The following is a 113,577-nucleotide window of genomic DNA, read 5'->3' on the forward strand; positions in this document are numbered from 1 at the left end:
GATGCCCCGGCCCACGACGGTGACCTGCGCGCCCTTGATCGGCACCTCGTAACGGCGGAGCAGCTCGACGATGCCCAGCGGCGTGCACGGCAACGCTCCCGGCCGGCCCAGGACGAGCCTGCCGAGGCTGACCGGAGCGAGGCCGTCGGCGTCCTTGTCGGGATCGATGCGCTCGAGGATGGCGTTGGAGTCGATGTGCGACGGCAACGGAAGCTGGACGATGTAGCCCGTGCAGGCAGGGTCGGCGTTGAGCTCGTCGACCACCGCCTCGAGCTTGCCCTGCGACACGTCTGCGGGCAGCTCTCGCCGGATGGAGGTGATCCCGACCTTCGCACTGTCGGCATGCTTCATCCGGACGTAGGAATGCGAGCCGGGATCGTCGCCGACCAGCACCGTCGCCAGTCCCGGAGTGATGCCCCGCTCCGCGAGTGCGCTCACCCTCGGGGCGAGCTCCGCGAAGATGGCGTCCTTGGTGGCCCTGCCGTCGAGAATCGTCGCCGTCACGACCTCGATTGTTCCAAAGCCGCCCTGCGGGCCGCCCTGCCGCCCAGGGAGGCGACGCCGATCGCCAGGAGCGCCACCGCACAGCCCACCACCGTGGGCACGGTCAGCCGGCCTTCGACCGCGGGCAGGAGGAGATCGAGCAACACCGATCCGATGAGCTGACCGGCCACCGTGCTCAGCCCCAGCAGCAGCACGCCGATCCACGAAACCACGAACGACGCGGTGGCGATGAACACGATTCCGACGAGCCCGCCGAGGTAGAGCACCGGATTGCCGGGGAGACCAGCGGGCAGGCCGTTGAGCAGCAGCGACACCAGCCACGCCAGCAGCAGCACCGTGGTCCCGGCCGTGAAGTTGACCAGCGCTGCGGTGAGCGAGCTGCCCGACACGACGTTGACGTGGCCGTTCACCGCCTGTTGCACGGCCATGCCCGCGCCCGCGATGCACGGCAGGATCAGCAGCCAGATCCGCGCGAGGTCCGACTGGCCGGCGAGGTCGCCCGCCAGCGCACCGGCCACCGCGAGCACCGTGAGCACCGCGCCGGTGACCCGCGGCCACGTCGGCGGCTCCTTGCCGGCCGGGCCGAGACCGAAGCGGTCGACGAACAACCCGCTCACCGTCTGACCGGCCACGACGCCCACGGTGAACAACGCGACACCGATCAGGGACACGGTGAGCGACTGGGCGAGGACGTAGGTCGCTCCGGCGACACCGCCGAGGTAGTGCCACGGCCGCAGCCTGCCCGTCCGCAGTGCGTCGACGGCCTTGCGCGTGCCCTGCCGCATCGACCGCGACACCGCGAGCCAGCAGCACAACAGGAGGAGCCCTCCGCCGAAGGAGATGACGGCTGCCAGCGCGGAATCGTCCAGCTCCTTGCCGAGCTGGCCGTTGATCCGCGCTTGCACGGACATCCCCAGACCGGCGAGGAGGGCGATCACGATGCCCCACAGCCGTTTCGTCCGGGGCGGCGCCGGAGCGAGCGAGGTGCGGTCCTGCGTGGGATCTGTACTGGCGGTGGCCATCGTCCGCCATTGTGCTCGCCCGGGCGCGGACAAGCTCGCGGGCGGGTGCCGACGCCCCGACCCACGTCACACGGCCGTGTGAGCCTGCCACATCGTGACCAGGGAGACGGATGTACCCGGGTGCCGTGCAATCGCGAATCGAATTAGTCAAGATGTGGGCGTGGCACATCCGACCCAGCTGAACGCAACCGAGCAGGACACCCTGGTCAAGCAGATCGGCCTCTCCCTGCTGCGGGCGGCCCCGCGCGACTGGCGCAGGGTGATCGCCGAGTACCGCGCTGTGGGGAGGTACCACGAGCTGACCGGCGAAGTCGTCACGGCCGACGGATCGACCCAGGAGTGGGTCGCGACCCACGACATCGCGACGCTGTTCGGCAGGCTGCGCGCTGGGATGTACCGCGAGGGCCGCGGCACGTGGTTCAACGCGCGGTACCAACTCGACCACCCGTCCAGCTACAACCTCGAGTACGACCGCGAGGAACCGAAGTGGGACCTCGCGCCACCGCCCCAGGCGTACGCCGACGAGCTGCGGATGTTCCCGCGCTCGGAGGAGAACGTGCCCGACTGGCTGATGCGGCGCATGGCCGGGCTCGGCCCGGAGCGGCCCGGGCCCCGGTTCCGCATGGCGCGGATCTTCGACGGTGCCGGACCGACCGGTCCGGTCATCAACCGGCCGGAGCTGGACGTCGAGGAGCAGGACCGGCTGCTCGACTATCTCGACGGCGCCCCGGTGGTGGTACCCGGGCGGGGCTACGACATCGACCGGCTCGCCAGCACGCCGGAGAGCACCGTGCCGATCGCCTTCCACAGCGACGGCACCTGGATCTGGCCCGCGGCAGTGAACTACTACCTGCGGGAGTACGGGGTGGCACCCGAGCCCGACCTCGTGCAGCACATCCGGGCGAACGGGTTCAGCATTCCGGACGTTCCGGACCCGGTGCGGCAGGCCGCCGCCGCGCACATCAACCGCGGACAGACCCCGCCGCAGCCACGGACCGCTCCGCCGCCTCCGCCTGCGCCCGAGCAGCCGCCGTCCGAGTCTGCGGCCGGTCCGGGGGCAGGCCTGGGTGCCGTGGGTGCCGCGGGTGCCGGGGGCGTCACCGCCGCGGGCGCGGCTGCGGCGGCAGGCGATCAACCGGAGCCGGCCGCGCGGCAGGCCGAGCCACCGTTCGAGGAGCAGTTCGTCAACGGCGCCGAGCAGACGCAGCTGACCGACCCGGACGGCTTCGACCATGCCGACCAGGCGGAGGAGCAGCCGGAGCGCGACGCGTTCGAGCACCGGGAGTACGCCGACGACGAGGCGGACACCACCGAGTACACCCGGGACGAGTACGAGGAGCACGAGGCCGCCCAGGAGCAGACCACGCTCGCGGCTCCGGTGCCCGACCTCGACTCCGGGCCCCCGACCACGATCACGTCTCCCGCGCCGCCCACGGTCACCCACCACCGGGTGCAGGAACCGTCCGCGGGCGACCAGGACCTCGCCGAGCCGCTGCCGGCGCGGCAGCACGCGGAGTCGTGGCAGCCGGCCGAGTCGCAGCAGCCGGAGGAAGACCACGAGGCTCCGGCACCGGCCGGCTTCGACGAGGACGACGCGGGTCCGCCGACGCAGATCTCGGCGGCTCCGCCCGTGGACCCGGCGCTCGACGACCTGCAGGACAAGCTCGACGAGCTGGGCGTGCCCGAATCGGCGTACCGGCTCGGCGAACCCGCCGAGCGTGGCTGGAGCATCGAACGCGTGGCCGAGGGCTGGCGGGTCGGCTGGTACGACGCCGGGCTGAAGAGCCCCGCGGTGTTCGGCGACGTCGCCGACGCCAAGGCGTTCATGCTGGGCAAGGTGCTGCTCGCCCCGAACGGTGTGGGTGAGGTGCCGCCCGGCGCCGAGGACCGGGACCGGCCGCACGAGCCGGCGCAGCCACCCTCGGCTCCCGCGCCGCCGTCCCGGCCGTTGACGGCGACGCTGTCGCCTGAGGTCGCCACCGGCGTCAGGCAGCCACGCGAGGGAGCGCACGCGGAAGGCGGCCCGCGGGACGCCGGGCGGGAAACCGCCGGCCGGGAGGCCGGGCCGCGCGAGGCTCCGCCGTGGGACACAAGCCGTGAGGGCGCACCGCGCCCACCGGCCGGACCGCCCCGAGAGGAGCCGGGCGCGGGCAGGCATGTCCTGGGCGGCGCCGCACTGGGTGCGGCTGGGGCCTCCGCCGCGGGCGCGGTACCGCCACGGGAAACGCCGCCGGGTGCGCCGGCGGGGCTGCCGTCGCGGCGCGACTCGCGGGCTGCCGAGGAACCCCGGGAGGCACGGCAGGCCGCTCCGGGGCAACAGCAGCAGTGGCCGATCCAGCCGTTGCCGGGCGAGCCGCCGCTGACGTTGTTCCGCGGCAAGGAGATGCGCACTCTCCCGGCCGGCAGCGAACTGGACCGGTTCGGCGGCCCGAACGGAAACCTCACCTACGCGGCGGGCACCCCGTTCGAGGAACGCTCGCTCGTCCCGGAGTGGGTGAACCGCCCGTACCACCTGTACCGGGTGCAGCGCCCGCTCGAGGTGCTGGCGGGTGTGGCCATCCCATGGTTCAACCAGCCCGGCGGCGGGGCCGCCTACCTGCTGCCCGCGTCCATCGAGGAACTGGTGGCCGAGGGCGACCTCATCGAACTGGAGCCCGGGGAGCCCCCGGTCGACTGACGACTCGGCCGCGGTGGGCAACCCCTCCGGAAGCCGGCAGCCGGGACGGGTCCACCTCGCCGCGCTCAGTGCACCACGAGACCATGCGCGGCGGCGTAGGCCAGCGCGGTGTCCAGATCGACGTGGGCACCCGTGAGGTCGGCGTGGCGAAGCCCGTTCGCGTCCAACTTCGCTCCGCGCAGGTCGGCGTCGGCCAGTCGCGCGCCCGTCAGCCTGACGCCGGTCAGATCGGTGCCGCTCAGATTCGCCGAACGCAGATCCGAGTCGGTGAGGTCGGCCTCGCGCAGCCGCAACCCGGACAGGTCCCGGCCGCGCAGTTCGGCCCGGCCAAGCGAGACCAGTGACAGGTCGCAGTCGCGCAGCGTCACTGTCCGAAAGCCACAGTCGGTGAAGGGCGAACCGAGCAGCGAGCAACCGGTCCACGACGCCCTGGCCAGTGTGGTGTGGTGGAACTCGCACGACCGGAACGCCGACGACCGATGGGCCGAGTCGCCCAGGTCCGCTCTGGTGAAGTCGCAGTCGTCGAACACGCAGCCCGACGTGACGAGCCCACGCAGGTCCGCATCGCTGAAGTCGCAGCGCACGAACGCGCGCCCACGCCACCGCGCGCCCGACAACACCGCGTCGCGGTAATCCTCGCCGATCTCGGGGTCCGGGCCGGGTTCGGTCACGCCGCCAGCATGGCACACGCCGCCGAGGACGACCGGAAAGCAGCGGGGTCATCGGAAATCCCTCGACTTCGACGTGATCCGCATCGGCAGGTGCTGGAGGCGGTCGGCGAGCAGGCTCACCACCCCGTCGGCACGTTCCACGACACCGCGAACCAGCATCGCCGAGCTCGACCGGGCGACGCGGTGGTAGCGCTGCCACAGTCCCGCGGTGCAGATGACGTTGACCATGCCGGTCTCGTCCTCGATGTTGAGGAACGTGATCCCGCCCGCGGTGGCCGGACGCTGGCGATGGGTGACCGCGCCACCGATGAGAACCCGTTTGCCGTTCTCGACGTGCTGCAGCTGCTCCGCGGTGACCACTCCGAGAGCGTCGAGCCGGTCGCGGATGAACTGGGTGGGAAAGCTGTCCGGGGACAGTCCGGTCGCCCACACGTCGGCGGCAGCATGCTCCAGATCGTCCATACCGGGCAAGGTCGGTGCCGTTGCCCCGGGCATGCGGGTGGGCAGCTTCTCGGGCCGTTCCTCCGCCACGGCTCCCGCCGCCCAGAGCGCCTTGCGCCGGTCGTCCTCGAAGCAGCCAAAGGCGCCCGCGGTCGCCAGGGCTTCCATCTGCGGAGTGGTGAGCCGCACGCGCCTCGCGACATCGACCATGTCGCGATAGGGACCACCCGCGCGCCGTTCCTCCACCAGCTTCTCCGCCAGTGGCTTGCCGATCAAACGGACCGCACCGAGGCCGAGCCGCACGGCGTGACCGGAACTGCCCTCCCCCAACGGTTCTAGGGTCGCCTCGGCAAGGCTGGCGTTGACGTCGGGACCACGCACCTCGACACCGTGCCGCCGCGCATCGGCCACCAGCGACTGTGGCGAGTAGAAGCCCATGGGCTGAGCCCGCAGCAACCCCGCGCAGAAGGCATCCGGGTAGTAGAACTTGAAGAACGCGCTGGCGAACACGAGATACGCGAAGCTCAGCGCATGGCTCTCCGGGAAACCGAAGTGGGAGAACGCCCGCATCTTCTGGAAGATGTGCTCGGCCATCTGCTCGTCGACGCCGTTGCGGGCGGCACCCTCGTAGAACCGCTGCCGCAGCCGTTCCATCTTCCGCCCCGACCGCTTGGCTCCCATGGCATGCCGGAGCTCGTCGGCCTCGGCGGCGGTGAAACCGGCGACGTCGAGCGCGATCTGCATCATCTGTTCCTGGAACAGCGGCACACCCAGCGTCTTGTCGAGCGCGTTCGCCAGCAACGGGTGATCGTGGTCCCACTTCTCCTTCTTGGTGTAGCGGCGGATGTAGGGATGCACCGAGCCGCCCTGGATGGGGCCGGGGCGGATCAGGGCGACCTCGATCGCCAGGTCGTAGAAGGTCTTCGGGGCGAGCCGGGGCAGGGTGGCCAGCTGAGCGCGACTTTCCACCTGGAACACGCCGATCGCGTCGGCGCGACTGAGCATGCGGTAGATGTTCTCGTCCTCGAGGTCCAGCTTGCTGAGGTCGATCTCCACGCCCTTGTGCTCGCGCACCAGGTCGAGCATGTAGTGCAGGGCGGAAAGCATGCCGAGACCGAGCAGGTCGAACTTGACGAGCCCGACGGAGGCACAGTCGTCTTTCTCCCACTGCAGCACGCTGCGATTCTCCATGCGTGCCCACTCGATGGGGCACACTTCGCTCACCGGCCGGTTGCAGATGACCATGCCGCCCGAGTGGATGCCGAGATGCCGGGGGAAGTCCTCCAGCGCGGCGGCGAGGGCGAGCACCGGCTCCGGGATGTCGTGGTCGGTCTCGCCGCGGGTGTGCCGCAATGGCCCCCAGCGGTCGATCTGTTTGCTCCAGGCGTCCTGTTGTCCCGGCGAGTGGCCGAGCGCCCTGGCCGCGTCCCGCACCGCCGAGCGGGCTCGGTAGGTGATCACGTTGGCGACCTGCGCGGTGCGCAGCCTGCCGTGCTTGCGGTAGACGTACTGGATGGCCTCCTCTCGCCGGTCGGACTCGATGTCCAGGTCGATGTCCGGATAGCCGTCCCGATCGGGTGCGAGGAACCGCTCGAACAGCAACCTCCACTTCACCGGGTCGACCTTCGTGATCCCGAGCGCGTAACAGACCGCGGAGTTCGCCGCCGATCCCCGGCCCTGGCACAGGATGTCGTTGCGCCGGCAGAACTCCACGATGTCCCACACGATCAGGAAGTAGCCGGGGAAGCCGAGCTGCTCGATGATCCGCAGTTCGTGGTCGAGTTGCCGGTAGGCCTCCGGGTTCTCCTGTCGCGTGCCGTACTGCTTCAGTGCGCCGGCGTAGGTCAGGTCGCGGAGGAAGCTCGCCTCGTCGTGGCCTTCCGGCACCTCGAACGGCGGCAACTCCGGCGCCACCAGGTGTAGCGGGAAGGCGAACTGCTCGCCGAGCAGCGCTGCCCGCTGCACCGCACCGGGGTAGCGAGCGAACCTGGCCTGCATCTCCGCCCCGGACCGCAGGTGTGCCGTGCCGGAGGCGGCGAGCCAGCCCTCCATCTCGTCCAGGCCGCGCCGGGCCCTGATCGCCGCGACCGCCTGCGCCAGATACGCCCGTTGCGGTGTCGCGTAGTGCACCGCGTTGGTGGCCACCGTCGGCAGTCCCAGATCGGCGGCGATCCCGGCGAGGAGGTCGTTGTGCGTGCTGTCGAGCGGCCTGCCGTGGTCGACGAGCTCGACGTACACGTCGTCGCGGCCGAACCGGTCGACGAGTTCCCGCAACTGCGCGGCCGCGGCCTCGGGGCCGCGTTCCACAAGCGCCCGCCGGACGGCGCCCTTGCGGCATCCCGTGAGGACCGCACAGTGACCGGCCACCTCGGCGGCGATCTCGTCGAGGTCGTACACCGGCCGCCCCTTCTCGGCCCGCTGCGCCGGCGGGAGGTCGCCATCGTGCCCTTTCAACTGCCCTGCCGTGATGGCGCGGCAAAGACTCGCGTACCCGTCCTGCCCCTTGGCCAGCAGCAGCAGGTGTTCACCCTCCGGGTCGGCGACTCCGTTCTGCGGTCCGGAAAGCCCGAGGCTCAGCTCAGTGCCGAACACGGTGCGCATCCCGACTTCCCGGGCGGCCTCGGCGAACCGGGCCACGCCGTACATGCCGTCGTGATCGGTGATCGCGATGGCGTCGAGCTCCAGCCGCGCCGCTTCCTCGACCAGTTCCTCCGGATGGCTCGCGCCGTCGAGGAAGCTGAAGTTCGAATGGCAGTGCAGCTCCGCGTAGGGGATCCGAGCAGCGGCACCCGTGTCGTCGGTGCGGCGAGAGCTCAGATCGGCAGGCTTCAGATACCGTTCCCGCCGCCGTCCCCAGGCGGGACTGTCGTTGCCGTCGCCCGCCTTGTCGAACGGCTCGACCCGCCCCGACAGCGTGCGTTCGAGGTCTCGCCACGGAACCGGTGGATTGTTCCAACCCATGGCGTCACTCGTTCTCCGGTGACGGCCGTGGCAGCGGGACCACAGGACACACCTGCGCCATCAGTTCCGCCCGATCGTCGTCCAGAACCCACTCGGTGTGGCCCCGGAACGGTTCGTCGTTCACTAGTCGTACACCCCCTCCACTGTCCACACGGGATTGCATCGGCGCTGCCACCGCAAAAGCACGGCGAGATCGGGTTGCTGTGGGCACGCACCTTCAAGCACCGCCTGCACCCGAACACAGGTGTCCGGGCCGTCCGGCGCCCACCAGCGCGCCGTGACCGGCCACGGGCCCGCCCAGTCCCGCACCCGTCGGGCCTCACCGTCCACTGTCACCTCATACGGCCTCGCCGTGAGGCGGTACCGGTCGGTGACTCCGACCTCCGCCCCATCCGCGTCGACGACGGTGGCGGGTACCGGTTCCTCGAACACCGTGGCCAGGGACGGTCCGGGAAGCCGCTCCGGCCACGCGGCATCGTGCCCCTCGGCCAGGGTGCGCTGGTCTCCCCACGGCACCAGGCGCACGCGTTCTCCCGGCCCGCGGCCACCCTCGAGAACGGCGGTGAAGACACTGTCCGCACCAAGCAGCCCCTGAACGTGCACCAGCGCCCTGGCTGCCCGGTCGGCTTCGGGCGTGTGTTCGGTGCCGGCTCCGCCCGCCCACAGACCGAGCTGCAGGGAACGGCCCTCGACCGTCTCCTCCGGCTCCAACCGGAGTTCGGACACCCCGGCGGTCGGCCGCCGACCGTCTCCGGTCTTCAGCCAGCCCTCGAACTGCCACCGAACCCGGTCGGCGATGGCTTCCGGGGTGAGCGGCTCCGCGCACCGCCAGATCCTGCTCAGCTCCTCGCCCCGCTCAGTGGTGGCGTAGATGCCCAGCCGGGTACAGGCGAGTCCGCGGGAGGCCAGTCCGGAGTGGAACCGCCCGGCCAGCGTCTTCGCCATGAACGCCGCCACGTCGATCCGGTCGAGTGGCGGGTCGAACGTCTTCGTGACGGACAGTTCCGGTGCCGGGTGACGCCGATGCGGTGGCCGCTCGTCCTTCCCGTTCGCGAGCCGGTGTGCGAGCAGGCCGGTGTTGCCGAAGCGGGCGACCACATCCCGTTCCGGCAACGCCGCGAACGCCCCGAGCGTTCGCAACCCCAAGCGGCGCAACAGATCCACGAGATCCGACCGGTCGCAGTCCGGCTGGTCGAGCTCCGCGATACTCAACGGCTCCAGGAACTCCGCGCCTGTTCCCGGCTCGACCAGCACGGATCGATGGGCGGCGAGTGTCGCGGCGAACAACCCGTCGGCCACGCCGATCTGGCATTCCACGCCCACCTCTCCGGACACGTGGTCGACGAGTAGTTCCACGAGCCGGGTCTCTCCGCCGAAGTACCCCGACGCACCCTCGATGGGCACGGCCACCACGCCCGGACGCACCACCTCGACACCGACGATCAGCTCCTCCACCGCCGCCGCGACGGGTTCGAAAAGCCGGGCGTCCCGATCCGGGTCCTCGCCGAACACCACGATCTCGGGACACCGCGCCTGTGCCTCCCGGCGCCGCATGCCGCGCCGGACACCTGCTGCCCTCGCCACCGCCGAACACGCCACGACCCGGTTGGCGGAGAACACGGCGGCGGGCAGGTGCGAAGGCACTCCCGCCGACGCGGCGGCGGCGACCACGGGCCAGTCCGGGCACCACAACACCAGCATCCGAGGCGGTGGAATCGCAGCCGCGGTCATCCGGCCTTCACCTCCTCTTCGGACGATTCGGCGCCGGGACCGCTCGCCGGATGCGCCCCGCCCGGCCCCGGAAGGAGCAGCGAGGTCCGAAAGGGACGGGAGGCACCCCTTCGCCCGGACACGTCCACGACGACCGTTCGCTCCCGCAGGTAGCCGTGGCCTTCCTCGGCGCCGGACCAGCTCACGGTGGTGCAGCGCAGCTCCACCTCGGCACCCGGCCACGGCCCGAGGGACAACAGCACCCCTCCGCGATGCCGGGCACGTGCCGAGAGCCGGCGCGCGGTCTGGGTACCGCCGAACCGCTGCGGCGGAGCGGTGGCCACCAGGTCCACGCCGTCGAGCAGAGCCGCCGTCACCGAGGCGAAGTCCGCACCGGGACGGGGTACCAGGGCGAGCCTGTTCACCGCGACCCCGAGCTCGTGTGCCGCGACGAGGCCGAGCCGGGGAAGCCCGACCGCCGCGGCCCACGAGCCCCGGGCCGTCGCCTCCGCCAGCAACGCGAGAAGCAGCGAGGTCGAGCCGGTGACCGCGACCGTGCTGCCCCGGCGCAGGCCGCCCCACGGCAGCAGCTCCGCCAGCGAGGGCGACACCGGAAGCACCTGGCCTGTGACGTGGGCGTGTTCGGCTGTGGCGGCAACACCGCTGGCCGTGTCGACCCCGGGCAGGGACGCCAGCCGCGCCACCGTCTCCAGGGCAGGCCTCGCCGGAGGACTCCCTGGCTCCCCCGGACGCGCGGGAGCCGTGGAGAGCTCGGTCACCACTCCACCCGGCATCGGACACCTCCTCCCCTCTGCACAGCACGGACCGCCACGTGCACCACCAGGGACACACCCAGGCAGCCACGAACCGATGTGTTTCTCTGTCGCCGCGGGGAAGACGGCATTCAGACGTCCGGAGACATCCACTCGAACACATGTTCGATACCTTCATCGAACACCGTCCCGGCAGCGGTGTCAAGTCCGGAAGTGGCCGAAACGCGCGATGCAGTGCCACAGGCCCGTACACCCATCCACAGCCCGTGCTCACCGGACCGCGCCCTGCTCATGCAGGGCAGGCCGGCCCGCTGTCCCGGTGATCCACACCTGTGACAGTTGGGAAGCCGACGCCTGGATGCGCCGCTCGGCGCGGTTGATGCGCCAGCCCATGTGGACTCCGGCCGCACCCGACCGGGACGAGCGGCCACGAGCCGCCCTGCGTGCGCTACCTCGTCCTCACCGAGGCCACACAGCGTCGACCAGCGCGTCGCCGGGTACCACCGGCTGTCGGCCGTGCGGGCACACCCACTCGAGCTGGCCTGCTGCAGGCGGCACGGAGCGCCACCAACGACGCCGACCACAGCACCTCGAGGCGGCCGGGGTTCAGTGAGCGAAGTGCCGGGTCCCCGTGAGGTAGAGGGTCACGCCGACGGCCTCGGCCGCGGCGATGACCTCGGCGTCCCGCACCGACCCGCCCGGCTGGACCACGGCCCGCACGCCCGCGTCGAGCAGCACCTGCAGGCCGTCGGGGAACGGGAAAAAGGCGTCCGAGGCGGCCACCGAGCCCTTCGCCCGGTCACCCGCGCGCTGCACGGCCAGGCGCGACGAGTCGACCCGGTTGACCTGCCCCATGCCGACGCCGACCGTGGCGCGGTCGTTCGCGAGCAGGATCGCGTTCGACTTCACCGCCCGGATCGCGCGCCACGCGAACGCCAGGTCGGCCAGCGTGTCCTCGTCCGCGGCCTTGCCCGTCGCGAGCGTCCAGTTCGCCGGGTCGTCGCCGGGGGCGTCGATCCGGTCGGCCGTCTGCAGCAGCATGCCGCCGGAGATGAGGCGGAACTCCAGCGAGCTCTCGGCGGCGACGGGCAGCCGCAGCAGGCGCACGTTCTTCTTGCGGGTGAGCACGTCGAGGGCGTCGGGGTCGAAGTCCGGTGCGAGCACGACCTCGGTGAAGACGTCGGCGATCTGCTCCGCCGCCTCCAGCGTCACCGCGCGGTTGCACGCGATCACGCCACCGTAGGCCGACACCGGGTCGCACGCGTGGGCCTTGCGGTGCGCCTCGGCGATGTCCGCGCCGACCGCGATGCCACACGGATTGGCGTGCTTGATGATCGCCACCGCGGGCTCGTCGAAGTCGAACGCCGCTCGCCGGGCCGCGTCGGTGTCGACGTAGTTGTTGTAGGACATCGCCTTGCCGTGCAACTGCTCGGCGTGGGCGAGACCGCCCTCACCGCGCCGGTAGACAGCCGCCTTCTGGTGCGGATTCTCGCCGTACCGCAGGACCTCGCCGCGCTCCCACGTGGCACCCGCGAAATCGGGGAAGCCGGAGTCGTCCACGGGCGCGTACTCGCTCGCGAACCACGACGCCACGGCCGTGTCGTAGGCCGCCGTGTGCGCGAACGCGCGCGCCGCCAGCCGCTTGCGGTCGGCGAGGTCGAAGCCGCCCGCCCGCACGCGCTCGAGCACCCAGTCGTAGCTCGCCGGGTCGACGACCACCGCCACCGAACCGTGGTTCTTCGCCGCGGCACGCACCATCGCGGGCCCGCCGATGTCGATGTTCTCGACGCAGTCCTCGGGGCTCGCCCCGGACGCCACCGTCTGCGTGAACGGGTACAGGTTCACCACGAGCAGATCGAACGGCGCGATGTCCAGCGACTTGAGCTGCTCGACGTGGTCCTCGCGCGACCGGTCGGCGAGCAACCCGGCGTGCACGCGCGGGTGCAGCGTCTTCACGCGGCCGTCCAGCGACTCGGGGAAGCCGGTGAGCTCCTCCACCTTGGTCACGGGGACCCCGGCATCGGCGAGCACCTTGGCGGTGCCGCCGGTCGACACGATCTCCACGCCCGCGGCGTGCAGGCCGGTCGCGAGCTCGAGCAGGCCCGCCTTGTCCGACACCCCGATCAATGCGCGCCGAACGGGGCGCTGTCCTGCCCCAGCGGTCTGCTCGCTCACGAGAACCTCACTTTCCGTCCGTCCACCGTGCATCCGGCACGGCACACCTGCGCGATCACGTCCACGAGCAGCCGGCGTTCCACCACCTTGATCCGCTCGTGCAGGCTCGCCTCGTCGTCGTCGGGCTCCACGGCCACCGCCTCCTGCGCGATGATCGGCCCGGTGTCCACGCCCGCGTCCACGAAGTGCACCGTCGAGCCGGTGACCTTCACGCCGAGCTCCAGCGCATCGGCGACCGCGTGCATGCCGGGGAACGCGGGCAGCAGCGCGGGGTGCGTGTTGATGACGCGGTTCGGAAAATGCCCCAGGAACTGGGGGCCCAGAAGCTTCATGAACCCGGCCGACACGACGAGGTCCGGCTCGTACGCGGCGACGGCATCGGTGAGCGCCTTGTCCCACGCGGCGCGATCCGGGTGGTCGCTCATCTTCACCGAGAAGTGCGGGATGCCGGCTCGCTCGGCCCTGGCGATCGCCTCGATGCCGTCGCGGTCCGAGCCCGCGGCCACCACCGTGGCGGGGTAGAACGGCTGCTCGACCGCGTCGAGAACGGCCTGCAGCAAGGTTCCGGATCCCGACGCGAGTACGACCAACTTCGCCGGTGTGGGCAGCTCCAACCTGCTAGCCAGAACGGTCTCCTTGCCGGGCAGTGCGCGGGGCACACGTCGCGTGACCTGGTGACTCCACCCTAGACGGCGGGAAAACGATCACCGCGACGAGGTGTCAGGCCTGCTTGCCGCTGTCGGTGTCACCAGCGGCGCGGTCCGGTTCGGCGGCCTCGGCGTCGGACTGCGCGGTGCCGGTGGGCTGCGCGGACCCGCCGGGCCGCGCGGTGTCGTCCGGGGCGGCGGTGGGGGCCGGCGACCCGGCGACGTCCGGCTTTGCGGCGGCCTCCGGCTCCGGGCTGTCCTCGGGCTGTTCGGTGTCTTCGGTGTCTTCGGTGTCTTCCGGTTCGGCCGGTTCGGCCGGCTCGTGAGTCTCCGGCTGGTCCGCGACCTCCTCGGCCTCCGGTTCGCTGACGTCTTCCATGCCCTCGTCCGGCTCTGTGCCCTCCTCCGGCTCCGGATCGACGTCCTCCGCGGGCACCGGTCGCACGCGCTGGCGCGGGCCCGCGAACCACGCTACGAGGCCGCCCGGCAACGCGATCCACACGAACGCGGCGATGGAGACGATGCCGAGCGGAATGGCGACCGGATCGAACGGCCCCGACGCCAGCCGCCCGCCCGCGAGGAATCCGGCCACGACCGTCCCGAAGCCGACCAGCGCACCGGCGACCCCGACCGTGCGCAGCCGCGCGACGGGGTCCTCGTGGCATCGCCGCAGCGACCAGCCGACAAGCGCACCGGCCGCCGCCGGGAGGAGCAGGAACACCGGCCACCATGCCGCCTGCTGCTCGGGCAGCGCGGCAAGCAGAGGGAACGCGGGAACGGGGCCGCCCGTGTAGGAGAAGGGCCCGACCGTCACCTCGCCCAGCGAGAGACCCGGGCCGGTCACGAAACCCAGCGCCATGACCACCGCGTTCGGCACGTACCCGGCCGAGAGCAGCCACAGCCCGATCGCGCTGCCCGCGCCCGGTGCCAGGTCGGCGACGATCTGCCCGGTCGTGGACGTCGCCATCGCCGTCGCCACGAACAAGGTGAACCCACTCGCCGTGACCAGTGCCGCGAACCCGAGCGCACCGGCGCGCAGCCCGTGCAGCGCGAGCGGGTCGAGGTACCGACGCACGAGGTCGGCGAGCCCGCACCGCCCCGCGACCCCCGCGGCCGCGGACAGTCCGGCGAGCAGCGCCGGCACGACGAGCGCGGTGAGCAGGTCGGCCGACGACGAGGAACCGGCCGACAGCACGCAGATGACGCCTCCGGCCAATGCGTGCGCGCCCGCTATGACGCCGATCAGAATCGGGGCCTGCGCCGCTGCGGTGTACCCGAGCCGCTGCGCCGCTCCAGCCGCCGTCCGCGCGACCAGCACGCACACACCGATCGTCGGCAGCAACGGGAGTACGCCGAGAGGTTCGCCGCCGATCTCCAGCGGCACCTGGTAGGCCGCCAGCCAGCCCGGTCCGGCGGCGAGGAACACGCCGGACGGGGAGAACTCGGACCGCGTCGCGATCGACATGACCAGCGCGAGCACCGCGGCCACGGCGAGATAGCCGGTGACGAGCGGGCCCAGCGCCACGGCCATCAGCGCACGAGCCCGGCTTCCCGGCGATGTCGCCCCGCCGTCCGCGGGTGCGGAACGTGAGTCGGGGGCGAGCAGGTCCATGCCCCGACCATCGCAAACGCGGCGCGCCGGTCCGATGAGCCACGCCGGGGTAGGACCGTGACCAGCCGCGAACCATCCCCCGCGCGGGTCAGTCCGGACACGAAACGGCGCCTGCGGCCAAGCCACAGGCGCCGTTTCGGAAAGCGGGATCAGGAGTTCGGCTGGCCGCCCTGCTGCGGCGACTGGCCACCCTCCGGCGACTGCTGCTGGAAGAACTGGCCGTGCTGCGAGGCGTAGGTGGTCGGCTGCTGCTGCGGGTTCACCGGCTGCGCGAACTTGGTCGGCTGCGGGATGCCGCCGGACTGGTCGGGCGCAGGCGGACCGTACGGCTGCTGGGGCTGCTGGCCGAACCCGCCGGGCTGCTGGCCGTACGGCCCGGGCTGGCCGAACGACTGCTGCGGGCGCGGAGCTGCCGGCGGCTTGATGAGGTTGGCGTCGAACAGGTAAGCCGCGATGGCCGCGAGCATCTGCAGGATGCCGAAGATCAGTACCATGATGCCGCCTGCGTCGTAGTCACCATCGATGCTGAAGGTGACGAACAGGTACGGCAGCACGACGCCGACCGCGAGGAGCGCGGGCCACACGCCGGGCTTGCCGGCGTTCGGCAACACCACCTGCGCGGCAGCCAGGCCGCTGAGGAACAGCAGTGCGGGAATCCACGCGAAAGAGGCCTGCTCGTAGAAGCTGGCGCCACCGCCGACGTTGGCGAACCCGAGGAACAGGTTGAGCACACCGAGGCCGGCGGTCGCCAGGAAGAGAATCTGGGGCAGGCCGAGCTTCGGGCCGCCCGCGGACGGGCCCGCCCCCGGGAAGTGCTGATGCGGCTGTTGCGGGCCTTGCCCCGGGAATCCACCCGGTGCGCCGCTCGGGAAGGTCATCCGTGTTCTCCTGTCGTTCTCTGCTCACACTGCATGGCGGGTCCTGGCGACCTGCCGTGCACACCGGGCGCAAGACCGTCCCCCGTACGGGCTACGGCACGGAACGTTAGCGCACGGCCAGGGATCGTCTGCCGTTGGACGCCGGTTTCGCATGACAGGTTTCCCTGTCGCCGGACCTTTTATCCGAAAGAACGAGGGCCGGGCACCGTGCGGTGCCCGGCCCCTGTGCCTGGTGTGCTCTCGCCTTACCGAGCCTTGTACAGCTCCCGGGCGAGTGCGGCGGTTTCGGAGGGGGTCTTGCCGACCTTGACGCCGGCGGCCTCGAGGGCTTCCTTCTTGGCCTGGGCGGTGCCAGCGGAGCCGGAGACGATGGCGCCGGCGTGGCCCATGGTCTTGCCCTCGGGGGCGGTGAAGCCGGCGACGTAGCCGACGACCGGCTTGGTCACGTTCTGCTTGATGTAGTCGGCGGCGCGTTCCTCGGCGTCGCCGCCGATCTCGCCGATCATCACGATGACCTCGGTGTCGGGGTCGTTCTGGAAGGCCTCGAGCGCGTCGATGTGGGTGGTGCCGATCACCGGGTCGCCGCCGATGCCGACGCAGGTGGAGAAGCCGATGTCGCGCAGCTCGTACATCATCTGGTAGGTCAGGGTGCCCGACTTGGACACCAGCCCGATCTTGCCCGGGCCGGTGATGTCGGCCGGGATGATGCCGGCGTTGGACTGGCCCGGCGAGATGACACCCGGGCAGTTCGGGCCGATGATGCGGGTCTTGTTGCCCTTGGCGCAGGCGTGTGCCCAGAAGTAGGCCGAGTCGTGCACCGGGATGCCCTCGGTGATCACCACGGCGAGCTCGATCTCGGCGTCGATGGCCTCGATCACGGCGTCCTTGGCGAACTTGGGCGGCACGAAGATGACGCTGACGTTGGCGCCGGTTTCCTTGATGGCCTCCTCGACCGTGCCGAACACGGTGAGCTCCACGGTGTCCTGCGGGACACCCGCACCCGAGGACCTGATGGTGACGGTCTGGCCGGCCTTGCGGGCGTTGACGCCGCCCACGATGTTCGAGCCGGCCTGCAGCATCTTGGTCGCGTGCTTGGTGCCCTCGGACCCGGTGATGCCCTGCACGATGATCTTGCTGCTGGAATCGAGGAAGATCGACATGATTTCTTACGCTCCTGCCGCCAGCTCGGCGGCCTTGTCCGCCGCGTTGTCCATGGTGTCCACCTGCGTGACCAGCGGGTGGTTGGCCTCGTTGAGGATGCGGCGGCCTTCCTCGACGTTGTTGCCGTCCAGCCGCACCACCAGCGGCTTGGTCGCCTCCTCACCCAGGATCTTCAACGCCTCCACGATCCCGGTCGCGACCGCGTCGCAGGCGGTGATGCCGCCGAAGACGTTGACGAACACGCTCTTGACCGCCGGATCGCCCAGGATGACATCCAGCCCGGCGGCCATCACCTCCGCCGAGGCGCCCCCACCGATGTCGAGGAAGTTCGCCGGCTTGACCCCGCCGTGCTTCTCCCCGGCGTAGGCCACCACGTCCAGGGTGGACATCACCAGGCCCGCGCCGTTACCGATGATGCCGACCTCACCGTCGAGCTTGACGTAGTTGAGGTCCTTGGCCTTGGCCTTGGCCTCCAGCGGATCCTCGGCCTGCTTGTCGACCAGCTCGGCCTGCTTGGGCTGCCGGAAGGCCGCGTTCTCGTCCAGGGTGACCTTGCCGTCCAGCGCGACGATCTTGTCCTGCGGGTCCCGCACCAGCGGGTTGACCTCGACCAGCGTGGCGTCCTCGGCCACGAAGGTCTCCCACAGCTTCACCAGCACCTCGGCGGCCTCGTCCTTGATCGCCTCAGGGAACTTCCCGGCGGTAAGGATGTCCAGCGCCGTGGCCCTGTCCACCCCGGCGAGCGGGTCGACCGGCACCTTCGCCAGCGCCTCCGGCCGCTCCACCGCCAGCTGCTCGATCTCCATGCCGCCCTCGGCCGAGGCCATCGCCAGGAAGGTGCGGTTGGCCCGATCCAGCAGGAAAGAGACGTAGTACTCCTCGGCGATGTCCGAGGCCTCGGTCACCAACACCCGACGCGTGATGTGACCCTTGATGTCCAGGCCCAGGATCGCCTCGGCCTTCTCCTTCGCCTCCGCCGGGCTCCCGGCCAGCTTCACACCACCGGCCTTACCCCGGCCACCGGTCTTCACCTGCGCCTTCACCACAACCTGCCCGCCGATCCTCTCAGCGGCCGCCTGCGCTTCTTCGGGGGTACTCGCCACGGCACCGGGCAACACCGGAACACCATGGGCGGCGAACAAATCCTTCGCCTGATACTCGTAGAGGTCCACTACCTAGTCTCCTGACGACACACGCCACTGTGGTTCTTGCAAACCGTGCTGCCGGACGCTGACGACCCTATCTACCTGCCGACCGCGAGCAGCGCCCGCACCCGGTGAACTCGGTCACCGAACGGCCTCTGAGCTGGCGTATGTGGCGCAGATCGCGCTCCTCGTCACCCATTCGGCCACCGTCCAGGCCCCGCCGTCGACACCGCCGCCGGAGAAGGGCAGCACATGCAGACCAGGATGCACAGCGCCGATCCCGTCGACGAAAGCCCGGTGCCCGCCGGACGCCCCAGCGAGGACGAGCACGTCGGCATCCTCCTCATCGACGGTGGTCATGACCTCGGCCCGCGTATGGAGTACCCCGGCGTACACGACCTCGGCACCCTCGTCCGGCAACCGACGAGCAAGCGCGACAGCCGCCGGCCACGCGGTCTCCACCTCGACCAGCATCCACCCGAGGCACCGCGCACCGACCGGTCATGCCCGGCGCCGTCCGGCCAGGGTCATGGCCGCGGTGACCAGTACGGCGACGATGGCGGCGAGCGCCAGCCAGAAGCCGATTCCCGCACTCGCGCCGTCGATGTCCCCAGCCGTCAGTGGCAGGGCCGCGGCGTGCAGTCCGAGCAGGCACACGACGCCGGCCAGCAGGCCGGCGGCCGCGCCGGGCCGGCTGCGGGGCACGAGCGTCAGGGCTCCGAGCACCGTGAGCAGTCCGGCGAGCAACCCCCACGAGGGCGTGCCGAACTCCGTCCACAGGCCTGCGGCGACGTAGTCCGGCGCGACGACGACCGGCATCCCGAAGGCCGCCACGGCGAGCACCCCGGCCGCGACGAGCGGTGTCAGCAGGTTGAGCGCGGGCGCCGTGCCATGACCGTCCTCGTCGGTGCCCAGCCCCTCGTCGGCGTCCTCCCGCTCGACGATGCCCGCGACGACCGCGCAGCACGCCGTCACCACGGCGGCGATCATCGCCAGCCACGTCCACACCACACCCGGGCCCGCGGAGACAATGCCCCCGGCGACGCTCGTGGCCGTGATGGCGGTGTCGAGGACCGCGGTGCCCGCCATCAGGACGCCCGCCCAGGCGACGGACAGCACCGGCCGTGCGCGCAGCGCCAGGGCCGGGACGAACATCGCGATGCCGAGAACACCGACCAGCAACCCCGCCGCCAGCAGCAGCCAGCGTGCCGGACTGTCCGGCGGTGGCACCGGGCCGGCGGTGCTGAGCTGGTCGGTGACAGCACCGAGCAGAGCGAGGAAGGCCGTGACCAGCGCGGCCCCGCCTGTCCCGGCCAGCAGCCGGGTGCGCCCGGGCAGGTTCGCCTCGCCCGCCTCGTCGGTCCCGGCGGCGGGCGACGGGTCTGCGGGCCGGGTAGCCGCCACGGCCACCAGCCCGGCGATCCCTGCCAGAGCCACCACGGGACCGGCACCGAGGGTCGCCGAGTCGAGGCTCACGCCCGCCAACAAGGCAGGTACCGCCACCGTCGCCGCGGCCACCGCCAACCCGACAAGACACCCCCGGGCCAGGTCCCGGCTGCCGGCCGACACCGCGAGCGCGGCACCGAGCGGCAGCGCGGCCGCCAGCAGCAGGTAGCCGGTGAGCGCGACCGCCGGTCCTTCGAAGGCGTTGCGCACCAGCAGGTAGACGTCGTCCGAGCCGAACGGCGCCATCACCAGTCCGACCGCCGTCACGACGGCGGCGACCACCACGACGAGCAGCCAACGCTGCCGCCACCGGGTGGCTCCCTCCTGCTCGGTGGCGTCCTGCTCGCTGACCTCCCCGTGGGCGCTCAGCGCAAGCACGCCGGCGATCGCCGTGGCGACATGCCCGGCGACCAGAAACCACAGGCCCGCGGCTGCGGAGTGCTCCAGCAGGTCGGACGGCAGGTACAGCTCCGGCCGCACGGTCAGCGACGGGTCGACGGCGAACTGGAGGTCGAGCACTGCCCGCCCCGGCGCGAGCGCGGCGACACCGACCAGCACTCCGCTCGCGAGCCCGGTACTCCCGCGCAGCGCGAACGCTGCGGCCACGACGAGCGGCAGTACCGCGAGGACCACGAGCACCGGCTGGGCGGCGTACCCACGTGCGGCGCCGTCGACCACGGGCACGAGCGAGCCCGCCACCAACAGGAGCGCCGCGAGTCCCGACATCGCCAGCGCCGCCACGAGGACGACGGGCCGCCGTTCGGCCAGGCGCAGCTCATCCAACGCGCGTGAACTCACCGGCACCGCCCCACAGGGAAGGACAACGGGCGGGCGGGACAGCTCATCAGCTCACCTCGGGTTCATACGGCTCGAGCGCGGGTCGCCCTCGGATCGGCGGCTCTGTCCATGCCGACGCTAGCAATGGCGAGCACCCCGAAAAACAGCGTGAGTCTGTTTCCCAATTCGCCGGTTTTCAGTCGCCCGGTTGCGCATCTGTAATGCAACTCACACTGTTGGAGCAACACCCCCTCTACCTTGCGTCATTGCGCGCACGGACCCCGCGCCGGCCGTCCCCATATGGCCGACACAAGCGTCCGTCCTTGATCCCCGCCGCGCCCCTTCGTTACTGTCCCGCAGTCCCCATTACGGTCAGATCACGAACGGACATGGCGGGCAGGCCTCCTCGGAGGCAGGCGTGCCACCGAGCGGTTCCCCCGAAGCCGCTCGCCGGGATCCCCCGCCCGGTGTCTGCGATCTGACTCCCCGAGTAACGGAAGGCCCTGTCTTGGCTCGACACCGCTCCCCCGGCGGCCAAGCTCCTTCCCCGGCGCTCGAAGACGCACTGGACGGTGCAGTTGTTCGCGTCCGGGGATCCCATCGGCTTCCCGCGCCGTCGTCCGCCCTGCGCGGCCGCGTCGTCGTCGCGGCCGTCGCCGCCGGCGCGTTCGCCGCTGCCGCCGCTGGTCAGACCCTGCAAGCCGCTTCCTCCCCTTCCGAGTCGTCGGACACGAGCACCGATGTGACGCCGTTGGCGAACGCTCGTGACGCGAGCGCGTCGTTTGCAATGGGCGGTTCCGCTCCGGCGGGTGCTCCGCAGCTCCTCCAGGTGACGCGGGCGACCGACCCGTCGGCCGAGGTCCAGAAGCTCACCGAGAGCGCCGAGGTCACCAACGCGCGCCTCGCGGCCGAGGCCGAGGCCGCCCGCCGCGCTGCCGAGGAAGCCGCGCGGCCGAAGTTCGTGCTTCCCGCGGAGGGCACCTACACCTCGGGCTTCGGTGCCCGGTGGGGCACGACCCACTACGGCATCGACATCGCGAACAGCATCGGCACGCCGATCGTCTCCGCCGCCGACGGCACGGTGATCGAAGCCGGCCCCGCGAGCGGCTTCGGCCTGTGGGTCCGGGTGCAGCTGGACGACGGCACGATCCACGTGTACGGCCACGTCAACAGCTACTCGGTGAGCGTCGGGCAGGAAGTCAAAGCCGGCGAGCAGATCGCCGAGATGGGCAACCGCGGTCAGTCCACCGGCCCGCACCTGCACTTCGAGGTCTGGACCGCCGACGGCCAGAAGATCGACCCGCGCAGCTGGCTCGCCGAGCGCGGCGTCGAGATCTGAGCCACACCCGAACACGTCGCGGCCACGCCCCCGGTGTGGCCGCTCACCACGGTCGGCGCTGAACGCCCGGCTCCCGGTCGATCGGCAGCCGGCGCAGGAAATACCCGACGGCCACCTGCCAGACCGTGCACAGCCGCCCTCCGGACTGTTTTCCACAGCACCCGCAGCCGTGGCTGCCGGCACGCTCGTGGAGGTGGAGCAGGAGCCGCCACGCCGCGACGAGCCTGCTGACATCCGACGCCACCGGCCCGCCCTGTGCGGCCGCCCGCGCGACCAGCTCGTCCAGCGCCTCGGCAACACCCGCACTGACCGCCAGAAACCACCGCTCCGGGAACCCCCGCTCCACACCGGCTACCCCCATTCCGAGGCGGCGACGCACCGCGTACTCGAACATGTGTTCGAACACCAGACTAGCGGGAGGGACCGACGATCGCCGCCGCCGGCGAGGGAATCGCCCGAACGGACGAGCGGACGGGCCCAGCGGGCGACGACGGCTACAGCTTCACCATCGGCACGCTGCCGATCAGCATGAGCCGCACGGTGCCCGCCGCACCGAAGTCGATGGTCGCGGTGGCCCGCGGTCCGCTGCCGTCGGTGGAGACGACGGTGCCGAGGCCGTACTTGTCGTGGCTCACGCGGTCGCCGACGTCGAGCTTGAGCGCGACCGTGTCCTTCCAGTCGTTCTTCCAGCCCTTGAACCCGGTGGTCCGCATGCCGCCCGCCGCGATGCCGGCCTGCGCGGAGTCGGCGCCGAAGCCACTCCGCCTGCCCCACGTCGTGGCCGCGCGCGGCGAACCTCCCGAGGAGCCGTTCGACGGTGCCTCCCGCCGCCAGTCGATGAGCTCGGCCGGGATCTCGTCGAGGAACCGCGACGCCGGGTTGGCCATCGGCTGCCCCCAAGCCGTGCGGACCAGCGCGCGCGAGATGTACAGCCGCTCCCGCGCTCGCGTGATGGCGACGTAGGCGAGCCTGCGTTCCTCGGCCAGCTCCGCGGGTTCGCCGAGGGCTCTCAGGTGCGGGAAGACGCCGTCCTCCCAGCCCGTGCAGAACACCACCGGGTACTCCAGACCCTTGGCGGTGTGCACGGTCATCAGCGTGACGACTCCGGAGTCCTCCGCGTCGTCCTCGCCGTCGGGCGACGGGATGGAGTCGGCGTCGGCCACCAGTGAGACTCGCTCCAGGAACGCGGGCAGGGAACCCGGCTCCGGCACGCCCGCGACGTCGTCGGGTTCCTCGGGAACCGGGACCGTCTCGGCGAACTCGGTGAACTCCCGCGCGACCGTCACCAGCTCGTCGAGGTTCTCCAGCCGGGACGCGTCCTGCGGGTCGTCCGACTCCTCCAGTTCGGCGCGGTAGCCCGTGCGCTCGAGGATCGCCTCCAGCACGTCGGCCACCTCGGCGCCGGACTCGACCAGCTCGTAGAGGCCGTCCAGCAGCTCGACGAAGCCCGTGATGGCCTTGCGTGAGCGCGGGTTGAGCATCGGCACTTTGTCGGCGACGGCGTCCCGCAGCGCCGCCGCGAACGAGATCCGCTCGCGCTCGGCATGGGTGGCCACGCACGCCTCTGCCCGGTCGCCGATGCCGCGTTTCGGCACGTTGAGGATGCGCCGCAGGCTGACGGTGTCCTCGGGGTTCGCCAGCACGCGCAGGTACGCCAGCGCGTCGCGGACCTCCCGCCGCTCGTAGAACCGGACGCCGCCGACCACGCGGTACGGCAGGCCGAGGCGAATGAAGATCTCCTCGAACACGCGCGACTGGTTGTTGGTGCGGTAGAACACCGCGACGTCGGAGTACTTCGCCTTGCCCTCGTCGGCGAGCTTGTCGATCTCGCCAGCCACGAACGCGGCCTCGTCGTGTTCGTTGTCGGCGACGTAGCCGACAATCCGCTCGCCGTCTCCCGACGACGTCCACAGCCGCTTGTCCCGCCGGTTCGGGTTCCGGGCGATCACCGCGTTGGCGGCCGAGAGGATCGTCTGCGTCGACCGGTAGTTCTGCTCCAGCAGGATGGTGCGCGCGTTCGGGAAGTCCCGCTCGAACTCCTCGATGTTGCGGATCGTCGCGCCCCGGAAGGCGTAGATCGACTGGTCGGCGTCCCCGACCACGCACAGCTCGGACGGCTCCAGGCCCGACTCCGTGGTCTCGGTACCGACGAGCTCACGCACCAGTGTGTACTGCGCGTGGTTGGTGTCCTGGTACTCGTCGACGAGCACGTGCCGGAACCGCCGACGGTAGTGCTCGGCGACCTCCGGGAACGCCTGGAGCAGCTCGACGGTGCGCATGATCAAATCGTCGAAGTCCATAGCGTTGGCCAGCGCCAGGCGCCGCTGGTACTCGCCGTAGGCCTCGGCCGCCCTGCGTTCGAAGTCGTTGGCCGCGCGCTGGGCGGCGACCTCGGGGTCGACCAGCTCGTTCTTCAGGTTCGAGATATGCGAGGCCAGCGCCCGCGCCGGGTACCGCTTGGTGTCGAGGTCCAGGTCCCGAGCCACGAGGGTGAGCAGTCGCCGGGAGTCGTCGGCGTCGTAGATCGAGAAGTTCGACGACATCTCGAGCGTCTTGGCCTCGCGCCGCAGCACCCGCACGCACATCGAGTGGAACGTCGAGACCCACATGGCGCCCGCGCGCCTGCCCACCAGCTCCGCGACCCGCTCCCGCATCTCCGCGGCGGCCTTGTTGGTGAACGTGATCGCCATGACCTGGCCCGGCTGCACGTGCCGTTCGGCGAGGAGGTAGGCGATCCGCCGCGTGAGCACCCGCGTCTTGCCCGAGCCCGCACCCGCGACCACCAGCAACGGCGGCCCGCTGTGTTCCACCGCCGCTCGCTGAGCCGGGTTGAGGTCGTCGAGCAGGTCCGCGTGCCTGCTCGGTTCCGGGGGGAGATCGAAGAGGGTGCTCATCGTGACTTCACGCTACCTGGGGCCCCCGACGAAGCCGCCATGTGCCATACTCGCCTCGTGCACTACGACGCTTTTCGATTTTTCTACGGGAACCGGACTCCGGCTCCCGTGATCTCGTAGTGCCAGCCGAGCAATCACACCAAGCCCCGGAGTCCACGGACCCGGGGCTTTCGTCGGCTTCGGGGCCGGACACGGATCCGACACGAGCGGAGGGTCAGATGAACGCCCAGACTCACGACGCCGACGAGACCACGGCCACCGACATCGACGCGCTGCGCAAGGAGATCGACTGGCTCGACGCCGAGATCCTGCGCCTGGTGAAGCGTCGGGCCGAGGTTTCGAAGGCCATCGGTGCGGCCCGGATGGCCGCGGGTGGACCGCGGATCGTCTACAACCGCGAGATGGACGTGCTCGCCCGCTACCGCGAACTCGGCCCGGACGGCCGCCAGCTCGCGATGGCACTGCTGAACCTGGGCCGCGGCAGGCTCGGGCGCTGAGCTTTCAGGGTCTTCCCCGAGCCGGAACGACGCCGCGTTCGGGCACACTGGAGACATGGACACGATCGTTCACCTGATCGCCTTCGTGATCGCGCTCGGCAGTGTGCTCGCGGCACTCGGTCATGCGGGTTACCTGGCCATGCTCGGCAGCGCGGCCAACAAGCGGGCCGGTGGCGCGCCCATCGCGCAGTACGTGCGGTCGAGGTGGGGGATCGCCGCGGGCACGACCGGCGTCTCGCTGCTCGCGTTGCTGCTCACCACAGGCGGTACCGCGCTCGACATCGTCGCGGCGCTGCTGGCGGTGGGCAGTGGTGCCGCCGCGACCAGGGCGCTGCAGTCCACGCAGGCGAAGTACCGCAGCGGCGGCTGAATACCACACGCCCGGATCGCCGACCGGGTGCGCCCAGTGGGGTGATATCCGGGCGCCGACGCCGCTCGCGCGCGCCGAGTCGGGCGAAAGGCTCCTACCCTGGTGCGGGTGAGCATTCCGACGACCGATGCATGCGCCGCGTACCGCGACGCACGTGCAGAAGGCCGTGCAGATGCTCGTGCTCACCGTGGTTCTCGTTCTCCATTCGAGCGGAATGGCGGCGCAACGCCGTCAGCCGGCGCGTGGGGAGGCGTCCGCAAGGCATGACCGGCACGGCGGATCCGTTCGACTTCTTCAGCGCTGCGCACACCCCGCGTCAGGGCAGGCACCGTCACGCCCGGGACGCGGACAGCCGGACGCCGTCCGCTCTCCCGGCCCGGCGCGGCCCGCGGGACGCGGCCGTCGAGGGCTCGCTCACCGGTTCCCTCCCACTGCCGGCTCCGGAGCCACCCGCCCCGGCCGAGGTCACGGCGCCGATCACGCCGGTGATCTCGTCGGTCCTGACGCCGGAGGACGAACAGTCCCGGCCGCAGGCCGCGCCCGCGGGCGAGGACTCCGAGGAACCGACGCTGCGCAGGCACCGGATCACGCTCACCTCCGATCCGGAACCGGTCCGCGAGGAACGCGACGAGGCGCGCGTCTACGTGGCGCCTCCGCCGGACGGGCTCGGCAAGTTCGACCTGGGTTCGGTGCCCGCGTCGGTCACCCCGCCGTCCACGTGGCGCAAGGCGGCCTGGTTCGCGAGCCTGTCGTCCGGCGGCGTCGTGGTGGCGTTGCTGGTGGCGGGCACGGCGCTGGTCACGCCCGACGACGACCGGCGCGCCATCGAGGGCTGGCCCGACCGCAACGGTGCCGTCGCCCCGCTGCTGCCCGACGAGCAGTACGACGACGGCAACCAGGAGGACCTTCCCGGATCGGCGAGCACCTCGACTCCGGACGACGCGCCGTCCTCCGAGTCGCCCTCGCCCGACGACACCGGCGAGCCCGCGAGTTTCCGCTCCCCCGGCTCGCCCGAGCGGGGCAGTTCGAGCAGCGACGCCCCGTCCGGCACGACCGGACCGTCCACGACGGTTCCCACCACCACCACGCCGACACTGACCAAGCCGCCGTCCACCCCCGCGCCGACGTCGACGGCTCGCCAGAAGTACTTCACCGTCCCCTACGACGCCGAGGAGATGGCCAAGCAGTCGCAGGCGTTCCTCGACACGGTCACCGAGGATCCCCAGGCCGCGCACGAACTCACCACCGGCGAGCTCGCCGCCCAGGGCCCGAAGGGGCTCGAGCAGAAGTACGCGGATATCGCCTACTTCGAGGTGAAGCACATTTACGTCGACCAAAACGAGGGATACACCGTCAACACCGTCGAGGTGACCTACACCGACGGTTCCACGACCGAGGAAACTCGGCGGCTCACGTTCGAGTCCGACGAGAAGATCTCCTCAGACGGGCAGTAGCGCAGGCCTTTCACCTGCGAATGCACGGCTTCTCCGCACATTCTGTTGCACGTGCACTGCGCCAAGCGGTCAAAAATTGCTCCACCCAGGTGACAGGGCATGCCGCTCGTCGTGCGCGCGCGACCCTCCACCGACAGGCCCTGGAGATCGGGATCCGCAGCGGGTTACCTGTTCGGCAGGGGTCCGACCACCAAGTCCACGAGACGGAGCAGACAAGGGCCAGCAGTGCACGACCGCCGCCACTCCAGCGACCGGAACGTCGCGGTCGAGGACGTCTTCGACGACGACCTCCTGACCGACGACCTGGTCGACGACGAGTACCTGCGTGAAATGTTCGAGGAGCCACGCCGGTACCTCCCGCCGCCGGGCGCGCGCACCCGACGCCGCGAGGACGAGCCACCGCCCGAGCCCGAGAACCCGCTCGTCCGCCGCGCGAAACTCGCCGCCCTGGTCCTCGCCTCGGCGCTGCTGCTGGCCTCCATCATCGTGGCGGCCACCGTCGCTGACGACAACGAGCAGCCGGAGAGCCCGGGTGTGCCCGCCGTGTCGATCGGCGACACAACCGATCCGTTGACCAGCAAAGTGGACCCGCTCCCGGCACAACCTTTGTGACCTCGCCCGCGTCTATCACGTGAGAGCGAAGCACCGTCCCCGAGAGTGCCGCCTGTGTGTGCACAGAGTGAGCGCCCTAACCTTGTGACGAGTCGGTCTCGGTAACCGATATGTAGCTCGTCGGATTGGTGCCTACGCTCCACCCCCACACAGACGGAGCCCGAAGGAGGTCGCGTTGAGCGACGAGGGTCGCCTGGTCGCCGGCCGCTACCGCGTCATCAGGCGGATCGGCACCGGCGCCATGGGCGCCGTGTGGCAGGCACAGGACGAGGTGCTGCACCGCACGGTCGCGATCAAACAACTCCTCCTCCAACCGGGTCTCGAGCACCACGAGGCCGAGGACGCGCGCGCCCGGACCATGCGCGAGGGCCGGATCGCCGCCCGCCTCCACCATCCGAACGCCATCAGCGTTTTCGACGTCGTCACCGACGACAACGGCCAGCCCTGCCTGGTCATGGAGTACCTGGAGTCCCGCAGCCTGGCGCAGGAGCTGCAGCGGCACCGCACCCTGCCCCCGCTCGAGGTCGCCAACATCGGCGCGCAGGTGGCCTCCGCGCTGAAGCAGGCCCACGCGGTCGGCATCGTCCACCGCGACATCAAGCCCGGCAACATCCTGCTCGCGGGCAACGGCGTCGTGAAGATCACCGACTTCGGCATCTCGCGGGCGAAGGACGACGTCACGGTCACCAAGACCGGCATGATCGCCGGCACCCCGGCCTACCTCGCACCCGAGGTGGCGATCGGCGGTGAACCGGGCCCCGAGTCCGACGTCTTCTCGCTCGGCTCCACGCTGTACGCCGCGACCGAGGGGCAGCCGCCCTTCGGCCTGAGTGAGAACACGCTGAGCCTGCTGCACGCCGTCGCGGCCGGGCAGATCAACCCACCACGGCAGTCCGGGCCGCTGACCAGCGTGCTCGCCGTGATGCTGCATCCCGACACGCGCCACCGACCGACGGCCGAGGAGTGCGAGGAGCTGCTCGCCGCCGTGGCACGGGGCGAGACCCCGCTCGGCGGCCCGTCGGACGCCCCGACGACGGCGCATCCGACGACCGGGACCGGCACCGCCGTGCTGGGTGCGGCCGGCGCCGCGGGTGCCGGCGCGGCGCTGGGTGCCGCTGCCGCCGACGACGACGTTCCGGCAGGCCACTCGGGCAGCCTGGGCCAGGACGCGGGCGGCTACTACGACGACCGCGACGACGCCTACGCCCCCACGGCCGCCTATCCCGACCGGGACTACGACGACTACGGACAGCCGGACCGCGGACCGGAGGCCACCCGCGCCGCCGGCGACCTCGACGCGACCCGCGCCGTGCCCGCCGGGGCCTACGACGACGCCGGCTACGGCGACACGCCCCCGCCCGGAGAGGAGCCCGCGAACAAGGCGAAGTGGAAGGTGCCCGCCGTGGTGGGCAGCATCGTGGTGCTGGGCCTGGCCGCGTTCGCGTTCTGGGTCTTCGGCGGCACGACGGGCGGCGACGCCGAACCGCAGGACCGGCAGCAGCGTCCGGTGGCCACGACCTCGCGGGTTCCGACCACGACCACCACCACGTCGGAGGTCGTCACCGAGGAGCCGGAGTACACCGAGGAGACCGAGACCTACTCCGAGGAACCGGAATACGTGCCGCCGACGGAGGAGGAAGAGGACACCTACTCGCCGTCGCCGACGCAGACGTACGAACCGCCGGAGCCGACTCAGGAGCCGGAGGAACCGGAGCCGTCGTCGGACACCGCTGAGCCGACCGAGGAGCCGGAGCCGTCCGTGAGTCCTGATCTCCCGACGTCGAACTAGAAGCACGCCGGCACGAGGGGCTGTGTGAAGTACGCAGAAGGTGCGCTTGTCGCCGGGCGGTACCGGCTCGACCAGCCGATCGGCCGCGGGCGGGCGGGCATCGTGTGGCTCGCGTTCGACACGATGCTGCATCGGACCGTCGCGGCCAAGCGCCTGTACATCGATCCGGAGCTGACCGGGGACGCAGCCGAGCAGGCCAGGGAAACCGCCCTGAACCAGGGCAGGCAGGCGATGCGGGTGCAGCACGCCAACGCCATCACCGTCTACGACGTCTTCCGCGAGGGTGCCGACGTATGGCTGGTGATGGAGTACGTGCCGTCCCGCAACATGGCCGACTTCCTCGCCGAGTACGGGCAGCTGACCCCGCAGCAAGCCGCCTACCTGGGCGTTCAGCTCGGGTCCGCGCTCGCCGCCGCGCACGCGATCGGGGTGGCGCACCGTGTGGTGGAACCCGGCAACGTCCTGCTCGCCGACGACGGCGGCGTCAAGCTCACCGACATCGGCATCGCGGGCCCGGCGGATCCGGCCTACCAGGCTCCCGAGGTGGCCAAGGGCGAACCGGCCATGCCCTCCGCCGACGCGTTCTCGCTCGGCGCGACGCTCTTCACCGCCGTGGAAGGCGTGCCGCCGTTCGGCGAGGACGGCACCGCCGCTCCGGTCGTGCCACAGCACACCGGCACCCTCACGGGCGCGCTGCTGAAGATGCTGCGCGACGATCCGGACCTGCGTCCCACGATGGAGGACACGGTCCGGGCGCTCAAGGCGATCACCAAGAACCAGCAGGGCGGCTTCATCCCGCCGACCGCACCGGCCATGCCGACCGTGCCGGTCCTGCCGAGGCCACCCCGGGTCCAGCCACCGCCCGCACCCGCTCCGTCGGCGCTGAGCACGTCGCCCTGGCGGTGGGTGCTGATCGGCCTCGGCCTGCTGGTGGCACTGGTCGTGCTGTTCCTGCTGGTGAGCTAGGCGCAACGGTGTCTCGATCGTGCTGTCGGTGCTCGTGTTCGGTGTGCTCACCCGTAAGCCGGCCACCGAGAGCGAGCCGGCGCGTGTGACTCAGACGAGGCGGCGGTCGGAGGCCCAGCGGGAGAGCTCGTAGCGGTTCGACAGCTGGGTCTTGCGCAGAACGCTCGACACGTGCGTCTCCACCGTCTTCACCGAGATGAACAGCTCGGAGGCGATCTCCTTGTACGCGTAGCCCCGCGCGAGCAGGCGCAGGACGTCTCGCTCGCGCGGGGTGAGCAGGTCGAGATCGGGGTCGCTGATCGGTTCGGAGCCGGGACGATCGGCGAAGGCGTCGAGCACGAAGCCCGCCAGCCGCGGCGAGAACACGGCGTCGCCGTCGGCGACCCGGGCGATCGCCCGCACGAGCTCCTTCGACGAAATGGTCTTGGTGACGTAGCCGCGCGCACCCGCGCGGATCACGGCGATGACGTCCTCGGCGGCGTCGGACACCGACAGCGCGAGGAACACGACGTCGGGCAGCTCGGGCCGGACCCGCCGCAGCACCTCGGCGCCGCCACCGTCGGGCATGTGCACGTCCAGCAGCACCACCTGCGGGCGGGTGCGGGCGATCCCGGCGACCGCCTCGGCGACCGAGCCGGCCTCGCCGACCACGCGCACCTCCGCGGTGATCGACTCGAGTTCGGTGCGCACGCCCGCGCGGAACAGCGCGTGGTCGTCGACGAGGAAGACGGTCACCGGCTGCCGCGTCTGCTGCTCCTCCGTGCTCACGGTGTTCACCCTGCCCCCTGGGAAGTCTTGGCACTGACCCTGCGCGGCATCTCCAGCTGCACCTCGGTGCCCTCACCGGGTGCCGTGCGCAACCGGCACGTACCGCCGTTGCGCTCCATCCTGCCCCGGATGGAGTCGGCCAGGCCATGCCGGTCGCCGGGAACGCTGTCGGGATCGAACCCCTTGCCCCGGTCACGGACGAACACCGTCACCGACGCCGGCTCCACCTCGGCGTAGACGCTGACCTCGTCGACGCCGGCGTGCTTGGCGGCGTTGACGATCGACTCGCGGGCGGCCTGGACGAGCGCCGTGAGCTGCTCGTCGAGCTCGAAATCGCCGACCACCACCTGCTGCACGGAGATGGCGAAGGCGTCCTCCACCTCGCCGCACGTGGCCGCGATGGCCTGCGAGAGGGTGCCGTGCTGCTCGGTCTCGGACTGCCGCTTCGGGGTTCCGTAACCGCTGGGGCCGTAGAGCCAGGCGCGCAGCTCCCGTTCCTGCCCGCGGGCCAGGCGGGCCACCTCGCGCGGCGATTCGGCCTGCTTCTGGATGAGCGCGAGGGTCTGCAGCACGGAGTCGTGCAGATGCGCGGCGATCTCGGCGCGCTCCTCGGTGCGGATGCGGGCGCGCCGCTCCTCGCCGAGGTCGCGCACCAGGCGCAGCCAGAACGGCACGGTCAGCACCGCGACGCCGACCAGCGTGGCCAGCACGGCGATGAGCGCGAACTGAATCTGGTCGAGGCTGCTGCCCCGCAGCACGATCACGCCGATGCCGGTCATCACCAGCGCCACCCCGGCGAACACCCGGATGGCCGCCGACCAGCCTCCGCCGCCGAGCACCGCCCCGGCGACACCCGTGCGGGCGCCGACACGCCAGCGCCTGCGCTGCGACTCGTCGGCCTCCCGCCACACCACGGCGGCACCGACGAGCGCCACCGCGACCGGCAGCCCAACCCAGCCGCTGAACAAGCCGGTGATGGCGCCGCCCGCGACGGTCAGCCCGATGCCGAGCGCGATCAGCCCGTATGCCTGCTGGCGTTCCTTCGTCGACTCCTCGTACTGCGCGTCCTCGCGCGACTGCTGGGGTACGAACACCCACAGCAGGCCGTACGCGACCAGCCCGAGGCCACCGAACGCGGCCAGCACCGCGAACGTCGCCCGCACCCAGAGCACCTTGACCTCGAGGTGATCGGCCAGGCCTCCGGCGACCCCGGCCAGCGCACGTCCGGTGCGCCGCCGGTGCATCTTCGGCGGCGCCTCGCTCTCCGCGACGGCCCGGGACGGCGACACCGCGGGCGCGGCGGCAGCACGGTCCGGGACGGGTCTCGCGGTGGGTGCCGCGCGCTCGTCGGTGGGCTGTGCTCTCGGTTCCTGCACGTCACCCATGTTCACAGAGACCGGCGATGGAATCATCAGGGAAACCCCTGAGCCGATCCCCCACCGTGGGCGCGTCCCGGAGGAAGTTCAGGGGTCTTCCCCGATGTGGGAGGCCGTGTGGGTCGCGCATGCTCGATCCCATGACTGGGACGACGGACGCGTCGAGGCATCTCGACGGCTTCGAGGAGACGGTCCGGGACTTCTGGGCGAGCAGGCCCCGGAGGTCCGAGGAGGGCCGCAAGGTGGCGGGGGTCGCCGCCGGGATCGGCAGGCGGTACGGCATCGACCCCGTGGTGATCCGCGTGGCCCTGGTCGCCGTCACGATCTTCGGCGGGGTCGGGATCGCGGTGTACCTGCTGGCGTGGCTGTTCATGCCCGCCCAGTCCGACGAGGTGTCGCCGTTCGAAGCGCTGATCGGCAAGGGCCGCAGCTCGATGTCGAAGGGCGGCACCGTGGTGCTGCTGGCCGCGCTCGTGCCGGCCTTCGGGTGGACGTTCGGCGGGGCGTGGTTCGACGGTGGCGGCTTCCTGGGGCTGGCGCTGATCGTTACGGCGCTCTATCTCATGCACCGCAGCCGTGGGCATCTCAACCGGCCTGCCCCGATCGGCAGGCCCGCCGCCGTCACGTCGGCCCCGATCGACCTGCAGAACCCGGCGAGCACGTCGGCGACCTGGGACGCCCTGGGCGCCGCGCCGCTCGGCTGGGACCTGCCCGGCGCCGCGCCCGCGCCGGAACCCTCGGAGCCGGGGCCGCCGCGGCGGAAGTCGAAGATCGGCATCGCGACGCTCGGGGTGGCGCTCGCGGTAGCCGGTGTCGGTGCGGCGGTGGCGTCGTCGAGTGCCGACCCGTGGTGGAGCCCGGCGCACGTCATCGGGCTGGTGCTCGCCGTGCTCGGGATGGGCATGGTGGCGGGGGCGTTCCTCGGCGGCGGTCGTGGCCTGGTCTGGCTGGCAGTGCCGCTGTCGGTGGCCGGGATCGCGCTGACCTCGGTGCCGTTCGACCAGTACGGCGGCGGGTTCGGGCAGATCACCAGCACGCCGTACTCGGCCGCCGAGGTGCAGCCGCTGTACGAGCGCACGGCCGGCGAGATCGACCTCGACCTGCGGCACCTGGGCGGGCCCGCCGAGCCGGTGCGATCGACGTTGCGCGTGGGCGCGGGCAACATCGCCGTGCACGTGCCCACCACCGCCGACGTGACCTTCGACTGCAGCGTCGGCACCGGGAACGTGGAATGCTTCGACCGCCAGCAGTCCGGGGCGGGAACCGCGGCCGTCCGGGGCGTGGACCTCGGCGAGGACGGGCCCGGCGGCGACCGGATCATCCTGAACATCGAGGCCGGACTCGGCAACGTGGAGGTGCATCGTGGTGGCTGAGCAGGACGAGCAGCAGGTGACGCGCCGCAGGCCGCGAGTGGACGCCTTCCCGCTGCTGGCAGGCCTGGCGACGTTGTTCGTGTCGGTCTACGTGCTCTCGGACGGGCCGGACTGGCTCGGCTCGTTCGACCTGCGCTGGGTGCTGGCCGGGGCCGCCGTGCTCGCCGGAACGCTGATGCTCATCGCCTCGATGCGAGGCGACCGCAACCGCGACTGAGCCGCGCGGCCGACGCCGGTCCCCCAGGGAGCCGGCGTCGGCCCGCGTTCGGCTACGCGACGATGTCGGCCACCACCAGGCCGAGACCGAGGACCGTGCCGGCCACGACGCCGACGGCGAGCATCTTGTGCCGCCTGGTGCGGTCCTCGCGCAGTTCCTGCTCTGTCCGCGTCGAGATGAGGAAGTGCCCGTCCCCCTCGGGCTTGCCGATCACCAGCGGACCGATCTTGTCGTGGACCTCGCCGAGGATGTAGAGCCTGCGGCCGGGCCGGATGACCCATTCCTTGTAGGTGTAGCCGATGGTCCGGCTCCCACCGCCGGAGAAGATCTGCGGGAGTGTGATCCCGAACAGCTCCACGCCGCCGTCACCGTGGTGCGGCTCGAACCGGTTCACCGTCTGCTCCGGCTTGTCGGGGCTGGTGCCGTTCGGGTCGACGCCGATGGTGCGGCCCTGCTCGTCGACGAGCGCGTAGCCCTCCCACGACGTGTGCTCGGCGACCCGCTCGGTCCGCTTCGTGCGGTGGCGCTTGCCGTCCCGGTACTCGTCGGTCTCGTACTGCCGCTCGACGAGGTAGCGGTACCAGACGCACTCGGTCTTGGACAGCTCCGCCTTCAGCGGGCCCTCCGGCCGGGGGTGCGCGGCGCCGACGACCTCGGCCGTCTTGCGGAACGAGCCCTGGGCGCCCAGCTCGTCGGACACCTTCCGGAGCTGTTCCAGCTCGGGAATCGACAGCGTCTCCGTGCCGATCATGGCGTGCAGCTCACTCTTGGTGTGCCGCATGTAGAAGAACCCGGCCACGGCCACCGCGACGAGCAGCACACCCGCGATCCACATTGCCCTACCCCCAGTGCGTTCGGGAGGTCACTCCCACTCGATCGTGCCCGGCGGCTTGCTCGTGACGTCGAGCACGACCCGGTTCACGTCGGCGACCTCGTTGGTGATGCGCGTCGAGATCCGTTCGAGCACGTCGTAGGGCAGCCGCGTCCAGTCGGCGGTCATGGCGTCTTCGCTGGACACGGGCCGCAGCACCACCGGATGGCCGTAGGTCCGTCCGTCTCCCTGGACGCCGACGCTGCGGACATCGGCGAGCAGCACCACCGGGCACTGCCAGATGTCGCGGTCGAGGCCGGCCGCGGTGAGCTCCTCGCGCGCGATCGAGTCGGCGGCCCGCAACGTCTCGAGCCGCTCGGCGGTGACCTCGCCGATGATGCGGATGCCCAGGCCCGGACCGGGGAACGGCTGGCGGTGCACGATCGTCTCCGGCAGGCCGAGTTCCAGGCCGACGCGGCGCACCTCGTCCTTGAACAGCAGGCGCAGCGGCTCGACAAGCGTGAACTGCAGGTCCTCGGGCAGGCCGCCCACGTTGTGGTGGCTCTTGATGTTGGACGTCCCCGTGCCGCCACCGGACTCGACGACGTCCGGGTACAGCGTGCCCTGGACGAGGAACTCCGCCTCCCCCTTGGCCTTGAGGTCACGCGCGGCCTGTTCGAAGACCCGGATGAACTCGCGGCCGATGATCTTGCGCTTCTCCTCGGGGTCGGTGACCCCGGCGAGTGCGTCGAGGAAGCGGTCGCGGGCGTCGACCGTAACCAGGTTCACGCCGGTGGCCGCGACGAAATCCCGTTCCACCTGGGCCCGCTCTCCCGCCCGCAACAGGCCGTGGTCGACGAACACGCACGTGAGCCGGTCGCCGATCGCGTGCTGCACCAGTGCCGCGGCGACCGCGGAGTCCACGCCGCCGGACAGCCCGCAGATGGCGTGCCCGTCGCCGATCTGGGTGCGAATGCGGGCCACCTGGTCGTCCACGATGGACGCCGTGGTCCACTGCGGACGGATGCCGGCGATCTCGTGCAGGAACCGCCGCAGCACCTCCTGGCCATGCGGCGAGTGCGCGACCTCCGGGTGGTACTGCACGCCCGCGAGCTTGCGATCGACGTCCTCGAACCCGGCCACCGGCGCGCCCTCGCTGGTGGCCGTGACGGCGAAGCCCTCCGGGGCCTTGGTGACGCAGTCGCCGTGGCTCATCCACACCGGATGCCGGGCGGGCAGGTCCTCGTGCAGAGCGCCGCCCGAGACCCCCAGCTCGGTGCGGCCGAACTCGCGGGTGCCGGTGTGCTCGACGCCACCGCCGAGCGCCTGCGCCATCGCCTGGAAGCCGTAGCAGATGCCGAACACCGGCACGCCCGACTGGAACAGCGCGGGGTCCACGCGGGGCGCGTCCTCGGCGTAGACGCTGGCCGGTCCGCCGGACAGGATGATCGCGGAGGGCTTGCGTTCGAGCAGCTCCTCCACCGACGCGGTGTGCGGCACGACCTCCGAGTACACCTGCGCCTCGCGGACCCGCCGGGCGATGAGCTGCGCGTACTGGGCGCCGTAGTCCACGACGAGAACGGGACCTTCTGCCACTGCCGGACCTCCTGGCATCAACGAACTGCCCCCTCATCGTCGCAGGTGAACTGCCCGGCGCTGAGCGCAGGTGGCCGTTACGGTGCAGCACTATGGACGCCATCACGCCACGGCCTCACGACTGCTGGGTCGCGGGCCGCGCCGAGCCGGGCGAGCACACCGTCGCCGTGACCCATCCCGCCGACGGCACCGAGGTCGCCACCGTCGCCGTGGCCTCCTCCGACCAGGTGGAACGGGCCGCCGATGCCGCTTCGGCAGCGGCGGGCGAGCTGCGCCGGCTACCCGGTGCCGTGCGGTCCGCCGTGCTGCGGGCCGTGGCGGACACGCTCCAGGCTCAGGCCGAGGAACTCGCCGAGCTCGTCACCGCCGAAGCCGGCACGCCGCTGCGCTGGGCTGAGCGGGAGGTGGCCGACGCCGTGGCCGTCCTGCGTGCTGCGGCAGGCCACACCACCCCGCCGTCCGGCGAGCTGCGCGACGGTGGAGAACGGACGGTGCTGGTGCGGCAGGTCGCGCGCGGGCCGGTGCTCGGTGTCGTCGGGACGCACTCGCCGCTGCGGTCGGCGGCACACTCGGTCGCCGCCGCGCTGGCCGTCGGGTCACCCGTGGTGCTGGCACCCGCCCTGGACACGCCGCTGTCCGCGCTCGCCGTCGGCGAGGCGCTGGCCGGCACGGACCTGCCGGCGGGCGCGTTCTCGGTGCTGCCGCTCGGCGCCGCCCCGGTCGGCGACCCGCGCCTGCCCGTCGTGGCCGGCGACACCGACCCGGCACCGGGCGCGACCGCGGTGGTGCTCGACTGGCCGGACCTGGCCGACGCGGCCCTCCGCATCGCCGTCTCGGCCACCCGCGAAGCCGGACGGCGGCCCGACGCGGTACACCGGGTCGTGGTCGACGAGTCGGTCGCGGAGGAGTTCGTGCCGGCCCTGGCCGACGCGGTCCGCGCCCAGCCCACCGGCGACCCGTACGACCTCGCCGTGTCGGTCGGCCCGCTGCCCGACGAGGCAGCCGCGCAGCGCGCCGTTCGGCTGCTCGACGACGCCGTGGCCGCGGGGGCGAAGCTGCTGACCGGCGGCGGGCGGCGGGGCGCGACCGTGGAGCCCGCCCTCGTCACCGGCACCGACCCCACCGCCCCGGTGACCGGACCCGCGCTGGCCGTGGTCGTCACCGGCTCCGCCGACGAGGCCTTCGCCGCCGTCGGCGGTGCCCAGGCCGGCCTGTTCACCCGCGAGGTCCGGCTCGCGATGCGAGCCTCGGAGGAACTGCCCGTGGAGCAGCTCGTCGTGGGCGACGTTCCGGACTACGACCCGGCGTCGGTGCGCGCGAGCATGCGCGCGTTCACCTGCGAGCGGGTCACGGTGCTGGCGTGAGCGGCAGCCGCAGCGCGCCAGGCGCGCCCGCGGGCACCACGGGGTTCTTCGGCGCGATCGGGTCGAGCCGCACATAGCCCTCGGACTGGGCGGGCCTCGGGTCGGCCTCGCCCTTGTTCGGCCAGAACGAGAACGCCCGTTCCGCCTGCGCCGTGATCGTCAGCGACGGGTTCACGCCGAGGTTGGCCGTGATCGCCGAGCCGTCCACCACGTGCAGGTTCGGGTAGTTGTAGACGCGGTGGTAGGGGTCGATGACCCCCTTGTCGGGGCTCGTGCCGATCGGTGCGCCACCGATGAAGTGCGCCGTCAGCGGGATGTTGAAGATCTCCCCCCAGGTGCCGCCCGCCATACCGCCGATGTGCTCGGCGGTACGCAGGTTCGCTTCGTGGCCGGCCTTGATGAACGTCGGGTTCGGCTCGCCGTGGCCCTGCTTGGACGTGTACCGCCTGCGGCCGAACAGCCCGCGCTTGGTGTAGGTGGTGATGGAGTTGTCGAGGCTCTGCATCACCAGCAGGATCACGGTCCGTTCGCTCCACCGGTACGCGTTGAGCAGCTTGGCCGTCTTGACCGGGTGCTTGAGCACGAACCTGACCGCCTGCAGCCAGCGCGGCACGTCGAGGCTGCCGTCGGTGGCGACGGTCTGCAGCAGGCTCATCGCGTTGCTGCCCTTGCCGTAGCGCACCGGCTCGATGTGGGTGTTCTCGTCGGGGTGGATGGAGGACGTGATGGCCACGCCGCGGCTGTAGTCGTTCTCGGGATCCACCGACGTGCGGGCCGCGCCGATGATCGCCTCGGAGTTGGTGCGGGTGAGCTCGCCCAGACGCGGCGAGAGCCGCGGCAGCGCGCCGGTGTCCCGCATCGTGTGCAGCAGCCGTTGCGTACCCCAGGTGCCCGCGGCGAATACCACGTGGGTGGCCGTGAGCGTGTGCGTGAACCGGCGGGAGGTGGTGCCGGTCTTGCGGATGTCGACCTCGAACGTGGAGTCGCCGCGCGGGCGCACGGCCGTGACGGTGGTGAGCGGAATGACCTTCGCTCCGCTCCGCTCGGCGAGATAGAGGTAGTTCTTGACGAGCGTGTTCTTCGCGCCGACGCGGCAACCGGTCATGCAGGAGCCGCATTCGGTGCATCCCGTGCGCGCGGGCCCCACCCCGCCGAAGAAGGGATCGGGCACCTCGTCGCCGGGCTTGCCGAAGTACACACCGACCGGCGTCGGGTGGTAGGAGTCGGGCACACCCAGGTCGGCGGCGACCTTGCGCATGACCTCGTCGGACGGCGTCACCGTCGGGTTGGTCACCACCCCGAGCATGCGGCTCGCCTGGTCGTAGTGCGGGGCGAGTTCGGCTTCCCAGTCGGTGATGTGCGCCCACTGACGGTCGCGGTAGAACGGTTTGAGCGGGCGGTACAGCGTGTTCGCGTAGACGAGCGACCCGCCGCCGACGCCCGATCCGGCGAGGATCATGACGTCCTTGAGCAGGTGGATGCGCTGGATGCCGAAGCAGCCGAGCCGCGGCGCCCACAGATACCGGCGCAGGTCCCAGGACGTCTCGGCGAACTCGTCGTCGGCGAAGCGGCGGCCCGCCTCGATCACGGCGACGCGGTAGCCCTTCTCCGTGAGCCGCAGGGCGGCGACGCTGCCCCCGAATCCGGATCCGACGACGATGACGTCGTAGTCGGGCGAGCCATCGGCGGTGATGGTGTTACGCGAAGTCACAGAAAAACTGTAACCACGCCGACGGCTTCTGACCAGAGGTAAGTTACTGGCGCGTCAATTACGCACGGTGAGACCGACGCGCTGGAACTCCTTCAGGTCGGAGTAGCCGGTCTTGGCCAGTGCCCGGCGGAGGGCGCCGAACAGGTTCACCACACCCTGCGGGTCCTGCGCGGGGCCGTGCAGCAGCGTCTTGAGGTCCACCTCGGCGCTCGGCACGGGCGCCACACGCGAGCGCGGAAGCGACGGGTGCGCGCCGGCGGCCGTCCAGTACAGCCCCTTGCCCGGCGCCTCGGCGGCCCCGGCGAGCGGCGCGCCCAGCATCACCGCGTCGGCACCGCACGCAATGGCCTTGGCGATGTCGCCGCTGTAGCTGATGCCGCCATCGGCGAGCACGTGGACGTAGCGGCCACCCGTCTCGTCGAGGTAGTCGCGCCGCGCGGCGGCGGCGTCGATGATGGCCGTCGCCATCGGCACGCCGATGCCGAGCACGCGATCGGTGCTGGTGACGCCCGGCGTGTAGCCGTGGCCGACGATCACGCCCGCCGCGCCGGTGCGCATGAGGTGCATGGCCGTGCGGTAGTCGCTCACGCCGCCCGCGATCACCGGCACGTCGAGGTTGGCGATGAACTCCTTGAGGTTCAGCGGGTCGGGCGCGTCACCGTCGTCCTGGCCCACGTGCTCGGCGGAGACGATGGTGCCCTGGACGATGAGGATCTCCACGCCCGCCGACAGCAGGTGCGGCGTGAGCTCGGCGGCGTGCTGCGGGCTGACCCGCGCGGCCACGGTGACCCCGGAGTCCCGCACCGCACGGACGGCCTCGGTCAGCAGGTCGGGCCGGATGGGCGCCGAGTGCAGCTCCTGCAGCAGCGACACGACCTCGGAGAGCGCGGCGCCGTCCTTGGCGGCCTCCGCGACCCGGGCGAGCGCGGCCTCCGCATCGGGGTGCCGGGCCCACACGCCCTCGGCGTTGAGCACGCCGAGCCCGCCGAGCCTGCCGATGTGGACAGCGGTGTCCGGCGAGACGATCGCGTCCGTCGGGTGCGTCACGAAGGGCAGGTCGAACCGGTAGGCGTCGATCTGCCAGCTGGTGGACACGACCTTCGACGACCGCGTGCGCCGCGACGGCACGATGTCGATGTCATCGAGGTCATACGACCGCCGCGCGGTGCGGCCCATGCCGATCTCGACCAGATCCCGCACGTCACGTCCCTTCTCCCCGCGAAACACTGCGGGCTCATTGTGGCTCCCGTGCCCGCACCGGCGGTCACGGGTGGCCCAGGCGGCGTTCTACCGCGTGGTGTAGTTCGGCGACTCGACCGTCATGGTCACGTCGTGCGGGTGGCTCTCCTTGAGCCCGGCCGCGGTGATGCGCACCAGCTGGGCCCGCTGCAGTTCGGGAATCGTCCGCGCCCCGGCGTAGCCCATGCCCGACCGCAGGCCGCCGACGAGCTGGTGCACGACGTTCGCCAGCGGGCCACGGAACGGGATGCGCCCCTCGATGCCCTCGGGCACCAGCTTGTCCTCGGAGAGCACGTCGTCCTGCGCGTAGCGGTCCTTGGAGTACGAGCGCTGCTCGCCACGCGAACGCATGGCGCCGAGCGAGCCCATGCCGCGGTAGGTCTTGTACTGCTTGCCGTTGACGAGAATCACCTCGCCGGGCGCCTCGGCGGTGCCCGCGAGCAGGCTGCCGAGCATCGCCGCGGACGCGCCCGCGGCGATGGCCTTGGCGATGTCCCCCGAGTACTGGATGCCGCCGTCACCGATCACCGGCACACCCGCGGGCCGGCACGCCTTGTCGGCCTCGTAGATCGCCGAGATCTGCGGCACGCCGACACCGGCGACCACCCGGGTGGTGCAGATCGAGCCCGGCCCGACACCGACCTTGACGCCGTCGGCCCCGGCCTCCACGAGCGCCTGCGCGCCCGCGCGCGTCGCAACGTTGCCGCCCACGACGTCGACCGTGTCCCCGAGCTCCTTCTTCAGCAGCGACACGGTCTCCAGCACCGCGCGGGAGTGGCCGTGCGCGGTGTCGACCATGAGCACGTCCACCCCGGCGTCGGCGAGGGCCATCGCGCGCTGGTGACCGTCGGCGCCCACCCCGACGGCGGCGCCGACCAGCAGTCTGCCGTCGTGGTCCTTGGTGGCGTCGGGGTACTGCTCGGTCTTGACGAAGTCCTTGACGGTGATGAGCCCGCGCAGCTTGCCCGCACCGTCGACGATCGGCAGCTTCTCGATCTTGTGCTTGCGCAGCAGCCCGAGCGCCGCCTCGGCGGTGACCCCGACCTGCGCGGTCACCAGCGGGGCCTTGGTCATCACCTCGCGCACCGGCCTGCTGTGGTCGACCTCGAACCGCATGTCGCGGTTGGTGATGATGCCCACCAGCTGGCCCGATGCGTCGGTCACCGGCACGCCGGAGATCCGGAACCGGGCGCACAGCGCGTCGACCTCGGCGAGGGTGTCGTCCGGCGAGCACGTCACCGGATCGGTGACCATGCCCGCCTCGCTGCGCTTGACCACCTCGACGGCCTGCGCCTGCTCGTCGATCGGCAGGTTGCGCTGCAGCACGCCCATGCCGCCCTGGCGCGCCATCGCGATGGCCATGCGCGCCTCGGTGACGGTGTCCATGGCCGCGGACAGCAGCGGGATCCGCAGCGTGACGTTGCGGGTCAGCCGGGTGCTCGTGTCGACGGCGCTGGGGACGACGTCCGACTCGGCGGGCAACAGCAGCACGTCGTCGAAGGTCAGCCCGACCATCGCGAACTTCTCCGGGATGGCGGCACTCCCGTCCTCCGCGGGGGCAAGGACGTCTGCGGAGGTGAACTCGCTCGTCATACTGCCGGGTAACCTTCCTCGCGGGTGAAGCCAACAGGGGTTTTCGGCCCTGTTAACGATGGTATCTGGACGCGCCCCGGTACCTTCCCGGTACCGTGCAGGCCGTGCCGCACGATGTGTTGCCCCCAGACCCGTTCGCCGACGACCCGAACGACCCCGCCAGGGAGATCGCCGCCCTCGACGAACCGGTGGCGGAGCCGATCACTCCCGAGGAGCGCTCCGAGCTCCTCGCGGACCTGTCGGATCTCGCCGTCTACCAGGCACTTCTCCAGCCGCGTGGCATTCGCGGGATCGTGGTGGACTGCGGCGAATGCGACCAACCGCACTACCACGACTGGCACCTGCTCAGGGCGAGCCTGGAGCAACTGCTCAACGACGGCAGGATGCGTCCCCACGAGCCCGCCTACGACCCGAATCCGGCGGATTATGTGACGTGGGACTACTGCCGCGGCTTCGCCGACGGCATCACGACCACCGAGAACGCCTACTAGCAGGGCCGACGACGGCAAAGGCGCTCCGTCCCGGGTGGGCGGAGCGCCTTTGCCGTGTCGAACGTCTCGTTCCCGGTCCACGGCATGACGCGGACATCGGGCCGCCCGCCCCGACCGGACGTCGTGGCGAGCGTCTCGTCAGTTGGTGGTGGATCCGGTGCCCGACGTGCCGGAGACGTCGCCGCTCGACGGGTCGCCGATGATGGCGGGCGACTTGCCACCGGAGCCCGACGAGGTGCCCGAGTCGCCCGTGTTGCCGGTGGTGTCGTCGCTCGGGCTGCTCGGCGTCGGCTCGGTGGTGGTCGGCGGCGTGGTCGGGTCGGACGACGTGTCGTCCGGTGTGCCGCTCGGCGGCGGGTCCGTCGGTTCGGGCCCCGGCCCCGGTCCCGGCGCCGGCTGCGGGTCGCTGGGCGAGGTGTCGAGCGGCGAGGTGGTGCTGGAGTCCGGCGTCGTGGTGGTTGCCGAGGACGACGACTGGGCCGGCGGCGTCGTGGGCCTGTTCAGCTCGGCCATCAGCTGCAGGTGCCGGGCCTTGAGCCGGGCGGCCTCCTCGGTCGCCGTAACCTGCCGCAGCGCCTCTTCCGCCTGCGCGAGCGCGCGGCGGGCGTCGTCGTAGCGCTGCTGGGCGAGTGCGAGCTGGGCCTCCTGCATGGCCGTCCGCACCGACGCGGCCGCCTCGATGGAGCGCGCGTGGTCGGCGTAGAGCACCTTGCTCAGGCCCCACAGGGTGTCGCCGGGCTGGGCGTCGCGCGCGGCGAGGGCGGTGCCGGTGAAGCCGATCGCGAGCACCGCCGCCGCGGCGGCGACCGGCACCAGGAAGCGGCGACGGCGGCCCTGGCCCGCGTGCCGGTGGGCGAGGGCGGCGGTCCTGATCTCGGTGACGGCCGTCGGCGTGTCGACGAGGTCGGGCATCGGCTCGCTGTCGATGTCCCGGCGCCACGCGAGCAGTAGGGCGTTCAGCTCCTGGTCACCGAGGCTGTCGGCAACGCGAGGGTCCGGTCCGCCGAGCGCGTCGAGCAGGGCATCGTCCGCCTGTACCACGGAGAGGTCGACCGTGGCCGAGGACTCGGCGTCGGCCTCCCCGTACTGGTGGGAGGAGCCTGCGGACCCGCCCTTCCCGTGCTCGTGCTCGTCGCTACCGCCTCTTCGTTCCGTCACTCAGACCACCTCCTCAGCGGCCAGCACCTTGCGCAGCCGCGCGAGGGCGCGATGCTGGGCGACCCTGACCGCGCCGGGGGTCGAGCCCACGGCCTCGGCGGTCTCCTCGGCGGAGAGGCCCACAACCACCCGCAACACCACGATCTCGCGTTGTTTCTCCGGCAAGACCTGCAACAGCTTGGTCATCCGTGCGTTCAACTCGCCCTGGATGGCGAACTGCTCCGGACCGACGTCCCGTTCCATCTCGTCGGGTACTTCGGCGACGGGCTCAGCGCGGTTACGGGCAGCCGCGCGGTGCGCGTCGGCCACCTTGTGCTGAGCGATCCCGTAGACGAAAGCCAGGAACGGGCGGCCCTGGTCACGGTACGAAGGCAATGCCGTGAGCACCGCGAGACACACCTCCTGGGCCACATCGTCTGCCGAAGCGTACGAACGCTCTTGCCTGCCAACTCGGGCGCGGCAGTACCGCACCACAAGGGGACGGATTGCGGCGAGCAGCCGCTCCACCGCCTGTTGGTCTCCCTCGACAGCGGCGGCGACCGACTCGTCCAGTCCATCCCCCACAGTGGCCATCGCAGACAACGATCCTGGTGTTACGTGTAGGCGTGCAAGAAGAACGGCGTGTGGCCTACTTGTCCCTCACGCCGGTGATATGCCCACCGTACCTTCCGGCATCCCCCGTTTCCCGAACGGTAGCCGGACGCACACTCCGTGCGGCTCAACGTGCGGAAATGCGAGTCTAGCCAACGATCAAACGTTCAACAAGCCTCACCAGGCGATACGGCGTCCCACACGTTACAGCGGGGCGCGGTGAACCGGTACGGCACCGATTCACCGCGCCCCGTCGAGGCCGGCCTGCAGGTTCGTCAGGAGACGAGACCGCGGCGGAAGCCGTGCGCGACGGCCTGCGCGCGGTCGCGCACGCCGAGCTTGCGGAACAGCCGGCGCGCGTGGGTCTTGACGGTGTCCTCGGAGAGGTACAGCTCGCGGCCGATCTGACCGTTGCTCTTGCCCTGGCTCATCCCGCGCAGCACCTGCAGCTCGCGCTCGGTGAGCTGGACGCCCGGGTCGGAGGGCTGGCGAGGAGCGGGGACGGACGTGCTGGCGAGGGTGTGCGCGAGCGCGGCGACGAGCTCGGGGCGCGACGCGTCCCAGCGCAGGTAGCCACGCGCGCCGCCGGCGATCGCGGCGGCGATGCTGCCCGCGTCGTCGGGCGCGCCGAACACGATCACGTTGGCCTGCGGGTTCGCGGACACCAGCCTGCGCGTCGCCTCGACTCCGGTGGGCACGGCGCGCTGGGTGCCGACCAGCACGACGTCGACCGGCTGCCGGGAGTAGCGGGCGAGCAACTCGTCACCGTGCGCTACACAGTCGATGCGACTGACGCCGGGGACGGCAGACATCACGCGAGTGAGACCTTCGCGGACACTGCGTCGGTCGTCGCAGATCAAGACCGTTGTCACGGGGGTTCCTTCCTGCAGCCGGGTGACGTTCCACTTCCCCTATCGGACGCTGGGGGCCGCACCTTGACACGATCCGGTGGCTTTTTTTGAAACTTCTCTGCCCCGGATGTCGGTACCGGGCGGGTGGTGCCGGACGGCACGTCAGATCGGCACCCACGGCGACGCGCGGGCGAGCCGCCGTCCTTCGGGGTCGGTGGCCGGTAACAGTGCGTGCAACTCGCGAGTGACCCAGGCTCGGTGCTGGTCGGCTCGGCGGGGTTCCAGATCGGCGGCCAGGAGCCCCGCAGGCCACCCCAGCGAGCCGAGCCGGTAGCTCCGGGCGGCCTCCAGCGCCGCCGTCACGAGGGCCGCGGCCCGCTCCCGTGCCACGGGCTCACCGGTGGCGGCGAGTGCGGCAGCGAGCACGAGGTCCGACTTGACGGTGTGCCGCACGGCGCCGCGCTGCCTGGCGCATGCGGCGGCCTGCTCGGCGTGCGGCACGGCGGCCGCGGCGCCCCCTCCCGCGAGGGCCACCTCGGCGCTGACCCAGCCTGCCCGCACACGGGTGCGCCAGCTTGTGACGTGCTCGGCGGCCGCCGCGATCAGCCGGCGGGACGCGGTGAGCCTGCCGAGGGCGAGATTGTCGGCGGCGAGCCCGAGCAGCGCGTCGGCACGGGCACCGGCCGGGTCGAGGCCGTCGTCGTCCGGGGTGCCGGTCGCGCCGAGCGCGCGGGCGAGCGCGGCACCGTCGAGCGGCTGTGCGGCCGCGTGCCCGCCGAGCTGCCGCCGGTGCGAGGCGAGCGTGGATCCGGCGAGTGCGGCAGCGACATCGTCGGTGCCGCGGGCGAGCGGCTGCAGGATGGACGCCGCGGCGGCGTAGCGGCCGCGGGCACCCAGCACCACGGCGGCGAGCCACCGTTCCCGCGGACCGTCGGCGGCGGCGAGGACGCGGTCGCCGAGGCCGGGATCGTCGCCGAAGGCCGCGCGCCGCAGGTCGCTCTCCCGGGTCTGCACGTCCTCATTCTCGTCCCGGGCCGCCGAGCAGGACGTACTCGACCCGGTGGACGGCGCCGCGCACGTCGGGCAGCGGCTCGACCTTCGCGGGCAGCGCGATATCGCACCAGCCCGGGCCCGCCGCGAACAACCGGCCACGCTGCCGGGTCCGCGCGAGCCGGGTCAGCAGCACCGGGTCGGCGACCGACGCGCGTTCGGCCCACAGCACCACGGCCGACGGCGCGCTGCGGCGCACCGCGGCGACGAGCACCTCACCAGAAAGCCTGGCTCCGAGCGGCTGGCCCGCGACCTCCCGTTCGGCGAGCGCGGCGGCCAGCACGTACACCGGCAGCGACGCGCGTTCGTGCGGAGCACAGCCGACGAGCACGGGGCGGGCGTTGCGCGGGCGGCCGACCAGCGGCGGCGCCCGGACCACGGCCGTGTAGGCACATTCCTCGACCAGGTGACCCGCCTCGGCACCGTCCGAGGTATCGGCCCGGAGCGCGTCGAGCACGGGCCGGATCACGCCGTCCCAGGCGTCCAGGACGCCGCAGGTGGTGAGCGACTCGGCCAGGACCTGCTGCACCAGCGGCACGTCCATCGCGAGCGCGGCGTTGCTGAGCCGCCGCGCGAACCGGGCGAGCCCGGCGCCGTGCGCGCCGGCCGCATCCTCCTCGGCCGGAAGGGTGTCCGGTTCCGGAAGGGGTGTGACCGGCGGGGGCGCCGCGTGCTTGGGCATCCGGTCGAGCGCGAAGCGCGCGGCTTCGGCGGTCGATGCGCCCCGCAGCAGGGCACGCTGCATCAACTCGAGCCGGACCACGTCGGAGGTGCCGTATCGCCGGTGCCTGCCCCCCGTGTGCCTGCTGGGCCCGACGCCGTAGCGGCGATCCCAGGTGCGCAGCGTGGACGGCGCCACGCCCAGCCGGCGTGCCACCGCGGCGACGGGCAGCGTGGGTTCCGCGGCGGAGGGTGTCTCGCCCGGCGGAGACCCGGCCGGTGTCGCTGCGCCTGCACACGCGGAGTCGGGCTCTGACGGCATCGGGTCAATATCGCGTGACCCCGGAAACGCGGCAACCGGAGAGACTCCCACCCCTGTGGTACGCCTCACACACGCGGGGGATGCCTAACGGCTGAATCGGCGCGAATTCCTTGAACAACTATTGGCGCGCTTCTAACGTTACCGCCCGTTGCACCGAATGGAGTAGTCGCCGATGATCCGGCCGCGTGGGCCGGAAGAGCGAGGGGGCACGATGGCCGACATTCGCCGACTCCCCGGACCGAACGCCGACGTCTGGGACTGGCAGCTGGAGGGGGCTTGCCGGGGGATGGACAGCGGTTCCTTCTTCCATCCCGACGGGGAACGCGGTCCGGCACGGGCTCGCAGGGAAGCGCAGGCCAAAGCCATTTGTCAGGCGTGCCCGGTACTGCGGTTGTGCCGGGAACACGCACTGGCCGTCCACGAGCCGTACGGCATCTGGGGCGGGCTTTCCGAGGCCGAGCGCGAGCACATCATCAAGAGCCGGCAACGGTCACTCAGCCTCACCGGATAGCCAACCGAAATGAGGGGGAAGGAGGAGAGGGGCGTCCGCGAGGGCGCCCCTCTCTCCGTATCGGCTCCCGGACGCGACACGGGGCGGCACCCTGTGCGGGTACCGCCCCGTTCGTGCGATCAGCCGTGCCGGTCAGTGCGCGTGGCCGTGACCGTGGCCCGCCTCGCCGTCCGACTCCTCGGGCTTGTCCACCACGGAGCCCTCCGTGGTGAGCACGAGCCGGGCGATCGACGCGGCGTTGGCCACTGCCGAGCGCGTGACCTTCACCGGGTCCACGACACCGGCCGCGAGCAGGTCGGTGATCTCACCGGTCGCGGCGTTGAGGCCGTGGCCCCACTTCTGCTCCTGCACCTTGGACACCATGACCGCGCCCTCGTGGCCGGCGTTGGTGGCGATCCAGTACAGCGGAGCGGTGAGCGCCTCGCGGACGATCTTGACGCCGGTGGCCTCGTCACCGGAGAGGCCGAGGTTGCCCTCGAGCTCCTTGGCGACGTGGGCCAGCGCCGAGCCGCCGCCGGGGACGATGCCCTCCTCGACGGCCGCCTTGGTGGAGGCGACGGCGTCCTCGATGCGGTGCTTGCGCTCGTTGAGCTCGGTCTCGGTGGCAGCACCGACCTTGATGACAGCGACGCCACCGCCGAGCTTGGCGAGCCGTTCCTGCAGCTTCTCGCGGTCCCAGTCGGAGTCGGTGGTCTCGATCTCCTTGCGGATCTGGGCGATGCGAGCCTCGAGGTCGTCCTTGGTGCCCGCACCGTCGACGATCGTGGTGACGTCCTTGGTGACCTCGATGCGGCGGGCCTTGCCCAGCACCTCGAGCCCGACCTCGGACAGCTTCAGGCCGACCTCGCTGGAGACGACCGTGCCGCCGGTGACGACGGCCAGGTCGTCCAGGAACGCCTTGCGCCGGTCACCGAAGAACGGCGCCTTGACGGCCACCGCGGTGATCGTCTTGCGCAGCGAGTTCACCACGAGGGTCGACAGCGCCTCGCCCTCGACGTCCTCGGCGATGACGAGCAGCGGCTTCTTCGCCTCGGCGACCTTCTCCAGCACCGGAAGCAGGTCGGCGATGGAGGAGATCTTCTCGCGGTGCAGCAGCACGTAGGCGTCCTCGAGGATCGCCCGCTGCTCCTCCGGGTTGGTCGCGAAGTGCGCCGAGAGGAAGCCCTTGTCGAACTGGACACCCTCGGTGATCTGCAGCTCGGTGGCGAGGGTGGAGGACTCCTCCACGGTGATGACGCCGTCCTCGCCGATCTTCTCCACGGCCTCGCCGAGCAGCGCACCGATGGTGGCGTCGCGCGAGGTCACGGTGCCGACCTGGGCGATGTTGTCCCGCCCCTTGACCGGCGTCGCCTTGTCCTTGAGGACCTCGACGACCTTCTCGGCGGCCGCCTCGATGCCGCGGCCGAGCGCGGTGGGATTGGCACCGGCGGCCACGTTGCGGAGGCCGACCTTCACCAGCGCCTGCGCCAGCACGGTGGCCGTGGTGGTGCCGTCACCGGCGACGTCGTTGGTCTTGGTGGCGACGTTCTTGGCCAGCTGCGCGCCGAGGTTCTCGAACGGCTCGTCGAGCTCGATCTCGCGCGCGACGGTCACGCCGTCCAGCGTGATCGTGGGGCCGCCGAACTTCTTGTCGAGCACGACGTGGCGGCCGCGGGGGCCGAGCGTCACCTTCACGGCGTTGGCGAGCTTGTCCACCCCACGCTCGAGGGCCCGACGGGCGTCCTCGTTGAAGTTGATCTGCTTAGGCATTGAGGAACCTCTCTCCATGCACGCGAAACGCCCCGACCCCCGGCTTCATGCGGGGCCCGGGGCGTCAACGCATACGCGGGTCGTCAGTTGATGACGGCCAGCACATCGCGGGCGGACAGGATCAGGTACTCCTCGCCGTTGTACGTGACCTCGGTGCCGCCGTACTTGGAGTAGATGACGACGTCGCCTTCCTTGACATCCACGGGGATGCGGTTGCCCTTGTCGTCGATGCGGCCCGGGCCGACGGCCAGGACCTTGCCCTCCTGGGGCTTTTCCTTCGCAGTGTCGGGGATGACGAGACCGGAGGCCGTCGTCTCCTCGGCCTCGCTCCTCTGGACAACGATCTTGTCCTCGAGCGGTTTGATGTTCACGCTCACCGGGTTGACCTCCACGGGTCGTCGAAAGCGTTGGCAGGTACCTAGTTGGGTACGGCGCCTACCACCCCGCCGTCGCGGGTGCCGGGGCGTGTGCGGTGCCGTGCAATTAGCACTCTAGCCACGGGAGTGCTAGCCGCGCAACCAGGGTCGCACGCGCTCCCGTGCCTGGTCAGAGCACCGGCCCCTCGTGGCCCGGCGAAGAGGTCCAGTCCGGTGTCTCAGCACGCCCGGTAGCCAAACGTTCACCGGCTCATCACCCACACGGGAAGAAGTGGCCACTCGCGCCTCCCACGCTGGGTGAGTTCTGACTGTCCGACACCACGTTGGGAGTACGCGTGTCCCTATCCGGTGAGAACCGCTCCTTCACGACGTCCCGCCGGGGCGTGCTGGTCGGTGGTGCCGCGCTCGGCGCGGCCGCCGTCGCGACCGGCCTGCCGCTCGCCGCCACGGCTCAGGGCGCGGGCAGGCGGCGCTCCGGCGACCCGTTCACGCTCGGCGTCGCGTCCGGCGAGCCCGACCAGAACAGCGTCGTGCTGTGGACCCGCCTGGCCACCGACCCGCTCGCCGAGGACGGCCTCGGCGGCATGAGCGGCACCGTCGAGGTGGAGTGGGAGATCGCGCTCGACGAACGGTTCACGAGGATCGTGCGCCGCGGCACCGAACGGACCGGCGCCGACGCGGGCTACGCCGTGCACGCCGAGGTGGCCGGCCTGAAGCCGGGCTGGGAGTACTTCTACCGGTTCCGCACCGGCACCCACGTCTCCCCCGCGGGCCGCACCCGCACCGCACCACCTCCCGGGGTGCTCGGCTCGGGACTCGCGATGAGCTTCGCGTCGTGCTCGCAGTACGAACACGGCTACTTCACCGCCTACCGCCACCTCGCCGCCGACGAGCCGGACCTCGTGCTGCATCTGGGCGACTACATCTACGAGTACAAGGCCGACAGCTACGTCTCCCCCGACGGCAACGTCCGCGACCACCGCGGCCCGGAGACCGAGACGCTCGCCAACTACCGGCAGCGGCACGCGCAGTACCGCACCGACCCCGACCTGCAGGCCGCGCACGCCGTGGCGCCGTGGCTCGTCGTGCCCGACGACCACGAGGTGGACAACAACTGGGCCGGCGACGTGTACGAGAAGCCGGAGATCCCGCAGCCGAACTTCATCGAGCGCCGCGCCAACGCCTTCCGCGCCTACTACGAGAACATGCCGCTGCGCCGATCCCAGCTGCCGCAGGGCTCGCACATCCGCCTCTACCGCACGGTGAGGTGGGGTTCGCTGGCGAACTTCCACATGCTCGACACCCGCCAGTACCGCGACGACCAGGCGTGTGGCGACGGCTGGAAGGTGTGCGAGGACGCGGAGAACCCGGCGCGCACGCTTACCGGCCCCGAACAGGAGGCGTGGCTCGCCGAGCAGTTCCGCCGTTCCCGCGCCCGCTGGGACGTGCTGGGCCAGCAGGTGTTCTTCGCCCGCCGCGTCAACGGCTCGGGCGCGGTGAGCATGGATTCCTGGGACGGCTACCAGGGCTCGCAGGAACGGGTGACGCGGAGTTGGCTGGACGCTGGTGTGCGCAACCCGGTGGTGCTCACCGGTGACGTGCACACGCACTGGGCCAACGAGCTCAAGGCCGACTACGCCGACCCGGACAGCCCGGTGGTCGGCACGGAGCTGGTGACCACGTCGATCACGTCCGGTGGCAACGGTGCGGACTCCGACCCCGCCGACGACCCCAACCTGGCGCTCAACCCGCACATCAAGTTCCGCAACAACCAGCGCGGCTACGTCCGCACGCGGATCACGCGCGACGAGCTGCGCGCCGACTTCCGGGTGCTGGACCGGGTGACCGAGCCCGGCAGCCCGGTGCGGACGCGGGCGTCGTTCGTGGTCGCCGACCGGCGCCCGGGGCTCACCGAGGTGACGCCCCGCTGACGCCCGGGGCAAACGCCGTCCCGGCACCCCCCATCGAGGGGGTACGAACACCCGACGCCTCCGGCCGCCGGCCGAGCACGAGCTCGAGCCGCCGGCCGGGGGCGTCGTCTCCCGCGACGCCCGGTGATCGATCGACGCCGGCGTCGAAACACTCGGACGGGCGACGAAAGAACGTACCGACAAGATCAGCTACTGGGTAAGTTCCTCGCCACCCGCCTGCGAGGAGATCCATGGACGCCCTCACCCGTCGTACCGCCCTGCGCGCCGCCGCCGGAACAGCCGGCCTGGCCATGGCCGCACCCGGAGTCGCGACAGCCGCACCCGGCAACGCCCGGCAGCGCGCGTTCGCCGCGGCCGCCGAGGAATTCGGCGTGCCCGAACCGGTGCTGCTCGCTGTGTCCTACCTCACGTCCCGGTGGGACGCCCACGGCGGGAGGCCGAGCACCGGCGCGGGGTACGGCCCGATGCACCTGACCGACCTGCGCACGGCCGCGGCGGGCGGGAGCCACCACGACCAGGGCACCGAGGATCCGCGCGGCGACACGGCCCGCCCCGCATTGCGCCCGGCGACGCCGCCGCACACCGAGTCCGTGCCCGAGCTGCAGACCGTCGACCTCGCCTCGCGGCTCACGGGCGTGTCCCCGGCAACGCTGCGCACGGATCCGGCGCAGAACATCCGCGGCGGCGCCGCTGTCCTGGCCGCCTACCACCGGGAGCTGGGCGTCGGCGGGAGCCGGCCCGACGACTTCTACGGGGCCGTCGCCCGCTACAGCGGAGCGTCGACGGAGCCGGCCGCGGCGTTCTTCGCCGACGAGGTGTTCGCGGCGATCGCCTCTGGCTTGCAGCGCGTGACCGACGACGGCGAGCGGGTCCGCCTCGACGCCACCGAGGTCCGGCCCGACCGCTCCCAGCTGCGCTCACTCGGCCTGCGCATCGCACCCGCCACGTACCCGGAGGGCCCGGCCGGCCTGCCGGTCGAGTGGATTCCCGCGCCGTACCAAAAGCTTTCCGACGATCCGTCCCACTACGGCAACCACGACAAGGCGAACCGACCCGAGAGCCAGCGGATCAGGCACATCGTCATCCACGACACCGAGTGCTCCTACGACGCGGCGATCGGCCTCGTCCAGGACCCGGCCTACCTGGCCTGGCACTACACCGTCCGGTCCGCCGACGGCCACATCGCCCAGCACATCGAGACCAAGGACGTCGGCTGGCACGCGGGCAACTGGTACGTCAACGCGACGTCCATCGGCGTCGAGCACGAGGGCTACGCCGCGCAAGGGACCTGGTACACCGAGGCGATGTACCGGGCGTCGGCACGGATCGTGCGGTATCTGGCCGACACCTACGACATCCCGCTGGACCGGCACCACATCGTCGGCCACGACAACGTTCCGGCCGCGACGCCGGACCGGGTCGCCGCCATGCACTGGGATCCGGGCCCGTACTGGGACTGGGCGCACTACTTCGAGCTGCTCGGCGCTCCGCTGCGCCCGTGGCCGGGCTGGCACACGGGGCTGGTCATGATCACGCCCGACTTCGCGACCAACCGGCCCGCCTTCACCGGCTGTGATACCGAGAATCCGGCCGCGGCGTGCCCGGCCGCCGGCTCGTCGGCGATCGTGCTGCGCACCGAGCCACGCGAGGACGCGCCGCTGCTGTCCGACATCGGCCTGCACCCGGACGGCTCGCCCTCGACGATGGATGTGTCCGATGTGGGCAGCCGCGTCTCGACGGGTCAGGTGTACGCGGTCGCCGAGGTCCAGGGCGACTGGACCGCGATCTGGTACCTGGGGCAGAAGGGCTGGTTCCACAACCCGGCATCGGCGCCCACCGCGCGACCCACGCTGGGCGCCGTCGTGACCGCGAAATCCGACGGGATCGGTGTCTACGGTCGCGCCTACCCCGAGCCCGAGGCCTACCCGCCGGGCATCACCCCGCAGGAGCTGACGCCCCTGCAGTACACGATGCCCGCCGGTCAGCGCTATGCCGCGGGCCCGGTGGTGCCGTCGGAGTACTACGCGGCGACGACGTTCGACGCCGAGGAGCACGTCGTGGTGCGCGGCCGGACCAAGTACGTGCAGATCCAGTTCGGGCACCGGCTCGCGTACGTCAAGCTCGACGACGTGAGGCTGTCCCGGGTCTGACGGTCACAGGCAGACCGTGCTGACGGGCAGTGCCGGGTTCGCGGAGATGGTCAGCGGGCTCGGCGCGCACCCGGCGGCGACGACGTGCGCGCCGAGCGCGGCGATCATCGCGCCGTTGTCCGTGCACAGACGGGGCCGCGGCACGCGCAGCTCGATGCCCGCCTCCTCGCAGCGCTCCTTCGCCAGCGCCGACAGCCGCGAGTTGGCGGCCACCCCGCCGGAGATGACGAGCGTGCCGATGCCGGACTCGGTGGCCGCGCGGATCGCCTTGGCGGTGAGCACGTCGGCCACGGCCTCCTGGAACGACGCGGCGACGTCGGCGACCGGGATCTCCTCGCCGCGCGCCTCGGCGCCCTCGACCCAGCGGGCCACGGCGGTCTTGAGGCCGGAGAAGGAGAAGTCGAACTTGGGGTCGCGCGGCCCGGTCATGCCGCGCGGGAACGCGATGGCGCCCGGGTCGCCCTCCTTGGCGGCCTTGTCGATGGGCGGGCCGCCGGGATACGGCAGGTCGAGCACGCGGGCGACCTTGTCGTAGGCCTCCCCTGCCGCGTCGTCCACCGTGGAGCCGATCTCGGTGATCTTGCCCGCGATGTCCTCGACCCGCAGCAGCTGGGTGTGGCCGCCCGAGACGAGCAGCGCGAGACACGGCGTGGGCAGGGGGCCGTGCTGCAGCGTGTCGACGGCGATGTGGCCCGCGAGGTGGTTGACGCCGTAGAGCGGCACGTCGAGCGCGGCCGCGTAGGCCTTGGCCGCGGACACGCCCACCAGCAGCGCGCCGGCCAGCCCGGGCCCGGCGGTGACGGCGATGGCGTCCACATCGGACATCTCCAGCCCGGCGGAGGCGAACGCACGCCGGGTGGTGGGCACCATGGCCTCGAGATGGGCGCGGCTGGCGACCTCGGGCACGACGCCGCCGTAACGCGCGTGCAGCTCGACGCTGGAGGCGACCTCGTCGGCGAGCAGCTCCACGGTGCCGTCGTCGTGCAGCCGGACCAGCCCGACGCCGGTCTCGTCGCATGAGCTCTCGATGCCCATGATGATCTTCGGCATCAGCGGGCGACCTCCTGTGTCTGCCTGGCCGGGCGCATCATCGTGTAGGCGTCCGCGCCGGATGGCTGGTAGTAGCGCTTGCGCAGCCCGATCCGCTCGAAGCCGTGCTTCTCGTAGAGGCGGATCGCGCTGTCGTTGTCGGTGCGCACCTCGAGGAACACGGGCGCGGCGAGCTCGTCGGCACGCTCCAGCAGGGCGCGCAGCAGCTCCGTCCCCACGCCCTGGCCCTGGTATTCGGGCAGGACGCCGATCGTGTGCACGCTGGTCTCCCAATCGCCGGGCCTGCCCGCTCTGGCCAGCCCCGCGTAGCCGACGACCTCGCCGGTGTCGCTCAGGGCGACGAGGTAGTAGCCGCCCGCGTCGAGCTCGGAGTGGAACGCGGCGGCAGGCCACGGGCTGTCCCCGGCGAAGAGCACCTTCTCGATCTCGGCGCACCGGCGGACGTGCCGCCTGCGCAGCGGTTCCAGTCTCACGGGGTGGTCACCCGCTTCCGGGCACCGGGCTCGGCGGCGTCGGGCCTGCGCAGGTACAGCGGCGTGAGCGGGGCGGGCTGGTCACCGGCGAGGATGGCCGCACGGGCGGCGCCGACGATGCCGAGCGGCGTGGGCTGCTCGTGGTCGAGCACGCGCGGCGCGGGATCGGTGTGCAGCTCGGTGATGTCGTCACGACGGCCGACGTGCGGGCCGCCGGTGCGGGTGCCCTCGGCGTCGTAGGTGGCCCAGTAGACCTCGCGGCGGCGGGCGTCGGTGAGGACGAGGAACGGCTCCCCCTCCTCGGCGCCCGCGGCGATGGCGTCGAGGGTGCACACGGGGTAGGCGGGGATGCCGAGGCTGTGGGAGAGCGCGGCGGCGCTGACCATGCCCGCGCGCAGGCCGGTGTAGGGCCCGGGGCCCACGCCGCAGGCGATGGCGCCGAGGTCGCGCAGTCCTATGCCGGCGTCGCGGGCGGCGTCGAGCACGTGCGGGGTGAGCAGCTCGCCGTGCGCGCGGGCGTCGAGCGTCACGCGCTCGGCGAGAACCGTGGCGCGCTCGGCGTCCACGGCGACGACCCCGGCGGTGACCGCGGGCGTGGCGGTGTCGATGGCGAGAACTAGCACTCTCCGAGCGTACGACCAGCCGCTCGGGTTTCGCGCGCAGCCTGGTCGGCGGGGCCGGGGCGCCATGTCGACATCTCGCCGGGGGATGTGCGCTGATCGGCGTCTGGGCGGCGGGGCGCCCGGAAGGCATCATGGTCGCGGTGGCCTCGTCGACCAAAGGAGATCGGTGACTGTGCTCTTCCCCGCGCTCATGAAGCGATCGGACACGATGGCGCTGCGCTTCGGCGAGCGGGACCTCACCTACCGCGAGCTGGCGGACGCGGCGGGTGCGCTCGCGCGCCGGCTCGACGGCCTGAACCGCGTCGCGGTGTGGGCGACCCCCAGTCTCGAGACGAGTGTCGCCGTGGTCGCCGCGCTGCTGGCGGGCGTGCCCGCGGTGCCGCTGAACCCGAAGATCGGCGAGCGCGAGCTGGCCCACATCGTGTCCGACAGCCGGCCGGAGCTGGTGCTGGCGGAGCCCGGCGCGCAGCTGCCGGCAGGGTTGCGAGGTGTGCGCGCGGAGGAGGTGGGCCTCGGCGGTTCGGCCGGGGAGCTGCCGCCGGAACCGGATGGCGAGGCACCCGCGCTGATCGTCTACACGTCCGGCACGACCGGAGCACCCAAGGGCGTGGTGCTGCCGCGCCGGGCGATCGCGTCGACCCTGGACGCGCTGGAGGACGCCTGGCAGTGGACCGAGCAGGACGTGGTGGTGCACGGGCTGCCGCTGTTCCACGTGCACGGGCTGATCCTGGGTGTACTCGGCCCGCTGCGCCGGGGCGGGGCGGTGCGGCACCTCGGAAAGTTCTCCACGGACGCGCTCGCGAAGGCGCTGTCGGAGGACGGCACGATGATGTTCGGCGTCCCGACCATGTACCACCGCATCGCCGAGGAGGTCGGCGACGATCCCGCGCTCGCCGACGCGCTGCGCGGCGCGCGACTGCTCGTGTCGGGCTCGGCGGCCCTGCCGGTGCACGACCACCAGCGCATCGCGGCCGCGACCGGGCAGCAGGTCGTCGAGCGCTACGGGATGTCGGAGACGCTCATGAACACCAGCGTGCGTGCCGACGGCGAGCGCAAACCGGGCACGGTGGGCGTGCCGCTGCGGGGCGTCGAGCTGCGGCTGGTCGACGAGGCGGGCACGCCGATCGAGACCAGCGACGGCGAGACCGTGGGCGAGATCCAGGTGCGCGGGCCGAACCTGTTCAGCGAGTACCTCAACCGCCCGGACGCGACGGCCGAGGCGTTCGACGACGGCTGGTTCCGCACCGGCGACATGGCGACCCGCGACGCCGACGGCTACCTCAAGATCGTCGGGCGCAAGAGCACCGACATCATCAAGAGCGGCGGCTACAAGATCGGCGCGGGCGAGATCGAGAACGCGCTCCTGGAGCACCCGGGGGTCGCGGAGGCCGCCGTCACCGGCGAGTCCGACGACGACCTGGGTGAGCGGATCGTGGCGTGGGTGGTGCCTGCCGGCGACCCGCCCGCGGAACAGGACCTCGTGGATCACGTGGCGCGGCTGCTGACCCCGCACAAGCGACCGCGGGTGGTGCGGTACCTGGATGCCTTGCCGCGCAACGACATGGGCAAGGTGATGAAGCGGGCACTCGGTGGCTGAGTCCGCTCGCGCCGTGATCGAGGACGTCACGTCGGCGTTCACCGAGCTCCCCGCGGTGGACAGTTCGTCCGGTGTGGACGGTCCGATCGGCTGGCCCGGCTACGACGACGCCCGCGCCCGTGCGGCCGAGCGCACGGGTGAGCGCGAGTCGGTGGTGTGCGGGGTCGGCAAGGTCGGCGGCACCGAGGCCGTGTTGATCGCGTTCGAGTTCGGTTTCCTGGGCGGGTCGCTGGGCGAGCGCACCGGGGCGCGGATCGAGGGCGCGTTCACTCGGGCCCGGGAGCTGGGGGTGCCGGTGGTGTCGCTGATCGCGACCGGCGGCAGCCGCATGCAGGAGGGCATGCGGGCGCTGACGCAGTTGCAGCGCATCGCTCGGCAGGCCGCGTCGGCCCGGGCAGCGGGTCTGCCGCAGATCGCGGTGCTGTGTGACCCGACGACGGGCGGCGGCTGGGCCACGCTCGGCGGCGGCGCGGATGTGACGCTCGCGCTGCGCGGCGCGCAGGTCGGGTTCGCCGGGTCGCGGGTGCGCCCGCCCGGCGATCCGGTGGCGTACACGGCGGAAGGGCAGCTCGCGGCGGGGCAGCTCGACGCGCTGGTCGAGCCAGCCGACCTGCGGATTCGGCTGGAGCGCTGGCTGGCCTTGTTGACGAACCCGGCGCCGGGTGAGCCGCCACCGCCCGCGGCGCTCGGAACGGCGGAGTTGCCGGACACGGGCTGGGCCGCCGTCCGGCGGGCCCGGGCAGCCGAACGCCCGCGCGCGGAGTCCTATCTGGACATCTACTTCGAGTGGCGGGAGGAGCTCAGCGGCGACCGGTGTGGTGGCGTCGACGCGGGGGTCCGGTGCGGCTTCGGCCACCGGGACGGCGTGAGCATCGCGTACGCGGCGCAGTGCGGCACGCCGACGCGACCGGCGGGGTTCCGCACCGCGGCACGGTTGGTGCGGCTGGCCGACCGGCTCGGCATCCCCGTGCTGACGCTGGTGGACACGCCGGGCGCGGCCAACGACGCGGCGGCCGAACGCGCGGGCGCGGGTCCGGCGATCGCCGAGCTGTTCGGGGCCGTGGCGGCGGCGCGGGTGCCGGTGACGACGCTGGTGATCGGCGAGGGCGGCTCCGGCGGCGCGCTCGCGTTCGCCGCACCGGGACGCACGTGGGTCACGCCGGACGCCTACTTCTCCGTGACGTCACCGGAAGCGGCGGCCTCGATCCTCAAACGCCCCGACGAGGACGTCCCCGCCGTGGCGAACCAGCTCCGCCTACGGCCACAGGACCTCGTCGACCTCGGCATCGCCCGCGGAATCGTCACACCCGCCCGGTAACGTGAAATCAGGGGCGCCCCTGTGTGGTGTGAACGGACCGTTCACGCCGCCATCCCACGGACGGGCCACGCAGGCGGAGCGGACTCGGCCCGCAGGCGGAGCAGAGCCGGGCCACGCAGGCGGAGCAGAGCCGGGCCGTGCCGCCTCCCGCGACCACCCGCGCAGCCACAGCAGAACCGCCCGGCTAACGCCGCGAGCCGACCGGCCGAACCCGCCCCGCTACCGTCCAGCCCTCCGCCCAGGCCACCCACCGGACGAGGTCACGCCGCGAAGCTCAGCTCACCGACCCGCGAGGTCCAGGTGCCGCGCGGCTCCAGATCCACGGTCCGCACGTCGTCGGGCTTGCGGTCGATGCGCACGACGAGGTGGTCCTCCGACAGCCGCTCGGCCAGCCCCTCGCCCCACTCGACCACCAGCGCAGCCTGTTCCAGGTCCGTGTCGAGATCCAGATCGTCCAGTTCGGACAGATCGCCGCCGAGCCGGTAGGCGTCCACATGCACCAGTGGAACGCCTCGCGCGCCGGCGGGATGCACCCGCGCGAGCACGAACGTCGGCGAGCTCACCCGGCCGGACACTCCCATGCCGTCGGCGATCCCGCGTGTCATCGTCGTCTTGCCCGCACCCAGGGGCCCCGCGAGCAGCACCAGGTCACCGGCCCGCAGCACACGCCCCAACGACCGTCCGAATCGGATCGTGTCGTCCGCCGTCCGCAATTCGATGCTCATCTGCGCCACCATCGGATCTTCCGTCGCCGCCGTTGCCCGTCGATCCCCGCACACGCCTGCACGAGGTCGATGACATGACTGTTGACCAGGTCGGGCTGTTCGAGATGCACCATATGCCCAGCGCCACGGACCCGCAGCACCGCGGCGTCCGGCAGCTCGGCAGCGATGCGCTCGGTGTGGGGGTACGGCGTCACCCGGTCGGCGTCCCCTCCCACCACGAGCGTATGCACGTGCTTGAGCCCGGCGAGCGCGGCGTAGCGGTTGTGGCTGCCCAGCGTGTCCGTGAACTTCGCCAGCTGCTGCACCGGGGACACCGCCAGCATCTGCAGCATGAAGTCGACGAGCTCGGACGACACCTCGCGCTTGCCGAACGCGAGCCGCCGCACCGCGTGCCGCGTCAGCTGGCTGCCCGCCGCGCGCACGAACTCGACCAGCCCCGGCTGCCAGCCGGCGAGCTCTCCGACACCCCGTGTCAACGGGTTGTACTTCGACAGCAACGACCTCGGCAGTCCCCGGCTGCCCACCTCGCCGGCGGCAGTGGCGATCAGCACCACGCCGCGGACCTGGTCCTCGAACAGTTCCGGGCACGCCTGGGCCAGCTCCATGATCACCATGCCGCCCATGGAGTGTCCCAACAGGACAATCGGCTCCCCGGGCGCGACCGCCCGCACCACCGCGTGCAGGTCCGCGGCGAGCTGTTCGATGGTGCTCGCCGCGGCGTCCGCGGGCGCCGACTCGCCGTGCCCACGATGGTCGTAGTAGATCTGCCGCACGCGGGGCATGCGCAACGCGCCGAGTGCCTTGCGCTGGTAGTGCCAGCTCAGCCGGGACAGCGCGAAGCCGTGGACGCCCACCACCGTCACGGCAGGCCTGCCCCCGTCCGCCGGGTCGATCTCCTCCACCGAGATCGGCGTGCCGTCGTCGGCGGCGACCGTGGAGACGCGACCGGGCGCGAGGCCGCCCAGTGGCGGGTCCGCGGCGGAGGAGGACTCCGTCGCGCCCACGGGGCAGGACGCCATCAGGCCTCCCCCACGTAGCGCCGGCGGACGCGCGGGCGGTACATGCCGGTGACGATCTCGTAGTCGATGGTGCCGATCGTCTCGGCCCACTCCGTCGCCGTCGGCCCGCCGTCGCGGCCCGTACCGAAGAGCACGACCTCGGCGCCGATCTCGGGCTCGTCGTCGCCGCAGTCCACGACGAGCTGGTCCATGCACACCCGGCCCGCGACCGGTCTGCGCCTGCCACCGAGCCACACGTCCATGCGCCCGGACAGCGTCCGCGGAACGCCATCGGCATAGCCGACCGGAACCAGCGCGAGCGTGGTGTCCCGCGGCGCCGTCCACGTCAGCCCGTACGAGACCGACTCGCCCGCGGCGATCCGCTTGGTGAGCACCACGCTCGACCGGAACGTCATCGCGGGCACCAGGTCCTCCGGCTGCGGCACCGGGTTCAGGCCGTACATCGCGATACCCGGGCGCACGAGGTCGAAATGCAGGTCGGGGCGCGTCAGCGTCGCGGCCGAGTTCGCCAGATGCCGCAGCGGGTCGAGGCCCGCGTCGCGCGCGATCGCGTAGGCGTCGGCGAACCGCTCCGCCTGCCGGTCGATGGACGGATGCCCCGGCTCGTCGGCGGCCGCCAGGTGCGACCACATCGCCACGACCTCGATGCCCGGCTCGGCGGCCGCGGCCTTCACCAGCGCGGGCCACAGCTCGGCCGGACACCCGCTGCGGGACAGGCCCGTGTCGATCTTGAGATGCACCCGCGCGCGCTTGCCCGCCCGAGCCGCCGCGGACGCCACCCTCGCCAGCTCCGCGGCCGAACTCACCGACAGGTCGATGTCGTTCGCGACGCCGGGCAGGAAGTCCACGTCGGCGGTGTCGAGCCAGCTGAACAGCCGCGTCGTCACCCCGGCGCGGCGCAGCTCCAGCGCCTCGGCCAGCGAGCACGCCCCGAGCCACGTCGCACCCGCGCGCACCGCCGCCTGTGCGACGGGCAACGCGCCGTGGCCGTAGGCGTCGGCCTTGACCACCGCCATCGTCTCCGCACCCGACGCGGCCGCGCGCGCGGCGAGCAGGCCGACGTTGTGCCGGATGGCGGCCAGGTCGATGACGACCTCGGCGCGAGGGTGGTCAGCTGTCATGGCGATTCCGGCTTCTTGCGCTCGGGGGTGGCAGAACACGCTGCGGCACGTGATGCGGTCGGCCGCCACTTACCGGGCGGCACCCGTCATTTTCCCACATCGGCTCACTGGTCATGCAGGAGTCGGCGGGCGCAGCGGTGCCGGTCGCGGATCTCGGCGCCGTCGGCGGCCGCCCCGGCCGGCGGCGCGGGGAGTTCGAGAGCGCCGCCGCGGGAGCGCCACGACGGCGGTGCGGCCGTCCCGGCCAGCGCCCATGCCGCCTGCCGCGCCGCCCCGACCGCCACGTGCTCGGCGGGCTCGCACACCACCACCGGCACACCGAAGACGAGTGGTGCGATGTTGCGCACACTCTCCGATTGGGCGGCTCCACCGATCAACAGCACCCGGCGCACCGTGATGCCCTGGTCACGCACCGCGTCGAGCCCGGCCGCCAGTCCGCAGAGCATGCCCTCCACGGCGGCGCGTGCCAGGTTCTCCGGCGTCATGTTCGTCCGCCGCAACCCGAGCAGCGTGCCGCTGGCGTCCGGCAGGTTCGGGGTCCGTTCGCCGTCGAGATACGGCAGCAACGTGAGCCCGCCCGCGCCCGGTTCCGCGCCGAGCGCCAGCCGGTCGAGCTCGGCGAGGTCGACACCGAGCATCCCGGCGGTCGCCGTCAGCACCCGGGCGGCGTTGAGCGTGCACGCCAGCGGAAGGAAACGCCCCGTCGCGTCGGCGAACCCGGCGACCGTGCCGGTCGCGTCGGCCGGCGGCGTCTCGCTCACGCCGAACACCGTGCCGCTGGTGCCCAGCGACACCGCCACGTCACCGTCGCCGAGTTCGAGCGCCAGCGCGGCCGCCATGTTGTCGCCGGTTCCCGCCGACACCAGCCGCCCGTCCGGCGTGTGCCCGGCGGGTTCGGCCGGCCCGAGCACCTTCGGCAGCTCCGGGGTGCGCCCACCGAACGCCATGCCGAGGATGTCGGTGCGGTAGCGGTCCTCGGCCGGGGAGAAGTAGCCGGTGCCCGAGGCGTCACCGCGGTCGGTCACGGCGTCGCCGCCGGTCAGCCGCCAGGTGAGCCAGTCGTGCGGCAACAGCACCCGGGCCACCCGGTCGGCCGCGTCGGGCTCGTGCTCGGCGAGCCAGCGCAGTTTCGTCACGGTGAAGCTCGCGACGGGCACCGAGCCAACGGCCTCCGCCCACGCTCCCGGGCCGCCCAGCTCGGTCGTCAGGTCCTCGGCGGCCTTGGCCGAGCGGGTGTCGTTCCACAGCAGCGCGGGCCGCACCACCTCGCCGTCGGCGTCCAGCGTCACCATGCCGTGCTGCTGCCCGGCGACGCCGATCGCGGCCACCCCGTCGAGCAACCCACCGGCGGCCGACTCGAACGCCGACCACCACTGCGCCGGGTCCACCTCGGTGGCGTCGGGATGCTTTGCGCGGCCCGAGCGCACGACCTCGCCGGTCCGCGCGTCGCAGACCATCACCTTCGTCGACTGCGTCGAGGAGTCGACGCCCGCGACGAGAACCTCGCCGGTGCTGTTCATCGCTGTCCGCTCTCCTGCTCGCTCACCACGCCGGCCAGCGCCACCCGGCTGCCGCACGCACGCACCGCGGCGAGCTCGTCGTCGGGTGCCGCATCGTCGACGATCACCAGGTCGTAGCCGCCCGCATCACCGTAGGCGTAGGTGGCGGTCCGGCCGAATTTGGAGTGGTCGGCCACCAGCACGTTGCGCCCGCACACCTCCAGCGCCACCTCCTTCAGTTCCGCGTACTCGCGCACCGGGTGGTACAGCCGCCCGGCCGCGATCGCGGTCGCCGACACGAACCCGACGTCCGCGCGGATGCGGCGCAGGCCGGCCAGCGTGTCCGGACCGATGCACGAGTCGAACTCCGTGTACCGGCCGCCCAGCAGGTGCACCTCGGCGCGGTCGCCGGCGAGGCGCGCGATCTCCGGGGAGTTGGTCACCAGGACGAGCCGCTCCATCGCGGCGAGCCTGCGGGCGAGCGGGAACAGCGTCGTGGAGTCGTCGAGGAACACCGTCTGCCCCGGCCGCACCTCGCGCGCGGCCAGCGCGCACAGCGCCTCCTTCTCCCGCACCCGCAGACCCTCACGGAACCGTTTCGCCGTCTCCATGGTCAGTGCCGGGTAGGCGGCGACCCGCCCGCGCAGCTTGCGCAGCAGCCGCCGTCCGGCGAGGTCGTCGAGGTCGCGGTGCATGGTCATGAGGCTGACGCCGAACCGCCGGGTGAGCTCGTCGATGCGAACCTCGCCGAGCTCGATGACCGCCCGCAGGATCGCCTGCCTGCGCCGCTCGACCGCGGCGTCCGGCGGGCGCGTTCTAGGCACCCGGTACCACCACGGGCTTGATGACCGTGTCGTCGCGCGCCGCCACGGTCAGCGCCTGTTCGGCGTCCCGCAGCGGGAAGCGGTGCGTGACCAGCCGGTCCAGCTGCACGTCGCCGCGCGCGGCGAGCTCGATCGCGGCCGGCCACGTGTTGGCGTAGCGGAACGTGCCGGTCAGCTCGATCTCGAAGCCCTGGACATGGGCGAGCGGCAGCGGGATCTCATCCCCGCCCATGCCGACCAGCACCGCGCGCCCGGCGCGGCCGAGCTGCCGGATCGCCTCACCGATCGCGGCGGGCACCCCGGAGCATTCGAGCAGCACGTCCGGCTCGTATCCGGAGTCGGCGAGCCGGGTCGCCGACACGTCGACGGTGCCCGTGGCGCCGAGCTCCTCGGCGACGCGCAGGCGGTTGGCGTTGACGTCGGTGACCACGACCTCGGAGGCCCCGAACGCCCGCGCGGTCTGGGTCGCGACGAGGCCGATGGGACCGGCTCCCGTCACAAGCACACGCGAACCGGGCGCCACCCGGCCCTTGCGGCACGCCCACACGCCCACCGACAGTGGTTCGAGCAGGGCCGCGGCCTCGTCGCTCAGGCTGTCCGGCACCGGGTGGGCGTACTCCTCCCGCAGCACCACGTACTCGCAGAAGGCACCGTCGATGGGTGGCGTGCCGAAGAACCGCATGTGCGGGCAGAGGTTGTACCGGCCGAGCCTGCACTGGGCACACCGCGAGCACGGCACGCCCGGCTCCAGCGACACGCGCTGCCCGGGTTCGTGCAGGGTCGCGCCCTCGCCGCGGGCGACGACCACGCCGCTCGGCTCGTGACCGAGCACCAGTGGCCGCTTCACGACGAAGTCGCCGATCCGCCCGTGTTCGTAGTAGTGCACGTCCGAGCCGCAGGTCCCCACGGCCAGCACCCGCACCAGCACCTCACCCGGGCCGGGGACGGGCACCGGCCGCCGCACGGTCTCGACGTCGTGGACGCCGTTCAGCACGGACACGGTCATGGAGTCGGGCACGTCGGTCACGGCGCCCTTCTTACCAGAACACGGACCGTTCTTAACACGTAACTCGATAACTCAGGGCAGGTACGAGCGCACCCGGCGCAGCGCGTCCGGCACCGCGGCCAGCACCGCCGACGCCGACGTCGGCACGCCCCCGGCCGCGATCTCGCCAGCCCGCGCGTGCACGTCCGCCGCCACACCCGCCGCCAGCCACGGGTCCAGGCCGGCAGCCAGCAGCGCACCCGTGATGCCGGACAGCACATCGCCCGACCCGGCCGTCGCGAGCCACGACCCACGCGCGGTGTTGGCCAGCACCCGCCCGTCCGGGGCGGCCACAAGTGTGCAGTGCCCCTTGAGCAGCACCACGGCGTCGAACCGCCGGGCTGCCTCCCGCACCGCGGTGACCCGGTCCGGGCCCGGCGGCGCACCGGTCAGCCGCTCGAACTCGCCGTCGTGCGGGGTCAGCACCAGCGGGGTGTCCGGATCGCGCGCGTCGAGCACCTCGGGCCGCCGGGCGAGGATCGTGATGGCGTCGGCGTCGGCGCACACGGGCACGCCCTGCCCCAGCACGTGGGCGAGCACCTCGAAGCCGTCCCGGCCCGTGCCGATACCGGGCCCGACCACCCAGGACTGGGCCCGTCCGGCATCGAACACCGACCCGGTGGCCACCACCTCCGGCCAGTGAACGCGCACCACGTCGGCGACCGGCCCCGCGTAGCGGACCATGCCCGACGTCGCCCGCACCGCAGCTCCCGCCGACAGCACGGCCGCCCCCGGATACGCCGAGGACCCCGCGGCGACACCCGTGACGCCCTGGCTGTACTTGTTGTCGGCCGGGCCGGGCAGCGGCCACGCGGCCGCGACGTCGGCGGCGTCGAGCACCACCAGATCCGGCTCCCCCAATTCGGGACCGAGGCCGATGTCCACCAGCGTGACGTCGCCGCAGCGGTCCGGGTTGAGCACGTGCACCGGCTTGCGGGCGCCGAACGTCACCGTGCTCGTCGCCCGCACCGCCGGACCGTCGACGGCGCCGGTGTCCGGGTCGACCCCGCTCGGCAGGTCGACCGCGAGCACGGGTGCGTCGACCCGCTCGAACACCGCCGCCGCGTCGGCGCGCAGCGGCCCCTGGGCGGAGATACCGACGACACCGTCGATCACGAGGTCGGCGCGCTCGATCCACTGTGGATACTCGCCGGGTGCGAGCACCCGCCCGCCCGCGCGCACGAGCGCGTCGAGCCCCCGCGGATGCGCCTTCTCCGGGTTGAGCAGGACCGCGGCGACACCGACCCCGCGCCTGCACAGGAACGAGCCCGCCCACAGCGCGTCTCCGCCGTTGTTGCCCGCGCCGACCACCAGCACCACCCGGCGGCCCGACACCGCTCCGGTGTGCTCGGCCAGCATCCGCGCGGCCCGCAGTGCGACCCCGTGAGCCGCGCGCCGCATGAGCGCGCCTTCCGGCGTGCGCGCGAGCAGGCGGTCCTCGGCCTGCCGCACATGGTCAGTGGTCCAGATACCCCGCACGGTTCGAATGTAGCGGGGCTACTCGACCGTCACCGACTTCGCCAGGTTGCGGGGCTTGTCGACGTCGTAGCCGCGGGCCCGCGCGATCTCGGCGGCGAACACCTGCAACGGCACCGTGGACACCAGCGGCTGCAGCAACGTCGGCACGGCGGGCACCTCCACGAGCTCGTCGGCGTAGGGCCGCACCGTCTCGTCGCCCTCCTCGGCGATGACGATCGTGCGGGCGCCCCGGGCCTGGATCTCGCTGATGTTGGAGACCAGCTTCGCGTGCAGCACCGCGCGGCCCCGCGGCGAGGGCATCACCACGACCACCGGCAGGCCCTCTTCGATCAGGGCGATCGGGCCGTGTTTCAGCTCGCCGGCTGCGAAGCCCTCGGCGTGCATGTAGGCCAGTTCCTTGAGCTTGAGCGCACCCTCCAGCGCAACCGGGAACCCGACGTGCCTGCCGAGGAACAGAACCGCCTTCGAGTCGGCCAGCCGCCGGCCGAGGTCCCGCACCTGGTCCACAGTCGACAGTACTTTGTGGACGGCGGCGGGCATGGCCTCCAGGTCGGCGAACTCGCGGGCCACCTCGTCCGGGTACTTGGTGCCGCGGGCCTGCGCGAGCGCGAGGCCGACGAGGTAGTTGGCCGCGATCTGGGCGAGGAACGCCTTGGTGGACGCCACCCCGATCTCCGGCCCGGCATGCGTGTACAGCACGGCGTCGGACTCGCGCGGGATCTGGGCGCCGTTGGTGTTGCAGACGGCGAGCACGCGCGCCTTTTGCTCGCGGGCGTGCCGCACGGCCTCCAGGGTGTCGGCCGTCTCACCCGACTGCGACACGGCGACCACCAGCGTGTCGCGGTCGAGCACCGGGTCGCGGTAGCGGAACTCGCTGGCGAGCTCCACCTCCACCGGCAGCCGGCACCAGTGCTCGATGGCGTACTTCGCGACCAGGCCGGAGTGGTAGGCCGAGCCGCACGCCACCACGAACACCTTGTCGACGTCGCGCAGGTCCTGGTCGGACATGCGCTGCTCGTCGAGCACGATGCGGCCGGAGTCGAAGTGCCCGCGCAGCGTGTTGGCCAGCGCGTCGGGCTGTTCCTCGATCTCCTTGAGCATGAAGTACTCGTGGCCGCCCTTCTCGGCGGCCGAGAGGTCCCAGTCGACGGTGAACGGCTTGCCCTGGGCGGGCTCGCCCGCGAAGTCGGTGACCTCGTAACCCTCGCGCGTGATGACCACGAGCTGGTCCTGCCCGAGCTCCACGGCCTCGCGGGTGTGCTCGATAAACGCCGCCACGTCGGACGCCACGAACGTCTCGCCCTCGCCGACGCCCACCACCAGCGGCGACGACCGGCGTGCCGCGACGATGAGGTCCGGGTGGTCGGCGTGCGTGACGACGAGCGTGAACGCCCCCTCGAGCCGGCGGCACACCGCCCGCACGCTGGCGGGCAGGTCGCCCGCGGTGTCGCCCTTGTCGTAGGCCCGCGCGATCAGGTGGGCGGCCGTCTCGGTGTCGGTGTCGCTGGCCAGTTCGACGCCGTCGTCCTCGAGCTCGGCCCGCAGGGTGGCGAAGTTCTCGATGATGCCGTTGTGCACCACGGCCACGCGCTCGGTGGCGTCGCGGTGCGGGTGGGAATTGCGGTCGATCGGGGCACCATGGGTGGCCCAGCGCGTGTGCCCCATGCCCGCGGTGCCGAGGAACATGTGCCGCCCGGTGGCGTCGAGCGCGGCTTCCAGGTTGGCCAGCCTGCCCGCCTTGCGTTCGACGGTCAGGCTCCCCGCACCGTCGAGCACGGCGACGCCCGCCGAGTCGTACCCGCGGTATTCCATCCGGCGCAGCCCGCCGAGCACCACGTCCAGCGCCTGCCGATGCCCGACGTATCCCACGATTCCACACACGCCCACCAGCGTAACGACACAGCGTGATCGTCCCTCCCCGGCACGGCACGCGACGTTTCCGCAGGCTCCTGGCCAGGCATGGCTGCCCGAGCGCAGTCGGTCGGCTACTCTCCAGCCATGGCCAGCAAGGCGAAGCAGTTGCTCGAGGACCTCTCCGTTCCCGGGCCGCACGAGGTGCTGCGCGGTGACCTCGCGCTCGTCGGGCTTCCCGGCGTGGTGTACACGCCGCGTGATGGCCTGAACCTGCCTGCGATCGCGTTCGGCCACGGCTGGCTGCAGCCGCCCGGCCGCTACCGCGAGCTGCTGCGTCACCTCGCCAGCTGGGGCATCGTCGCCGCCGCACCGGCGACGCAGCGCGGCCCGCTGCCGTCCCACCGGCTGTTCGCGGCCGACCTCCGCACGACCCTCGACGTGGTCACCGGCGTGCGGCTGGGCCCGGCGGGCATCAGCGTGGACCCGCGCAAACTCGGTGTCGCCGGCCACTCGACCGGTGGCGGGGCGGCGGTGCTGGCCGCCGCGGCCGAGGGCGAGCCGCACATCAAGGCGGTCGCGACCTTCGCCGCCGCGCAGACCCTGCCCCCGGCGAGCGCGGCCGCGCGGCTGGTGCAACAACCCGGTCTGCACCTGGTCGCCGACGACGACCTCGTCGCACCGGCCAAGGGCAACGCCGAGGCGATCGCCCAGGAATGGGCGGGTCCGGTGCAGCTGCGCACCCTGCCCAAGTCGTCGCATCTCGGGGTCACCGAGGGCGCGCACTGGAGCCAGCTCGTGCTGCACGGCAAGCCGCACCGGGCCACCCAGCGCACCGTGCGCGCGCTGTTCACGGCGTTCTTCCTGACCCACCTGACGGGCACGGACACCTACCAGCCACTGCTGGACGCCGACCTCAAGGCCGCCAAGCTGGAGCCGGCGGCCGAGCTCGCCGTCGGCTGAGCTCGGCTACCGAAGCCAGTTGTTGTTCGAGAAATCGTCGTCGTCGAACGTGTCGTCCGGCCGCGCGTGCCGACCCTGGGAACGCCGCACCGGCGGCTCGGGCCGGGCGGGCGGCGAGGGTGGCGGCGCCGACTCGGTCGCCGGCTCGTCGCCGTCGGCGCCGAACCGGAACGTGGTGTCTTTCGTCTCCGCGCGCTGCATCCACTGATTGCCCGCATTCGGATCATCTTTCGCCTCGGCCCGCTCGGCGGCACGCTCGTCGAGCTCCTTGCTGTGTGTCTCGTTCGCCCGACGGCGTTCCTCGGCTCGCTCGGCGAGCTCTCGCGACGTCGCCGCAGCCCGTTCGGAAATCGTCGCCGAGGCCGCATGCACGCGCGAGCGGGTTTCGGCAAGCCGCTCGACCAGGCGTGGGTCGACGTTCGAGGTCATATTGGCAACTCCCCCTCCGGTCGGTCGACTCACCGGTCGAACCGCACTGACGTGTCCGTGTCGTCACCCAACGAGCCACTGATCCGGTTGGCCGAGGCGCTCGTCTCGAACAGGCTGCCGTCGATGCGGAACGGGTTGCTGCGCTCCTGGTCGTCACCCTGACCACCGCCGGCACCGCCCATGGCACCCATGCCGCCCATCATGCCCATGCCGCCCGCGCCGGCGGCCATGCCGGCGCCGCCGCCCTGGGCCGGTGTGGAGTCGCCCATGCCGCCGGGTGCCGCGCCGAGACCGGCCCCGGCGGGAACGGCGTGCGGGTCCGCGCCCGCCTGGATGCCTCCGCTGAGCGCTTCGCCCGGACCGGAGCCGCCGAAGAGCGACTGGGCGGCATCGAACTCGCCGCCGCCACCGCTGGTGCTACCGACAGCCTGCGGAGACGTCGTCTGCTCGGCGTGCGCCTCGGCGTCGGAACCACCCGCGACGGCCCCCTCGGCCTCCGGGGAACCGCCGCCGGCCGCGCCCGGCTCCACCAGGCCGTCTCCACCACCGAAGCCCACCGAACCGCTGACGGACCCAGCGGGCGCGGACGAGCCAGCAGCGGCGCCGTCCGGCTGCCCTGGGCCTTCTCCTCCGTCGAGGTCCACCGAACCGCTGACCGAGCCGGCACCGGACACCGCCGCGCCACCGGTTCCGCCACCGGACGCACCACCGTCGGCGAACGGGTTCTCGCCCTGCGCCGGCATCGGGCGGATCCCGTCGCGGACCGGGCCACCTCCAGCGCCTGCGGCCGGGGTCTCGCTCCTCGCCTCACCCAGCGTGTAGGTGGTGGGCGGCGGGTTGCCGTCGTCGACCGTGACCTTGGTCGGCCCGTCCGGGCCGTCCGGCTGCTCCGCGGTGATCTTGAGGTTGCCGTCCTCGATGTGGATCTTGCCGTCGGGGCCGGGACGGTAGACCTGCTCGTCGCCTGCGCCGGGCTCGGCTCCCGTACCCGGCTCGCCGCCCGGCTCGGAGCCCTGCGGACCGAAACCCTCGTCGCCGCGGAGGTCCTCCACGCCGGTACCGAAGTCGAGCTTGTAGTCCTTGGCCTCGCCGGAGCCGTCGTCGACGGAGATCGCCATCTTCCCCTGGTCGTCGGGTTCTTCGAGCTCGAGCGTGTGCTCGCCCTTCTCGACGGTCAGGGTGTCCCGGTCGCCACCGGCGTCCTTGACCGGCTCCCCGGTCTCCGGGTCGATGGGGTACGGCTTGCCGGTCTCCGGGTCGACCTCGAGCGGTTTGCCCGTGACCGGGTTCGTGCCCGTCCCGGCCTCGCCCTCGAGCTCGGGCGGCTTCATCTCGGGCATCCCGCCGGCCCCTGGCGCGCCACCGGTTCCACCGCCGGCCCCCGGCACCCCGCCGGTCCCGCCACCGGGCGCGCCACCCGTGCCGCCACCGGGGACCCCGCCGGTCCCGCCCGGAGCCGGCGCCGGTCCCGCGCCGACATCGGACGGCTTCGTGTCGCCACCCTTGTCCCCGGCAGCGAATGGATCCGGGTCCAGGCTCTGGTTGAGCGCGTCGATCAGCGCGGTGTAGTTCTCCTGGATGCCGCTGACGTAGGTCGAACCCTGCTGGTGGACCGTGTTCGCCTTGTTGTCGTAGTCGGCGATGAACTCGGCGAGCTTCTGTTCGGCCTCCTGCAGCGCCCCCTTCATCTTTTCCGTCTCTTCGCGGATGTTGTCCACGGTGATGACCTTGGCGAACTCGTAGCCGACGAGCGAGCCGATCGGCGACACGATCGTCATGGCAACCGTCAACGGATGCAGGAACATGTCGTCGAAGTTGGTGAGCCGGTCCCACCAACTCTGGTTCTCGAGCTCCTGGATCTTGGCCTCGAGCTCCTGGATCGCGCCCGGCAGTTGCTCCTTCGCCTTGATGAAGGCGTCCACCTGCTGCGGGGTGAGGCCGGCGACCGTGCCGTCGCCGTACACCTGGAGCACCGCCTCCGCGAACTTGGTGACATTCTGCTCGATCGCGTCGACCGTCGCGGTGATGTTGCCCGGTGCTGTGCGCAGAGCCTGCGAAAGGTCACCGGCACCCTTGACGAGGCCGTTGTTCGTCTGCTCGGCCGCCGACTTGGCGTCCCCCGTCCAGTCCGCCGTGCCGGAGCTCCACGCGGAGTTCAGCGCCTCCGTCGACTCGCTGACCGTGGCGTGCGCGGTGTTGAGCATCTCCGCGTCCGTGCGGAACGCGGTGAAGGCGATACCGCGGAACTCGTCGAGCCCGTTGCGGATGCTCTGCGGGTCACCACCGGAGTGGGTGTAGGCGGCCGTCGCCCCGGCAGGCGCACCGGTGTCCGACGTCGACAGCTGCGCGGTCGCCACCTGCGGCTCCGACGGTGTCGTCGGCGCCGCACCGGCCAGGCCGAGACCACTGGCCTTCTGATACCGCGGATGGAAGTCGTCGAACAGTTTGAGCGCGACCTCGGCCTGGTCGATGATCTCGTCGGAGCTGGAGAACCCACCCGCTCCCAGCGCCTGCTGCGCGCTCTGCACCTTGCGCTGGTTCTCTCGCGCACCCGCCTGCCACTGCTCCTGCGGTGCCTCGGTCAGGCTCTGCCGGGCGTGCTCCAGGTTCTCGTCGAGCGACTCACCGCCGCGTCTCACGTCCTCGGCGTCGGCTCCGACCTCGCGAGCGTACTTGTCGATCTCCTCGTCGCTGACCTTGTTGGCGTTGGACAGCGCATAGAGCATGTTCTGCTTGTTCTGCGCCGAGATGCTGGGGTCGTCCAGGAGTCTGCGCATCTCCGCCAGCTCGGCGTCGCTGAACTCCTGGCGCGCTTTCCGCTCCTGGTAGCGGAGCGGGTCGTACGGGTCGTAGCCGAACTCGCCCATGTCGCTCAGACCCCCTTCGACGCGATCGTGTCGCGGCTGACCTCTTCGCCGCGCTCGTACGCACCGGCCGCCTGCCTGAGCTTGCCGCCCAGCTCGGTCGTCTTCTGGCCGTAGGCGGTGACAGTGTCGCGGAACTTGCCGATCGCGTCCCCATAGGGCGTGGCGATCGCCTGCCACGCCTTGCCGACCTGCCCCATGGACACCCCGGTCTCGATGCGCGAACCGGCGTTGGTCAGCTCGCCGCCCTCCTGGCTGTACGCCGATCCGGCCGCATTGAGCTTGCCCGGATCGACCGTCTGTCCTCCCGCCATGGGTCCCCCTGTCGTCAGGCTGAGTCGTGCGCGTCGTGCTGCGATCTCCACCTACGACGCGGCGCGGCAGCGTCTGGTGCCATCGCACATGCACACAGGAACATACCGAGGCGACGAGCAGGGCGTAGCAGGAACAACCCGGTCGGTGACCCGAACGGCAGACAAGGCGGCTAGGCCACCGACGCGACGACGCCGGCCAGCCGATCGGCGGCTGCCTGCGCGGTGCCCTCGGCCTTCGCCTCCACCATCACTCGCACCAGCTGCTCGGTGCCCGACGGGCGTAGCAGCACACGGCCTTCCTCGCCCAGCTCCGCGCTCACGGCCTCGACGGCCTCACGCACCGCGGGCGAGGCGGCCACCGCCGCCTTGTCCGCGACCCGCACGTTCACCAGCACCTGCGGCAGCCGGTGCATCACGGAGGCCAGCTCGGCCAGCGGCCTGCCGGTGGAGCTGACCCTGCTCATCAGTCGCAACGCCGTGAGCAGGCCGTCGCCGGTGGTGGCGTGGGCGGGCAGCACGACGTGGCCGGACTGCTCGCCGCCCAGCGAGAACCCGCCTGCCCGCAGCTCCTCCAGCACGTAGCGGTCGCCGACGGCGGTCGTCCGCAGGGCGATGTCGTGCTCCCGCATCGCCAGGTGCAGGCCCAGATTGCTCATCACGGTGGCCACGAGCGTGGCCCGCGCGAGTTCGCCGGTCTCGGCCATGGCGACCGCGAGCACCGCCATGATCTGGTCACCGTCGACGAGGTTGCCGTTGGCGTCGACGGCCAGGCAGCGGTCGGCGTCACCGTCGTGTGCGATGCCCAGGTCGGCGCCGTGCTCGACGACCGCGGCGCACAGCTGCTCGGGATGCGTCGACCCGCAGTTGTCGTTGATGTTCACGCCGTCCGGCTCCGCGTGCAGGGCGATCACCTCCGCGCCGGCCTTGCGGTAGGCCTCGGGCGCGGCGATCGACGACGCACCGTTGGCGCAGTCCACCACCACGCGCAGGCCGGTCAGCGAGTGCGGCGTGGCGGCGAGCAGGTGCGAGATGTAGCGATCGAGCGCATCGTCGAGGTCGGAGACGCGGCCGATCTCCGCGCCGGTCGGCCGCACGGCCGTCCGGGCGAGTGCCGCCTCGATCTCGTCCTCGATGCTGTCGGGCAGTTTGTGCCCGCCCTCGCCGAAGAGCTTGATGCCGTTGTCGGGCATCGGGTTGTGCGACGCCGAGATCATGACGCCGAGATCGGCGGAGAGGTCCCCGACCAAGTGCGCCACCGCAGGCGTCGGCAGCACTCCGACCCGCAGGACGTCGGCACCGGCCGAGGCGAGCCCGGCGACGACGGCGGCCTCCAGCATCTCGCCGCTGGCCCGGGGGTCCCGGCCGACGACGGCGACCGGCCGGTGCGACCGGTCGTGCGCGGCGAGCACCCGGGCGGCGCCCGCCGCCACGGACATCGCCAGCTCGGGCGTCAACTCGCTGTTGGCGAGGCCGCGCACCCCGTCGGTGCCGAAAAGGCGGGCCATGTCGTGGACCTCCGTGTCATGTGTCGGTTGAGCGGGTCCTGTGCACCACTGTTCAGACTCTGGGCGACGCGGACAACTTAACGACCCTCACCCGGGCGGCTTCCTGCCGGTCCCCGGCAAGATCAATTCGGGCACGAACAGCACGAAAGCGCCCATCCGAACAATCGGATGGGCGCTTTCGTACGTTGCGCGGCGCGTCAGCGCTTGCTGTACTGCGGAGCCTTGCGGGCCTTCTTGAGGCCGTACTTCTTGCGCTCGGTGGAGCGGGCGTCCCGGGTGAGGAAGCCGGCCTTCTTCAGCGCGGGACGGTCGTCGCTGTCGATCTCGGCGAGCGCACGCGCGATCGCGAGACGCAGCGCACCGGCCTGGCCGGAGATGCCGCCACCGTCGAGGTTCGCGAACACGTCGAACGACTCGGGCTTCTCGACGGTCACCAGCGGCTCGCGGATGAGCTGCTGGTGCACCTTGTTCGGGAAGTACTGCTCGAGCGACTTGCCGTTGAGCTTGAACTGGCCGGTGCCGGGCACGAGGCGTACCCGCACGACAGCCTCCTTGCGCCGGCCGACCGTTTGCGCGGTGCCACCGGCGGCGCGAGACGGCTTCGGCGCGGCCGGCGTCTCGCTCGTCACAGCCGCGTCGGTGGCGGCCTCGGTCTCGGTGCTGGTCACAGACTGTTCCTCACTCACTGGGTCACCTGAGCGATCTTGGTGATCTCGTGCGGCTGCGGCTTCTGCGCGGCGTGCGGGTGGTCGGGCCCGGCGTAGACCTTGAGCTTCTTGGCCTGGGCGCGGCCGAGCTTGTTCTTCGGCAGCATGCCCTTCACGACCTTCTCGACCACGCGCTCGGGACGGCTGTCCAGCAGCTCGCCGAAGGAGCGCTTGCGCAGACCGCCGGGGTAGCCACTGTGCCGGTAGGCGAACTTCTGCTCGCGCTTGTTACCGGTCAGCGCCACCTTGTCAGCGTTCACGACGATGACGAAGTCACCTGTGTCCACGTGCGGGGCGTAGGTCGGCTTGTGCTTGCCGCGCAGCAGCGTGGCAACCTCGGTCGCGAGCCGGCCGAGCACGACATCCTCGGCGTCGATCACGTGCCAGGCACGGGTGACATCGCCGGGCTTGGGGCTGTACGTGGGCAAGGGTCTACCTCGTCGTCAACATTGCTTGTGGGTACGTGCGGGCTGGGCGCATACGCTCCTGCGCACAACAGCTTATGAAGATACCCGGTCGCCTTACCAAGGGTGAAAGCGGGGGTCGGTCGCCCTCTCATATTAGTCTTTCGCGGGGCTCGCGCGCGACAAGACTCTCCGGAGGACCAGCACATGAATCATCGGCGAAGGCCGGGGCTACGCGGACTGCTCGCGCTCGGCGTGGTGCTGGTGCTGGTGGCGGGGTGCGCGGGCGGCCGCGAAGGCACGGCCCTGCCCGACGGCGACGAGGCCGCCCGGTACGTGAGCGAGAAGTTCTCCACGGCGCTCGAGCGGCTGACCAACGACATCTCCGACAACGAACCGCGGCACAGCACACTGCGCTCCTACACGCGGGTCGACGACAAGAAATCCGACAACACGATCACGTCGATCCAGGTGGGCAGCCCGCCCGCCCGGCTGTGGAAGAACCACTCGAACCGCGACTCCGGCGACTACCGCGACTACTACCACCCCGCGGGCAGCGACGTGGAGTACACCAGGCTCGGGCCGCGGTACGCGAGCCTCGCGCGCACCGAATGGGTGTCGATGCCCTACCAGCAGACCTCCTCCGACATCTGCTACTGGGGCGGCTACCTCACGGTGTGCCGGATGCTGCACACGGTCACCAGGTCGCTGGACGATCGCGACGCCGCCAAACAGGCGAGAAGCCTCAAGGACGGCAGCGTGGAACTGACCGCCGAGGTCACGCTGGACGAGTTCTTGAACCAGCGGGTCGTCATCCTGCCCGACTGGGTGCGCGCGAAGATCACGCCGGCGATGCTGGAGGGCATCATCGACACCACCATCCGGCTCGACCCGGACGGCAAGCTCACCGAGATCCGGATGAAGGGCCTGGTCAAGGCCGATGGGCACGAGTTCGAGGTGGACAACCACTACCGGCTCGAGGAGACGCCCACCGAGGACGACCTGCCGAAGGTCCCCGAGCCCCGGGACGTGACGGCGCTGACCACCGATGCGCAGATCGACGACTTCTACCGGCGCATGGGCGAGATCACGAGCGCCGAGAACTAGGCCGGCACCGACCCACGAACGCGAGGGGGACCGATGACCCAGCCGCCCACCTGGTGGCAACCACCCGGCCCGCAGGGCCATCCCCACACCGGGCCGCAACACGTCCAACAGCACGCCCAGCCGCAGCAGCCGAACTACGGCGGGAGCCTCTCGTCGCAGTACGGGGGCCTCGGCGCGTTCGAACAGAGCCCCCGGTCGAAGCCGGCCAGGTCGCGCAAGCCCCTCGTGATCGGCCTCGTGGTGGTCGTGCTGCTGGCCGGAGGCGGTGTGGCCGCGTGGCTGCTCGGCGCCTTCCGCGATGACGTGCTGGATCAGGAGTCCTTGCAGAACGGCGTCGCGACCGTGCTGCGCGACAGCTACGGCGAGCACGACGTCCGCGCCGTCAGCTGCCCGGCGGACCAGGAGATCCGCGCCGGCCACACCTTCGAGTGCACGGTCGACATCGGCGATCGCCGCGCGGGAGTGCCCATCCGGGTGCTCAACGACAAACCGGAGTACGAGGTGGGCGCTCCGCGCTGAGCACCTGCCCGAACGTGAAACGGGCCCGGCCGTGGTGGCCGGGCCCGTTTCACGGTGACGACTCGATCAGAACATCCCCTGGATGCTCTTGTCGGTCGACTGGTAGCCGTCGGCGATCTGCGGCAGCGCGGTCGCGATCTGGGCGAGCACCTGCTTCATCTCGTCGAGCGAGTTGTTCCACTGGTTCTGGACGTCCATCCAGGCGGCCATGGCGTCACCGCTCCAGCTGTCGGTCAGCGGGGCGAGGCGGGCCTTGAGGTCCTCGAACAGCGCGTCCAGCTCGGAACCGGTGCGGTTGCAGTCCTCCGCGGCGGTGTGGATCGTGGCGTAATCAACAACGATGCCCTCAGGCATTTTTCCCTCCAGAAAGTCGTGAGAAGTCTGTGGTCGTGGAGTGGTTCAGGACAGCGATCAGAGGCCGCTGAGCGTGTTGCCGATGCTGGAGATGGCGGAGTTCTGCTCCTCTTCCGCCTGCTGGTACTTGACACCGGACTGCTGGAGCAGCTCACCGATCTGAGCGAGCGCCTCGTTCAGCTTCCGGGTCTTCTCGTCGAAGGCCGCCATGACGTTGTTGAACGCCTTGGCCGCCTCGCCCTGCCAGCCGGCCTGCGTCGCCTCGATGTTGGAGCGCAGCGTGTTCAGGTTCTGGTCCATCGACGCCTTGATCTCGTCGACGTCCTGGTACGCCTGCTGGAACTGCTCCGGTGTCCCGGTGAAACCGCCTGCCATCGGAGATAACCCCCTTCGTCGTGGTTCGCCTGTACTCGTTCGTTCGTACTGGCTCTACGACGCAGACATTGCCATGCGCGGTTCCTCGTTGTCGCGGTATGCCACGAAGTAGTTGCTAGCGTGAACGCTCCACTTCGGAACCGCTGTGCGAGGTGAACGTTTTCGCACGTCAGCGAGTTGTTCGACGGGAAGGGAACGAACCGCTCACCGCGACTACACGGCAGGGTCAACGCGAGGACCGCGCGGTCAGTTGGTGAACTCGAGGGTCCGCACGATCTGCTCGCACGCCTCGCGGACCCGCTGCGGATCGCCCGCTTCCTGGCAGCCCACGCTCACCTGCGCGGTGCGATGCGCCAGCACGTACCAGTTGACCGTCGCGGCGGGCTTGGTCTCGACGTAGAAGATGGTGTCCCGGCCCGCGAACTCGTGGTGCTCACGGAAATCGCGGTACCGGCCGGGATATTTGCCCGCCTCGGTCCGCAGCGCGTCAGCCAGCCGGGAGCGGTCGGCTCCCCCGTCGTAGGACAGCGCGAACTCCTGCACCACCACGAGGTCGTCCTTGCCCTGGGCGTCACCGGGTTTCACGACCACCTGCCGGTCGGCGACGTTGTCGCCGGTCTGCGTCCAGTCCTCGGGTGCGACGAACTTGTAGGAGTACTGCGCGTAGGTGCGGCCCTCGGCCTGCGGCTGGGCCTCGTCGTCGCCGAGCGCGACCACGAGCGTGGCCACCGCGGCGGCCGCCAGCACCACGGCACCCGCGACCGTCCACAACAGCCGGTTCCGCTTGCGCGCGCCGCCCGGATTGCCCGGCGGCGGGGCCGGCGGCCGGGGTCGCGGCGCGGAGAGCACCGGCCTCGCCGGCGATCGCGGCGAGGCCACGGACCGCGGCGGCGCCACGCGCGGCGCGGCCTGCGCGGGCGGTCGCGCGTAGCCCGGCCGGGCGAGGAAGTCCGTGCGCTGCTCGCCGCGGCCGGCCCGCACGGCGGACCGGTCCGGGATCAGCTGCACGGCCCGCAGCGCACCGCGGGCGACGACGGTCTCTGGCTGATCGAGAGTGGTCGGGACCACGCCGGTGCGTTCGTGGACGAGCCGCGACACCATCGGGATCCGGCTCGAGCCGCCGACGAGAAAGATCGCCGTCAGCTGGCGCGGGCGCAAGCCCGCCGCATCGATCGTCGCGCTCGTGAGCTCCGCGGCGCGCCCGAGCGGTGTCGCGATGAGCCGTTCCAGCGCCTCGCGGGTCACGTGCGCGTCGGCGAACGGTGGCGGCATGGGCACGTCGGTGTAGGCGTGCCTGGACAGCGTCTCCTTGGCACCGCGGATGTCCTGGCGCAGCACCCGCCGCCGGCGGCGGTCCGCGAGCTCGCGGCCCCGCACGAGCTGTTCCCACGCCTCCGGGTCGGCCGACGACACCAGCGACCCGACGTGCTCGAGCAACGCCTGATCGATGTCCGCGCCGCCGAAACTCGGGTCACCGCGCGTGGCCAGCACCTCGTACGCGGTGCGCCGGTCACCGGGCGACGTCCTGCGCACCACGCTCACGTCGATGGTGCCGCCGCCGAGGTCGAGGACGGCCAGCGTGTCGCCCGGTTTGCCGCTGAACTCGACCGTGCGTTCGGAATTGACGTCACTGGCCGCGAACGTCGCCGCGTGGAACACCGCGGCCGCGACCGGTTCCGGCACGAGCGACACCTCGCGGCCGAGCCCGCTCGCGGCCTGGCGCAACAGCCGGGTCCGCACGGCGCCCCAGTCGGCGGGGTGGGTCAGCACGAGCAGGTCCACCTCGGCACCCGCGGCAAGCCTGCGCGCCTCGCCGACGGCCCGCGCGAGCACGGCTCGCACGACGTCGATCACCCGCAGCACCGAGTCACCGAGCAGCAGCTCACCCTCGTCGATACGGCGCTTCGGGTTCGGCTCGAACCGCGACGGGTCGACCGCCGCCTGCCGCTCGGCCTCCTGGCCCACGAACAGCGTGCCGTCCGGCGCGGCGTACACCGCGGACGGCATCAGCGGCTGGCCGTCGATCACGACGACCTGCGGTTCCCGACCGTTCACCGAGGCGACGACACAGGTGCTCGATGTCCCGAAGTCCACCGCCACCCGGAAGGTCACCAGCCGCTCCCAGAACTCGCCGACATGTCGTAGAGCACTCTTTCAGACGACGCCGGGTGACGCCGAGGCAGCCGCCCCGGCGTCACTCCGGGTTGATCCACGACACGTGCATGAGCTGCTTGCCGACCTTGCGGCTGACGAACACACCGCGTCCCGGCGGCATCGGGCTCGCCTTGACGTTGCCGAGGAGGTTGCCCTCGTCCTTGGACCCGTTCATCACGATGCCCGGCATCGCGAGTTCCTTGAGCTTGCCGATGATGGGGTCCATACCGGTGCGGGCGGCACCACCCGTACGGCGCGCGACCACCATGTGCAGACCCACGTCCTTGGCCTGCGCCAGGTACTCCGACAGCGGGCGGAGCGGGTTGTTCGTCGACGTGGCCACGAGGTCGTAGTCGTCCACGATGACGAACAGCTCCGGACCGTTCCACCACGAGCGGTCCTTGAGCTGCTGCGGCGTGACGTCCGGGCCGGGCAGGCGTTTCGCCATCGATGCCGCGACCTCCTTGACGATGCCGTCGAGCTGGTTCGCCGACACCGCGTAGGCCAGCAGCTGGTCGCCCTCGACGAAACCGAGCATCGTGCGCCGGTAGTCGACGAGGATGATGACGGCTTCCTTCTTGGTGTAGCGCTCGGTGATGCCCCGGACGATCTGCCGCAGCAGGTTCGTCTTGCCCGACTCGCCGTCGGCGTAGGCGAGGAAGTGCGGCTCGGCGTCGAAGTCGAGGTACACCGGCGCCAGTTCGTCCTCGTTGACACCGATCGGGATGAGCTTGGTGTTGCGCCGCTGGTCCTGCGCGAGCAGATCCTCGTAGTGGATGAGCTCGGGCAGCAACCGCACCTGGGGCGCCGGCCTGCCCTTCCACGCCGACCGGATCTTCGCGACCGCGTCGGCGACGCCGTTACCGACCGTCTGATCGTCACTGGAGCCGTCGATGCGCGGCAACCCGGCGAGGAAGTGCAGCTTGTCGCGGGTGAGGCCGCGGCCCGGGCGGCCCGCGGGCACGTTCACCGCGACGCGCCGGTCGATGTCGGACTCGCTCGGGTCACCGAGCCGGAGCTCGAATCGCGTACCGAGCATGTCCTTGATCGCGGGCCGGATGTCGGCCCACCGGTTGGACGCGATGATGACGTGCACGCCGTAGGTGAGGCCTTGCACGGCGAGCTTCGTGATCTGCGGTTCGAGCTCGTCGAAGTCGTCCCGCAGCGCGCGCCAGCCGTCGACGACGAGGAACGCGTCGCCGAACGGGTCCTGCTCGGCGGTGATCTCGCCGCGGCGCTTGCGGTTGCGGAAGTCGGTCATCGAGTCCACGCCCAGCGCGCCGAACCGCTCCTCCCGCTCGTTGGCCAGCGTGATCAGCTCGGCCACGATGCGGCGCGCCTTGTCCGGCTCCCGTCGGGCGACGGCGACACCGCCGACGTGCGGCAGGCCCTCGAGCCCGGCGAGCGTGCCACCACCGAGGTCGATGCAGTAGAACTGCGCTTCCTCGGGGGTGTGCGTGAGCGCCATCGACATGATGAGCGTGCGCAGCAGCGTCGACTTGCCCGACTGCGGGCCGCCGACCACCGCGCCGTGTCCGGCGGCACCGGAGAAGTCCGCCCACAGCGGGTCCCGCCGCTGCTCGTAGGGCCGGTCGACGATGCCCAGCGGCACCTGGAGCCTGCCGTTGCCGAAGAAGCCCACGGGCGACAGGCCACGGTCCTCGGTCGGGTTCAGATTGGGCAGCAGCGTGTCGAGGGAGTTCGGTTCCTTCAGCGGCGGCAGCCACACCTCGTGCGCGGGCGGGCCCTGCCCGACGAGGCGGGACACGATGACGTCGAGCTCGCTCGGCTCGACGGCCTCGTCCGACTGCTGCTGCTTGGGCTGTTCGACGACCTCGGGCTCGGGTTCCGGTTCCCGCGGCAGCTCCACGAAGTCCGGCACGAACAGCTGCGGCCGCTTGTCCGCCCGCACCACCTTCGCGCCGGGCGCGGCGGCCTTGATGCCCGCGGGCCGGTACGGACCGGAGACATACGCGGCCTTGAAGCGCACCAGGGTGGACGTGTCGTATTTGAGGTAACCGCCACCGGGCACCGACGGCAGCTCGAACGCGTCGGGCACGCCGATCGCCGCGCGCGATTCGGCGGCGGAGAAGGTCTTCAGACCGATCCGGTACGACAGGTGCGAGTCCAGGCCCCGAAGCTTGCCTTCCTCCAGTCGCTGGGACGCGAGCAGCATGTGCATCTGCAGCGACCGGCCGAGGCGTCCGATGGCGACGAACAGGTCGATGAAGTCCGGCTTGGCGCTCAGCAGCTCGGAGAACTCGTCGACCACGATGAACAACGCGGGCAGCGGGTCGAGGTCGGCGCCGTTCTCCCGCGCCTTCTCGTACTCCCACACGTTCTTGAAGTTGCCGCCGTTCTTGAGCGCCTCCTGCCGCCGGTTCATCTCGCCGGCCAGCGCGTCCTTCATGCGGTCGACGAGCGTGACCTCGTCGGCGAGGTTGGTGATGACCGCGGAGACGTGCGGCGCCTTGTCCAGACCGAGGAACGTGGCACCGCCCTTGAAGTCGACGAGGACGAAGTTGAGCGTCGTCGACGAGTGCGTGGCCAGCATGCCGAGCACGAGCGTGCGCAGGAACTCCGACTTACCGGAACCGGTCGCACCGATGCACAGGCCGTGCGGGCCCATGCCCTCCATCGCGGCTTCCTTGATGTCCAGCTCCACCGGCTGGCCGTACTCGCCGACCCCGAACGGGACGCGGTAGCGGTCGCGCACCGGCCTGGGCCGCCACGCCTGCTGGACGTCGAACGTCATCGGGTCGCCGGGGATGCCGAGCAGCTCCAGCAGCGACGGGTTGGACAGCAGCGGCTGTTCCTCGGCCTCGTCGGCGGCGGCGGAGCCCATGCGGTACGGCGAGATCTTGCGCGCGAGCGCCTCCACCTCCACGCGGCTGAGCGTGTCCGGACGTCCGAACCACTCCACGCCGCCCGCGCTGCGGGCACCGAGCCGTTCCTTCTCGACCACCAGCCGCAGACCACGGCGGGCGGCGAGGTTGCCGATCGAGTCGGACAGGTCGATGAGCGTGACCCCGACGAGGCCTTCCTCGAGCAGGATCTGCTCCTCACCCGTGACGTCGGCGTCGTCGAGCACGATCACGATGTGCGGCTGGTCCGGCGGGAGCTGGGCGTTGCGGGAGAACCGCTGCCGCTCGCGGAGCTCGTCGTCGAGCCACTGCTCGATCTGTGCGAGCGAGCCGCTCATCATCCGCATCTGGCCGATGCCGTCGGACAGGGTCGGGTGCTGCACGTGGGGCAGCCACTTCGCCCACTCCCACTCCTCCTTGGCCCGGCCGGTGGTCGCGACGGCGACGAGGACGTCGTCCGGGCTGTGGAACGTGACGAGCTGGGCCAGCAGCGCCCGGGTGAGCCCGCGGGTCAGCTCCTTGTCACCCTGCATACCGACGGCGGCGAACCCGCGCAGCGTGATCTGGGTGGGCAGGTCGGGCACGATCGAGTGCGCGCGCACGAACCGGCGCAGCGCGAGCGTCGCGATCGGCTCGAGCTCGTCGACGGGACCGGTCTGCGGCGGCACGAGCCGGGTGGCCAGGCGGTGGGAACTGCGGCCGACGCGCAGGTGCAGGAAGTCCTGGTCGTTCTGCCTGCGTTCCCACATCCGGCGCGTCGATGCCATGGACCACAGCGTCTGCGGGTCCGGGTGCACCCACTCGAGGGATGCGCGTTGGTCGATCATCGCCTCGCGGGCCCGGTCGCGCATCTGGCCGAGGTAGCGCAGGTAGTCCTTGCGGTCCTCGTTCATCTCGGCCTTCTTCTGCTGGCCGCTGCGCCCGCCGCCCGCGAACATGCCGACCATCGACATCATCATCATGAGCGGCATCATCAGGAAGAACGGGCTCGGTGTGCCGTCGGTCCCGAAGAACATGAAGGCGACCATGCCCAGCATCGCCACGACCATGACGACCGGCATCAGCTTCATGATGATGTTGCCGGGGATCGTCCTGGGCACCTCGGGCGGCGGTTCCAGATGGACCTCGCCGCCCGGCGGGCGGGGGGCAGCAAGCCTTGGCGAACGCTTGAACTGCAGCGTGCTCACCGAAAAGACCCCTCTACAAGTCGGCGATGACGACCGGCGACGCGCCTGGCCGAGCTCACACGGTAGCGAACAGCCACGTCCGGCGGGCCGAGACCGCCCAGACTCTGCGCATTCGGCCGAACCGGCCCCACGTGTGCTCCAGGTGCGCTAATACTAGGGCGGCACGACGACGCTGCAGGCCGATTCGGCGAACCGTAGCCGGACGGCTCCGGGGCAACCGGCAGGTATGGTCCCCGGCGCGGTATAAGTACCGGGCAGCGATATCTCCAGGCAGGGGGCTAAGAGGTGGCAACGGGCACGACCGTATTCAGCCGGGTCACGGTGGTCGCACCGCGAACGCGCATCGACGTCGCACTGCCGGCCGACGTGGCTGTCGCGGACCTCATGCCGATGCTGCTGGAGATGGCCAAGGAGGTCTCGCCGGACGGCGGTGCCCGGCACGGCGGGTGGGCATTGGCCAAGCTCGGTGACGCTCCGCTCGACCCCAGCCGCACCCTCGCGTCGCTCGGCGTCGTCGACGGCGAGCTGCTGCAGCTGCGCAAGCGCAACGAGAACCCGCCGCCGCCCCTGTACGACGACGTCGTCGACGCCATCGCCGAAGCCGAGCCTGACAGCTTCCGCCCCTGGACCAAGGAGACCGCCAGGCGGATCGGCCACATCGCGGGCGGCCTCGCCCTCTTCTTCGCCGCGGTGGCCGTGTTCTTCAGCGGTCCGGTCACCGGCGGCAATGGTCTCGCGGCCGCCATCACGGCCGGCGTCGCCGCCATCGCCTGCGTGGCGGTCGGCGCGACGCTGGCGACGGCGTACGAAGCCCAGTCGACCGGCGTGCTCATCGCCGCGGCCGGCGGGCTGCCGATGGCGTTCGTCAGCGGGTTCCACATCGTGCCCGACGGCTCGCCTCGGGCGAACCTGCTGCTGGCCAGCGCGCTCGTGGTGGTGGTCGCCGCCGCGTGCATCCTCATCATCGGCGCGGGCATCACGACGTTCATCGCCGCCGCGACGGCGGGCGTGTTCGGTGTGCTCGCGTTCCTGGTCGCCACCCTGATCGCCCACCCCGCCGCCGGTATCGCCGCGGGCACCGCCGCGGTCGCGCTCGCCGGTATCTCGATGCTGCCGAGGGCCACCATCTGGCTCGCCAAACTGCCGCTGCCGCACGTGCCGAGCACCGCCGAGGAGCTCAAGGAAGACACCGGCTACCCCGACTACTCCTCGATCGAGCAGCGAACCAGCGTCGCGCACAACTACATGACCGGCCTGCTCATCGGCTGCGGCTCGGTGACGGCCGTGGCCGCGATGATCACCGCGTCCGCGCCCGGTATCTGGGGCATCCTGACCGCCGTGGTCGCCACGGCCGTGCTGCTGCTGCGGGCGCGCACCTACGCCAACGGCAGCCAGGCCGTCGCCCTGCTCACCACCGGCATGGTGTCGGCGGCGGGCATCCTGATCGGCTGGCTGTGGACCGAGGAACCGCTCGACCGGCTGATCTGGGTGTTCGGCGCGCTCCTCCTGCTGGCGGCCGGCGCACTGGTGCTGGGCGTGGTGTTCCCGAACCAGCGGTTCTCGCCGCCGATGCGGCGCACCGTGGAGATCATCGAGGCGGTGTGCATCGCCGCGGTGCTGCCGCTGGCTCTGGCCGTGATGAACCTCTACTCCACGCTGCGCCACCTCGACATCGGATGAGGCGGACCGGCCGGTTCATGAACTCCAGGGGGTCACGCGTGCGTTCGGCAGGACCGGGGAAGCGTGCGTCGGCGTTGCTGCTCACGGCCGCCATCGGCCTGGCCGGGCCGTCCGTGGTCGCCGTGCCCGCAGCGGCGCAGGAGGACACCACGGGGTACGCCACGCCGCCGCCGGTGTCACCGGGCATGCTGCCGCCCGGCGGGACGAGCCCGGACAAGAACTACGTCCAAAAGGTCGGCTGCGTCGAGCGCGACCTGAACAACCAGGTGAAGCTGCAGAACGCACCGTGGGGCCAGCAGTTCCTGCGCCTCGACGAGGTGCACCGGCTGATGCGCTCGACCACCGGCGCGATCGGCAAGAAGCCGAACGGGCAGCCGGTGAAGGTCGCGGTGATCGACACCGGCGTCACCAACCACCCGTTCTTCGGTGGTCGCGTCCAGGGCCTCGCCGACTACGTCAAGACCACCGACAAGGGCCCCGGTCTCGAGGACTGCGACGGCCACGGCACCGAGGTCGCCGGCATCATCGCGGCGCAGACCCCGGAGGACCACGCGTTCAAGGGCGTGGCGCCGGACGTCCAGATCCTGTCCATCCGGCAGTCCAGCCAGAACTACGCCGAGGACGATTCGCCGCCCCCGGCCGCCCCGCCCACGCAACCGCCGGCCGGTGAAGGCCAGCCGCCCGGCGGCGAAGAAGGTGGTGAGGGCCGGCCACCCGCTGGTGAGCAGGGCGGTGAGGGCGGTACCGAAGGCGCCGCGGCCACCGGGCCCGCGCAGAACGGCGGTGCCCGCCTGCAAGAGGACGAGGGTTCGGCGGGCACCCTGACGACGCTCGCGCAAGCGATCGTCCACGCCACCGATTCCGGCGCCGACGTCATCAACGCCTCCATCAACAACTGCCGGTCCGCCACGGGTTCGATCACCGAGAGCGAGCAGCGGCTGCAGGCCGCCGTGCGGTACGCCGTGGACCGCGACGTCGTCGTGGTGACGGCGGCGGGCAACGTCAGCGACGCCTGCCAGCAGAACAACCAGCGCGATCCCAACCGGCCGAACTCCATCGTGACGCCACCGTGGTTCGCCGAGGACGTGCTGTCCGTGGCCGCCATCGACGAGACCGGCGGAGTGGCGCCGTTCAGCATGAACGGGCCGTGGGTCAGCGTCGCCGCACCGGGCACGAAGATCATCTCGCTCGACCCGGCTCCGGGCTCCAGCCAGCTCGCGAACCTCATGATCGAGAACGGCGAATCCAAGGAGATCGAGGGCACCAGCTTCGCGGCTCCCTACGTAGCCGGGCTCGCGGCGCTGGTGCGCGCGAAGTTCCCGGATCTCGACGCCCGGGAGGTGATGAACCGCATCACCAGCACCGCGCAGCACCCGGCCGCTCCGGGCGGTCGGGACAACTACGTGGGCTACGGCGTGATCGACCCGATGGCCGCGCTGACGGCGATGGTGCCCGAGGAGGAAGGCATCCAGCCCGCGCAGGCGGAGGTGCTCCCGTCCGACCTGCCGCCCGCCGACAACCGAAACTGGACGCCGATCATCGTGGCGCTCGCCGGCTCCGGTGGCGCGATCGTGGCACTGGTCATCGCGCTGTTCGTGGTCCACACCATCCGGCGCAACAAGCGCACCGGCAACCCGTCGAACCGAACCGCCTGACCGCTCCGGTCGCCGTGTCGGCGGCCCACGTCACCGTGTCTGCCGCCCAGGTAGCCGTGTCGGCCGCCCACGTCACCGTGTCTGCCGCCCGGGTAGCCGTGTCGGCCGTCCACGTCACCGTGTCTGCCATCCCCGTAGCCGGGACAGCGGGCCTTTAACCCCGGACGGTCCGCCCCACAGGACGCGGCCACCGCCCCGCGAGACCCGCACCACCGCCCACACAACCCCCACCCACAACGAAAACTGCGGGGCCACGGACCGAGTCCGTGACCCCGCAGCCGACGTTCGAACCTACTCGCCCGCGGTCGCCTGTGTTCCGTCGTCGGCGAACGAGCCGGAGTTCGGATCCACCTGGACGCTGTCGAACGTCCGCATGACGGCCTGCGTGTTGAGCGAAGCGCCCACCGGCAGCAGCTTGATGATCGACTCGGGCGCGGGCTGCAGGTCGCCCAACGCGAACCCGAGCCCTTCGGCGGTCGCGGCGGTCGGGATGCTGTAGCGGATGCCGCGGTCGGAGATCAGCTGGATGCTGCCCCGGCCGAAGGTCTCCTTCGTGGTGGCCGAGCGCACCACGGCGGCGTAACCGGGCCGCATGTAGAAGCTGTCGACCTTCCAGCCGTCCGGGCTCGGCGAGCCGATGTTCACCAGCTGCGGGTTGCCCTGGGCGTCCTTCGGGCCGGGCAGCTGCGACTCGACGTACACGGCGGTGTGGGCGTCCCGCTCGGCGCCCTCGCCCTTGACACTCCAGCCGAGGCAGCTCACCGGACGCACCTGCTGGTCCACCACCGTCGGCACCACCGACGGGTAGTGGCTGACCGGGATGGCGCCCTGCTCCCCCTCGGACAGCTGCGGCACGCTCTGCACCCGGTCGGGGGCCACGCTCGGCATCTCGCTGCCACCGACCGTGTCGTCGTACCGGATCATCTCCGCGACAGCCTCCGGAATTTCCTGGATGCCGTTTTCGAGCACGACGTAGTAGGTCCGGCCGTCGGTGCGCTCGGTGTAGAACACCTGCCCGATCGGCAGCGCCTCGATGTCGTAGGAGCTCGGGGTTTCGCCGCGGTTCTGGATGTCCGGGGTGCTCAGTTCGCCCACGGCCGGGATCGCATTGAGCAGACCCAGCGAGATCTTGCGGACCTGGTCCTGCTGCAGCCGCAGCGCCGTCCGCACTGCCGAGTCGTCCATGTCCACCTCGGCCCGCACGGCGTTGCCCTGTCCCGCCTGCGTGTTCTTCTGCCGGTAGACGAGGTAGGTCTTGCCGTCCTCCGCCTCGGCGAGCAGCGCCTCGTTCTGGCCCAGCTCGCGGCCCAGGTCGCCCATTCCCGCGAACACGGTGGTCTCGGTGGTCGACTTCTGCCGCGCGACCTCGTCGGTGAGCGTGTCGTCGAGCTTGACCGTGTCGCACACCGCCCAGTTCGCCGAGATCATCTGGTCCTTGCCCGGCAGCAGCGGCGGACCGTCCGGGATGCCTTGGAGCCGCCCACGCGGGATGTCCTTGAGCTGCTCGTCCGGAACGACCTGTGGTTCGGCCACCTGCACGCCGCCAGCGGCGGCCTGCGCGCCACCCTCGGCGGACTGCTGTTGTTGTGCCATCAGCATCAGGCGCGCCGACGCGAGGTTGAAGGTGGGGATGAGTTTCTTCGGGTTGCCGGTGATGACGTAGATCGAGCCGGACTGCTCACCGATGACGATGCCCTGGTCCGGCGCTTTCGGAGCCGGTTTGAGGACACCGAAGATGATGAAGCCGAGCATGGCCAGCGCGCTCAGCACCGCACCGACGATGGTCGCCCGCGAATGCGTGCGCATCGGGTCGTGCAGCATCACCGCGTCCTTGCGCACCAGCGCGGACTGCATACGCCGCAGGACGAACTGATACGCCTGGACCTGTGACTTGGTTGTCGGTGTTGACGGCATTCTCGACCTACAGCTCTCCCAGTCGCGGTACGGTTCCGCAGGATAGCCGTGCGGGGACCGTCTGATGTTGGTTTCTACCAACACCGGATAGTGTTCGACTCCCCGGGAGGGCGATCAGCGCAGGCAGCACGAAAACGAGGGGAAGAGAACGAGCGGATGTCCGTCACCACTCCTCCACGTCCGACGGGCCCGCCTGGGTCCCAGCCCCCTGCAGGGGGGCCGCCGGGGCCGCCTCAGCGTCCGCGGGGGCCGGGTGGTCCGGGTGGACCGGGGAACCCGCGTGGCCCTAACGGACCTGGTGGACCGCCCGGCCCGCCGCCCGGTCAGCCGCGTCCCGGTGGCGCCACTCCTCCGCCGTCGCCGGCACGCGTGGCACCGCCCGCGCGGAGGCGCACACTCGGCGCGAGCCTCGGCCCACTGCCGGTGGTCAACCTCGTCGTCATCGAGGTCGGACTGGCGATCGGGCTGATCCTGCTCGCGATCAACGACTCGCTGCTGTGGGTCGGCGTCGGCGTGGTCGCCGTGGCGCTGGTGCTGGCGTTCCTCCGTTGGAGCGGCCAGTGGTTCACCCAATGGGCTGGACTGACGGCGCGCTACACGTTGCGGTCGCATTCGCGGGTCGCGACCCCGCCCGCTCCGACGAGTATCGAGTCCATCGCCGAGGACGACGGTTCCGTCATCGGACCGGACGACGCGCGGGTGACCCTGCTGCGGCTCGCGCTGCCGGATCTCGTCGTCGCGCACGGCAAGGACCACGAACACCAGGACGTCGGGCTTGCCTGGCACGACGGCACGTGGACCGCGGTGCTGCTCGTCGAGCCGGCTCCCGCGCTCATCACGCAGGCGGGCGGCGCACCGAGCCTGCCGCTGTCGGCGTTGGCGCCGTGCCTGGAGGACCGCGGTGTCGTGCTCGACTCCATCCAGATGACGTGGCACTGCTACCCCGGTAGTGCCGCGCTGCCCACCGACTCGCCCGCGCTGAGCTCCTACATGGAGGTACTGGGCCCGCTGCCGGCCGCGGCGCGGCGCACGACATGGGTGTCGATCCGGCTGGACCCGAAGCGCTGCCCGACGGCGATCCGGGAGCGCGGTGGCGGCGTCGTCGGTGCCCACCGGGCCCTGATGGGTGCGCTGTCGCGCGTGCGCAATGCGCTCGAGTCGCGCGGTGTGCCGACTCGCCCGCTCGACCCGGACGAGTTGCTGCGGGCGGGCATCTCCGCCGCGGAGCTCACCGGTGTCGCCGGCTCCGGCAACAAGGTGGCGCTGACCGAACGCTGGACGGGTGTCACCGCCGCGGGCATCGGGCACGCCAGCTACGCCATCACCGGCTGGCCGAAGGGCAAGATCACGTCGAGCCTGAACGCGCTGACCAGCGTGCGCGCGCTGTCGGCCACGGTGGCCATGGCGATCTCGCCTGCCGAGGAGGAGGGCAAGGTGGCCCTGCGCGGTGTCGTCCGCGTCAGTGCCCGCAACCCCCGCGAGCTCGACGCCGCCGACCAGCGGCTCAACAGCATCTCCGAGCGGGTCGGCGTCGCGTTGACGCCGTTGCGCGGGAAGCAGGCGGAGGGATTCGCCTCGACCCTCCCGCTGGGAGGCACCGCATGAGCGGGACGACCAGGGTTCGAGCGGAGCGGGAAGGAACCGAGCCATGAGCGCACGCGTGCACGACGCCACGAAGTCGGCCGGGGTCGCTCCGGAGTTCATTGTGGACCCCGCTCTGCTGGACGCCGTCAGCCCATCGGGCGACCGGGGCGGGATCGTGCTGGGATCCGGTCTGCAGGGCGAGCCGCTGACCGTTTCCGCGCTCCGCGCGGCGCCGACCAGGATCGTGCTGGTCGGTGGTCTGTACCTCGCGCGGCAGGTGGCGCTGCGCGCGATGGCCGTCGGCGCGTGGGTCGTGGTGGCGACCGGTCGTCCCACGGCCTGGCACGTGATCTCGAAGGCCGCGGGCACCCAGCCGAACGGGCAGCCGTCGCCGCTGGTGCAGATCCGCAGGCTGTCTCCCGTCGAGCTGCCCAGGCCCTCGGAGGACGCGCCGTTGCTCGTCGTCCACGACGGCGGTCCGACCCCGCAGGACCTGTTCCCGCCGCGCTCACCGTGGCAGACGACGGTGTACGTGCTGCCGTACCTGCACCCGCAGGCGGGCGCGATGGCCAACGCGGCGGACCTGGTGCTCATGCAGCGGTTGCCCGTCGGCCAGGCCGAGCTCGCGGCGCGGATCTGGCGGCTGCCTCCGCAGATGATGCGGCAGCTCACGACGTTGAAGGACGACCAGGTCGTCGCGCTCGGCCGGAACCTGTGGCGGCCGCTGCGGCTGGTCACCACCCCGAAGGAACAGCAGATTCTCGGCCCGGTTCGCCGCGGCGACTGACGATCCGCGACCTGGCGTTCAGCCCGCTTCACCCCGCGTGGAGCGGGCTGAACGCTGTCAGGCGCCGTTGTCGAACAACGCCGAACGCACGTTGCGGGTCTGCTCCGCGCGCGCCGCGAGCTCCTCGTCCGGCGGGTAGTCGATGCGGACCAGCGTCAGCCCGTGCGCGGGCGCAACGGCGCTCTCCCGAACACGGCTGTCCAGCACCCGATGCGGCCATGCCACGTCCCGCCTGCCGTCCCCCACGAGCAGCAGGGCGCCGACGAGGCTGCGCACCATCGAGTGGCAGAACGCGTCGGCCGACACCTCGGCGTGCACCTCGTACTCGCCCACGCGGCGCCAGCCGAGCCGCTGCAGCTCACGGATCGTCGTGGCGCCTTCCCGCTGCTTGCAGTAAGCGGCGAAGTCATGGAGGCCCAGCAGCGCCTGCGAAGCCTCGTTGAGCACGTCGACGTCCAGCGGACGTCCCCAGGCCAGAGTGTCCCGGCGGCGCAGCGGAGCGACACCCCACGGCGCGTCCGACACCTGGTAGCGGTAGTGCCGCCGGGTGGCCGAGAAGCGGGCGTCGAACCCGTCCGGCGCGACCCGGGCGTCCAGCACGCGCACGTCCGGCGGCAGGATGCGGTTCCAGCGGTGACGCATCCGCGCGAGATCGGGCAGGCCGTCGGCGTCGATGGCGATCCGGCCCGCGGCCGTGGCATCGGCGTAGGGGCGGACGTCGACGTGCACCACCTGGCGTTCGGCATGCACGCCGGCATCGGTGCGCCCGGCGACGACCACCGATCGAGCCACCGCTGCCCCGGGCGGCTGCTTGCCGAGAGCGTCCTCGAGCACACCCTGCACGGTGCGCCGATCCGGCTGCCGGGCCCAGCCCGAGAAGTCGGTGCCGTCGTAGGCGACGTCGAGGCGCAGACGAACGAGCCCGCCTTCCCCGGTGGGGACGACGGGCTCGTTCGTCAGGTGCTCGTCCGTCAGGACTCGTCCTTCTTGTCCGGCTTCTCGGCGGGCTCCTCCGAGGAGTCGGCGCCCTCGGCCGGGTCGGCCGTGGCCTCGGCGGTGGCCGACTCGGGCGCCTCGGCGTCCTGGTCGTCGGCCTTCGCGTCGGACTGCTGGGCCTCCTCGGTGGCCGGAGCCTCCTCGGTGGCCTGCTCGTCCTTGGCGAACTTCGTGTTGCGCGCGGCCTCGGCCTCGGCCGTCACCGTCTTCTCCGCCACCAGTTCGAGGACCGCCATCGGAGCGTTGTCGCCCTTGCGCGGCAGCGTCTTGGTGATGCGAACGTAGCCGCCGTTGCGGTCTACGAAGAACGGACCGATCTCGGCCATCAGCTTGTGCACGACGTCCTTGTCGCGGATGATCCGCATGATCTGACGCCGGTTGTGCAGGTCGCCGCGCTTGGCCTTGCTGATCAGCTTCTCGGCGAGCGGCCGAACACGCTTGGCCTTGGCCTCGGTGGTGGTGATCCTGCCGTGCTCGAACAGCGACGTGGCCAGGTTCGCCAGCATCAGCCGTTCGTGCGACGGCGAGCCACCGAGACGGGGTCCCTTGGTGGGGGTGGGCATCGGTTCTCCTCGTTCAGCTTCTCAGCCGTAAGACCGGCGGTCCGCAACGTCCAGTATCACTGTCCATTGCGGACCACCGTGGTCCGGTCTTACAGCTGCTCCGTCTCTGCGTAGTCCTGGCCATCGTCGTGGCCACTGTCGGAAAGGCCGCCGGCGACGTCGCCACCCCAGCTCTCACCCTCGTAGCTGGACGCAGCGGCCGTCGGGTCGAACCCGGGCGGGCTGTCCTTGAGCGTGAGGCCGAGACCGACGAGCTTCATCTTGACCTCGTCGATCGACTTCGCGCCGAAGTTGCGGATGTCGAGCAGGTCGGCCTCGCTGCGCGAGACCAGCTCGCCGACCGTGTGGATTCCCTCGCGCTTGAGGCAGTTGTAGGACCGCACCGTGAGGTCCAGGTCCTCGATCGGCATCGCGTAGGCGGCGATGGTGTCCGCCTCCTGCGGCGACGGGCCGATCTCGATGCCCTCGGCGTCGACGTTGAGCTCCCGGGCCAGCCCGAACAGCTCGACGAGCGTCTTACCGGCCGACGCGACGGCGTCCCGCGGCGTGATCGACGGCTTGGTCTCCACGTCCAGGATCAGCTTGTCGAAGTCGGTCCGCTGCTCGACACGGGTGGCCTCGACCTTGTAGGTCACCTTCAGCACCGGCGAGTAGATCGAGTCGACCGGGATACGGCCGATCTCGGCACCCGCCTGCTTGTTCTGCAGCGCCGGCACGTAACCGCGGCCGCGCTCGACGACGAGCTCGATCTCGAGCTTGCCCTTGCCGTTCAGCGACGCGATGTGCAGGTCCGGGTTGTGCACCGTGACGCCAGCGGGCGGCACGATGTCGGCCGCGGTGACCTCACCAGGGCCCTGCTTGCGCAGGTACATGGTGACCGGCTCGTCCTCCTCCGAGGACACCACGAGCTCCTTGAGGTTCAGGATGATCTCGGTGACATCCTCCTTCACCCCGGGAACGGTGGTGAACTCGTGCAGGACGCCGTCGATGCGGATGCTCGTGACAGCAGCACCCGGGATCGACGACAGCAGCGTACGCCGCAGCGAGTTGCCGAGCGTGTAGCCGAAGCCCGGCTCGAGCGGCTCGATGGTGAACCGGGAGCGGGTCTCGTTGACCGTCTCTTCGCCGAGAGTCGGCCGCTGGGAAATCAGCACTTTCCTTCTTCCTTTCCTGCCGGCGCCCGCCATATGACGCCGAAAGGTGTGGCGTAGCGACGGCGCGCAGGTCGCGCCGCCGCCGGATCACGTCCAGGCCGAAGCCAGGGCGGGATCACTTCGAGTAGTACTCGACAATCAGCTGTTCCTGGACAGGAACCTCGATCTGCGCGCGCTCGGGCAGCTGGTGCACGAGAATGCGCAGGTTCGACGGAACGACCTGCAGCCAGGCCGGAACCGGACGCTCGCCCAACGCCTCCTTGGCGGCCACGAACGGCAGCATCTGCAGCGACTTCGGCCGCACGTCGATGATGTCGAACTTGGACACCCGGAAGCTCGGGATGTTCACCTTCTGGCCGTTGACCACGAAGTGGCCGTGGCTGACCAGCTGGCGAGCCTGCCGCCGCGTACGGGCCAGACCGGCGCGGTACACGACGTTGTCGAGCCGCGACTCGAGAATCTGCAGCAGGTTCTCGCCCGTCTTGCCGGGACGCCGGGCCGCCTCCTCGTAGTAGCGCTTGAACTGGCGCTCCAGGATGCCGTACGTGTGGCGAGCCTTCTGCTTCTCCTGCAGCTGAAGCAGGTACTCGCTCTCCTTGATCCGGCCGCGGCCGTGCTGGCCGGGCGGGTAGGGGCGACGCTCGAAAGCCTGGTCGCCGCCGATCAGGTCAACCTTCAGGCGACGCGAGATGCGCGTCGCGGGGCCGGTGTAACGAGCCATGAGTTCTTACTCCTCCCCGTTCCTCAGACCCGGCGCCGCTTGGGCGGGCGGCAGCCGTTGTGAGGCTGCGGGGTCACGTCCTGGATGGTGCCGACCTCGAGGCCGGCGGCCTGCAGCGAACGGATCGCGGTCTCCCGGCCGGAGCCCGGACCCTTCACGAACACGTCGACCTTCTTCATGCCGTGCTCGGCGGCCTTGCGGGCGGCGTTCTCGGCAGCCATCTGCGCGGCGAACGGGGTCGACTTGCGCGAGCCCTTGAAGCCGACGTGACCGGAGGACGCCCACGAGATCACCGCACCGTTGGGGTCGGTGATCGAAATGATCGTGTTGTTGAACGTGCTCTTGATGTGGGCGTGCCCGTGAGCGACGTTTTTCTTTTCCTTGCGCCTGACCTTCTTGGCGCCAGTACGAGCCTTGGGTGGCATGTCTGGGTGATCTCCTCGTTAACGCGAGTTCTTCTGGTGGGCTGCCGCGGCCTCGAACTGCCCGCGCCGGATGAGCGTCCCGGCGTCGGTGTAGAGCTGGCGCAGCGCCATCGGACGGGCATAGAGAGCCTTGGGCGAGGCGGCGGTGTTGCGCCGCGACACGCTCGCGCGCAGAACCCGCTTGCCTCGTACGCTCACTTCTTGCCCGCCTTCTTCTTGCCGGCGACCGTCTTCTTCGGGCCCTTGCGGGTACGGGCGTTGGTCTTGGTGCGCTGCCCGCGGACGGGCAGACCACGACGCCACCGCAGACCCTCGTAACACCCGATCTCGATCTTGCGACGGATGTCGGCGTTCACCTCGCGGCGGAGGTCACCCTCGACCTTGAAATGCTCTTCGATGTAGTCCCGCAGCTTCACCAGGTCGTCGTCGCTGAGGTCCTTCACGCGGGTGTCCGCGTTCAGCTCCGTGGCGGCGATGAGCTCCTTGGAGCGGGTACGGCCGATGCCGTAGATGTAGGTCAGCGCGATCTCCAACCGCTTCTCGCGGGGAAGATCGACGCCAGCGAGTCGTGCCATTGGCGTGTGTGCTCCTCTTGTTCTCGGTCTCCAGGTCTGCTCCCCGTCCGTCCCGGGACGACTCGCCGTCGTCCACTCGCTCTCGCGGGTGGTGTCCCGGCCCCGGCCTGGAGTCCGGGGGTGAACCGGGCCGCCGTGGCGGCCTGGCAGGTGCGGGGAGGATGGGTTGTCAAGTCACTCTGGACGAGTGCTCGCGATCAGCCCTGCCGCTGCTTGTGCCGCAGGTTGTCGCAGATCACCATGATCCGGCCGTGACGACGGACGACCTGGCACTTGTCGCAGATCCTCTTGACGCTCGGCTTGACCTTCACGTCTCCTGCTTTCTGAGCTCGTGTCGAATTACTGGCATGCCCCCGGGTGGAGGCGGTCAGCATCCGCCACGCCCACCGTGATCACTTGTAGCGGTAGACGATGCGACCACGGGACAAGTCGTAGGGCGAAAGCTCCACGACAACCCTGTCCTCCGGCAGAATGCGGATGTAGTGCTGCCGCATCTTGCCGCTGATGTGGGCCAGGACCTTGTGGCCGTTCTCCAACTCGACGCGGAACATCGCGTTGGGGAGCGGCTCGATCACGCGGCCTTCGACCTCGATGGCCCCGTCTTTCTTCGCCATATCCTCCGCGTTTCGTGATTGGTTGAGCGCTGGCTGCTTACCTCTCGGTGGCACGCACGCCACCCCGACTCCAATGCCCAGGATTTCAAGCGCGATGGAATCGACGTGATGGGCACGCCAGCTAGACAGTGTACGCACCCCGTGTCATGGGCCCCAAACCGGGGCCACCTGTGGTAAATGCGCGACGTCACTCGTCGCCATCGTCCATGATAACTCCGCCGCCGAAACGGGCCGGCGCCTCCGAACGCACTGGTCGCGCGGGCGTCAGGCGCGCGGGGCGTCTTCGGGAGCGGTGAGGACCCACGGGCCTTCGTCGGTCACCGCGACGGTGTGCTCCCAATGCGCTGCGCGGGAGCCGTCGGCGGTGATGACCGTCCAGCCGTCCTCCAGCTCCACGGTGTCACCGGACCCGCCGGTAAGCATCGGCTCGACGGCCAGCGTCACCCCGGGCCGCAGGAGCGGGCCCTTGCCGGGCTTGCCGACGTTGGGCAGGAAGGGGTCCATGTGCATCTCGCGGCCGATGCCGTGGCCGCCATACTCCGCCACCATGCCGTAGTCGACGCCGTCCGCCTCGCTCACCCGGAGCGCCTCGGTCTCGACGGCGTGGGAGATGTCGGTCAGCCGCGCTCCGGCCACCACCGCCTGGATCCCCGCCCACATCGCCGACTCGGTAGCCGCCGAGAGCTTGCGGTCCGCGTCCGACACATCACCGACAGCGATGGTGACGGCAGAGTCACCGTGCCAGCCGTCGAGGATCGCGCCGCAGTCCACGGACAACAGGTCACCCTCGGCCAGACGCTGCGACTCGGCCGGGATGCCGTGTACGACCTGCTCGTTCACCGATGCACAGATCGAGGCCGGGAAGCCGTGGTAGCCCTTGAACGAAGGCACCGCACCCGCATCGCGGATGGTCTGCTCGGCCAGCGCGTCCAGCTCGGCGGTGCTCACACCCGGCTTCGCGGCCTCCGTGACGAGCGCGAGCGTCCGCGCCACCACGAGGCCGGCCTGGCGCATGGCGTCCAGCTCACCGCGGGTCTTGACCTCGATCGAGTTACCCCGGCGAAGCCACCGCGGTAGGTTCAGGCCGAGCAGGTTCACGAGTTCTTGCCGAGGGCGTCCAGCACCCGGGTGGAGATCTCGTCGATCTCGCCGACGCCGTCCACGGTCACGAGGATGTCCGCGTAGTACTCCAGCAGCGGCGCCGTCTCCGAGCGGTACACCTGCTGCCTGCGACGGATGACCTCTTCGGTGTCGTCCGAGCGGCCGCGGGCCAGCAGCCGCTCGACCAGCACGTCCTCCGGCACCTTCAGCTCGATCACGGCGTCCAGGGACGTGTCGTTCTCGGCGAGGATCTCACCGAGGACGTCGGCCTGCTTGGTGTTGCGGGGGAAGCCGTCGAGCAGGAAGCCCGTCTTCGCGTCGGGTTCCGCCAGTCGCTCGCGGACCATCTCGTTGGTCACCGAGTCAGGCACCAGCTCGCCGGAGTCGAGGTACCGCTTCGCCTCCTGGCCCAGCGGTGTCTGCTTGCCGACATGGGCACGGAACAGATCACCGGTCGAGATGTGCGGCACGCGCAGCCGCTCCGAAAGAGCGACCGCCTGCGTGCCCTTACCTGCCCCGGGAGGACCGACAAGAACCACACGCGTCATCGGAGGAACCCTTCATAGTTGCGCTGCATGAGCTGGCTTTCGATCTGCTTCACGGTGTCGAGGCCGACACCCACCATGATCAGCACAGCTGTACCACCGAACGGGAAGTTCTGGTTCTGGCCTTCCCCGGTGAGGGACAGGAAGAAGTTCGGCAGGATCGCCACGATGCCGAGGTAGATCGAGCCCGGCAGCGTGATCCGCCCGAGTACGAAGCTGAGGTACTCGGCGGTCGGCCTCCCGGGCCGGATACCCGGGATGAAGCCACCGAACTTCTTCATCTCCTCAGCGCGCTCGTCCACGTTGAAGGTGATCGTGATGTAGAAGTACGTGAAGAAGATGATCAACGCGAAGTACAGCAGAATGTGCATCCAGCTGGACTGGTTGACCAGGTACGTCTGCACGAACCGCTGCCAGCCCGACGCCTGGTTCGGGTCGCCGATGAGGTTGCTCAGCAGGTCCGGCAGATAGAGCAGCGAGGACGCGAAGATGACCGGGATGACACCGGCCTGGTTCACCTTGATCGGCAGGTAGGTCGAGGTCCCGCCGTACATCCGGCGGCCGACCATGCGCTTCGCGTACTGCACCGGGATCCGGCGCTGGCCCTGCTCGACGAAGATGACGCTCGAGATGATCGCCAGCGCGAGGATGCAGACGAAGAAGAAGACCAACCCGCCCTGATTGCTCAGGATGTTCGCGCCCTCAGCCGGGATCTGCGCCGCGATGTTCAGGAAGATCAGCAGCGACATGCCGTTACCGACGCCGCGCTCGGTGATGAGCTCACCGAGCCACATCATCACGGCCGTGCCCGCCGTCATCGTGAGGACGGTGAGCGACATGGTGAGGATGCTGTCGTCCGGGATGACCGGGTGGGGGCAGTTGCCGAACATGCCGCCGCGCTCGGCGAGGGCGATGACACCGGTCGCCTGCAGGATCGCCAGCGCGATGGTCAGGTAACGCGTGTACTGCGTCAGCTTGCCCTGTCCGGCCTGCCCTTCCTTCTTGAGCTCCTCGAACCGAGGGATGACCACGGTGAGCAGCTGCACGATGATGCTCGCCGTGATGTAGGGCATGATGCCCGTCGCGAAGATCGAGAGCTGCAGGAGCGCACCACCGCTGAAGAGGTTCAGCAGCGAGAAGATGTTCTGGTTCTCGACTTGCGCCTGACAGGCCTGAACGTTGGGGTAGGACACCCCGGGCGCTGGGATGACCGCACCGATCCGGTAGACGGCCACGATCATCAGCGTGAACAGGATCTTCTTGCGCAGGTCCGGCGTCGCGAGAGCCGAGCGGAAGGCGCTGAGCACGCGGGGGACCTCCTCGGCGTCGTCGGGCGGTTTCCCGACGATCGGCTTGGCCGGCACGCAGACCGGCAGGACACTCTTTCCCTGGCGGGCAAGCCAGAAGCGCTCCGGAGCACACGAGACCGAAGCGTGTCGTCGACTCTAACAGGCCCTGTGGTAGTGCCCGCAGGTAGTGCGGGCTAACGCCTCAGCCGGCCGAGGTCGCGAGTGCGCCCGCCAGCCCGAGCAGCACGATCCCGGTACCGCGGTCGACGTTACGCCGCGCCCGCGCGGAAAGGCTGGCTGCCCGCGCCACCGCGCCGGCACCGACATATACGGTGCCCGCGAGGAACTCGGCCAACAGGTACACCGCGCCGAGCACCGCCACCTGCCAGCCCACCGGGCCGTGGCCGGCATCGACGAACTGCGGCACGAACGCCGTGAAGATGAGGACCGCTTTGGGGTTGGTGATCGCGACCAGGAACTCCTTGCGCACCACCGGCCACACCGGCAGGGACGCGTTCGCCTCCCCGTGGGGCAGCCGCAGACGTGTGCCATGCCGGAACGTGCTGACGAGCAGGCCACCACCGAGCCACGCCAGATAGGCGACGCCGACCCACTTGACGATCGTGAACGCCACCTCGGATGCCGCCAGCACCTGCCCGAGACCGGCCGCGACGGCGGCGATCATGAGCACGAACGCGGCAAGCCTGCCCCCGAGCCCGGCGAGCGCCTTGCCGAGGCCGTGACGCATTCCGTGGTGCAGGCCGAGCAGGTTGTTCGCACCGGGTGTCAACGCGATGAGCAGCGCGGCACCGAAGAACACGAGTAGCCAGGCCACGCCTCGAACGTAACCGGGGCCGCAAACGGAAAACGGCCCGCCCGGCAAATAGCCGGGCGGGCCGTTTCAGCCGTTCGAGCGGGCTCAGAGCGTGGTGGCGCTGCCACCAGCGGCTTCGAGCTTCTCCTTCGCGCTCTTCGAGAAGGCGTCGGCCGTGACCTCGAGCTTGACGCCCTCGACCTCGCCGTTGCCGAGCACCTTCACGAGCTTGCCCTTGCGGACCAGGCCACGGGCGACGAGCTCCTCCTTGCCGACCTTGCCACCGTCGGCGAACACGCGAGCGATGTCGCCCACGTTCACCGGCTGGTACTCGGTGCGGAAGCGGTTCTTGAAGCCACGCAGCTTCGGCAGCCGCATGTGGATGGGCATCTGCCCACCCTCGAAGCCGGCGGGCACGTTCTTCCGGGCCTTGGTGCCCTTCGTGCCGCGACCGGCGGTCTTACCCTTGGAGCCCTCACCACGGCCGACGCGGATCTTGTCCTGCTTCGACCCCGGCGCGGGCCGCAAGTGGTGGATCTTGATGGTCATGACTTGACCTCCTCCACTTCCACCAGGTGCCGCACCGTGTGGATCAGACCCCGAACCTGCGGAGTGTCCTCACGAACGACGGACTGCCGGATCTTCCGCAGCCCGAGGGTCCGCAGCGAGGCCCGGTGGTTCTGTTTGGTGCCGATCGTGCTCTTGATCTGGGTGACCTTCAGCTGAGCCATCTCAGACCTCCTGCCCCGCACGCTGGCGCAGCATCCTGGCCGGCGCGACATCCTCGAGCGGCAGGCCACGGCGAGCCGCGACCTCCTCGGGACGCTGCAGGTCCTTCAGCGCCCGCACGGTCGCGTGCACGATGTTGATGGCGTTGTCGCTGCCCAGCGACTTCGACAGCACGTCGTGCACGCCCGCGCACTCCAGCACCGCACGCACCGGGCCACCGGCGATGACACCGGTACCGGGGCTGGCCGGGCGCAGCAGCACCACACCGGCGGCCTCCTCACCCTGCACCGGGTGCGGGATGGTGCCGGCGATCCGAGGCACGCGGAAGAAGTTCTTCTTCGCCTCCTCGACGCCCTTGGCGATCGCCGCGGGCACCTCCTTGGCCTTGCCGTAGCCGACGCCGACCTGACCGTCACCGTCGCCGACGACGACCAGAGCGGTGAAGCTGAAGCGACGACCACCCTTGACGACCTTGGCCACGCGGTTGATCGCTACGACGCGCTCGAGGTGCGGGGTCTTGTCCTGGGCCGCCCCGCCACGGCCACCGTCACGACGGTCCCTGCGGTCCCGGCCGCCACCGCGCTCGCGGTCGCCGGGTCCGCCCTGGCCGCCGGATTGCCGCGTACGTCCCGGCATCAGGCGTTCCTTCCGTTCTCGAGAATGTTCACTGTCCTAGAACTCCAACCCCGCCTCGCGGGCGGCATCGGCCAGTGCGGCGATCCGGCCGTGGTAGGCGTTGCCACCCCGGTCGAACACCGCCTTGGAGATGCCCGCGTTCTTGGCGCGGGCCGCCACCAGCTCGCCGACCTTGGCGGCCTTGGCCTTCTTGTCGCCCTCGACGGCCTGGACGTCCGCCTCCAGCGTCGAGGCCGCGGCCAGCGTGTGGCCCGCGACGTCGTCGATCAGCTGGACGTGGATGTGCCGGGACGACCGCTTCACCGACATCCGCGGCCGCTCCGCGGTGCCGTGGATCTTCTTGCGCAGCCGGGCGTGCCGACGAACCTTGCCAGCGCGACGGCGGGTCGAGATGTCCTTGCCGACCGGCTTGCGCTTGGTCACCGTTTCGCTCATGATCACTTACCCGTCTTTCCGACCTTGCGACGGATGCGCTCGCCCTCGTAGCGCAAGCCCTTGCCCTTGTAGGGGTCCGGACGACGCAGCTTGCGGATGACCGCCGCGGTCTGGCCGACCTTCTGCTTGTCGATGCCGGACACCGAGAACTTCGTCGGGCTCTCCACCTTGAAGGTGATGCCCTCCGGAGCCTTGATCAGCACCGGGTGGCTGTAGCCGAGGGCGAACTCGAGGTCCGAGCCCTTGGCCTGCACGCGGTAACCGACCCCGTGGATCTCCATCTTCTTCTCGTAGCCGTCGGTGACGCCCACGACCAGGTTGTTCACCAGCGTGCGCGTGAGGCCGTGCAGCGCGCGGCTCTCGCGCTCGTCGTCCGGCCGCTTCACGAGCAGAGCGCCGTCCTCGTCGCGCTCGACGGTGATCGGCTCGGGAACCGTGTGCTCGAGAGTGCCCTTCGGTCCCTTGACGGTGACGTGCTGCCCGTCGATGGTCACCTCAACCCCGGAGGGGACGGTGATCGGCAGCTTTCCGATGCGTGACATGCCTAAGTCCCCCTCCTCACCAAACGTAGGCGAGGACTTCGCCGCCCACGCCGTTGCGCATGGCCTGCCGGTCGGTCTGGAGGCCGGACGACGTCGAGATGATCGCGACGCCGAGGCCGCCGAGAACCTTCGGCAGGTTGGTCGATTTTGCGTACACGCGCAGGCCGGGCTTCGACACCCGCCGCAGTCCGGCGATGCTGCGCTCACGGTTCGGGCCGTACTTGAGCTCGACGACCAGGTTCTTGTGCTTCTCACCGGGCTCGGTGCGGTAGTCCGCGATGTAGCCCTCGCGCTTGAGGATGTCGGCGATGTTCGCCTTGATCTTCGAGTGGGGAAGCACGACCTCGTCGTGGTACGCCGAGTTCGCGTTACGCAGACGTGTCAGGAAGTCTGCGATGGGGTCGGTCATCGTCATGGTGACCTGTCAACCTTTCTCGCCCTGGTTCCCCGAGGTGGGGCCTGTGGCGAAGTGGGAGTGATTGGAAGCCTTCACCAGCTGGACTTGTTCACGCCGGGAAGCTGGCCCGCGTGCGCCATCTCCCGCAGGCAGATGCGGCACAAGCCGAACTTGCGGTAGACCGAGTGCGGCCGGCCGCAGCGCTGGCAACGGGTGTAGGCACGCACCTTGAACTTCGGCTTCCGGGCGGCCTTGGCGATCAGAGCTTTCTTGGCCATTGCTCAGTTCTCCTTGAACGGGAAGCCGAGCTTGCGGAGCAGTGCACGGCCCTCGTCGTCGGTGGTGGCGGTCGTGACGACCGTGACGTCCATGCCGCGCGGGCGGTCGATGGAGTCCGGGTTGATCTCGTGGAACATCGACTGCTCGGACAGGCCGAACGTGTAGTTGCCGTTGCCGTCGAACTGCTTGGCCGACAGACCGCGGAAGTCACGGATACGCGGCAGCGCGATGGTCAGCAGCCGGTCGAGGAACTCCCACATACGGTCGCCGCGCAGCGTCACCCGCGCGCCGATGGGCTGGCCCTCGCGCAGCTTGAACTGCGCGATGGACTTGCGGGCCCGGCGCACCTCGGGCTTCTGCCCGGTGATGGTGGCCAGGTCGCGCACGGCGCCCTCGATGAGCTTGCTGTCGCGAGCGGCGTCACCGACACCCATGTTCACGACGACCTTCACCACACCGGGGATCTGGTGCGGGTTGGTGTAGCCGAACTCCTCGCGCAGCTGGCCGGCGATCTCCTCGCGGTACCGGGTCTTCAACCGCGGCGTCGGGTACGTTGTCTCTGCGGTGGTCATCAGATGTCCTTGCCCGTCCTACGCGAGATACGAACCTTCTTGCCGTCCTCGCCGATGCGGTAGCCCACCCGGGTCGGCTTGCCGTCGGAGTCCACGACCATCACGTTCGAGACGTGGATCGGGGCTTCCTGGGTGACGATGCCGCCGGACTGCGCACCACGCTGCGTCTGGGTGATCCGGGTGTGCTTCTTGATCCGGTTCACGCCCTCGACGAGGACGCGCTGACGGTCCGGGTAGGCCTGGATGACCTTGCCCTTCGCGCCCTTGTCCTTGCCGGCGATGACGAGAACGGTGTCGCCCTTCTTCACCTTCATCTAGAGCACCTCCGGCGCCAGCGAGATGATCTTCATGAACTTGCGGTCGCGCAGCTCGCGGCCGACCGGTCCGAAGATGCGGGTGCCTCGCGGCTCGTTGTCGTTCTTGATGAGCACCGCGGCGTTCTCGTCGAAACGGATGTAGGAGCCGTCAGGGCGACGCTTCTCCTTCACCGTGCGGACGATGACGGCCTTGACCACGTCACCACGCTTCACGTTGGCGCCCGGGATGGCGTCCTTGACGGTGGCGACGATGATGTCGCCGATGCCCGCGTAGCGCCGCCCCGAGCCACCGAGCACGCGGATGGTCAGGATCTCCTTGGCACCCGTGTTGTCGGCGACTCGCAGTCGCGACTCCTGCTGGATCACGTCAACTCCTGTATGTCGCGCCGGTTCTCGAGCTGGCCGAGCCTGGCGGAACGAATGAGGCGGGTAGCCCCCTGATTACTTGGCCTTCTCGCGGATCTCGACCAGTCGCCACCGCTTGGTGGCCGACAGCGGCCGGGTCTCCATCACGATGACGCGGTCGCCCACGCCGGCCGTGTTCTGCTCGTCATGCGCCTTCACCTTCTTGGTGGAGCGCATCACCTTGCCGTACAGCGGGTGCTTCTTGCGGTCCTCAAGCTCCACGACAATCGTCTTGTCCATCTTGTCGGAGACGACCAGGCCCTCCCGGACCTTGCGGTAGTTCCGACCGGAGTCAGCCTTCTGCACCGGCTCGCTCATGCGGCACCTTCACTCTCGTCAGTCTCGTCAGGCGCGACCGAGAGGCCGAGCTCGCGCTCGCGCATCACCGTGTAGATGCGCGCGATGTCCGCGCGGACCGTGCGCAGCCTGCGGTTGTTGTCGAGCTGGCCGGTCGCCATCTGGAAGCGGAGGTTGAACAGCTCCTCCTTGGCCTCCTTCAGGCGCAACACGAGCTCTTCCGCAGTGAGCTCACGAAGTTCTGACGCCGCAACACCTGCAGCCTTCGCCATCAGAACTCACCACCTTCGCGGGTCACGATCCTGCACTTCATCGGCAGCTTGTGGATCGCGCGGCGCAGGGCCTCGCGCGCCACCGCCTCGTTCGGGAAGCTCATCTCGAACATCACGCGGCCGGGCTTGACGTTGGCCACCCACCACTCGGGCGAACCCTTACCGGAACCCATGCGGGTTTCGGCGGGCTTCTTCGTGAGCGGGCGGTCCGGGAAGATGTTGATCCAGATCTTCCCGCCACGCTTGATGTGGCGCGTCATGGCGATACGAGCGGACTCGATCTGCCGGTTGGTCACGTAGCTGTGCTCGAGCGCCTGGATGCCGTACTCACCGAAGTTGACCTTCGTGCCGCCCTTCGCGGCGCCGGACCGCTTCGGCGAGTGCTGCTTGCGGTGCTTGACCTTGCGTGGGATGAGCACGCCTCAGCCCTCCGTCTTCTCTGCTGCGTCCGGCGTGGCCGTCTCGGGGGCCTTGCTGGTCGCGACGTCTGTGTCGGCCTTCGCGGCGCGACCGGCCTCGGTCGACGTCGGCGTGGTGCCCGACGCACCCGACCGGCGGCGGGACGGACGCTCGCGGCGCGGCGCGCGCTCGGCCGCCGCGGCGGCGTCACGCTCAGCCTTGGCCTTGAGACCACCGACGAGGTCGCCCTTGTAGATCCACACCTTCACGCCGATGCGGCCGAACGTCGTCTTGGCCTCGAAGAAGCCGTAGTCGATGTCGGCACGCAGCGTGTGCAGCGGGACCCGGCCGTCGCGGTAGTGCTCGGAGCGGGACATCTCGGCACCGCCGAGACGGCCGCTGCACTGCACGCGGATGCCCTTGACCTGCGGCGAACGCATGGACGTCTGGATGGCCTTGCGCATGGCGCGGCGGAACGCGACGCGGTTGGACAGCTGCTCCGCGACACCCTGCGCGACGAGCTGGGCGTCGGCCTCGGAGTTCTTCACCTCGAGGATGTTCAGCTGCACCTGCTTACCGGTCAGCTTCTCCAGCGCGCCGCGGATGCGGTCGGCCTCGGCTCCGCGGCGGCCGATCACGATGCCCGGCCGCGCGGTGTGGATGTCGACGCGAACCCGGTCCCGGGTGCGCTCGATCTCCACCTTGGAGATGCCGGCCCGCTCCATGCCCGTGGACAGGAGCTTGCGGATCTTCACGTCCTCGGCGACGTACTCCGAGTACTGCTTGTCGGCGTACCAGCGCGACTTCCAGTCCGTGGTGATCCCGAGCCGGAAGCCGTGCGGGTTGATTTTCTGGCCCACTACCGGCCACCTGCCTTCTTCTTGCTCTTCGTCTTGGCTTCCGGCCGCGACTCGACCTCGACGGTGATGTGGCTGGTCCGCTTACGGATCCGGTAGGCGCGACCCTGCGCGCGCGGCCGGATGCGCTTGAGGGTCGGGCCCTCGTCGGCGTAGGCGTTCTTGACCCACAGCGTGTCGGGGTCCAGGTCCAGGTTGTTCTCGGCGTTGGCCATCGCGCTGGCGAGCACCTTCGCGAGCGGGCCCGCGGCGGCCTGCGGCGAGAACCTCAGGATGGCAAGGGCCTCGTTGGCGTTGCGGCCCTTGATCAGCTCGATCACCCGGCGCACCTTGGTCGGCGAGTCCCGGACGAAGCGAGCCCGAGCGAAAGCCGTCGGCAGGGTCTCCTGCTCGGCTACCGCGTCGTTACGCGCGTTCATCGTTACTTCCTCTTCTCGGTGCGCGCTCAGCGGCGACGCGACTTGCGGTCATCCTTGACGTGGCCCTTGAAGGTCCGCGTCGGGGCGAACTCGCCCAGCTTGTGGCCCACCATGGCCTCGGTGACGAACACCGGGACGTGCTTGCGGCCGTCGTGGACCGCGATGGTGTGCCCGAGCATGTCCGGGATGATCGTGGACCGGCGGGACCAGGTCTTGATCACGGTCTTCTTGCCCGACTCGTTGAGCGCGTCCACCTTCTTGAGCAGGTGGTCGTCCACGAACGGGCCCTTTTTCAGGCTGCGCGGCATGTTCTTCTACCTCCCTGCTCAGCGCTTCTTGCCGGTGCGCCGGCGGCGGACGATCAACTGGTCGCTCGGCTTGCGACGGCGGGTGCGGCCCTCCGGCTTACCGTTCGGGTTCACCGGGTGACGACCACCGGACGTCTTGCCCTCACCACCACCGTGCGGGTGGTCGACCGGGTTCATGACGACACCACGGACGGTCGGGCGCTTGCCCCGCCAGCGGTTCCGGCCTGCCTTGCCCCAGCTGATGTTGGAGTGGTCGGAGTTGCCGACCTCACCGACAGTGGCGCGGTTGCGCACGTCCACGTTGCGGATTTCGCCCGAGGGCATCCGCAGCTGGGCGTACGGGCCGTCCTTGGCGACGAGCTGCACGCGAGCGCCGGCGGACCGCGCGATCTTCGCGCCGCCACCGGGGCGGAGCTCGATCGCGTGGATCACGGTGCCGACCGGGATGTTGCGCAGCGGCAGGTTGTTGCCCGGCTTGATGTCGGCGCTCGGGCCGCTCTCCACCCGGTCGCCCTGCTTCAGCTTGTCCGGCGCGATGATGTAGCGCTTCTCGCCGTCGGCGTAGTGCAGCAGTGCGATGCGGGCCGAGCGGTTCGGGTCGTACTCGATGTGAGCGACCTTGGCCGGCACGCCGTCCTTGTCGTTACGCCGGAAGTCGATGATCCGGTACGCACGCTTGTGGCCACCACCCTTGTGCCGGGTGGTGATCTTGCCGGACGAGTTGCGGCCGCCGGACTTGCTCAGCGGAGCGAGCAGCGACTTCTCCGGCGTCGACCGGGTGATCTCGGCGAAGTCGGCGACGCTCGACCCACGCCGGCCCGGCGTTGTCGGCTTGTACTTGCGGATGCCCATGTCTTCTCAGTCCCTTACGCGGCTGGTCCGCCGAAGATCTCGATCGGCTTGCTCTCGGCCGACAGCGTGACGATGGCGCGCTTGGTGTCCTTGCGCTTGCCGAAGCCGTAGCGGGTGCGCTTACGCTTGCCCGGCCGGTTGATCGTGTTCACGCTGATCACCTTGACGCCGAACACCTTCTCGACCGCGACCTTGATCTGCGTCTTGTTGGCGTCAGGCCGGACCAGGAACGTGTACTTGTGGTCCTCGAGCAGCCCGTAGGACTTCTCGGAGATCACCGGCGCGATCAGGATGTCGCGCGGGTCCGGGATGGCCACAGAGCTCACTGCTCGTCACTCCCTTCGGCCTCGCTCGACGTCGCGGAAGCCTTCGCGCCCTTGCCCTTCGCGGGGCCGGCCAGGAAAGCGTCGAACGCCGCCTTGGTGAAGACCACGTCGTCGTTGACCAGCACGTCGTAGGTGTTGAGCTGGTCGGGCGTGATCAGGTGGACGTAGGAGAGGTTGCGGGCGGACAGCCAGCTCAGCTCCTCGTCCCGGTGCAGCACCACCAGGATGCGCTTGGCCTGCGTCACCGCGGCGAGCGCCTGCTTGGCGTCCTTGGTGGACGGCTTCTCGCCGGTCACCAGGCTGGTCACCACGTGCACCTGACCCGCGCGAGCGCGGTCCGAGAGGGCGCCACGCAGAGCAGCGGCCTTCATCTTCTTCGGGGTGCGCTGCGTGTAGTCGCGCGGTGTAGGGCCGTGCACGGTGCCACCGCCTGCGAACTGCGGCGCACGGACCGAACCCTGGCGGGCGCGGCCGGTGCCCTTCTGCCGGTACGGCTTGCGGCCACCACCGCGGACCTCGCCGCGGGTCTTGGTGTCGTGCGTGCCCTGGCGAGCGGCGGCCAGCTGGGCCACCACGACCTGGTGCATCAGCGGGATGTTCGCCTGGACGTCGAAGATCTCCTCGGGCAGCTCGACCGAGCCTTCGGCCTGGCCTGCCGGGGTCTTCACCTCGACCGTCGCGGTCATGCGGTCACACCACCCTTCGCGGCGCTGCGGACGAAGATCAGGCCGCCCTTGGGACCGGGAACCGCACCCTTGATCAGCAGCAGGCCGTCCTCGGGGCGCACCGCGTGCACCCGGAGGCCCTGCGTGGTGACCCGGTTGTTGCCCATGCGGCCGGCCATGCGCACACCCTTGAACACGCGACCCGGAGTGGCGCAGCCACCGATCGAGCCCGGAGCGCGGTGCTTGGCCTGGTTACCGTGGCTGGCGCCCTGGCCCTTGAAGCCGTGCCGCTTCATGACGCCGGCGTAGCCCTTGCCCTTCGTGGTGCCGGTGACGTCCACGACTGCGCCCGACTCGAACACGTCGGCCGTGATCTCCTGGCCGACCTCGTAGGAGTCGGCGTCGGTGGTCCGCAGCTCGGCGACGAAGCGCCGCGGCGTGACGCCGGCCTTCTCGAAGTGCCCGGTCTTCGGCTTGTTGACCCGGCGAGGGTCCACGGCACCGAAGGCCAGCTGCACGGCCGAGTAGCCGTCCTTCTCCTTGTTGCGCACCTGGGTCACCACGTTCGGCCCGGCCTGCACGACGGTCACCGGGACGACCCGGTTGTTCTCGTCGAAGACCTGCGTCATGCCGAGCTTGGTGCCCAGAATGCCCTTCACTTGCCTGTCAGACATGAGTCTCTTATCTCCGCCGCTCGCCCAACGCTTACTGGATGTTCACGTCGACACTGGCCGGCAGGTCGATGCGCATGAGCGCGTCGACCGTCTTCGGCGTCGGGTCGAGGATGTCGATCAGCCGCTTGTGCGTGCGCATCTCGAAGTGCTCGCGCGAGTCCTTGTACTTGTGCGGCGAGCGGATGACGCAGTAAACGTTCTTCTCGGTGGGCAGCGGCACCGGCCCCACCACGGAGGCGCCGGTGCGCGTGACCGTCTCGACGATCTTCCGTGCGCTGGCGTCGATCGCCTCGTGGTCGTAGGCCTTGAGCCGGATGCGGATCTTCTGTCCCGCCATGGTGGCAGCTCGTTCCTTCGTCTCGTGCCGCTTGTCTCAAACCGACAGTCAGCAAACACTGCGCGCCGGTTCTCGCACGTCAACGGCCTGGTCTCCGGTCCACGCGGTCGGGCGTGTCGCGCCCATCGCGCAGACTGATCCCGCAGGATCGTTGTCGTGCCGTAGGTCTTCTTCTGCTTGGAGCGCCAGCCGAGGCCGGCATCTCCTGACTCACGAAAGCCGCAAGCCCAGGACACTCACGCCGGGGCGGCCGATTCTTTTCGGTTTGATTCCTACAGAATCGGCCGCCCCGCGTCGAGCAACCTTAATAGGATGCCATATCGAAATATGGCTCCCGCACCCGGGGGTGCTTATTACTTGATGATCTTGGTGACCTGGCCGGCGCCGACGGTGCGGCCACCCTCACGGATGGCGAACCGCAGACCCTCGTCCATGGCGATCGGCTGGATCAGCTTCACCGAGATCTCGGTGTTGTCGCCCGGCATGACCATCTCGGTGCCCTCGGGAAGGGTGACGACACCGGTCACGTCGGTGGTCCGGAAGTAGAACTGCGGACGGTAGTTGTTGAAGAACGGCGTGTGCCGGCCACCCTCGTCCTTGGAGAGGATGTACACCGAGCCCTCGAACTCGGTGTGCGGGGTGGTGGTGCCGGGCTTCGTCACGACCTGGCCGCGCTCGACGTCCTCTCGCTTGATACCACGAAGCAGCAGGGCGGCGTTGTCACCGGCCTGGCCGTAGTCCAGCATCTTGTTGAACATCTCGATGCTGGTGACCGTGGTCTTGCGGGACTCGGGCCGGATACCGACGATCTCGACCTCTTCGTTCAGCTTGATCTCGCCGCGCTCGATACGGCCGGTGACGACCGTACCGCGACCGGTGATCGTGAAGACGTCCTCGATCGGCATCAGGAACGGCTTGTCGATCTCGCGCTCCGGGTCCGGGATCGACTCGTCGACCGCGTCCATGAGCTCGAGCACGCTCTGCGCCCACTTCTCGTCGCCCTCGAGGGCCTTGAGGCCGGAGACCTTGACCACCGGGGCGTCGTCGCCGGGGAACTCCTGCGAGCTGAGCAGCTCGCGGACCTCCATCTCGACGAGCTCGAGGATCTCCTCGTCGTCGACCATGTCGGCCTTGTTCAGCGCCACGACGATGTACGGAACGCCGACCTGACGGGCGAGCAGCACGTGCTCACGCGTCTGCGGCATCGGGCCGTCGGTCGCCGCGACCACGAGGATCGCGCCGTCCATCTGGGCCGCACCGGTGATCATGTTCTTGATGTAGTCGGCGTGGCCGGGAGCGTCGACGTGCGCGTAGTGACGCTTCTCGGTCTGGTACTCGACGTGCGAGATGTTGATCGTGATACCGCGCTGCTTCTCCTCAGGCGCGTTGTCGATCTGGTCGAACGCACGCGACTGGTTGAGCTCGGGGTACTTGTCGTGGAGAACCTTGGTGATCGCCGCGGTCAGCGTGGTCTTGCCGTGGTCGACGTGACCAATGGTCCCGATGTTGACGTGCGGCTTGCTCCGCTCGAACTTCGCCTTCGCCACTGGAATGTCCTCCTGGACTTTACTTGCTCGCTCCCGGCGTGGCTGCCGATTGCGACTCGATCTGGTCGGTTGTGCGGACCTTAGGGGGAGGCCCCTGTCGCGCCCGCGTTGGGTGCTGGTGGAGAGTTACTCCCCCGTCGCTTTCGCGATGATCTCCTTCGCGACGTTCGTCGGAACCTCCGCGTAGGAGTCGAAGACCATCGTGTAGTTGGCGCGGCCCTGGGTCTTCGACCGCAGGTCGCCCACGTACCCGAACATCTCCGACAGCGGCACGAGCGCCTTCACGACACGCGTGCCAGACCGCTCCTCCATGGCCTGGATCTGGCCACGGCGGGAGTTCAAGTCACCGATGACGTCACCCATGTACTCCTCGGGTGTGGTCACCTCGACGGCCATCATCGGTTCCAGCAGTACCGGGTTCGCCTGCTTCGCGGCTTCCTTCAGCGCCATCGAACCGGCGACCTTGAAGGCCATCTCCGAAGAGTCGACCTCGTGGTACGCACCGTCCAACAAGGTGAGCTTCAACCCGACGAGCGGGTAGCCGGCCAGGACGCCGTACTGCATGGCGTCCTGCGCGCCCGCGTCGACCGACGGGATGTACTCCCGCGGCACGCGGCCACCGGTCACCTGGTTGTCGAACTCGTAGAGGGCGCCATCGCCGGTGGTCAGCGGCTCCAGCTTGATGATCACCCTCGCGAACTGACCGGAGCCACCGGTCTGCTTCTTGTGGGTGTACTCGTACTTCTCGACCGTCCGCCGGATGGTCTCGCGGTAGGCGACCTGCGGCTTACCGATGTTCGCCTCGACCTTGAAGTCGGACTTCATCCGGTTGACGAGAACCTCGAGGTGGAGCTCGCCCATGCCCTCGATGATCGTCTGCCCGGTCTCCTCGTCCTGGCTGACCCGGAAGGTCGGGTCCTCCTCCGCGAGCTTCTGGATGGCGGTCGAGAGCTTCTCCTGGTCGGCCTTGGTCTTCGGCTCGATGGCGACCTTGATGACCGGCTCGGGGAAGGTCATCGACTCCAGGACGATCGGGTTCTGCGGGTCCGCCAGGGTGTCACCGGTGGTGGTGTCCTTCAGGCCCTGGACCGCGTAGATGTGACCGGCCTGCGCCT

The 113,577-nt window shown here is 70.7% G+C and carries 112 protein-coding genes (2 of these 112 only partly in view); 24 read left to right on the top strand and 88 right to left on the bottom strand.

Features of this window, described 5'->3' with window-relative positions; all coding sequences use genetic code 11:
• Positions 1-504: the 5' portion of a bifunctional methylenetetrahydrofolate dehydrogenase/methenyltetrahydrofolate cyclohydrolase gene (locus tag ACFSZT_RS00265; RefSeq protein WP_377393753.1), read on the bottom strand. It extends 351 nt beyond the left edge of the window; 504 of the gene's 855 nt are visible here — the first part of the coding sequence; it begins with the start codon at positions 502-504; its stop codon lies beyond the left edge, outside the window.
• Complete coding sequence (locus tag ACFSZT_RS00270) at positions 501-1,526, bottom strand: DMT family transporter (protein WP_377393751.1); 1,026 nt, start codon at positions 1,524-1,526, stop codon at positions 501-503. The genes ACFSZT_RS00265 and ACFSZT_RS00270 overlap by 4 nt, the downstream gene beginning before the upstream one ends.
• Positions 1,527-1,686: 160 nt before the next feature.
• Here ACFSZT_RS00270 and ACFSZT_RS00275 point away from each other — a divergent pair, with 160 nt between their 5' ends.
• Positions 1,687-4,203, top strand: coding sequence for a glycohydrolase toxin TNT-related protein (locus ACFSZT_RS00275; protein WP_377393749.1), 2,517 nt, complete (start codon positions 1,687-1,689; stop codon positions 4,201-4,203).
• A 65-nt stretch (positions 4,204-4,268) separates the two neighbouring features.
• Here ACFSZT_RS00275 and ACFSZT_RS00280 read toward each other — a convergent pair whose 3' ends face one another.
• The 12 genes from ACFSZT_RS00280 to ACFSZT_RS00335 form a co-directional block, all read right to left on the bottom strand.
• The gene (locus ACFSZT_RS00280; protein ID WP_377393747.1) at positions 4,269-4,874 is read right to left on the bottom strand and encodes a pentapeptide repeat-containing protein; all 606 of its coding nucleotides are present in this window, start codon (positions 4,872-4,874) and stop codon (positions 4,269-4,271) included.
• A 48-nt stretch (positions 4,875-4,922) separates the two neighbouring features.
• Entirely contained in the window at positions 4,923-8,276 is a 3,354-nt protein-coding gene (locus tag ACFSZT_RS00285; RefSeq protein ID WP_377393745.1) for an error-prone DNA polymerase, read from the bottom strand.
• A gap of 123 nt (positions 8,277-8,399) precedes the next feature.
• The gene (locus ACFSZT_RS00290) at positions 8,400-10,007 is read right to left on the bottom strand and encodes a DNA polymerase Y family protein (RefSeq protein ID WP_377393743.1); all 1,608 of its coding nucleotides are present in this window, start codon (positions 10,005-10,007) and stop codon (positions 8,400-8,402) included.
• Complete coding sequence (locus ACFSZT_RS00295) at positions 10,004-10,780, bottom strand: hypothetical protein (RefSeq protein WP_377393741.1); 777 nt, start codon at positions 10,778-10,780, stop codon at positions 10,004-10,006. Before ACFSZT_RS00295 ends, ACFSZT_RS00290 begins: the two co-directional genes overlap by 4 nt.
• A 585-nt stretch (positions 10,781-11,365) precedes the next feature.
• The gene (gene purH, locus ACFSZT_RS00300) at positions 11,366-12,934 is read right to left on the bottom strand and encodes a bifunctional phosphoribosylaminoimidazolecarboxamide formyltransferase/IMP cyclohydrolase (protein ID WP_377478131.1); all 1,569 of its coding nucleotides are present in this window, start codon (positions 12,932-12,934) and stop codon (positions 11,366-11,368) included.
• On the bottom strand, positions 12,931-13,548 hold the full coding sequence (purN, locus tag ACFSZT_RS00305) for a phosphoribosylglycinamide formyltransferase (protein ID WP_377393847.1): 618 nt from the start codon (positions 13,546-13,548) through the stop codon (positions 12,931-12,933). Before purN ends, purH begins: the two co-directional genes overlap by 4 nt.
• Before the next feature lie 106 nt (positions 13,549-13,654).
• Complete coding sequence (locus tag ACFSZT_RS00310) at positions 13,655-15,193, bottom strand: cell division protein PerM (protein WP_377393737.1); 1,539 nt, start codon at positions 15,191-15,193, stop codon at positions 13,655-13,657.
• A 149-nt stretch (positions 15,194-15,342) separates the two neighbouring features.
• Positions 15,343-16,071, bottom strand: coding sequence for a DUF5336 domain-containing protein (locus ACFSZT_RS00315; protein WP_377393735.1), 729 nt, complete (start codon positions 16,069-16,071; stop codon positions 15,343-15,345).
• A 245-nt stretch (positions 16,072-16,316) separates the two neighbouring features.
• Positions 16,317-17,231, bottom strand: a complete 915-nt coding sequence (gene sucD / locus ACFSZT_RS00320) for a succinate--CoA ligase subunit alpha (RefSeq protein ID WP_377478133.1) — start codon at positions 17,229-17,231, stop codon at positions 16,317-16,319.
• Positions 17,232-17,237: 6 nt separating this feature from the next.
• Entirely contained in the window at positions 17,238-18,404 is a 1,167-nt protein-coding gene (gene sucC / locus ACFSZT_RS00325; RefSeq protein WP_377478135.1) for an ADP-forming succinate--CoA ligase subunit beta, read from the bottom strand.
• Between the two features lie 114 nt (positions 18,405-18,518).
• Complete coding sequence (locus ACFSZT_RS00330; RefSeq protein ID WP_377386934.1) at positions 18,519-18,851, bottom strand: hypothetical protein; 333 nt, start codon at positions 18,849-18,851, stop codon at positions 18,519-18,521.
• A gap of 27 nt (positions 18,852-18,878) precedes the next feature.
• Positions 18,879-20,621 carry a hypothetical protein gene (locus tag ACFSZT_RS00335; protein ID WP_377386937.1) on the bottom strand — a complete coding sequence of 581 codons (1,743 nt, stop codon included), beginning with the start codon at positions 20,619-20,621 and terminating at the stop codon, positions 18,879-18,881.
• A gap of 487 nt (positions 20,622-21,108) precedes the next feature.
• Here ACFSZT_RS00335 and ACFSZT_RS00340 point away from each other — a divergent pair, with 487 nt between their 5' ends.
• The gene (locus ACFSZT_RS00340; protein ID WP_377386940.1) at positions 21,109-21,939 is read left to right on the top strand and encodes a M23 family metallopeptidase; all 831 of its coding nucleotides are present in this window, start codon (positions 21,109-21,111) and stop codon (positions 21,937-21,939) included.
• A gap of 43 nt (positions 21,940-21,982) precedes the next feature.
• Here the strand turns inward: ACFSZT_RS00340 and ACFSZT_RS00345 are convergent, their stop codons facing one another.
• Both ACFSZT_RS00345 and pcrA read right to left on the bottom strand, forming a co-directional pair.
• The gene (locus tag ACFSZT_RS00345; protein WP_377478137.1) at positions 21,983-22,333 is read right to left on the bottom strand and encodes a hypothetical protein; all 351 of its coding nucleotides are present in this window, start codon (positions 22,331-22,333) and stop codon (positions 21,983-21,985) included.
• A gap of 100 nt (positions 22,334-22,433) precedes the next feature.
• Positions 22,434-24,833, bottom strand: coding sequence for a DNA helicase PcrA (pcrA, locus tag ACFSZT_RS00350; protein WP_377386946.1), 2,400 nt, complete (start codon positions 24,831-24,833; stop codon positions 22,434-22,436).
• A 218-nt stretch (positions 24,834-25,051) separates the two neighbouring features.
• On the opposite strand from pcrA, the gene ACFSZT_RS00355 reads away from it, so the two are divergent.
• The 6 genes from ACFSZT_RS00355 (at position 25,052) to ACFSZT_RS00380 (ending at position 30,521) form a co-directional block, all read left to right on the top strand.
• The gene (locus ACFSZT_RS00355) at positions 25,052-25,330 is read left to right on the top strand and encodes a chorismate mutase (protein ID WP_377386949.1); all 279 of its coding nucleotides are present in this window, start codon (positions 25,052-25,054) and stop codon (positions 25,328-25,330) included.
• 55 nt (positions 25,331-25,385) lie between these two features.
• A complete protein-coding gene (locus tag ACFSZT_RS00360; protein ID WP_377386952.1) occupies positions 25,386-25,700 on the top strand; it encodes a hypothetical protein in 315 nt (104 codons plus the stop codon).
• A 263-nt stretch (positions 25,701-25,963) separates the two neighbouring features.
• Positions 25,964-27,154, top strand: coding sequence for a hypothetical protein (locus tag ACFSZT_RS00365; RefSeq protein ID WP_377386955.1), 1,191 nt, complete (start codon positions 25,964-25,966; stop codon positions 27,152-27,154).
• Positions 27,155-27,379: 225 nt separating this feature from the next.
• Entirely contained in the window at positions 27,380-27,766 is a 387-nt protein-coding gene (locus ACFSZT_RS00370; RefSeq protein ID WP_377386958.1) for a hypothetical protein, read from the top strand.
• A gap of 175 nt (positions 27,767-27,941) precedes the next feature.
• Positions 27,942-29,555 (top strand): serine/threonine-protein kinase, encoded by a 1,614-nt coding sequence (locus ACFSZT_RS00375; protein WP_377386960.1) that lies wholly within the window; start codon positions 27,942-27,944, stop codon positions 29,553-29,555.
• 24 nt (positions 29,556-29,579) lie between these two features.
• Positions 29,580-30,521, top strand: coding sequence for a serine/threonine-protein kinase (locus ACFSZT_RS00380; RefSeq protein WP_377386963.1), 942 nt, complete (start codon positions 29,580-29,582; stop codon positions 30,519-30,521).
• 90 nt (positions 30,522-30,611) lie between these two features.
• Here ACFSZT_RS00380 and ACFSZT_RS00385 read toward each other — a convergent pair whose 3' ends face one another.
• Together ACFSZT_RS00385 and ACFSZT_RS00390 are read right to left on the bottom strand one after the other, a co-directional pair.
• Positions 30,612-31,289, bottom strand: coding sequence for a response regulator (locus tag ACFSZT_RS00385; protein ID WP_377386966.1), 678 nt, complete (start codon positions 31,287-31,289; stop codon positions 30,612-30,614).
• 5 nt (positions 31,290-31,294) lie between these two features.
• Entirely contained in the window at positions 31,295-32,674 is a 1,380-nt protein-coding gene (locus ACFSZT_RS00390; protein ID WP_377386969.1) for an ATP-binding protein, read from the bottom strand.
• Between the two features lie 131 nt (positions 32,675-32,805).
• Between ACFSZT_RS00390 and ACFSZT_RS00395 the strand changes: the two genes are divergently transcribed.
• Together ACFSZT_RS00395 and ACFSZT_RS00400 are read left to right on the top strand one after the other, a co-directional pair.
• Positions 32,806-34,038: a PspC domain-containing protein gene (locus tag ACFSZT_RS00395; RefSeq protein ID WP_377386972.1), complete on the top strand. Its 1,233-nt coding sequence runs from the start codon at positions 32,806-32,808 to the stop codon at positions 34,036-34,038.
• Positions 34,031-34,255: a hypothetical protein gene (locus ACFSZT_RS00400; RefSeq protein ID WP_377386975.1), complete on the top strand. Its 225-nt coding sequence runs from the start codon at positions 34,031-34,033 to the stop codon at positions 34,253-34,255. Before ACFSZT_RS00395 ends, ACFSZT_RS00400 begins: the two co-directional genes overlap by 8 nt.
• 52 nt (positions 34,256-34,307) lie before the next feature.
• Here the strand turns inward: ACFSZT_RS00400 and ACFSZT_RS00405 are convergent, their stop codons facing one another.
• Both ACFSZT_RS00405 and guaA read right to left on the bottom strand, forming a co-directional pair.
• Positions 34,308-35,090, bottom strand: coding sequence for an E3 ubiquitin ligase family protein (locus ACFSZT_RS00405; protein WP_377386978.1), 783 nt, complete (start codon positions 35,088-35,090; stop codon positions 34,308-34,310).
• A 27-nt stretch (positions 35,091-35,117) separates the two neighbouring features.
• The gene (guaA, locus tag ACFSZT_RS00410; RefSeq protein WP_377386981.1) at positions 35,118-36,662 is read right to left on the bottom strand and encodes a glutamine-hydrolyzing GMP synthase; all 1,545 of its coding nucleotides are present in this window, start codon (positions 36,660-36,662) and stop codon (positions 35,118-35,120) included.
• A gap of 92 nt (positions 36,663-36,754) precedes the next feature.
• Between guaA and ACFSZT_RS00415 the strand changes: the two genes are divergently transcribed.
• Entirely contained in the window at positions 36,755-38,026 is a 1,272-nt protein-coding gene (locus tag ACFSZT_RS00415) for an aldehyde dehydrogenase family protein (protein ID WP_377386984.1), read from the top strand.
• Here ACFSZT_RS00415 and ACFSZT_RS00420 read toward each other — a convergent pair.
• From ACFSZT_RS00420 to guaB, 3 genes are all read right to left on the bottom strand, one after another.
• The gene (locus tag ACFSZT_RS00420) at positions 38,010-39,737 is read right to left on the bottom strand and encodes an FAD-dependent oxidoreductase (RefSeq protein WP_377386987.1); all 1,728 of its coding nucleotides are present in this window, start codon (positions 39,735-39,737) and stop codon (positions 38,010-38,012) included. The genes ACFSZT_RS00415 and ACFSZT_RS00420 overlap by 17 nt on opposite strands.
• 54 nt (positions 39,738-39,791) lie before the next feature.
• A complete protein-coding gene (locus ACFSZT_RS00425) occupies positions 39,792-40,937 on the bottom strand; it encodes a GuaB3 family IMP dehydrogenase-related protein (protein WP_377386990.1) in 1,146 nt (381 codons plus the stop codon).
• An 87-nt stretch (positions 40,938-41,024) separates the two neighbouring features.
• The gene (guaB, locus tag ACFSZT_RS00430; protein ID WP_377386992.1) at positions 41,025-42,569 is read right to left on the bottom strand and encodes an IMP dehydrogenase; all 1,545 of its coding nucleotides are present in this window, start codon (positions 42,567-42,569) and stop codon (positions 41,025-41,027) included.
• Positions 42,570-42,673: 104 nt separating this feature from the next.
• Here guaB and ACFSZT_RS00435 point away from each other — a divergent pair, with 104 nt between their 5' ends.
• Complete coding sequence (locus ACFSZT_RS00435) at positions 42,674-43,060, top strand: DUF5319 domain-containing protein (protein WP_377386994.1); 387 nt, start codon at positions 42,674-42,676, stop codon at positions 43,058-43,060.
• Positions 43,061-43,198: 138 nt separating this feature from the next.
• Here ACFSZT_RS00435 and ACFSZT_RS00440 read toward each other — a convergent pair whose 3' ends face one another.
• The 5 genes from ACFSZT_RS00440 to ACFSZT_RS00460 all read right to left on the bottom strand — a co-directional run bounded on the left by ACFSZT_RS00440 (position 43,199) and on the right by ACFSZT_RS00460 (position 47,692).
• On the bottom strand, positions 43,199-44,218 hold the full coding sequence (locus ACFSZT_RS00440) for an anti-sigma-D factor RsdA (protein ID WP_377386997.1): 1,020 nt from the start codon (positions 44,216-44,218) through the stop codon (positions 43,199-43,201).
• On the bottom strand, positions 44,219-44,791 hold the full coding sequence (locus tag ACFSZT_RS00445; protein ID WP_377387000.1) for a sigma-70 family RNA polymerase sigma factor: 573 nt from the start codon (positions 44,789-44,791) through the stop codon (positions 44,219-44,221).
• A gap of 293 nt (positions 44,792-45,084) precedes the next feature.
• Positions 45,085-45,681: a response regulator transcription factor gene (locus tag ACFSZT_RS00450; protein WP_003073605.1), complete on the bottom strand. Its 597-nt coding sequence runs from the start codon at positions 45,679-45,681 to the stop codon at positions 45,085-45,087.
• Positions 45,682-45,822: 141 nt separating this feature from the next.
• A complete protein-coding gene (locus ACFSZT_RS00455; RefSeq protein ID WP_377387007.1) occupies positions 45,823-46,674 on the bottom strand; it encodes a hypothetical protein in 852 nt (283 codons plus the stop codon).
• A 4-nt stretch (positions 46,675-46,678) separates the two neighbouring features.
• Positions 46,679-47,692, bottom strand: coding sequence for a MerR family transcriptional regulator (locus tag ACFSZT_RS00460; protein WP_377387010.1), 1,014 nt, complete (start codon positions 47,690-47,692; stop codon positions 46,679-46,681).
• Between the two features lie 211 nt (positions 47,693-47,903).
• Between ACFSZT_RS00460 and ACFSZT_RS00465 the strand changes: the two genes are divergently transcribed.
• Positions 47,904-48,203: a WhiB family transcriptional regulator gene (locus ACFSZT_RS00465; protein WP_377387013.1), complete on the top strand. Its 300-nt coding sequence runs from the start codon at positions 47,904-47,906 to the stop codon at positions 48,201-48,203.
• A 132-nt stretch (positions 48,204-48,335) separates the two neighbouring features.
• Here the strand turns inward: ACFSZT_RS00465 and groL are convergent, their stop codons facing one another.
• Complete coding sequence (gene groL, locus ACFSZT_RS00470; protein ID WP_377387016.1) at positions 48,336-49,952, bottom strand: chaperonin GroEL; 1,617 nt, start codon at positions 49,950-49,952, stop codon at positions 48,336-48,338.
• Between the two features lie 83 nt (positions 49,953-50,035).
• A complete protein-coding gene (groES, locus tag ACFSZT_RS00475; RefSeq protein ID WP_377387019.1) occupies positions 50,036-50,329 on the bottom strand; it encodes a co-chaperone GroES in 294 nt (97 codons plus the stop codon).
• A 335-nt stretch (positions 50,330-50,664) separates the two neighbouring features.
• Between groES and ACFSZT_RS00480 the strand changes: the two genes are divergently transcribed.
• Both ACFSZT_RS00480 and ACFSZT_RS00485 read left to right on the top strand, forming a co-directional pair.
• Complete coding sequence (locus tag ACFSZT_RS00480; RefSeq protein ID WP_377387021.1) at positions 50,665-52,260, top strand: alkaline phosphatase D family protein; 1,596 nt, start codon at positions 50,665-50,667, stop codon at positions 52,258-52,260.
• Positions 52,261-52,490: 230 nt separating this feature from the next.
• The gene (locus ACFSZT_RS00485; RefSeq protein ID WP_377387024.1) at positions 52,491-54,410 is read left to right on the top strand and encodes an N-acetylmuramoyl-L-alanine amidase; all 1,920 of its coding nucleotides are present in this window, start codon (positions 52,491-52,493) and stop codon (positions 54,408-54,410) included.
• A gap of 3 nt (positions 54,411-54,413) precedes the next feature.
• Here the strand turns inward: ACFSZT_RS00485 and tsaD are convergent, their stop codons facing one another.
• Genes tsaD through tsaB form a run of 3 tightly spaced genes read right to left on the bottom strand, consistent with a single transcriptional unit; the run spans position 54,414 to position 56,556 of the window.
• The gene (gene tsaD, locus ACFSZT_RS00490; protein WP_377387027.1) at positions 54,414-55,460 is read right to left on the bottom strand and encodes a tRNA (adenosine(37)-N6)-threonylcarbamoyltransferase complex transferase subunit TsaD; all 1,047 of its coding nucleotides are present in this window, start codon (positions 55,458-55,460) and stop codon (positions 54,414-54,416) included.
• The gene (gene rimI / locus ACFSZT_RS00495) at positions 55,460-55,933 is read right to left on the bottom strand and encodes a ribosomal protein S18-alanine N-acetyltransferase (protein WP_377387030.1); all 474 of its coding nucleotides are present in this window, start codon (positions 55,931-55,933) and stop codon (positions 55,460-55,462) included. The genes tsaD and rimI overlap by 1 nt, the downstream gene beginning before the upstream one ends.
• Complete coding sequence (gene tsaB, locus ACFSZT_RS00500; RefSeq protein WP_377387033.1) at positions 55,930-56,556, bottom strand: tRNA (adenosine(37)-N6)-threonylcarbamoyltransferase complex dimerization subunit type 1 TsaB; 627 nt, start codon at positions 56,554-56,556, stop codon at positions 55,930-55,932. Before tsaB ends, rimI begins: the two co-directional genes overlap by 4 nt.
• Positions 56,557-56,746: 190 nt before the next feature.
• Here tsaB and ACFSZT_RS00505 point away from each other — a divergent pair, with 190 nt between their 5' ends.
• Together ACFSZT_RS00505 and ACFSZT_RS00510 are read left to right on the top strand one after the other, a co-directional pair.
• Positions 56,747-58,153, top strand: a complete 1,407-nt coding sequence (locus tag ACFSZT_RS00505; protein ID WP_377387809.1) for an acyl-CoA synthetase — start codon at positions 56,747-56,749, stop codon at positions 58,151-58,153.
• Positions 58,146-59,471: a carboxyl transferase domain-containing protein gene (locus ACFSZT_RS00510; RefSeq protein ID WP_377387036.1), complete on the top strand. Its 1,326-nt coding sequence runs from the start codon at positions 58,146-58,148 to the stop codon at positions 59,469-59,471. The genes ACFSZT_RS00505 and ACFSZT_RS00510 overlap by 8 nt, the downstream gene beginning before the upstream one ends.
• A gap of 260 nt (positions 59,472-59,731) precedes the next feature.
• Here ACFSZT_RS00510 and tsaE read toward each other — a convergent pair whose 3' ends face one another.
• The 8 genes from tsaE to glmS form a co-directional block, all read right to left on the bottom strand.
• Positions 59,732-60,196, bottom strand: coding sequence for a tRNA (adenosine(37)-N6)-threonylcarbamoyltransferase complex ATPase subunit type 1 TsaE (gene tsaE / locus ACFSZT_RS00515; RefSeq protein WP_377387039.1), 465 nt, complete (start codon positions 60,194-60,196; stop codon positions 59,732-59,734).
• On the bottom strand, positions 60,193-61,215 hold the full coding sequence (locus tag ACFSZT_RS00520) for an alpha/beta fold hydrolase (protein ID WP_377387042.1): 1,023 nt from the start codon (positions 61,213-61,215) through the stop codon (positions 60,193-60,195). The genes tsaE and ACFSZT_RS00520 overlap by 4 nt, the downstream gene beginning before the upstream one ends.
• Complete coding sequence (alr, locus tag ACFSZT_RS00525) at positions 61,215-62,336, bottom strand: alanine racemase (protein ID WP_377387045.1); 1,122 nt, start codon at positions 62,334-62,336, stop codon at positions 61,215-61,217. Before alr ends, ACFSZT_RS00520 begins: the two co-directional genes overlap by 1 nt.
• A 104-nt stretch (positions 62,337-62,440) precedes the next feature.
• Positions 62,441-63,856 (bottom strand): xylulokinase, encoded by a 1,416-nt coding sequence (gene xylB / locus ACFSZT_RS00530; RefSeq protein ID WP_377387048.1) that lies wholly within the window; start codon positions 63,854-63,856, stop codon positions 62,441-62,443.
• Entirely contained in the window at positions 63,853-64,659 is an 807-nt protein-coding gene (locus tag ACFSZT_RS00535) for a DeoR/GlpR family DNA-binding transcription regulator (RefSeq protein ID WP_377387051.1), read from the bottom strand. Before ACFSZT_RS00535 ends, xylB begins: the two co-directional genes overlap by 4 nt.
• Positions 64,652-65,677, bottom strand: coding sequence for an NAD(P)-dependent alcohol dehydrogenase (locus ACFSZT_RS00540; RefSeq protein WP_377387811.1), 1,026 nt, complete (start codon positions 65,675-65,677; stop codon positions 64,652-64,654). The genes ACFSZT_RS00535 and ACFSZT_RS00540 overlap by 8 nt, the downstream gene beginning before the upstream one ends.
• A 60-nt stretch (positions 65,678-65,737) precedes the next feature.
• A complete protein-coding gene (locus tag ACFSZT_RS00545) occupies positions 65,738-67,183 on the bottom strand; it encodes an NAD(P)H-hydrate dehydratase (RefSeq protein WP_377387054.1) in 1,446 nt (481 codons plus the stop codon).
• 18 nt (positions 67,184-67,201) lie between these two features.
• Positions 67,202-69,064, bottom strand: coding sequence for a glutamine--fructose-6-phosphate transaminase (isomerizing) (glmS, locus tag ACFSZT_RS00550; RefSeq protein WP_377387057.1), 1,863 nt, complete (start codon positions 69,062-69,064; stop codon positions 67,202-67,204).
• 117 nt (positions 69,065-69,181) lie between these two features.
• Here glmS and ACFSZT_RS00555 point away from each other — a divergent pair, with 117 nt between their 5' ends.
• Entirely contained in the window at positions 69,182-69,997 is an 816-nt protein-coding gene (locus ACFSZT_RS00555) for a dienelactone hydrolase family protein (RefSeq protein WP_377387060.1), read from the top strand.
• Between the two features lie 6 nt (positions 69,998-70,003).
• On the opposite strand, the gene ACFSZT_RS00560 is transcribed toward ACFSZT_RS00555, so the two are convergent.
• From ACFSZT_RS00560 to rplM, 6 genes are all read right to left on the bottom strand, one after another.
• Positions 70,004-70,426, bottom strand: a complete 423-nt coding sequence (locus ACFSZT_RS00560) for a hypothetical protein (protein ID WP_377387062.1) — start codon at positions 70,424-70,426, stop codon at positions 70,004-70,006.
• Positions 70,427-70,455: 29 nt separating this feature from the next.
• The gene (locus ACFSZT_RS00565; protein ID WP_377387065.1) at positions 70,456-73,293 is read right to left on the bottom strand and encodes a hypothetical protein; all 2,838 of its coding nucleotides are present in this window, start codon (positions 73,291-73,293) and stop codon (positions 70,456-70,458) included.
• A 5-nt stretch (positions 73,294-73,298) separates the two neighbouring features.
• Positions 73,299-73,604 (bottom strand): type VII secretion target, encoded by a 306-nt coding sequence (locus ACFSZT_RS00570; protein ID WP_377387068.1) that lies wholly within the window; start codon positions 73,602-73,604, stop codon positions 73,299-73,301.
• Between the two features lie 170 nt (positions 73,605-73,774).
• Positions 73,775-75,109 carry a phosphoglucosamine mutase gene (gene glmM / locus ACFSZT_RS00575; protein WP_377387071.1) on the bottom strand — a complete coding sequence of 445 codons (1,335 nt, stop codon included), beginning with the start codon at positions 75,107-75,109 and terminating at the stop codon, positions 73,775-73,777.
• Positions 75,110-75,306: 197 nt separating this feature from the next.
• A complete protein-coding gene (gene rpsI / locus ACFSZT_RS00580; RefSeq protein WP_377387074.1) occupies positions 75,307-75,777 on the bottom strand; it encodes a 30S ribosomal protein S9 in 471 nt (156 codons plus the stop codon).
• A gap of 14 nt (positions 75,778-75,791) precedes the next feature.
• Complete coding sequence (gene rplM / locus ACFSZT_RS00585) at positions 75,792-76,244, bottom strand: 50S ribosomal protein L13 (RefSeq protein WP_377387077.1); 453 nt, start codon at positions 76,242-76,244, stop codon at positions 75,792-75,794.
• 183 nt (positions 76,245-76,427) lie between these two features.
• Between rplM and ACFSZT_RS00590 the strand changes: the two genes are divergently transcribed.
• The gene (locus tag ACFSZT_RS00590) at positions 76,428-77,327 is read left to right on the top strand and encodes a hypothetical protein (RefSeq protein WP_377387080.1); all 900 of its coding nucleotides are present in this window, start codon (positions 76,428-76,430) and stop codon (positions 77,325-77,327) included.
• Positions 77,328-77,360: 33 nt separating this feature from the next.
• Positions 77,361-77,846, top strand: a complete 486-nt coding sequence (locus tag ACFSZT_RS00595) for a DUF4333 domain-containing protein (protein ID WP_377387083.1) — start codon at positions 77,361-77,363, stop codon at positions 77,844-77,846.
• Between the two features lie 66 nt (positions 77,847-77,912).
• Here ACFSZT_RS00595 and ACFSZT_RS00600 read toward each other — a convergent pair whose 3' ends face one another.
• From ACFSZT_RS00600 to eccCa, 4 genes are all read right to left on the bottom strand, one after another.
• The gene (locus ACFSZT_RS00600) at positions 77,913-78,200 is read right to left on the bottom strand and encodes a WXG100 family type VII secretion target (protein ID WP_377387086.1); all 288 of its coding nucleotides are present in this window, start codon (positions 78,198-78,200) and stop codon (positions 77,913-77,915) included.
• Between the two features lie 57 nt (positions 78,201-78,257).
• Positions 78,258-78,575 (bottom strand): WXG100 family type VII secretion target, encoded by a 318-nt coding sequence (locus ACFSZT_RS00605; protein WP_377387089.1) that lies wholly within the window; start codon positions 78,573-78,575, stop codon positions 78,258-78,260.
• A gap of 246 nt (positions 78,576-78,821) precedes the next feature.
• Positions 78,822-80,687 (bottom strand): type VII secretion-associated protein, encoded by a 1,866-nt coding sequence (locus ACFSZT_RS00610; protein WP_377387092.1) that lies wholly within the window; start codon positions 80,685-80,687, stop codon positions 78,822-78,824.
• An 82-nt stretch (positions 80,688-80,769) separates the two neighbouring features.
• Complete coding sequence (gene eccCa / locus ACFSZT_RS00615) at positions 80,770-84,780, bottom strand: type VII secretion protein EccCa (RefSeq protein WP_377387095.1); 4,011 nt, start codon at positions 84,778-84,780, stop codon at positions 80,770-80,772.
• 285 nt (positions 84,781-85,065) lie between these two features.
• Here eccCa and eccD point away from each other — a divergent pair, with 285 nt between their 5' ends.
• Complete coding sequence (gene eccD, locus ACFSZT_RS00620) at positions 85,066-86,460, top strand: type VII secretion integral membrane protein EccD (protein WP_377387098.1); 1,395 nt, start codon at positions 85,066-85,068, stop codon at positions 86,458-86,460.
• A 38-nt stretch (positions 86,461-86,498) separates the two neighbouring features.
• On the top strand, positions 86,499-88,115 hold the full coding sequence (locus ACFSZT_RS00625; protein WP_377387101.1) for a type VII secretion-associated serine protease mycosin: 1,617 nt from the start codon (positions 86,499-86,501) through the stop codon (positions 88,113-88,115).
• Positions 88,116-88,406: 291 nt separating this feature from the next.
• On the opposite strand, the gene eccB is transcribed toward ACFSZT_RS00625, so the two are convergent.
• Entirely contained in the window at positions 88,407-90,029 is a 1,623-nt protein-coding gene (gene eccB / locus ACFSZT_RS00630) for a type VII secretion protein EccB (RefSeq protein ID WP_377387104.1), read from the bottom strand.
• Positions 90,030-90,452: 423 nt separating this feature from the next.
• On the opposite strand from eccB, the gene eccE reads away from it, so the two are divergent.
• Together eccE and ACFSZT_RS00640 are read left to right on the top strand one after the other, a co-directional pair.
• Positions 90,453-91,634, top strand: a complete 1,182-nt coding sequence (gene eccE / locus ACFSZT_RS00635) for a type VII secretion protein EccE (protein WP_449301424.1) — start codon at positions 90,453-90,455, stop codon at positions 91,632-91,634.
• A gap of 43 nt (positions 91,635-91,677) precedes the next feature.
• Positions 91,678-92,400 (top strand): hypothetical protein, encoded by a 723-nt coding sequence (locus ACFSZT_RS00640; RefSeq protein WP_377387110.1) that lies wholly within the window; start codon positions 91,678-91,680, stop codon positions 92,398-92,400.
• A gap of 57 nt (positions 92,401-92,457) precedes the next feature.
• On the opposite strand, the gene truA is transcribed toward ACFSZT_RS00640, so the two are convergent.
• The 36 genes from truA to fusA form a co-directional block, all read right to left on the bottom strand.
• Entirely contained in the window at positions 92,458-93,360 is a 903-nt protein-coding gene (gene truA / locus ACFSZT_RS00645; RefSeq protein ID WP_377387813.1) for a tRNA pseudouridine(38-40) synthase TruA, read from the bottom strand.
• Positions 93,361-93,371: 11 nt separating this feature from the next.
• The gene (gene rplQ / locus ACFSZT_RS00650; protein ID WP_377387113.1) at positions 93,372-93,959 is read right to left on the bottom strand and encodes a 50S ribosomal protein L17; all 588 of its coding nucleotides are present in this window, start codon (positions 93,957-93,959) and stop codon (positions 93,372-93,374) included.
• A gap of 89 nt (positions 93,960-94,048) precedes the next feature.
• On the bottom strand, positions 94,049-95,113 hold the full coding sequence (locus ACFSZT_RS00655; RefSeq protein WP_377387116.1) for a DNA-directed RNA polymerase subunit alpha: 1,065 nt from the start codon (positions 95,111-95,113) through the stop codon (positions 94,049-94,051).
• A gap of 115 nt (positions 95,114-95,228) precedes the next feature.
• Positions 95,229-95,834 (bottom strand): 30S ribosomal protein S4, encoded by a 606-nt coding sequence (gene rpsD, locus ACFSZT_RS00660; RefSeq protein ID WP_377387119.1) that lies wholly within the window; start codon positions 95,832-95,834, stop codon positions 95,229-95,231.
• Between the two features lie 23 nt (positions 95,835-95,857).
• The gene (rpsK, locus tag ACFSZT_RS00665) at positions 95,858-96,259 is read right to left on the bottom strand and encodes a 30S ribosomal protein S11 (RefSeq protein WP_110334840.1); all 402 of its coding nucleotides are present in this window, start codon (positions 96,257-96,259) and stop codon (positions 95,858-95,860) included.
• A gap of 18 nt (positions 96,260-96,277) precedes the next feature.
• A complete protein-coding gene (locus ACFSZT_RS00670; protein ID WP_377387123.1) occupies positions 96,278-96,457 on the bottom strand; it encodes a hypothetical protein in 180 nt (59 codons plus the stop codon).
• Positions 96,454-96,834, bottom strand: a complete 381-nt coding sequence (rpsM, locus tag ACFSZT_RS00675; protein WP_377387126.1) for a 30S ribosomal protein S13 — start codon at positions 96,832-96,834, stop codon at positions 96,454-96,456. Before rpsM ends, ACFSZT_RS00670 begins: the two co-directional genes overlap by 4 nt.
• A 197-nt stretch (positions 96,835-97,031) precedes the next feature.
• Positions 97,032-97,145, bottom strand: a complete 114-nt coding sequence (gene rpmJ, locus ACFSZT_RS00680; protein ID WP_005453284.1) for a 50S ribosomal protein L36 — start codon at positions 97,143-97,145, stop codon at positions 97,032-97,034.
• Positions 97,146-97,226: 81 nt separating this feature from the next.
• A complete protein-coding gene (gene infA / locus ACFSZT_RS00685; protein WP_005443304.1) occupies positions 97,227-97,448 on the bottom strand; it encodes a translation initiation factor IF-1 in 222 nt (73 codons plus the stop codon).
• Positions 97,449-97,712: 264 nt separating this feature from the next.
• A complete protein-coding gene (map, locus tag ACFSZT_RS00690; RefSeq protein ID WP_377387130.1) occupies positions 97,713-98,546 on the bottom strand; it encodes a type I methionyl aminopeptidase in 834 nt (277 codons plus the stop codon).
• The gene (locus ACFSZT_RS00695) at positions 98,543-99,097 is read right to left on the bottom strand and encodes an adenylate kinase (RefSeq protein WP_377387133.1); all 555 of its coding nucleotides are present in this window, start codon (positions 99,095-99,097) and stop codon (positions 98,543-98,545) included. Before ACFSZT_RS00695 ends, map begins: the two co-directional genes overlap by 4 nt.
• On the bottom strand, positions 99,094-100,401 hold the full coding sequence (gene secY, locus ACFSZT_RS00700; protein ID WP_377387815.1) for a preprotein translocase subunit SecY: 1,308 nt from the start codon (positions 100,399-100,401) through the stop codon (positions 99,094-99,096). Before secY ends, ACFSZT_RS00695 begins: the two co-directional genes overlap by 4 nt.
• A 184-nt stretch (positions 100,402-100,585) precedes the next feature.
• On the bottom strand, positions 100,586-101,218 hold the full coding sequence (locus ACFSZT_RS00705) for a LysE family translocator (protein WP_377387136.1): 633 nt from the start codon (positions 101,216-101,218) through the stop codon (positions 100,586-100,588).
• Between the two features lie 84 nt (positions 101,219-101,302).
• A complete protein-coding gene (gene rplO, locus ACFSZT_RS00710) occupies positions 101,303-101,746 on the bottom strand; it encodes a 50S ribosomal protein L15 (protein ID WP_377387138.1) in 444 nt (147 codons plus the stop codon).
• Positions 101,743-101,928, bottom strand: coding sequence for a 50S ribosomal protein L30 (rpmD, locus tag ACFSZT_RS00715; RefSeq protein WP_377387141.1), 186 nt, complete (start codon positions 101,926-101,928; stop codon positions 101,743-101,745). Before rpmD ends, rplO begins: the two co-directional genes overlap by 4 nt.
• Before the next feature lies 1 nt (position 101,929).
• On the bottom strand, positions 101,930-102,562 hold the full coding sequence (gene rpsE / locus ACFSZT_RS00720) for a 30S ribosomal protein S5 (protein WP_377387144.1): 633 nt from the start codon (positions 102,560-102,562) through the stop codon (positions 101,930-101,932).
• A 36-nt stretch (positions 102,563-102,598) separates the two neighbouring features.
• The gene (gene rplR / locus ACFSZT_RS00725; protein WP_377387147.1) at positions 102,599-102,997 is read right to left on the bottom strand and encodes a 50S ribosomal protein L18; all 399 of its coding nucleotides are present in this window, start codon (positions 102,995-102,997) and stop codon (positions 102,599-102,601) included.
• Positions 102,998-102,999: 2 nt separating this feature from the next.
• Positions 103,000-103,539 (bottom strand): 50S ribosomal protein L6, encoded by a 540-nt coding sequence (gene rplF, locus ACFSZT_RS00730; RefSeq protein WP_377387149.1) that lies wholly within the window; start codon positions 103,537-103,539, stop codon positions 103,000-103,002.
• Positions 103,540-103,555: 16 nt separating this feature from the next.
• Positions 103,556-103,954, bottom strand: a complete 399-nt coding sequence (rpsH, locus tag ACFSZT_RS00735) for a 30S ribosomal protein S8 (protein WP_377387152.1) — start codon at positions 103,952-103,954, stop codon at positions 103,556-103,558.
• A 74-nt stretch (positions 103,955-104,028) separates the two neighbouring features.
• Positions 104,029-104,214: a type Z 30S ribosomal protein S14 gene (locus ACFSZT_RS00740; protein WP_112280230.1), complete on the bottom strand. Its 186-nt coding sequence runs from the start codon at positions 104,212-104,214 to the stop codon at positions 104,029-104,031.
• Between the two features lie 3 nt (positions 104,215-104,217).
• Positions 104,218-104,787 carry a 50S ribosomal protein L5 gene (gene rplE / locus ACFSZT_RS00745; protein WP_377387156.1) on the bottom strand — a complete coding sequence of 190 codons (570 nt, stop codon included), beginning with the start codon at positions 104,785-104,787 and terminating at the stop codon, positions 104,218-104,220.
• Positions 104,787-105,101: a 50S ribosomal protein L24 gene (rplX, locus tag ACFSZT_RS00750; RefSeq protein ID WP_377387159.1), complete on the bottom strand. Its 315-nt coding sequence runs from the start codon at positions 105,099-105,101 to the stop codon at positions 104,787-104,789. The genes rplE and rplX overlap by 1 nt, the downstream gene beginning before the upstream one ends.
• Positions 105,102-105,470 (bottom strand): 50S ribosomal protein L14, encoded by a 369-nt coding sequence (gene rplN / locus ACFSZT_RS00755; protein WP_024876329.1) that lies wholly within the window; start codon positions 105,468-105,470, stop codon positions 105,102-105,104.
• Between the two features lie 75 nt (positions 105,471-105,545).
• A complete protein-coding gene (gene rpsQ / locus ACFSZT_RS00760) occupies positions 105,546-105,827 on the bottom strand; it encodes a 30S ribosomal protein S17 (protein WP_377387163.1) in 282 nt (93 codons plus the stop codon).
• Positions 105,824-106,078: a 50S ribosomal protein L29 gene (gene rpmC / locus ACFSZT_RS00765; protein WP_377387166.1), complete on the bottom strand. Its 255-nt coding sequence runs from the start codon at positions 106,076-106,078 to the stop codon at positions 105,824-105,826. Before rpmC ends, rpsQ begins: the two co-directional genes overlap by 4 nt.
• Complete coding sequence (rplP, locus tag ACFSZT_RS00770; protein WP_009152383.1) at positions 106,078-106,497, bottom strand: 50S ribosomal protein L16; 420 nt, start codon at positions 106,495-106,497, stop codon at positions 106,078-106,080. Before rplP ends, rpmC begins: the two co-directional genes overlap by 1 nt.
• A 3-nt stretch (positions 106,498-106,500) precedes the next feature.
• The gene (rpsC, locus tag ACFSZT_RS00775; RefSeq protein WP_377387170.1) at positions 106,501-107,337 is read right to left on the bottom strand and encodes a 30S ribosomal protein S3; all 837 of its coding nucleotides are present in this window, start codon (positions 107,335-107,337) and stop codon (positions 106,501-106,503) included.
• Positions 107,337-107,753, bottom strand: coding sequence for a 50S ribosomal protein L22 (gene rplV / locus ACFSZT_RS00780; protein WP_377387173.1), 417 nt, complete (start codon positions 107,751-107,753; stop codon positions 107,337-107,339). The genes rpsC and rplV overlap by 1 nt, the downstream gene beginning before the upstream one ends.
• 26 nt (positions 107,754-107,779) lie before the next feature.
• Positions 107,780-108,061, bottom strand: coding sequence for a 30S ribosomal protein S19 (gene rpsS / locus ACFSZT_RS00785; protein WP_009152380.1), 282 nt, complete (start codon positions 108,059-108,061; stop codon positions 107,780-107,782).
• Positions 108,062-108,079: 18 nt separating this feature from the next.
• The gene (gene rplB / locus ACFSZT_RS00790) at positions 108,080-108,913 is read right to left on the bottom strand and encodes a 50S ribosomal protein L2 (protein ID WP_377387177.1); all 834 of its coding nucleotides are present in this window, start codon (positions 108,911-108,913) and stop codon (positions 108,080-108,082) included.
• Between the two features lie 14 nt (positions 108,914-108,927).
• The gene (rplW, locus tag ACFSZT_RS00795; protein WP_112276850.1) at positions 108,928-109,239 is read right to left on the bottom strand and encodes a 50S ribosomal protein L23; all 312 of its coding nucleotides are present in this window, start codon (positions 109,237-109,239) and stop codon (positions 108,928-108,930) included.
• A complete protein-coding gene (rplD, locus tag ACFSZT_RS00800; protein ID WP_377387180.1) occupies positions 109,236-109,925 on the bottom strand; it encodes a 50S ribosomal protein L4 in 690 nt (229 codons plus the stop codon). Before rplD ends, rplW begins: the two co-directional genes overlap by 4 nt.
• The gene (gene rplC, locus ACFSZT_RS00805) at positions 109,922-110,578 is read right to left on the bottom strand and encodes a 50S ribosomal protein L3 (RefSeq protein WP_377387183.1); all 657 of its coding nucleotides are present in this window, start codon (positions 110,576-110,578) and stop codon (positions 109,922-109,924) included. Before rplC ends, rplD begins: the two co-directional genes overlap by 4 nt.
• A 31-nt stretch (positions 110,579-110,609) precedes the next feature.
• Positions 110,610-110,915: a 30S ribosomal protein S10 gene (gene rpsJ, locus ACFSZT_RS00810; RefSeq protein WP_003883485.1), complete on the bottom strand. Its 306-nt coding sequence runs from the start codon at positions 110,913-110,915 to the stop codon at positions 110,610-110,612.
• A gap of 353 nt (positions 110,916-111,268) precedes the next feature.
• Positions 111,269-112,462: an elongation factor Tu gene (tuf, locus tag ACFSZT_RS00815; protein WP_377387186.1), complete on the bottom strand. Its 1,194-nt coding sequence runs from the start codon at positions 112,460-112,462 to the stop codon at positions 111,269-111,271.
• A gap of 126 nt (positions 112,463-112,588) precedes the next feature.
• Positions 112,589-113,577, bottom strand: the end of a protein-coding gene (gene fusA / locus ACFSZT_RS00820; protein ID WP_377387188.1) for an elongation factor G. The gene runs 1,111 nt beyond the window's last position; the window shows 989 of its 2,100 coding nt (coding positions 1,112-2,100); its start codon lies beyond the right edge, outside the window; its stop codon occupies positions 112,589-112,591.

This window comes from Prauserella oleivorans (genome assembly GCF_042685745.1).
In the GTDB taxonomy this organism is placed as follows: Bacteria; Actinomycetota; Actinomycetes; order Mycobacteriales; family Pseudonocardiaceae; genus Prauserella_A; species Prauserella_A oleivorans.

Coding starts and splice junctions, on each gene's coding strand:
- ACFSZT_RS00270 (WP_377393751.1), bottom strand. CDS start 1,526: ATGGCCACCGCCAGTACAGATCCCACGCAGGACCGCACCTCGCTCGCT.
- ACFSZT_RS00285 (WP_377393745.1), bottom strand. CDS start 8,276: ATGGGTTGGAACAATCCACCGGTTCCGTGGCGAGACCTCGAACGCACG.
- ACFSZT_RS00290 (WP_377393743.1), bottom strand. CDS start 10,007: ATGACCGCGGCTGCGATTCCACCGCCTCGGATGCTGGTGTTGTGGTGC.
- ACFSZT_RS00295 (WP_377393741.1), bottom strand. CDS start 10,780: ATGCCGGGTGGAGTGGTGACCGAGCTCTCCACGGCTCCCGCGCGTCCG.
- ACFSZT_RS00310 (WP_377393737.1), bottom strand. CDS start 15,193: ATGGACCTGCTCGCCCCCGACTCACGTTCCGCACCCGCGGACGGCGGG.
- ACFSZT_RS00315 (WP_377393735.1), bottom strand. CDS start 16,071: ATGACCTTCCCGAGCGGCGCACCGGGTGGATTCCCGGGGCAAGGCCCG.
- sucD (WP_377478133.1), bottom strand. CDS start 17,231: ATGTCGATCTTCCTCGATTCCAGCAGCAAGATCATCGTGCAGGGCATC.
- ACFSZT_RS00330 (WP_377386934.1), bottom strand. CDS start 18,851: ATGCTGGTCGAGGTGGAGACCGCGTGGCCGGCGGCTGTCGCGCTTGCT.
- ACFSZT_RS00345 (WP_377478137.1), bottom strand. CDS start 22,333: ATGTTCGAGTACGCGGTGCGTCGCCGCCTCGGAATGGGGGTAGCCGGT.
- pcrA (WP_377386946.1), bottom strand. CDS start 24,833: ATGAGCACCCTCTTCGATCTCCCCCCGGAACCGAGCAGGCACGCGGAC.
- ACFSZT_RS00355 (WP_377386949.1), top strand. CDS start 25,052: ATGAACGCCCAGACTCACGACGCCGACGAGACCACGGCCACCGACATC.
- ACFSZT_RS00360 (WP_377386952.1), top strand. CDS start 25,386: ATGGACACGATCGTTCACCTGATCGCCTTCGTGATCGCGCTCGGCAGT.
- ACFSZT_RS00365 (WP_377386955.1), top strand. CDS start 25,964: ATGACCGGCACGGCGGATCCGTTCGACTTCTTCAGCGCTGCGCACACC.
- ACFSZT_RS00390 (WP_377386969.1), bottom strand. CDS start 32,674: ATGGGTGACGTGCAGGAACCGAGAGCACAGCCCACCGACGAGCGCGCG.
- ACFSZT_RS00395 (WP_377386972.1), top strand. CDS start 32,806: ATGACTGGGACGACGGACGCGTCGAGGCATCTCGACGGCTTCGAGGAG.
- ACFSZT_RS00405 (WP_377386978.1), bottom strand. CDS start 35,090: ATGTGGATCGCGGGTGTGCTGCTCGTCGCGGTGGCCGTGGCCGGGTTC.
- ACFSZT_RS00415 (WP_377386984.1), top strand. CDS start 36,755: ATGGACGCCATCACGCCACGGCCTCACGACTGCTGGGTCGCGGGCCGC.
- guaB (WP_377386992.1), bottom strand. CDS start 42,569: ATGACGAGCGAGTTCACCTCCGCAGACGTCCTTGCCCCCGCGGAGGAC.
- ACFSZT_RS00445 (WP_377387000.1), bottom strand. CDS start 44,791: ATGGCCACTGTGGGGGATGGACTGGACGAGTCGGTCGCCGCCGCTGTC.
- ACFSZT_RS00460 (WP_377387010.1), bottom strand. CDS start 47,692: ATGCCGTCAGAGCCCGACTCCGCGTGTGCAGGCGCAGCGACACCGGCC.
- ACFSZT_RS00465 (WP_377387013.1), top strand. CDS start 47,904: ATGGCCGACATTCGCCGACTCCCCGGACCGAACGCCGACGTCTGGGAC.
- groL (WP_377387016.1), bottom strand. CDS start 49,952: ATGCCTAAGCAGATCAACTTCAACGAGGACGCCCGTCGGGCCCTCGAG.
- ACFSZT_RS00485 (WP_377387024.1), top strand. CDS start 52,491: ATGGACGCCCTCACCCGTCGTACCGCCCTGCGCGCCGCCGCCGGAACA.
- tsaD (WP_377387027.1), bottom strand. CDS start 55,460: ATGCCGAAGATCATCATGGGCATCGAGAGCTCATGCGACGAGACCGGC.
- ACFSZT_RS00505 (WP_377387809.1), top strand. CDS start 56,747: ATGAAGCGATCGGACACGATGGCGCTGCGCTTCGGCGAGCGGGACCTC.
- tsaE (WP_377387039.1), bottom strand. CDS start 60,196: ATGAGCATCGAATTGCGGACGGCGGACGACACGATCCGATTCGGACGG.
- ACFSZT_RS00520 (WP_377387042.1), bottom strand. CDS start 61,215: ATGGCGTCCTGCCCCGTGGGCGCGACGGAGTCCTCCTCCGCCGCGGAC.
- alr (WP_377387045.1), bottom strand. CDS start 62,336: ATGACAGCTGACCACCCTCGCGCCGAGGTCGTCATCGACCTGGCCGCC.
- xylB (WP_377387048.1), bottom strand. CDS start 63,856: ATGAACAGCACCGGCGAGGTTCTCGTCGCGGGCGTCGACTCCTCGACG.
- ACFSZT_RS00555 (WP_377387060.1), top strand. CDS start 69,182: ATGGCCAGCAAGGCGAAGCAGTTGCTCGAGGACCTCTCCGTTCCCGGG.
- ACFSZT_RS00560 (WP_377387062.1), bottom strand. CDS start 70,426: ATGACCTCGAACGTCGACCCACGCCTGGTCGAGCGGCTTGCCGAAACC.
- ACFSZT_RS00565 (WP_377387065.1), bottom strand. CDS start 73,293: ATGGGCGAGTTCGGCTACGACCCGTACGACCCGCTCCGCTACCAGGAG.
- ACFSZT_RS00570 (WP_377387068.1), bottom strand. CDS start 73,604: ATGGCGGGAGGACAGACGGTCGATCCGGGCAAGCTCAATGCGGCCGGA.
- glmM (WP_377387071.1), bottom strand. CDS start 75,109: ATGGCCCGCCTTTTCGGCACCGACGGGGTGCGCGGCCTCGCCAACAGC.
- ACFSZT_RS00590 (WP_377387080.1), top strand. CDS start 76,428: ATGAATCATCGGCGAAGGCCGGGGCTACGCGGACTGCTCGCGCTCGGC.
- ACFSZT_RS00595 (WP_377387083.1), top strand. CDS start 77,361: ATGACCCAGCCGCCCACCTGGTGGCAACCACCCGGCCCGCAGGGCCAT.
- ACFSZT_RS00600 (WP_377387086.1), bottom strand. CDS start 78,200: ATGCCTGAGGGCATCGTTGTTGATTACGCCACGATCCACACCGCCGCG.
- ACFSZT_RS00605 (WP_377387089.1), bottom strand. CDS start 78,575: ATGGCAGGCGGTTTCACCGGGACACCGGAGCAGTTCCAGCAGGCGTAC.
- eccB (WP_377387104.1), bottom strand. CDS start 90,029: ATGCCGTCAACACCGACAACCAAGTCACAGGTCCAGGCGTATCAGTTC.
- ACFSZT_RS00640 (WP_377387110.1), top strand. CDS start 91,678: ATGAGCGCACGCGTGCACGACGCCACGAAGTCGGCCGGGGTCGCTCCG.
- rplQ (WP_377387113.1), bottom strand. CDS start 93,959: ATGCCCACCCCCACCAAGGGACCCCGTCTCGGTGGCTCGCCGTCGCAC.
- rpsD (WP_377387119.1), bottom strand. CDS start 95,834: ATGGCTCGTTACACCGGCCCCGCGACGCGCATCTCGCGTCGCCTGAAG.
- rpsK (WP_110334840.1), bottom strand. CDS start 96,259: ATGCCACCCAAGGCTCGTACTGGCGCCAAGAAGGTCAGGCGCAAGGAA.
- rpsM (WP_377387126.1), bottom strand. CDS start 96,834: ATGGCACGACTCGCTGGCGTCGATCTTCCCCGCGAGAAGCGGTTGGAG.
- infA (WP_005443304.1), bottom strand. CDS start 97,448: ATGGCGAAGAAAGACGGGGCCATCGAGGTCGAAGGCCGCGTGATCGAG.
- ACFSZT_RS00695 (WP_377387133.1), bottom strand. CDS start 99,097: ATGACGCGTGTGGTTCTTGTCGGTCCTCCCGGGGCAGGTAAGGGCACG.
- rplO (WP_377387138.1), bottom strand. CDS start 101,746: ATGACCATCAAGATCCACCACTTGCGGCCCGCGCCGGGGTCGAAGCAG.
- rpmD (WP_377387141.1), bottom strand. CDS start 101,928: ATGGCTCAGCTGAAGGTCACCCAGATCAAGAGCACGATCGGCACCAAA.
- rpsE (WP_377387144.1), bottom strand. CDS start 102,562: ATGCCGGGACGTACGCGGCAATCCGGCGGCCAGGGCGGACCCGGCGAC.
- rplR (WP_377387147.1), bottom strand. CDS start 102,997: ATGAGCGAAACGGTGACCAAGCGCAAGCCGGTCGGCAAGGACATCTCG.
- rplF (WP_377387149.1), bottom strand. CDS start 103,539: ATGTCACGCATCGGAAAGCTGCCGATCACCGTCCCCTCCGGGGTTGAG.
- rpsH (WP_377387152.1), bottom strand. CDS start 103,954: ATGACGATGACCGACCCCATCGCAGACTTCCTGACACGTCTGCGTAAC.
- ACFSZT_RS00740 (WP_112280230.1), bottom strand. CDS start 104,214: ATGGCCAAGAAAGCTCTGATCGCCAAGGCCGCCCGGAAGCCGAAGTTC.
- rplE (WP_377387156.1), bottom strand. CDS start 104,787: ATGACCACCGCAGAGACAACGTACCCGACGCCGCGGTTGAAGACCCGG.
- rplX (WP_377387159.1), bottom strand. CDS start 105,101: ATGAAGGTGAAGAAGGGCGACACCGTTCTCGTCATCGCCGGCAAGGAC.
- rpsQ (WP_377387163.1), bottom strand. CDS start 105,827: ATGAGCGAGCCGGTGCAGAAGGCTGACTCCGGTCGGAACTACCGCAAG.
- rpmC (WP_377387166.1), bottom strand. CDS start 106,078: ATGGCGAAGGCTGCAGGTGTTGCGGCGTCAGAACTTCGTGAGCTCACT.
- rplV (WP_377387173.1), bottom strand. CDS start 107,753: ATGAACGCGCGTAACGACGCGGTAGCCGAGCAGGAGACCCTGCCGACG.
- rpsS (WP_009152380.1), bottom strand. CDS start 108,061: ATGCCGCGCAGCCTGAAAAAGGGCCCGTTCGTGGACGACCACCTGCTC.
- rplB (WP_377387177.1), bottom strand. CDS start 108,913: ATGGGCATCCGCAAGTACAAGCCGACAACGCCGGGCCGGCGTGGGTCG.
- rplD (WP_377387180.1), bottom strand. CDS start 109,925: ATGACCGCGACGGTCGAGGTGAAGACCCCGGCAGGCCAGGCCGAAGGC.
- rplC (WP_377387183.1), bottom strand. CDS start 110,578: ATGTCTGACAGGCAAGTGAAGGGCATTCTGGGCACCAAGCTCGGCATG.
- rpsJ (WP_003883485.1), bottom strand. CDS start 110,915: ATGGCGGGACAGAAGATCCGCATCCGGCTCAAGGCCTACGACCACGAG.